The following is a 115044-nucleotide window of genomic DNA, read 5'->3' as shown; positions in this document are numbered from 1 at the left end:
GGTACATAGTACGGCAGCGCGGCTGGACGTGAAGGTCTGCCAGCAGAACCGCAACATCCCGGAAAAACTGTTCGCCGACGGCTTCTGCCAGCCGAATCTGGCCGGGCAGAAAGTCGAGGTGCAGTACGTCGACCAATGCCCCGCCGGCGCATTCGGGGTATGCAGCAACGCTCAAGTCGCCAATATGCCTTACCGGCAGGATATTCACTATTACGGCGTGGCCACCGATGCGGCGTATCTGAAGCCGTTTTGCGAAGCCCAGAGCCAGGGAACCTGGCTCAAACCTTGAGCTGTCAGCCCAACCAGTCGAGGGTCAGGATCAAACGACGCTCGCCCGGCGCCAGCTGCGGCGAACGGTGAATCAGGCCGAAGCCTTCGTTGCCGTGCCACTTCTCTCCTTTAAGCAGCGCCACTTCACCGCTGGCGATACGCTGGATCAGCGAATCATCCTGGGATTCGGCGTCAGGTTTGCCTAATTGGCGGCGATCCATCGCCCCTTCTTTCAGCCATTGGCTGCCGCCCCCTGCGTAGGTAGTGATCAACCGCACCGGCACATGATCGACGTGGAAACGCGGGCACATGGCTTTGTCCAGCACCCGCAAGCGCAGGCCGATGCGTTGGGCGCCCAACAGGCAGGCGAACGCGCTGACCAGCCAGGAAACGTCGGCGATAAAGCCTTCGTAACCTTCAAGGTCGCTGAAGCCTGAGGCTAAACCGCGGAGATTGGGTGGGGCGTCATCATTGGGCATTTCCAGGCACAGCGACTCCGCCAGCGGCTGGTTCAGGGACAACAGCAAGCGACCGAAATCAGCAATATGCGCCGGCAGTTGGCGTTGCCAAAGGGCGAGGTTCACACCGTCGTCCAGAATCCCGGTCAGCACCTTTGGCGTTTCACCTTGAACCTGAGCAATAACCGGTCGCAGCTTCAGACTGGGCGCCAGCATCAGGCAGCCGCCTCTTCGTACCAGGGACCGAACGGATCGGGCAGCATCCGCCAACCCTCGACGCCCAGGGCCATTTCATCATCCGTCAGCAGGCAGCTATCAAGTTCGGCGGTAAGTTGTGCAAAGTCGATGTTCTGGCCGATAAACACCAGTTCCTGCCGGCAATCGCCGGTGGCGGCCGTCCAGTTTTCCATAATCGCGGTGGTGCTTTCTTCGTCTTGCGGCCACTGGTTTTTCGGCACGAAACGCCACCAGCGCCCGGCAAACCCGTGACGCATCAAGCCGCCAGCCTGGGACCAGCTGCCGGCATCCATGTGTTTGCTGGCCAGCCAGAAAAAGCCCTTGGAGCGCAGCAGTTTGCCGTTCACCCACGGGCGATCGATGAAGCTGAAAAAACGCTGCGGATGAAACGGTCGCCGCGCCCGATAAGCCGTGGAGGCAATGCCGTACTCCTCGGTTTCCGGTACGTGTTCACCGCGCATTTCCTGTAACCATCCCGGCGCCTGAGCGGCTCTTTCGAAGTCGAAGCGCCCGGTGTTGAGGATCTTCTTGAGTGGCACCTCGCCCATGACCATCGGAATGATTTCGGCCTGGGAATTGAGCCGTTCGAGGATCGCGATCAACTCCTGGCGTTCGCGGCTGCTGATCAAATCGATCTTGCTGATCAGAATTACGTCGGCGAATTCGATCTGCTCGATCAACAGGTCAGTGATCGAGCGCTCGTCCTCCTCGCCCAGGGTTTCACCACGGGAAGCGAGGCTTTCGGCGGCCTGGTAGTCGAGCAGGAAGTTCATGCCGTCGACCACGGTGACCATGGTGTCGAGCCGCGCAATGTCGGCCAGGCTCTGCCCTTCTTCATCGCGAAACGTGAAGGTTTCCGCCACGGGCAGCGGCTCGGAAATGCCGGTGGACTCGATCAGCAGATAATCGAAACGACCGTCCCTGGCGAGTTTGCTGACTTCTTCGAGCAAATCCTCACGCAAGGTGCAGCAAATGCAGCCGTTGCTCATTTCCACGAGTTTTTCTTCGGCACGGTTCAGGCTGACATCGCGCTGAACTTCACTGCCATCGATATTGATCTCACTCATGTCGTTGACGATCACCGCGACCCGCAGATTATCGCGATTACGTAGTACGTAATTCAGCAGTGTACTTTTTCCGGCGCCGAGAAAGCCCGACAGGACGGTCACGGGGAGACGATTGGGCATCAGGTATTCCTCACAGGGATGCCCGGTCGCAATGTCGGGCTTAATTTATGTTATAGTATAACAACACAAACAAGCCACTCCCCCTCTTGCCCACAACAACAAAGGGCACGATGCTTTAACCCGTCCTCCCCTTGAGAAATGCCATGGGAAACGTCCTGAGATTCTCGCTGCTGAGCCTTTCGCTGCTGATCGCGGTCAATGCCTGGGGACAAATCCCCAGCCTGGCCAAATGCACCCGCAGCGCCAATCTGCTGGCCTGCGTGGATGCCGACGGCAATGCCTACAGCGTTAACACCGTCGGTAGCACGATCTACTTGCGCGGCTTTGAAGTGGCCGGTAAACGCTATTGGGCGCAGACCAATAGCCGTTATGGGCAACTGACGTTCTTTACCGGCCTCGCGTCCGATGGCGAAGCGTGGGTCGGCTACAACCGCCGGGTTGGCTGGACAACCATCAATCGGTTCTCCAGCTCCGGGGGCAGCAGCGCGAAGTTCACCTGTAGCCGGATGACCGGTTGCTAGGCCTGTGCCTTTTTCTGCTCCTGCTGCCAGGCGATGTAGCTGTTCATCGGCGGATTTTTCTGGAAATAGCGCTGCAAGCCATCGAATAAACCATCCGCCACCGCCTGCTGATACCGCGCTGTCACCAGTCGCTGGCTGTCGCGGGCGTTCGAGATGAAGCCGGTTTCCACCAGAATCGAGGGCACATCCGGCGACTTCAACACGGCGAAACCCGCCTGTTCCACACGCTTCTGATGCAGCGTGGTAATGCCCGCCAGACTGCCGAGCACCGTGTTGCCCAACTGCAAACTGGCGGCGATGGTGGCGTTCATCGACATGTCGAGAATCACCCCGGCGAGCATCGGATCCTTGTCCTTGAGATTGAGCAGGCTGGTGGCGCCCAACAGGTCCGCGCCGTTCTCCCGTTGCGCCATGAAGCGCGCCGTGGCCGAGGTCGCGCCGCCTTCGGACAGGCAGTACACCGACGCACCTGAAGCCGTGAGACGCGGTGCCGCGTCCGCATGGACCGAAATGAACATATCGGCCTTGTGCTTGCGGGCGATCTCCACGCGCTTGCGCAGTGGGACGAAAAAGTCGTCGTTGCGCACCAGTTTCACGTCGAAGCCCTTTTCACGCTTCAGCCGCTTGGCCAGCAACTGGGCGATCGATAGCACCACGTCTTTCTCCCGCTCGCCTTTGGCGCCGACCGCGCCCGGGTCTTTGCCGCCGTGACCAGGGTCGACCACCACAATGATGTCGCGCTTGGGGTGAGCCTTGTCGGTGATGGGTTCGCGTTTTTCCGACGGCGCCGCCGCGATCTGTAGCGGTGCAATGGCCTTCAGATCAAGCACCAATCGGTGCCCCTGCCCATCCTGTGGCGGCAGCAGGAAACTGTTGAGCTGCACCGGGCCGCTGAGGTCGAGGACGATCCGCGTGTCACCCTGACCGAAATGCCCGGAACGGATCGCGCGAATCACCGAGTTGTCGAGCGCCAACTGACTGAAGTCGCCACTGAAGTTGGCGCCACTCAGATCGATGATCAGCCGCTCCGGAGCACTCAGGGAAAAGGTTTTGTATTGCACCGGTCCGCTCAGATCGAACACCAGTCGCAGCTTGTCGTCCGAACGCCACAGTCGTGCATTGCGAATTTGCGTGGCCGACACACCAAAAGGTAACGCAAAGGCTGCGCTGGCCAGAATCAGGTTGAGCAGGTGACGTCTGTGCATGATGAAAACTCGTTCACGAAAAAGGCATCGTCGATTTGATTGTTATAATATAACATGCCAAATCAACTCCCACGATGGACCTGCTCATGAATGCGCTGACTCTGCCGGATATCGCCGCGCAGGCCTCACGCCAAGCCCTGCCACTCGATTGGGTGGGCATGTGCGGTATTGCTCTTCCTGTTTTGTTCGATGGCCAGCGATTGAGTGCAAAGGCCGACGCTGGCGTTAGCCTCGACGATGGAGAGGCGCGTGGCATCCATATGTCGCGGCTGTACCTGGCGCTGGAAATGCTTGAGCAGGAAAACCTTTCACCCGCGTTGTTGCGGCGAGTCTTGCTGAGTTTTCTCGAGACTCATGAAGGACTTTCCCACAACGCTTACCTAAAAATTCACACCGAACTTCTGCTCAAAAGACCCGCGCTCGTCAGTCCGTTGGCCGGCTGGAAAACCTATCCAGTGAGCATCGAAGCGAGTCTGAAAAACGCGATGTTCCACGTGGAACTAAAAATCGACGTTCCATATTCCTCAACCTGTCCGTGCTCAGCAGCCCTCTCGAGGCAGTTGATTCAGCAGCAATTCGTTGATGACTTCGCCAATCGGCCATTGCAACACGCAGACGTTCTGGCTTGGCTCGGTTCCACGAAAGGCATCATCGCGACGCCGCATAGCCAACGCAGCAATGCACAATTGCAGCTGCGTCTGGATGACTATCTGGATGACCTGCCGCTAATCGCCGCGATCAACGACGCGGAAGCAGCCCTCGGCACTGCTGTGCAAACCGCCGTGAAACGCGCCGACGAACAAGCTTTCGCCCTCGCCAACGGTCAGAACCTGATGTTCTGTGAAGACGCCGCGCGACGCCTGAACCTGGCCCTGAAACGCTCCCCGGGCATCAACGCCTTTCACGTGCGAGTCGTCCACGCTGAAAGCCTTCACGCCCATGATGCCGTCGCCGAAAGCCGCTGGAACTGGGAGGCCGCATGATCCGATGCCAAGCCTTGCGCTGGGGCGCACCCGGTCAGCCGCTCACTCCAGCGGTTGATTTCGAATTACCCAAGGGGAGTCTGACCGCCGTCATCGGCGCCAACGGGTCGGGCAAAAGCAGCCTGCTGAAAGTCATCGCCGGCCTGCAAAAGCCACTGGCCGGCAACGTCGTCCTTGATGTTCCACGCAAGGGTGGCCTTTCGTTCCTGCCTCAGCAACAACATCTGGACCGACAATTCCCCATCAGTCTGCAAGAGTTAGTGGCTGCCGGTTTCTGGGGCAACAAACAAGCACCAGAGATACGCTGCCAGCGCCTCAAGTCTGCGCTGGAAGACTGGTGCCTGACCGGTCTGGAGCATCGCCCGTTGATGGCCCTCTCCGGAGGCGAATTGCAGCGTGCCCTGCTCGCCCGACTGAGCCTCGCCGAAGCGCCTTTGTTGCTGCTCGACGAACCCCACGCCGCACTCGACGAACTCGGCCAGGCGCTGCTCTGGAAACACATCCACGCCTGGCATGCCGATGGTCGGACCCTGGTCGTGGTGTGTCACGACCTGGCCGCCGTGCGCCAACAGATTCCACAAGCACTACTGATCAAAAGCAGCGGCTGCGTCCTCGGTCCCAGTACCGAGTTGATTCGCCAACGACCTCAGACGCAGGTGGCTTGATGATCGCCGCTGCTCACCTTTGGCAACCGTTTCACGAATTCGTATTCATGCGTCGGGCACTGCTTGGTGGCCTTGTTCTGGCATGTAGTACGGCGCCGCTTGGGGTGTTTCTGATTCTGCGACGCATGAGTCTGATCGGCGATGCAGTGGCTCACGGCATCTTGCCCGGCGCCGCATTGGGCTTCTGGTACGCAGGGGTGAGCCTGCCCGCGCTGACTATTGGCGGCCTCGGTGCCGGCCTGAGCATGGCCGGACTGGCCGCCTGGATTACCCGTCGCACCGGCTTGCGGGAGGACGCGAGCCTGGCCGCGATCTACCCGATATCGCTGGCCAGCGGCGTGCTGATCCTCGGCATCGCCGGCAAGCGGCTGGACCTGTTGCACCTGTTATTCGGTTCGGCGCTGGCGGTCGATGGCCCGACCTTGACCGGCATGCTCTGGGTCTCGGGCTTCAGCCTGATCGCCATGGCCCTGATCTACAAACCACTGTTGCTGGACACCCTCGACCCGCTCTTTCTGCAAACCGTCAGCCGCCTCGGGCCGCTGGCTCACGGGGTATTTCTGACGTTGGTGGTGCTGAACCTGGTGATCGGTTTCCAGGCTATCGGCGCGCTGATGGTGGTCGGTTTGATGATGCTGCCGGCCGCCGCTTCTCGCTTCTGGAGTCGTCGTTTGCCGGTGCTGATCATCATCGCCGCGTTGCTCGGCAGCCTCTCGGTCTGGCTCGGATTGTTGCTGTCGTTCTACTACTCGCTGCCCAGCGGCCCGGCAATCATGCTGGTGGCTGGCGGTTGGTATCTGCTGTCCGTGGTGTTCGGTCCGGTACACGGTTTGCTGCGCCGCCCGCCTTTGCTCACATCCCCATGAGGTGTAACCCGATGCGCGCTTTACTCGTGCTATTCAGTCTGATGCTGTCGATGTCGCTGTCTGCCGCGGAAAAACTCCAGGTGATCACCAGCTTCAGCATCCTCGCCGACATGACCCATCAGGTCGGCGGCGACCATATTCAGATCACCAACATGGTCGGTCCGGACGCCGATGCCCACACCTACGAACCGACGCCGGACGATGCAAAGGCATTGCTCAACACCAGACTGATCATCAAGAACGGGCTGGGTTTCGAGCCATGGCTGGACCGCCTGGTGACCAGCACCGAAACCAAAGCCCCGGTCATTAACGCCAGCCACGGCGTCATTCCGCGCTCGCTGGATGAAGACGGCGAAACCATCCCGGACCCGCACGCCTGGCACAATCTGGCCAACAGCGAGTTGTACATCAGCAACATCACCAAAGCGCTGATCGCCGCCGACCCTGCCAACAAAACCGACTACGAACACAACAGCCAGGCCTATCTGAAAAAGATCTACACCTTGCTCGCCGAGGCCAAAGCCAAGTTCGGTTCGCTGCCGCCGGGCAATCGCAAAATCGTCACCTCCCATGACGCCTTCGGCTATCTCGGTCAGGCTTATGGCATCGACTTCATGGCGCCTCAAGGTCTGTCCACCGAACGCGAACCTTCGGCCGCCGAAGTCGCTGCGCTGATCACACAGATCCGTCAGGCCAAGGTCAAAGCGGTGTTCATGGAAAACATCAAGGACACGCGCCTGCTCAAGCAAATCGCTGATGAAAGCGGCGCGCATATCGGTGGCACGTTGTACTCCGATGCCCTCGCTGCAACTGGCCCGGCCAGCACCTTCATCGGGTTGTTCGAATACAACCTCAACACCTTGTACGAGGCGTTGAGCAAGCCATGATCCGCAAGAATCCTTCAGGTGATCTGCCGTTGATTGCGGAGTCGGCGTACGTGGATAAAACCGCAATCATCTGCGGCAAAGTGGTGATCGGCGAGAACGTCTTCGTCGGTCCCTACGCGGTGATTCGCGCCGATGAAGTGGACGACTCGGGCGAGATGGAAGCAATCACCATCGGCGCCAATTCGAACATCCAGGACGGCGTGGTGATCCACTCCAAATCCGGCGCGGCGGTGACCATCGGCGAGTTCAGTTCCATCGCCCACCGCTCCATCGTCCATGGCCCCTGCACCGTCGGCAATCGCGTGTTCATCGGTTTCAACAGTGTGCTGTTCAACTGTGCGGTGGGCGACGGTTGCGTGGTGCGGCACAACTCGGTAGTCGACGGTCGTGACTTGCCTGACGCCTTCTACGTGCCCTCCACCACACGCATCGGCCCAAACACCGACCTGTCACAGTTCCCACCAGTCAGCGTCAGCGCCTCGGAGTTTTCCGAAGACGTAGCGCGCACCAACGTCGATTTGGTGYGCGGCTACAAAGCCCTGCAGAACGAGTTCTGACCATGAGCAGCGTACTGATTCGCAACGCCCGGCTGGTGAACGAAGGTCGGGATTTCGACGGTGATCTGCTGGTAAGCCACGGTCGCATCGTAAAAATCGCCAGCAGCATCGAAGGCGAAAAAGCCGCCGTGGAAATCGATGCCGACGGTCAATGGCTACTGCCAGGCATGATCGATGACCAAGTGCATTTCCGTGATCCAGGAGCACCGGACAAGGGCAGCTTCCATACCGAGTCCCGGGCGGCGGTGGCCGGCGGCATCACCAGCTTCATGGACATGCCCAATACCTCGCCGGCCACCCTGACCCTTGCCGCGTTGGCAGACAAGAAGCGTCGAGCGGCAACTCACTCAGTGGCCAATTACGGTTTTCATTTCGGCGTGAGCAATGACAATCTCGATACCGTCGCCGCGCTCAATCCTTGCGAAGTGGCCGGGGTCAAAGTGTTCATGGGCGCCTCCACGGGCAATATGCTGGTGGACGATCCGCGAATTCTTGAGCGATTGTTCGCCGAGGTGCCGACCCTTTTGTTGGCCCACTGCGAACACACGCCCAGCATTGAAGCCAATGCGGCGAAGCTGCGAGAGCTGTTCGGCGAGCACCTTCCGCCCACCGCTCACCCGCTGATCCGCAATGCCGAAGCATGCTTTCGTTCCTCCTCGATGGCCGTTGATCTGGCCAGGCAACATGGCACCCGGCTGCACGTTTTACACTTGACCACAGCCCGTGAGTTGGCGCTGTTCGAAGACAAGCCGCTGGCACAGAAACGCATCACCGCCGAGGTTTGCCTGCATCACTTGCTGTTCGATGACCGCGACTACCCGAGCCTCGGCAACCTGATCAAATGCAACCCGGCAATCAAGACCCAGGCCGACCGCGACGCCTTGCGCAACGCATTGTCGGGCAATCGACTGGACGTGATCGGTAGCGATCACGCGCCTCACACCTGGGCGGAAAAACAGCGCCCCTACAGCCAGGCGCCGTCCGGTTTGCCGTTGGTGCAACACGCCCTGCCCGCGCTGCTGGAGCTGGTGGCTGATGAGATCGTGCCGATCACCACCCTTGTGGCCAAAACCAGTCACCGGGTCGCCGATCTGTTTGCCATCCCCGACCGCGGCTACCTGCGCGAAGGGTATTGGGCCGACCTGGTGTTGATCAAACCCGAGCCCGATGGCGTAGCCGTTTCCCGGCAACCCATCCTTTCGCAATGTGGCTGGACACCCTTCGCCCGGCATTGCTTTCGCCACAGCGTCAGCACCACCGTCGTATCGGGGCAAATTGCCTGGCACGCCAATCGTCTACATGACAGCTGCCAGGGTTTACCCCTGCGGTTCATGCGCTAACACACGTCTGGAAGACTTCGAGAACACCGACATGATCCACATCACCCTGCCTGACGGCTCCTTGCGTGAATATGACCAGCCGCTGTCTGTGTATGAGGTTGCTGCGAGCATCAGCCTCGGCCTGGCTAATGCGGCGGTCGCGGGTCGGGTGGACGGTGTGCTGGTGGACTGTGGATTCCTGATTGAGTGCGACGCCCGGGTCGGTATCGTCACGTCCCAGGAACCCGACGGTCTGGAGATCCTTCGCCGTTCCTGTGCGCTGTTGCTGGCCATGGCCGTCAAACAGCTGCATCCAAATGCGCAGTTACGGGCCGGATCGGCGCTGGGTGACGGCTTCTTTTATGAGTTTGCTTTCCAGCGATCATTAACCCTGGCCGCGCTGCCAGTGATCGAAGCACGTATGCGCGAATTGGCGGCAACCAACCATTCGATCCGCCGGCGGGAGCAAACGCCAACCGAAAGGCTATCGCTGTATCGTCTGGGGGACTGCGAGGGTTTCGCGGCAGGCCCGCATGTTCCCACCACCAAGGTGTTGCAGGCCTTTGCACTGGACCACATCAGCGGCACGTTGCAGCAACGAATCTATGGCACGTGTTGGTCCAGCCAACAGGAACTGGACACCTGGCGAGCGCCACCCCAGGTCGTGGTTGTGAATATCGATGAGCGTCAGAGCGATTATGCGCACTCGGTGACCGAAGCGCTGCGCCGTCGTGGACTGCGCGCCAATTCGGACCTGCGCAACGAGAAAATCAGCCGCAAGATTCGCCAGCACAGCCAGAAAGTGCCATACCTGTTGGTGGTCGGAGAGAAGGAAAAGGACGGTGGGTTTGTCAGCATGCGCAGTGGCAGCGGGGAGGATTTCGGGGAGAAAGGGATTGAAGCGGTGTGTGAATTGTTGCATCAACCGAAGATTCGAAGTGACTAAGCGGACGCCTTCGCGGGTTAGCCCGCTCCCACAGGTATTGCGTATTACCTTGTGGGAGCGAGCCTGCTCGCGATGCTTTTAGGCTCTTGGCTTCACTGTGCCGCAATCCTGGCCCAACCACACAGCGCGAGTATCGAGGCTACCCTTCTGCTGTATGCCAGTGGCGTTGAAGGTGCCGTTGACCTTGGTGGTGAACTCACGATCACTCATAAAAGTGGCCACTCCGCTGCCCTGGGCTTTCGGACAGCTGAAACGGAATTTCCACTGGTTACCGGTGCGCTCGGTGATTTCCTGCTTGCAGCCCGATTGCGGGTCCGTCAGAGGGATATTGTCGGTCTTCACCTGCTCAGGCGTCAGGCACGCCCGAATCCCTTTACCGCCCATGGTGATGCCCTGCTTCTCCAGCTGCGCGCGCTGTGCAGGGGTCATCTGACTCTGTATCTGGCCGAGGATCAATTGCAGATCGGGCAGGTTCTGGTCATCGACCTTCATGTTGCTTGAAGTCATTTCCCACAAACCCGGTTGCAACATCTGCGCCTGGGCAGCCACAGGAAGTGTCAAACCAAACGCAATGGCCAAGCCCAGCAGACGAACGTTCATCGAGTAACTCCTGATCATTAGTGGCCGTTAGACGTCAGCCACGGGCTTCGGTTCATGAGCCAATTAAATAGCGACATTCTGCACGGAACATGGTCTGTTAAGCATTGAATCTTCAGGAGCAAGGCAGCCCCCATGGATTATTTTGGACCGCATGTATTCGGTTATCTGATCGCACTGTTGCACACACTGGGCTCGATCGCCGCCATCCATGCCGTGTTGACCGTTCGAACCGCTCAAGGCTCGATCGCCTGGGCCCTGTCACTGCTGTTCATTCCTTACCTCACGCTTATCCCTTATCTGGTCTTCGGCCGCAGCACCTTCGATGGTTACATCAAGGCCCGACGGCAAGCCAACGAGGAAATGCGCAAGGCCATCTCCGAACTGAACTGGCGCCCCTGGGTAGAAGAGGCACTGGCTGCGCGTGCCTCCAGCGCATACGCGTCTTTGCGGGCCATGCCGAAGCTGGGGCGCATGCCATGCCTGGCAAACAATGATGTGCGCTTGTTGATCGACGGCCAGGCCACGTTCGATGCAATTTTCTACGCCATCAGCAACGCCCGTGAAGCGGTACTTATCCAGTTTTTCATTATCCACGATGACCGCCTCGGCCAACGCCTGCACACCCTGCTGACGAAGAAAGCCGCCGAGGGCGTGGCGATTTACTTGCTCTACGACCGTATCGGCAGCCACTCCCTGCCCCACGAGTATGTGCAGCCGTTGCGAGATGCCGGCATCGAGGTCAAAGCCTTCGCCACCCGCAGCGGCTGGCTCAACCGATTTCAGGTCAATTTCCGCAACCACCGCAAGATCGTAGTCGTCGACGGGATTGTCGGATTTGTCGGCGGGCTCAATGTCGGCGACGAGTACATGGGCGAGAAACCACCCCTGGCACCCTGGCGCGACACCCACGTGCAAGTACGCGGGCCGGTGGTGGCCTGCATGCAGGAGTCCTTCGCCGAAGACTGGTTCTGGGCAGCCCGCTCGCTGCCCCCGCTGATCCTGCCGGACGTTTATCCAGATGAGGGCGTGCTCTGCCAATTACTGGCCAGCGGCCCGGCGGATTCCTACGAAACCTGTTCGCTGTTCTTCGTCGAAGCCATCCATGCGGCGACGGAACGCGTGTGGATCACCAGCCCTTACTTCATCCCCGACGAAGCGGTATTCGCCGCGTTGCGACTGGCGGTGCTGCGCGGTGTGGACGTGCGGATCCTGTTGCCGTCGCGACCGGATCACCGGATCGTCTACGCCGCTTCCAGCCTTTACGCCTTCGAAGCGGTACGTGCCGGGGTGCGTATGTTCCGTTACCAACCTGGATTCTTGCATCAGAAAGTGGTGCTGATCGACAGCGAAATCAGTGCCATTGGCAGCGCCAATATGGATAACCGTTCGTTCCGGCTGAATTTCGAAGTGATGTTGCTGACAGTCGACAGCGGATTTGCCGCCGACGTGGAACAGATGCTCAACGATGACTTCGCCCAGGCGCATGAAATCGCCAAAGAAGAAGGCCGGGAGACCCACCGCCTGCAACAGGTCGGCATGCGGATCGCCCGGCTTATTTCGCCGATTCTCTAGTTGTAGATGTCGTCGCGGGTCCATGGCAGTTCATGGCTGCCATCGGGATGGGCTTTCACCGCGAGGATTTGATGCAGGTTGATCCAGCCTCTGGCGAAGGCATAGGCACATCCCGCCAGATACAACCGCCAGATCCGTAGCGCCTGCTCCGGTACCAGTTTGGCCGCGGCTTCCAGATTGTCTTCCAGGCGTTCGCTCCAGTGGTCCAGGGTCCGCGCGTAATGCAGGCGCAGGCTCTCGACGTCGACAATCTCCAGCCCCGCTTCGCTGATCTCGGCCGAGATCATCGCCAGGTGCGGCAGTTCGCCGTTGGGGAACACATACTTTTCGATGAACTCACCAGCACCGCGCCCGACCGGACGACCGTCGGTGTGTTTGGCGGTAATCCCGTGGTTCATCACCAGACCGCCCTCTTTCACCGCGCCGAACAAGGTCTTGCAGTATTCGGCCAGATTGGCGTGGCCGACGTGTTCGAACATGCCGACGCTGACCACCTTGTCGAAACGCCCGTCCTGAGGCAGATCGCGATAGTCGAGCAGTTGCAGTTCGATCTGGTCTTCCAGTCCTTCGGCTTTTACCCGCTCACGAGCCAAATCCAATTGCGCTTGGCTGAGCGTGATCCCGAACACCTTCGCGCCGAATTCTCGCGCGGCATACCGCGCCAACCCGCCCCAGCCGCAACCGACATCCAGCAGATACTCCCCTGGCTGCAAGCGTAACTTGCGGCACAGGTGGCGAAACTTGGCTTGTTGAGCCTGCTCAAGGGTTTCACTGCCGGTCTCGAAGTAGGCGCAGGAATACGCCATGTCGCTGTCGAGCCACAGCTGATAAAACTCGTTGGAAAGGTCGTAGTGGTAGGAGATGGCTTTGGCGTCGGTTTCCTTGTCGTGAACCGAACGCACCGGTAGCGCCTCTTCGTCTTCGCTGATCAGCGCCTGACTCCATTCATCGCAGACACGAATCACCTCGCTGATGGAGCCTTCCAGCTCCAGTTTGCCTTCGACAAACGCCGTCCCCAGGGCGTCGAGGCTGGGATGGGTGAACTGGGTAACCATGTGTGGGTCCTTGACCACGATGGTGACACTGGGCGCCGGCCCCAGATTGAACTCATGACCGTCCCAGAGTCGCAAGCGAAGCGGTAACTGCAGATTCTGTAAGGCCGGTGGAAGTTGCGCGAGCATGAAAAGTCCCCCTTGTTTCAGACGTCAAATCTGAGGGTAGACCATCCTTGAAAAATAGCAGGCTATCGAATTAATAGCCTTTTTCTATTCCCGGTGTTGCCTGCAACACTGAAACCATCCAACGGGCGATCGTTGAAAATGACCGCCTTACCCTAGATGACTACAAATCCGGCACACAGTTCTGAAAAGTTGTAGACGCTCACACCTCATCCTTAAGCTTGAGTAGGGGTTCCTGAAAGCGTAGCAAACGTCCGGCATTACCGAGCACCAATAACGTACTCAAGTTGTGCAACAGTGCGGCAATCATCGCCCCCGCCACGCCAAGCCAGCCGAATGCGGCAAAGGCGACAATCGCCAAGGTCCAGCCCAGACCGATGATTACGTTCACCTGTAAAGTCTGCCGGCATTGGCGACTCAGGCGCACACAGGTTCCGAGCCGGCGCAGGTCGCTGCCGATCAGTACGATATCGGCCGAGGCCAGCGCGATGTCCGCGCCGCCCGCGCCCATGGCCACGCCGACCACACCGGCCTTCAGCGCCAGGGAATCGTTGATGCCGTCTCCCACCACCATCGGCCGGAAACCGCTGCCGATTTCTTTCAACACGCGATTGAGTTTGTCCTCGGGCAAGGCCTGGGCTTCGACATCGCTGATGCCCACATCCCGGGCCAGCGTATGAGCCACGCTTTGTCGATCCCCGGTCAGCAACAACTGACGACCCAGGCCAAGTTCACGCAACTCGCTCAGGGCAAACCGTGCCTCAGGTTTGACGCTGTCGGCGAGCAACAGCCAGGCGAGAAATTCACCGTCGAGGGCCAGCCCGGCAATCGGGCCATCGTGTTCGGGAACAGCTGAGGTGACGATGCCCAATTGCGCGAACAGCTCCGGACGACCGAGAGCCGCTTCGCCCTGCTCCGTCATCGCCACGACACCCAACCCCTGACGCTCGCGAATGTCAGAGAGCAGCAGAAAATGTTCCTGAGTGACCAACCCGGCCAACGCGCGGCTGACCGGGTGGCTGCTGGCAGAGCCAAGGCTGGCAGCGAGTTTCAGTACGTGACTGCGGTCCTCCAGCGGACTGTCGATCGATTGCAGGCGCAAGGTGCCGAACGTCAGGGTTCCGGTCTTGTCGACCACCAACGACGTCAGGTCAGCCAATTCCTCGAGGAACGCCGAACTGCGAATCAGAATTCCATGCCGGGCCGCCACCGCCACCCCGGCAATCGCCGTAGCCGGTGCAGACAACACCAGCGCGCAAGGACAGGCCGCCACCAACACCGCCAGCATCGCCTGGGCATCGTTGGTGACGAACCAGGTCACGGCGGCCAGCAACAACACCAGCACCATGTAGCTGCCGGCGTAGCGTTCGAGCAAACGGGTGATCGGCGGCTTGGAACGTTCGGCGTTTTGCATCAGTGCGATGACTTTGCCCAGTGTCGACTCGTGACCGGTGCGGGTCACTTCAATGCGCAACAGGCCATCAAGGTTGATCGCTCCGCCGAACACCGGCATGCCCACAAAGGCTTCTATGGGCACCGACTCACCGGTGATCGATGCAGTGTCGAGGCTCGCCTGACCGGACAACACCCGGCCATCGGCCGGCACGCGATCACCCGCACGCACCTCCACCAGGTCGCCGGCCTTGAGTGTGCCGTTATCGACTTCAACGACAGCGCCGTCAGCCTGAATCTTGCGCGCATGGCTGCGGGTCAGTTTGCCGAGGGCATGAATCGCTTCCTGTGAGCCGATCACGCTGCGCTCTTCCAGCACATGGCCGAAGATCATGATGATCGGCAGCAGTGCCGCAGTCAGCAGATCGCCAGTGGCCCAAGCGCCGAGCATGGCCAGGGCAATCAACTGATCGGTGATCCCGTGCAGGCTCGGATAACGCAGGCTGTACCACGCCGAACGCATGACCGGCACGGCCACCAGCAACGAAGCAAAACCCAGCAGCAATTGGCTGACCCCGGTCTGTTCCGGCAACGACCAGCGCCAGATCAGGCCGAGCGCAAGCAAGCCCAGTGCAAGCATGGCCAGGGTCAACTGGCGCGCGGCGCTACGTTGTTCAGCCGAGGACAACATGCTCGGCGCGGCGGCGGTTTGGGCAGTCATTGTGCAGCTCCCTGAATGATCAGGCGGGAATCGTCTTTCGGATCGACCGTCGTCACCGAACCGGCCTGGCCGAGAATCTTTGGCATCCGCTCACGGTAAATACGCAGCAGCATTTGCGGGTCGGTGCCCTGCTGTTGTGCCTGGGCCAGGCTTAATACTGTGGCGGTGTCGGTGGAGGCTTTGGCCAGGCGTTCGCTGGCCTGGGCGTGAGCCACTTGCAGCGTGCGGTCGGCTTGTTCGTTGGCGGACTGAGTCAGCTTCTCGGCTTCCGTGCGCGCATTGGCCACTGCCTTGTCAGCTTGCTGGCTGGCAGTTAACACGGCGTTGAACGCGCTCACCGCCGGGCCGGGCAGACTCGACTGCACATCGACCCGCGCCACTTCGATACCCAAGCCCTGCCCGGTCGCCGTCAGCTCGGCCAAGCGTTGATTGATGCCTCGCACCAGATCGCCGCGCAGACGTTCGCGACGTTCGGCAGCCTGATTGTCGGCACCGATCAGTTCCGGTCGAGCCACCAGAATGGTGTCCAGGTCTCGCGCCGCGGTGAGTGCCACGGCACTGCGCGTCACCAGTCGATCCAGAGCCGGCAACACATGCTCACCCTGAAGAACGAAGGCATAGGGCTCAGTGACTTTGTAGAACACCCGCACATCCAGCTGCACCATGCCCGCGTCACCGGTCAGCAGATAACCGGAGCCGGCGAGCGCATCGCTGATGGGTGTGGCGAAGCTCGCCACCCGGTCGGCCTGCAACGCGGCATCGGTGCGCAGCAGATTTTCCACTCGACGCTCGATCACCCGGTCCGCTGCCGGCAACAAAACCACCTGCTCAAACGGTCGCGGCCACGCCAACAGCAAACCGGAGTTTTGAATGCGATCCAGTGCACCGAAGTGCAGCACCACGGCACGATTCTGCGGGTCGATCTGCCGCACATTGGAAAATGCCCACGCCAAAGCAGCCAGCACGGTCACGGCGTAAAGCGCGAGAAAAGCCAAGCGCCCGGCCTGAATCCAGGGGCTGCTCAATTCATTTGTTCCACGTGGAACCAAACTCATGGCTGCGACCCGGACTTGTTTTCGAGCGTCGGTGGGCCGTCAACCAACACCCGGAAAGGCGCCGCATCGGTGCGCAAAATCAGTTTGGTGCCCGGTGCGACGATGGTGCCCAAGGTGTCGAGCGAACGCAGCAAATTGTAGAGCTGCGGTGAGCCTGCGTAGGCCCGGCCGTAAATCTGCGCGGCCTCGACGCGGGATTGGGCTTCGATGTCTGCGGCTTTTACCGTCGCATCGGCTTGCACGATTCGCGCATCACGCTCGGCCGCGGAGCGGATTTGTGCGGCTTCGCGTTTGCCAATAGCTGTGCGTTCAGTGGCGATTGTTTCACGCTCGGCGCGCATACGATCGACCGTCGCGGTGAGCGTCACCGACGGCAGGGTCAAACGCTCGATACCGACTTGCAGCACTCGCACGCCATAGGTGGTGAGCAACTGCTGATCAATCTGCTGACGCAGCTGCGCTTCGAAATCGGCGATGTGCACCTGGTTGGCGTCGGTGTTCACCAGGTTGGCCAGGTCGAAACTGCTGGCCGTGGTTTCCAGCGCCGAGCCGACAAAGGTACGAATCTGCCGCGCGGCTTCATCGGGTTGATTCTGCACGGCCCGCATAAAACGTTGCACGTTGTCCGGATCGCCCTGTACCTGCCAGGCCACGTAGGCTTGCACGATGATGCGCAGACCGTCGCGCGTGCCCACATCCTGCAAACCGCTGGAGGTGGTGCGCAGCCGCAGATCCACCGGGATCGCCGCCTCGAACGGCGCCGGCCAACGCCAGCCAAGCCCCGGCTCCAGCAACACCCGCGATGGATTGCCAAAGCGCGTAATCACCGTGGCCTCCCCCGAGCGCACTTGCACAAGGCTTGCCGCCGCAACGGCAAAGGCCACCAGCAGCGCCGCCCAGCCCATTCGCCGCCACGGAAAAGGGCCAGCTTCGTGTGGATCACCGTGGTGGTGGTGATGATGACCGTGGTGATGCCCGCCATGACCGTGATCATGGCCGGCGTGGTCATCGTGATCGTGATGATCGTGAATAGGCGTCGACTGGCTCAATGGGCGGCTCCTGGCTGAGCGGTATTACGCGACGGCGCAGGGTCAGCCGGCAGCGTGAATGTACGTAGGTCGATGGTCGGCGCATTGCTGCTGCCACCCAGACGGTGATCGAGAACCAGCAGCTTGGCGTTAGCCAGACCCTGGGTCAGTTGGCTGAGGTATTGCTCCAGTACAAAAGCCTGGCCGGCGCTGGAGTACGCCTTTCGCTCGGCGGCAAATTTCAGGTCGGCGGCCTGAGCGCTTGAGTTGATCTCATGCGCACTGGCCGTGGCTTGATCGCGAGCGATGCTGGCCTGCAATTGCGCCTGGTTGGTCGCCTCCGCTGCGGCACCGCGCTCGCGGGAGATCAATGCCTGGGCGCCAATTTGCGCTGCTTGAACGCCGTGATAGGCATTGGCAGCCCCCGCTGGCGGATGAATGGCCTCGACCACCGTGGCGAGAATTTCCACGCCGCTGTCGAGTTTTTGCAGATCCGCCTGCACGGCGCGGCCGATTTCTTCAGAGAGCCCTACCCTGTCTTCGCCGAGCAAACCGTCGAGGGTTCTTGAGGCGAAGTCATGAACCAGAATCCGGCTGGCGGTGCTGCGAATCAGCGTCGGCACGTCGGCGCTGTTGTACGTCGCGGCCAGAGCCGCTTGATCGCTCAGCCCGATGCGATAGACGAAGCGCACGTCCATGTTGACGATCTGAAAGCTCTGCTTGTCGGCACGGCTGCTGGCAATGACCTGGGATTTGTCATTCACATGGCTGGCGTCCCACAAGCGATTGGCAATGGCCGGTGCCGGGCCTTCGGCAGGTTCGGCCGCGACCGGGGCCGATGCTTCGCCCACGCTGGTGGCCAACTCATGGACGACGCCGTTCTCGACGCTCAGCACGCGACCCAGCGGCCACGGCAAACCGGCGTGCAAACCGGGCCCAAACACTTCCACCGGTTTGCCGAAACGTTCGTAGATGCCCCGCCCCTGTAGCGGTATTTCATGAATGCCAGTGAGCGACCAACCGACGATTGCCACCACCGCCAGCACCGGCAAAAACGCCCGGCGCATGTAGGTGAAGGCCCAGATTTGTCGCAGGTCGATACCGAAGCGATTGTGCAACTCGTGCTGCAATGCGAGCAGGGGCTGTGGCGGCCAGCGCAACATATCGGCGACGAAGCTTCGTGCCAGCAAGGTCGGTTCAAGCTGTTCACGACGGGGGCTGAACAGTGACAACACGGCGCGCAGCAACAACTCGATGGCGACCAGCCCCGGCAACAAGCCGATCAGCACCGCCAGACGCACCGGCCAGACGGCTGTTTCGCTACCGAACAACAGACACAAGGCGCTGAGCACCAGGCCAATAATCGCGACCCGCGCCAGCTGCGCCAACGACCCGGCTTCAGGCCATTGGGCGACATTTTCCTGCGCCAGTTGCCGCTCCAGTACCAGCAAACCGAACGCCAGCAGCAACGACAACGCCGCGCCGACACTGGCCGATAATCCCAACGCAGCGGGTGGCAAAGCGAGGTTCCAGACCTGCTCGATGCTGTACAAACTCAACAACGCCCAGCCACCAAGCCAGAGCGTCGGTGCACCGATCTGCCCCAGCAAACGCAGCCAACGCTGACTGATGCCGTCCAGCAACCGCTCGTACCAACCTTCGGCGACAACCACTTCTTCAGTGATAGCCACCGGCACCAACGCGGCCGGATTCATCGCTCGTGCACGCCACTGCGTTACCCACCAGGCCGACTGCAGACCGGCGACCAACACCAGCAAACCGGCGCTCTGATTGACTAGCAACGCGGGCCAGAGCGATTGCGGTGCAAACAGCCCGACAAAAAACGCCAGCACCAACCCTGCGGCCGCCAAGGCACCCAAACCGATTGCCCATTGGCGCAATCGACGTCCTTGAACGACCGCCTGCTGAAAGCGCGGCAGCCCTGCTATCTGTGCTCCATCGCCATCGAGATCGACTTGCATACCACCCCAGCCATTGCTCACATCACAATTCGTTACGATATAACGAAAATGGTGAAATTTTCGTCCTGAATCGTTCTATCTAAAAACGCTGAACCTGTCGCCAAGCTGAAGCCTTGACCGAAATGGTGAGAAACGCACATATTACGTTCGTAATTTTTTATTGAAGACTACTTTTTATCGATCCCGCCCCTCTCAATCCAGGAGTTGCACCATGAGCACCTATGACGTCGTGATTCTGGGCGCCGGCCCCGGCGGTTATAACGCAGCGATCCGCGCCGGGCAGTTGGGCTTGAAAGCGGCATGCGTGGAAGGCCGCGCCACCCTCGGCGGGACCTGCCTGAACGTCGGTTGCATGCCGTCCAAGGCATTGCTGCATGCCTCCGAGCTCTACGACGCGGCCATGGGGGCGGAATTCGCCAACCTCGGGATCGAGGTCAAACCTGTGCTCAACCTGACTCAGATGATGAAACAGAAGGATGAAAGCGTCACAGGGTTGACCAAGGGCATCGAGTTTCTGTTTCGCAAAAACAAGGTCGACTGGATCAAAGGGTGGGGCCATATCGACGGTCCGGGCAAGGTCACGGTGACAGACAGCCAGGGTGGCAAGATCCAGCTGAGCGCCAAAGACATCATCATCGCCACCGGTTCCGAACCCACTCCCCTGCCAGGCGTGGACATCGACAACCAACGCATCCTCGACTCCACGGGCGCGCTGTCGCTGGCTGAAGTACCGAAGCACCTGGTGGTGATTGGTGCTGGAGTGATCGGCCTGGAACTGGGTTCGGTATGGCGGCGCCTGGGTGCTCAGGTGACGGTCGTCGAATTTCTCGACCGAATCTGCCCGGGTGTGGATGCTGAAGCCGGTAAAACCCTTCAGCGCTCATTGAGCAAGCAAGGCATCCGCTTCAAGTTGAGCTCGAAAGTCACCAGCGCCATCTCCTCGGCGAGCGGTGTTCAACTCAGTGTCGAACCGGCCACAGGTGGCACCGCCGAGCTGCTGGAAGCCGACTACGTGCTGGTGGCTATCGGTCGTCGTCCTTACACCCAGGGCCTGGGGCTGGAAAACGTCGGCCTCACCACCGACAAACGCGGCATGCTCGCCAACAAGGGCCACCGCACCGAAGCCGCGGGGGTCTGGGTGATCGGTGACGTCACTTCAGGGCCTATGCTCGCCCACAAGGCTGAAGACGAAGCCATGGCCTGCATCGAGCAGATCGTCGGCAAGGCTGGCGAGGTCAATTACGACCTGATCCCCAACGTGATCTACACCAAACCGGAGCTGGCCAGCGTCGGCAAGACCGAAGAACAGCTGAAGGCCGAAGGTCGCGCCTACAAGGTCGGCAAATTCCCCTTCACCGCCAACAGCCGGGCGAAGATCAACCATGAAACCGAAGGCTTCGCCAAGGTACTGGCCGATGAGCGCACCGATGAAGTTCTCGGCGTGCATCTTGTGGGCCCGAGCGTCAGCGAAATGATTGGCGAATATTGCGTGGCCATGGAGTTCAGCGCCTCGGCCGAAGACATCGCCCTGACCTGCCATCCACACCCGACCCGCTCCGAGGCCTTGCGCCAGGCGGCGATGAATGTGGAAGGGATGGCGACGCAGATTTAGAGAAGTCAGAAAATCAGAAGATCAAAAGATCGCAGCCTTCGGCAGCTCCTACGCGCCTGTGGGCGCTGCGATCTTTTCGCTTTTTCAGTCAGGCAAATGCCCCAATGGCAACGCACCCGGCGTCTTCACCGTGTGAATTGCAAAGTTGCTGCGGATATCGCTCACGCCCGGCAATTTCAGCAATCGCCCGGTGAGGAAACGGTCATAGGCGCGCAAGTCCGGTACCACCACTTGCAGCAGAAAATCCGATTCCCCGGACACCAGAAACGCCGAAATCACCTCAGGCAATGCCGTCACGGCCAGGCGAAACGCTTCGGCTTGTTCATCGTTATGCCGTTCGACCTTGACCCCGACAAACACCGTCAGCCCAAGGCCCACTTCATCTCGATCGAGGTTGGCCTGATAGCCACGAATCACACCGGACTCTTCCAGCATCCGGACCCGGCGCAAACAGGGTGAAGCCGACAAGCCGATCTCGTCGGCCAATTGCACGTTGCTCAGGCGTCCGTCCCGTTGCAGCGCCGTGAGGATTTTGCGGTCGTAGGCGTCCAGTTTCATGATTTGGCAGATCCTGATGGTTCGATCATCACAAACTGGCAGGTTATGCCAAATATCGAAGCTTTAGAAGCTGACTACGCAACCACCTGCCCTGCCCCTCGGCCGTAGACTGAACCCACCAAATCGACAACGAATGGGGGCAACATGACAGAACTCTGGCTGTTTTTCATGGCATTGACAGTGGTGTACCTGTTGCCGGGCCCGGACATGATTCTGCTGTTGCAGACCGGCGCTCGTCAGGGCAAAGGCGCGGCGCTGGCCACGGCGTTGGGGCTGGGCGTGGCGCGTGGTTGTCATGTGGCATTGGCAGCGTTGGGTTTGGCGACGCTGTTCAGGACTGCCCCCTGGACCTTCGACGTGGTGCGCCTGACCGGCGCCGCGTATCTGTTATGGATCGGCATTCAGTGCCTGCGCACCACGATGCTGCCGAGCTTGAACGGTGCAGACGCAACGACCGATAAACCACGGTGGCCGGAGGCGATCCAGCGCGGTTTGCTGACAAACCTGCTCAACCCCAAGGCGCTGCTGTTTTGCTCAGTGCTGCTGCCGCAGTTCATCAACCCTCAAGCCGGACCGGTGCTCGCGCAATTTGCGACCCTGGGCATGATGCTGGTCGGCGTCGGCTTGCTGTTCGACAGCGCCTACGCGCTGGTCGGCGCTGCGTTGGGCCGTTGGCTGCAACGCAGTCCATCGGCCCAGCGGGTACAGCAGTGGTTGTTTGGCAGCCTGTTGATTGGTTTTGCTGTGCGGCTGACCTTTGTTCAACAAGCTTGATGACTATCGCGCATTGCGCTGGCGTCGGTTGATCAACACCAGCGCAATCGCGGTAAACACCACCACGCTGCCCATTTGCAGCCACTTTTTATACGGTCGCAATGCCGAGCGGACCGGGCTCAGCACCTGGGTAACGTAACGTTTGTCTGCGTTCTGGAAATCCGGATAAGGGCATTGGTGACCGAAGTTCACCGCCCAATCCACGTACGGCCCTTCCTTCACATAGCGTTGATAGAAGGCGCTTTCTTCTTCAAGGCTGGTGTTCCACCCCGCCGCCGCACACAGAACGGCCGCAAAAGCCTGACTGGTATGGGGCAAATTATCAGCAGCGCGGCTGGCCAACGCCGTGGCGACATAACGATAGTGGTAACGCTGATCGGGCTGTGCAGCGTTGGCCTGCTGACGCTGGACTTCATCTTCAGTCACTAATGGACCCACCTTGAGCTCGCTGCTCTCAAGGCTGTAATTACCGCCGAACGTGGCGTAATCCGGCGCCATTTCGTAGCCGAGAATTTCTATCCCCCACTCGCGCGTCAGCCAACCTGCGTTAAATAGAGCAGCAGCACGCTTGGTCGGCCACCAGGCAGCGTCCGCCTCCTGACGCAATTGCCCATACGCCTTGGCCTTGTTCTGCAAATCGACGTTGTCGAAGTAAGCCGGAGCCTCATCGTAACGCTCTTCACGCAATAAACGCCGCCCGAGCAGATTGCGCAGGCTCGCGGCCACCGGCAACGGCACATAATTGTCGCGATCCTGCTGGCTGAGCGGTGGCGGTGCCGGCACCTGGGTGTCGACGTACTGCTTGAGTTCATCGAGGGTCAGCACCCGCTCGGCCACGGTGGCCGCGTCGAACCAGTAGATACCCTGGCTGCGATAGAGCTGATCGAAGGCCTGCAGGTAATCCCCGCGTTGCAGGGCCAGAATCGCGCTTTCACCCTCGACCCGGCACTTGGGCTGGAGCGTTTCGTAATCCCAGTCGGGTGTCCGCCGCTCGCCCCAGGATTCGTTCTGCGGGAAGGCCTGGGCGGCTTTGGCATAGGCCGCTGCGGCGGCGTTTTTGTCGCCATCACGCACCGCCAGCTTCGCCCGCAACCACCACGCAAGGCCACCGTCACCAGCCTGTTCGAGGAAGGCTTTGGCGCTGGCGTAATCGCCCTGTTGATAATTCATCGCCGCCAGGCGATCGGCATTATCCAGACTGCCACGGATGCTGCTTTGCAGCAGTTTGATCAGTTTCTGTTCGTTCGGCGGTTGATCACCGAATGACCAGCCCAGTCGACTGATCAACGACGCCGTCACCAGTTGCTGCACCGCTTTGCCCTTGAGCAACCCGGCCAGTTGATCGTCGGGCATCGCCGCCAGATCCGCCATCAACAGCTTCAGCGAGGTGTAGCCCACCGCCGAACCGTGAAGGTTCTGCGTGGCGTAGAGTTGGATGGCGTTGTCCCAGTCACCCGCAGTGCGGGCCACTCGCGCTTCTTCACCGAGGCTGGCGACACCCAGTTCCAACGGGTCGCTGAAGCCGTCGATGCTCAGTTGACGGGTCTGCTCGAAGGCCTTGCGGGACTGAGCCATCAGGTCAGGGGTCGCGCCTGTTTCTGAACTCATGGCAAACAGCGACCGGCCCAACGAGTACGCCGCCCAGGTGCTACGCAACGGGCGTTGTTCCGCCGGCAGCGCCAGCACTTTCTGGAAGTAGTCGGCGGCCAGGCCATGGTCACCGGCGTTGAACGCCACGGCGCCAGCCAGATAGAGCCTGTGCTCTGGCGGCAGATTCGCGCCTTGCTCTTCAACCTGACGGGCATCGGTCAGGCTGCGCAGTTGTTTCACCAGCGCTTGCTGCTCAGGCGTCAGACCGGCCTGTTCAGCGGTATCGCGCTGATGGGTGTAATCAGGCGCATCGCCGTAACCGTCCCCCGGAATGTTGGTGGCAACGGTGACATTTTTCAGTCCCGCGATGGCATGCCCCAGGCGGTTTATCTCAAGGTTGAAGTTGCCTTCCGGCAGTTCCGCCAGCGACTGGCCACGGTTGTCCAGCAGGCGCATGGGGAAGTCCGGCCCGCAGGCCAGCGCCGAACCCAATGGCAGGCTGAGGCTCAGGCAAAGCACATGGCGGGGCCAGTTACGGGTAAACATTCGAACCTCCTTGATCAATGTGTGCGCAGCGTGCCCAACCGATGACGCGCTGCCCGCCGGCCGGAATTCGACCGTCACGCAGGCGGGTGAAGGTAAGCAGATCCGGGCGCTGTTGCAACGCATAACCGGCCAGCGCATCGGCGCCTTCACAGCCCTGCACCGCCAGCGTCAGGCGTTCGGGCCAGGCACTGTCGAGGTTGCCTTGGTTGCTGAGGCTGATGTCGTAGAGGCCGTCCTGCGCCGAGAGTTTCAGCCCCACATGACTGTCGAGCGTATCGCCGCGCGCCACAGCGCCCAGCGTCGTCAGGCTCCAGGCCCTGCGATCATTGGCCAGGGGCAGGCGAAACCAGATCAGCCCGGCCAGATGGGCCGGTGGATCGGCGCGCAACTCGGCGCCGAGCTTACTCAGTTGCTGCGGGTCTGCCAGCAACTCCCGACGTTCGCCGCCTCGCTCGATGGGCACTTCGCTTTCCACGACCGGCGCGCCCTCAGCCCCCGGCAACAGCGCCACGCCATAAGCCGGCAGCGCCAGATAAAACGGTTTCGATGTATTGCGACTCCAGGCCCTGGCCCACTGCCGTGTCTGATCCGGGTCGAACAGCCCACGCCGTGGATCGCTCACCGCGTGCACCTGCAACACGCTGCTGTCGACCGTTGCCAGCAACGCCGGCAATTCAGAACTGTCGAGCCAGGCCGGCAACGCGGTGATGCTCAGTGGCAAGGACGCCGGCAGAACGCCACGCAAATGGGTGAGGAATTCGCGGTAGGCCGGTAGCCGGGCGTTGCCCGCATCATGGTCGATTTCCAAGCCGGAGAGGGTCAGCCCCTGCCCTTGCCAATCGCTGAGCACCTGCTGGATCTGCGCCGTGACCTCGTCCCGGTCCAGCCCGTTGAGCTGGCCATCCAGACGAACCACCGCAATCAGCGGTCGGCCATCACGCTTGAGCAGCGCCGGATCGATCCGCGCCCGGCTCCAGCCAGACTGTGGAAATGCCTGCAAAGCCAGCACGCGCAAGGTCGAGAAATCGCTGCCGCTGTCGCGCAGCGCGGCGTCATGGGCCGGCGTCCATTGCCGTTGCCAGACATAGAGTTGCTGATCGAGCGGCGGCTTGTCCGATTGCTCGCAACCGTTGAGCAACACCGCTGCCAGCAAAACGATCAAGCGTGTGAAAAAGACCATGAACACCAATCCCTGAAATGCAAAAAGGGCCTCCCAAGGCCCTTTGTCACTCTGCTCGTTACCCTACTCAGCTATCAGCTTGCGGGCAATGATCACCTGATTTTTCGCCACTACCGCTCCCACATCAAATCAGCTGTGTGGCGCAGGTTTTGGTATGGCGACGTTATCCAGCATCCGGTTCACCGCCAGTTCCGCCAGCATGACGATCTGTTGAATCGCCATCGCCGTATGCCGATGCGGCCCTTCCAGATACCCCGCAAAATCACTCGCCATCACACTGGCCTGGGCCAACGATTCACAGGTATGGGCCAACAGGTCTTCGTCTTTGATATCCGGCGCAACCATAAACATCGTGCTCGGCTTGCGGGCGACCGGTGCTTTGAGGGCCGAGGGGTTGAGGTAGTGATCGAGCGCGCGCTCGGCGGCTTCGTTGAGCTTTTTTGAATTGGGGGATTCGTAAGGGGAAGTGCTGTCCGCTTCGGGCGGATTTGGTGTCGGCTTAAACATGGCAAAGATCCTTAAAGAGATGGAGCTGCCATTTTTCGTTTTCCAGACGAAAGGGGTGGCAGCTGTACGCGGACTGGAAAAACCGGTAAAGGATCAAACCCGGCAGACCCGAAGGTCTCCCACGCACAGCCGCCATAACTGCAGAGCTGAAAAAGCGCCGCATTATGTCACCTGCTGTGATCCTATACTTCGGGTTTTCCAGGCCCGATCGCTGAATTGCCAGCGACCCCCAAAGCCTATCCACCCCATTTCCGACCGACAACCGTCAAAACTTGTCGGAAACATCCCCCCCAAAATCATCGTCTGTAGGACTGCCTGAAGATCAAAAGATCGCAGCCTTCGGCAGCTCCTACGCAGGATTTGTTTACACCTTGTAGGAGCTGCCGAAGGCTGCGATCTTTTTCTAAAGGTCGAGCACCAAAGGTTCTGAACCCTGCGCCGGCACCGCACAACAAATCAGCACCTCACCCGCATCGGGAACCTCCGCCGGAGGCTGTGGATAATTCACCTCTCCGCTGATCAACCGGGTTTTGCAGGTCCCGCAGGAACCGCCGCGGCAACTGAATTCCGGGCGCAAGCCACGGCTCTCCGCCAACTCCAGCAAACTGCCGCCGTCCGGCTGCCAACGCGCTTCTTTGGCAGAGCGCTGGAACACGACGGGCACCGAAACGGTAGCGGCCGGCAATTGCTCGATGACCACCGCGTCCGGGTCCGGCTTGCGACGCAGCGTCGACGGGCCAAAGGTTTCGGCATGAATCCTTGAATCAGGGACATCCAGATCCCGCAGGCTGTCGTACAGCCCCTGGGTAAAACTTCCCGGACCGCACAGGACAAAATCCACTTGGTCGTAGTCCTCCACCTCAAGAGTGGTCTTGAGCAAGTCGGCGTCGATGCGCCCTGTCAGGTCGTAATCTTCACCCTCACGGGCATCGGCCTCCGGCTGACTAAGCAAACGCAGCACCCGCACCTCATCACCGAGGCCGTCGAGCAGGCGATCCAGCTCAGGGCGAAACGGTTGATCGGCCAAGGTCCGCGAGCTCTGGAAGAACCACACAGGACGGATGCGCCGCGTGCGCAGGCCTTGATAAACCACTTCCCGCAGCATCGACAGCAGCGGCGTGATCCCCACGCCGGCAGCCAATAGCACCAGCGGCCGACGCTCATTCGGCGCCACGGTGAAATGCCCTTGAGGCGAGCGGGCTTCAAGCACATCGCCGACACGAATCTGCTCATGCAGGTGCGAGGACACCAGGCCTTCACGCTTCACGCTGATGCGGAAAAAGTCATCGGATGGCGCGCTCGACAAGCTGTACGTGCGGATGTGCACATCGCCTGCGATGTTGAACCGCAAGGGCAAATGTTGCCCAGCTTGAAACACCGGCAATCCGGCGCCATCGGCAGGCTCCAGATAGATCGAACGGATGTTGTGGCTCTCCCGCTCGATGCGCGTCACTCGCAGCGGCCGCCAGCGATTCCCCAGCGCCTGGGCTTGCAGGCGTGCATTCGCCTGCGCCCAGGTGCCGGTCAGCAGACTGGTGGGCGACACGCCGTCAAAGCGCCAGCGCAAGGCCAGTGCCGCGGGCCGACGCACCGCGTGCTCCACCTCGAATGTCCACAGCCGCTCGGCCCCTTGAAAGGCTTCGATCTGCGGGCCTTCCAGGATGACTTGCGTGCGACCGCTGAGGTGCAGCAAATCGCCCGAATCGAAATCGATGAACAGCAAACCGGCCCGAGGGTTGATCAGCAGGTTGCCCAAGGTATTGAAGAACAGGTTGCCGGCGAAGTCCGGGATGGTCAGGCGATTGCCTTCTATCTGGACGAAACCGGCCTGGCCGCCCCGATGAGAAACGTCCACCGAGCGTTGGCCATCGACGTCCACATAGCTGGCGACAAAGAAGGTATCGGCGCTGGCAATCATGGCTTTGGCCGCGTCATCCAGCCCATTGAGATGCTGCGCGATACGGGTCTCCGGATCCGCCAATGGCACCGAGCGAAACTGGCGCAATTGAATGTATTGCGGGCAATTGCCGAAGGATTGCTCCACCGTCACCTCGAAGCCGCTCGCCGTTACAGCGCCGACTCGACCATTGAGACGATTGCGACGCCGGGTGTGCAGCTCGATACCGAGCAGACCGATCGCCGCCCCGTCTTGCAGTTGCGCAGGGTCGTCGTTTCCAGGCAGGCTGCCGAACTGCAACAGCGTGGGTTCTGGAGAATGGGCAAAGCCCGGCGCCCCTTCAAGAATGCTCGCCCAAGGGTTGCCGTCGGCATCCACCGCGCCGTACAGCATGAACGGCAGTTGCTGATAGAACGTGCGGTGCTGGTCCGGCATCTCGCCGCGAATCACCCTACGACCCAATGCCTCCATTCGCTCGACGACACCCACATGGGCCTGCAATTTTTTCTCGCCGGCGTGCCAAGGTGAACGTTCCATAACGGCTTCTCCCCTGCGCTCATCGCGCAATAAGAACGGCCCGACTGAATAGGGCCGTGAGCATCAGGCAGTTTTTTGCAAACCGGCGATGGTGCGCGGCATGCCGACAAACCCTGGCAAGGCTTCAACGCGCGCCAGCCAGGCCCGGATGTTGGCGTAGTCGTCCAGCGACACATTGCCTTCCGGAGCATGGGCGATGTAGCTGTAGGCGGCGATGTCGGCGATGGTCGGCTCGCTACCGGCCAGATAGGCCGTCGCGCCCAGTTCCTGATCGATCACTTTGAGCCAGGTGTGAGAATAGGCGATCACCTCTTCAGCGTTGTAAGGCGCACCGAATACAGTGATCAGCCTTGCCCTGCCGGGGCCAAAGGCAATCGGCCCGGCGGCGACCGACAACCAGCGCTGAACCTTGGCTGCACCGACCGGATCGGTTGGCAGCCAGCGACCGTTGCCATATTTCTGCGCAAGGTAGACCAGAATCGCGTTGGAGTCGGCCAGCACCATGCCTTGATCATCAATCACCGGGACCTGACCAAACGGGTTGAGCACAAGAAAATCCGCTTGTTTGTGTGCGCCCTTGGCCAGATCGACGAAGATCAGCTCGGTCGGCAGTTGCAACAACGACAGCATCAGCTTTACACGGTGAGCATGGCCGGAACGTGGGAAGTTGTAGAGTTTGATGGCTTGCATGGTCGACTCCGCTGGGTGGTGGCACCGCTCAGGAAAGATCGGCGCCGATGGAGGGCTATCTTCCATCTGCAACCAAAGCAACAGAATAACCAGCAAACGCAATCCATTATTTCAGCCAGCGCAATAAACCTTCAGCCGTGCAGGGCCGGGTGTTCGCGCAGCCCCTTCACCGCAAAGTCGACAAAACTGCGAATCCGCGCCGGGGCCTTGCGCCCCCCCTGGTAGACCACATGAATGGGCAATGGCGGCAGTTCGAAGTCAGCCAGGACGATTTCCAGCTCACCGGCGGCGATCTTGCTCGCCACTTGATACGACAGGACTCGGGTCAATCCCAGGCCCATGGCGGCGGCAGTGATCGCCGCTTGATTGGCAGAGACCACCAGACGTGGCTCCGGACGAACACTGATCGGCTCTCCCGCCTCAAGGAACGGCCAGCTCCTGGGCTGCCCGATGGACGAGGTGGCGATGATCGGGGCGCGGCTCAAATCCGCAGGATGCCGAGGCCGGCCATGGTCAGTCAGAAAACCCGGGGAAGCGCAGATCACTCGCCGCACTTCGCCCACTCGAATTGCATGCTGATTGCTGTCAGGCAACTCACCGATACGCACGGCCACATCGATGCCCTCCTCGACCATGCTCACCACCCGATCGACCAGTACAGCGTTGATGCTGACTTCAGGAAATTGAGTCAGGTAACCGACCATGAGCGGCGTGACGAACAAATCGCCGAACAATACCGGCGCCGTGATCGTCAGTTGCCCACGGGGTTGGGCATGGCTCCCGGCGGCTGAATCCTCGGCTTCCTGCACCTCGGCGAGAATTCTCCGACAGTCCTCCAGATAACGCTGACCCGCCTCGCTCAAATGCACGCTGCGGGTGGTGYGCGTCAGCAACTGAGTGCCGATGCGCTGCTCAAGCGCCGCCACTGCCCGAGTGACGCTGGCTGCTGACATCCCCAAACGCCGCGCCGCCGCCGAGAAACCTTGGTCCTGGGCGACAGCGGCGAAGACCTGCATTTCCTGGAATCGGTCCATCGGGTATGTCCTTCATTCAGGTAAAAAAAATCGCAACCGTAGTAGGCTGCGATTTTTATTGTTTCGATCACCTGTGGATAACTTATTCCACCGTCACCGACTTCGCCAGGTTGCGCGGCTGATCAACGTCAGTACCTTTCAACACCGCCACGTAGTACGACAACAACTGCAACGGAATGGTGTAGAGGATCGGCGACAGGATGTCGTGGATGTGCGGCATGTGCACAACATGAGTGCCTTCACCGTTGGTCATGCCGGCCTGCTCGTCGGCGAAGACGATCAGTTCACCGCCGCGGGCGCGGACTTCCTGGAGGTTGGACTTCAACTTCTCCAACAACTCGTTGTTCGGTGCCACGGTGACCACTGGCATGTCGTTATCCACAAGCGCCAGCGGGCCATGTTTCAGCTCGCCCGCCGGGTAGGCTTCGGCGTGGATGTAGGAGATTTCCTTGAGCTTGAGCGCCCCTTCCATCGCCACCGGGAATTGCGCACCGCGACCGAGGAACAGGGTGTGGTTCTTCTCGGCGAACAGCTCGGCGATTTTTTCCACGGTGCTGTCCATGGCCAGGGCTTCGCCCAGACGGGTCGGCAGGCGACGCAGTTCTTCGACCAGTGTGGCTTCGACGCCTGCGGCCAATGTGCCGCGAACCTGACCCAGGGCCAGGGTCAGCAACAGCAGGCCCACCAATTGAGTGGTGAAGGCTTTGGTCGAGGCCACGCCGATTTCGCGACCGGCCTGGGTCAGCAGCGTCAGGTCCGATTCACGCACCAGGGAGCTGATGCCGACGTTGCAGATTGCCAGGCTGGAAAGGAAGCCCAGTTCCTTGGCGTTGCGCAGCGCGGCCAATGTGTCGGCGGTTTCACCTGACTGGGAGATGCTCACGAACAGGGTATCGGGCTGCACCACTACTTTGCGATAGCGGAATTCGCTGGCGACTTCGACCTGGCACGGGATGCCGGCCAGTTCTTCGAGCCAGTAACGGGCAACCATACCGGCGTGATAACTGGTGCCGCAGGCAACGATCTGTACATTACGCACCTTGGCGAACAGCTCGGCAGCTTGTGAACCAAACGCCTGGACCAGCACCTGATTCTGACTCAGGCGACCTTCAAGCGTGCGTTGCACCACGGCCGGTTGCTCGTGAATTTCCTTGAGCATGTAATGCCGGAACTCGCCTTTGTCAGCGGCTTCGGCACCGTCACGGTACTGAACGCTTTCACGCTCGACGAGCGCACCGTTGATGTCCCAGATCTGCACGCTGTCGCGGCGAATTTCGGCGATATCGCCTTCTTCCAGGTACATGAAGCGGTCAGTGACCTGGCGCAGGGCCAACTGGTCGGAGGCAAGAAAGTTTTCACCCAGGCCCAGACCGATCACCAATGGGCTGCCGCTGCGGGCTGCTACCAAGCGATCTGGTTGCCGAGCGCTGATCACTGCCAGACCGTATGCGCCGTGCAGTTCTTTGACGGTCGCTTTCAGGGCCGCGGTCAGGTCGGGCTGCTCTTTGAGTTTTTCGTTGAGCAAATGCGCGATGACTTCAGTGTCCGTGTCCGAGGTGAACACGTGGCCCAGGGCCTTGAGTTGCTCGCGCAGGGCTTCGTGGTTCTCGATGATGCCGTTATGCACCACCGCCAGATCGCCCGAAAAATGCGGGTGAGCGTTGCGTTCGCACGGCGCACCGTGGGTCGCCCAGCGGGTGTGGGCAATGCCCAGACGACCGACCAGAGGCTCTTCGATCAGCGCCTGTTCCAGTTCGCTGACCTTGCCCGGCCGACGCAGGCGCAAGAGTTTTTCATCGTTGGTGTACACCGCCACGCCGGCGCTGTCATAACCACGGTATTCCAGACGCTTGAGGCCTTCGAGCAGGATGGCGGTAATGTTCCGTTCTGCGACTGCACCGACAATTCCACACATGCTATTTCTCCTGACTGACAGCGGCGCAAATCACATTGATGCCGCGGGCCTGAATCTGATCGCGGGCCTCAAGCGGCAGGCGATCATCGCTAATAAGGGTATGGACGCTGCTCCAAGGCAGCTCCAGATTGGGAATCTTGCGGCCGATCTTGTCGGCCTCGACCATCACGATCACCTCACGGGCGACCTCGGCCATGACACGGCTCAGTCCCAGCAACTCATTGAAGGTAGTGGTCCCGCGCACCAGATCGATGCCATCGGCGCCAATAAATAACTGATCGAAGTCATATGAGCGTAGTACCTGCTCTGCCACCTGACCCTGGAAGGATTCGGAATGCGGATCCCAAGTACCACCGGTCATCAACAGCACCGGTTCGTGCTCGAGTTCAGTCAACGCGTTGGCGACATGCAGGGAGTTGGTCATCACCACCAGGCCCGGTTGCTGGCCGAGTTCCGGGATCATCGCGGCGGTGGTACTGCCGCTGTCGATGATGATGCGCGCATGCTCGCGAATCCGCGTGACGGCGGCGCGGGCAATGGCCTGCTTGTATTTCGAAACCGGTTGGCCGATGTCGGCGACCAGCTCCTGCGGCATGGTGACCGCGCCGCCATAACGACGCAGCAACAGACCGTTGCTTTCAAGCGCGGCCAGATCCTTGCGGATCGTAACTTCCGAAGTTTCGAAGCGTTTGGCCAGCTCGTCCACACTGACTTCGCCCTGCTCATTGAGCAAGGCGAGGATATTGTGGCGGCGTTGGGGCGTGTTGCGCTTTGACATGATTTGGTAAGTTTCGATTCGAAAGATAACGTAAACAATCAAAACCTATCAGCGAAACTTCGTCAAGCCAGCATCAGAAAAAAGATGTGTGGATAACTCAAAAAAAGATCGCAGCCTCCGGCAGCGCCTACAGAGTGAACACGAATTCCCTGTAGGTGCTGCCGAAGGCTGCGATCTTTTGGTCTGTGGATAACTTAACTCTTCTTGATCTTCTCAGGCCGCTTCCAGCCGTCGATGTTCTTCTGTCGAGCCCGGCCTACGGCCAACTGAGCGTTATCCACATTCTGGGTAATGGTCGAACCGGCCGCCGTGGTCGCACCGGAGGAGATATCCACAGGCGCCACCAACGAGTTGTTGGAGCCGATGAACACATCTTCACCCAGCACGGTTTTCCACTTGTTGGCACCGTCGTAGTTGCAGGTGATGGTGCCGGCACCAATGTTGGTGCGCGCACCGATCTCGGCATCGCCCAGATACGTCAAGTGACCGGCCTTGGCACCTTCGCCCAGGTGAGCGTTCTTCAGTTCAACAAAGTTACCCACATGCGCGCGGGCTTCCAGCACTGTGCCGGGACGCAAACGAGCAAACGGGCCGGCATCGCTGCCTTCGCCGAGAATCGCGCCTTCGATATGACTGTTGGCCTTGATCACCACGCCTTTGCGCAGGGTGCTGTCCTTGATCACGCAGTTCGGGCCGATCACTACGTCATCCTCGATGACCACTTTGCCCTCGAGGATCACATTGATGTCGATCAGGATATCGCGACCAACGGTAACCTCACCGCGAACATCGAAACGCGTCGGGTCGCGCAGGGTCACGCCCTGAGCCATCAAACGACGAGCAGCGCGCAGTTGATAATGACGCTCCAGCTCGGCCAGTTGTTTGCGATCGTTGGCGCCCTGCACTTCCATGGCGTCATGGGGTTGTTCGGTGGCCACCACCAGACCATCACTGACCGCCATGGCAATCACGTCGGTCAGGTAGTACTCGCCCTGGGCATTGTTGTTGGAGAGGCGGCCCAGCCAATCGCCCAAACGCTGGGAAGGCACCGCCAAAATGCCGGTATTGCCTTCGGTGATCGCACGCTCAACCGCGTTGGCATCTTTCTGCTCGACGATGGCAGTCACTTTGCCGGCGGCATCACGGACAATGCGGCCGTAGCCAGTCGGGTCATCCAGCTCGACAGTCAGCAGACCCAATTGCTGCGGTGCAGCCTGCTTGAGCAGACGTTGCAGGGTCTCGACTTCGATCAACGGCACGTCACCGTAGAGAATCAGCACGGTATCGGACTCGATGAACGGCACAGCCTGGGCCACCGCATGACCGGTACCCAGCTGTTGGTCCTGCAGGACGAAATTCAGGTCATCGGCGGCCAGACGCTCGCGCACCGCTTCGGCACCATGGCCGATCACCACGTGGATGCGCTGTGGATCAAGTTGCCGGGCGCTGTGGATAACATGCCCGAGCATTGAATTACCGGCAATCGGATGCAGGACTTTCGGCAAGGCCGAACGCATGCGAGTGCCTTGGCCGGCAGCGAGGATAACGATTTCAAGGGACATGACTGGCTACCAATCCTGGGTGGTCAGCAACTGCGACCAGGTGATAAAAAACGGAAAAGAAAAAGGGTAGCCGAGGCTACCCTTTTTAATCAATCGCGCAACAAGTCGATGGCCGATTAGTGGCCGAACTTCTTGCGGATCTGCTGGACGGTGCGCAGCTGAGCTGCAGCCTCGGCCAGACGTGCGGCAGCAGAACCGTAATCGAATTCCGCGCCTCGCTCATGCAAGGCTTTCTCGGCAGCCTTAACGGCTTCCAAAGCTGCGGCTTCGTCCAGGTCGGCAGCGCGTTGCACGGTGTCGGCGAGAACCTTGACCATGTTCGGCTGAACCTCGAGGAAACCACCGGAGATGTAATACACCTCCTCTTCCCCGCCCTGCTTGATCAGGCGGATCGGGCCCGGCTTGAGATTGGTGATCAGCGGCGCGTGACCCAGGGCGATACCAAGATCACCCAGTGCACCGTGCGCAACCACCATCTCGACCAGGCCGGAAAAGATTTCCCCTTCCGCGCTGACGATATCGCAATGGACTGTCATAGCCATCTGATTGCCTCAACCTAAATTAGCGCCCGTTGCCGGGCGCCGGGATTACAGTTTCTTGGCTTTCTCGATCGCTTCTTCGATGCCGCCGACCATGTAGAACGCTTGTTCTGGCAGGTGGTCGTAGTCACCGTTGAGGATGCCTTTGAAGCCAGCAATGGTGTCTTTCAGGGAAACGTATTTACCCGAAGCACCGGTGAAGACTTCAGCCACGAAGAACGGCTGCGACAAGAAACGCTGGATCTTACGAGCACGGTTTACCAACTGCTTGTCGGCTTCCGACAGCTCGTCCATACCCAGGATCGCAATGATGTCCTTCAGTTCTTTGTAACGCTGCAGCACGTACTGAACACCGCGAGCGGTTTCGTAGTGGTCGTTGCCGATCACGTTCGGGTCCAGCTGACGCGAAGTCGAGTCCAGTGGGTCTACCGCTGGGTAGATACCCAGGGAAGCGATGTCACGGGACAGAACGACAGTGGCGTCCAAGTGGGCGAAGGTGGTCGCTGGCGACGGGTCGGTCAAGTCGTCCGCTGGTACGTATACCGCCTGGATCGAAGTAATCGAACCTTGCTTGGTCGAAGTGATGCGCTCTTGCAGCACGCCCATCTCTTCAGCCAGGGTCGGCTGGTAACCTACTGCCGAAGGCATACGGCCCAGCAGTGCGGATACTTCAGTACCGGCCAGGGTGTAACGATAGATGTTGTCGACGAACAGCAGAACGTCGTTACCTTCGTCACGGAACTTCTCGGCCATGGTCAGGCCGGTCAGGGCTACGCGCAGACGGTTTCCCGGCGGCTCGTTCATCTGACCGTAAACCAGTGCCACTTTGTCCAGAACGTTGGAATCCTTCATCTCGTGGTAGAAGTCGTTACCCTCACGAGTACGCTCACCCACACCGGCGAACACGGAATAACCGCTGTGCTCGATGGCGATGTTACGGATCAGTTCCATCATGTTTACGGTCTTGCCTACACCGGCACCACCGAACAGACCGACTTTACCGCCCTTGGCGAACGGGCAAACCAGGTCGATAACCTTGATGCCTGTTTCCAGCAGCTCGTTGCCGCCCGCTTGTTCAGCGAAGGTTGGCGCAGGACGGTGAATGCCCCAGCGCTCTTCTTCGCCGATCGGACCAGCTTCGTCGATCGGGTTGCCCAGTACGTCCATGATCCGGCCCAGGGTCGCTTTACCGACCGGTACGGAGATGGCTGCGCCAGTGTTGTTGACGTCCAGACCGCGCTTCAAGCCTTCGGTGGAGCCCATCGCAATGGTACGAACCACGCCGTCGCCCAGCTGCTGCTGAACTTCCAGGGTGGTTTCGGCGCCTTGAACTTTCAAGGCGTCGTAGATGCTCGGTACGCTGTCGCGTGGGAATTCCACGTCGATAACGGCGCCGATGATTTGAACGATACGTCCGCTACTCATAGCTGGATCCTCTGAATATTTGAACCGTTAAACCGCGGCAGCGCCGCCGACGATTTCCGAGATCTCTTGGGTGATCGCAGCCTGACGCGCCTTGTTGTAGACCAGCTGCAAATCGCTGATCAAATCACCGGCGTTGTCGGTAGCGTTCTTCATCGCGATCATCCGCGCAGCTTGTTCAGCCGCGTTGTTCTCGACCACCGCCTGGTAGACCTGCGACTCCACGTAACGGACCATCAAGCCGTCAAGCAGCTCTTTGGCGTCCGGTTCGTACAGATAATCCCAGTGGTGCTTGAGTTCTTGATCCGGGGTTGCCACCAGTGGAATCAACTGCTCCACGGTAGGCTGTTGTGTCATGGTGTTGATGAACTTGTTGGACACCACGGACAGGCGGTCAATACGGCCGTCCAGGTAGGCATCCAGCATCACCTTGACGCTGCCGATCAGGTCATTGATCGACGGCTCTTCACCCAAGTGGCTGATAGCTGCAACGACGTTACCGCCGAAGTTGCGGAAGAAAGCCGCACCCTTGCTACCAACGACACACAGATCGATCTCGACGCCGTTTTCGCGGTTTACCGCCATGTCCTTGACCAAAGCCTTGAACAGGTTGGTGTTCAAGCCACCACACAGACCACGGTCACTGCTCACTACGACATAACCAACGCGCTTTACTTCACGGTCGATCATGAACGGGTGGCGATATTCCGGGTTAGCGTTGGCCAGATGGCCAATAACCTGGCGGATGCGCTCCGCATAAGGACGGCTAGCAGCCATGCGCATTTGTGCCTTGCGCATTTTGCTGACCGCCACTTTTTCCATGGCGCTGGTAATCTTTTGCGTGCTTTTGATGCTCGCAATCTTACTGCGAATCTCTTTTGCGCCTGCCATGTAACACCTATCAGGTTAGCAAGCGGGAGCCGCTAGGCTCCCGCTGCGGCTTACCAGGTTTGGGTGGCCTTGAACTTCTCGATACCGGCTTTCAGGCCGCCATCGATTTCGTCATTGAAGTCACCCTTCACGTTGATCTTCGCCATCAAGTCGGCGTGATCGCGGTTGAAGTAAGCAATCAGCGCTTGCTCGAAGCTGCCGATCTTGGCGATTTCAACGTCGGTCAGGAACCCACGCTCAGCGGCATACAGCGACAGCGACATGTCGGCGATCGACATTGGCGCGTATTGCTTCTGCTTCATCAGCTCGGTAACGCGCTGACCATGCTCAAGTTGCTTACGGGTCGCTTCGTCCAGGTCAGAAGCGAACTGGGCGAATGCCGCCAGTTCACGGTACTGAGCCAGAGCGGTACGGATACCACCGGACAGCTTCTTGATGATCTTGGTCTGAGCGGCACCACCCACACGGGATACCGAAACACCGGCGTTCACTGCAGGACGGATGCCCGAGTTGAACATGGCCGATTCCAGGAAGATCTGACCGTCGGTGATGGAAATCACGTTGGTCGGAACGAACGCGGAAACGTCGCCAGCCTGGGTTTCGATGATCGGCAGTGCGGTCAGGGAACCGGTTTTGCCGGTCACTGCGCCGTTGGTGAACTTCTCTACGTATTCTTCCGAAACGCGGGATGCGCGCTCCAGCAGACGGGAGTGGAGATAGAACACGTCGCCTGGGTAAGCTTCACGGCCTGGTGGACGGCGCAGCAGCAGGGAAATCTGGCGGTACGCCACTGCTTGCTTGGACAGATCGTCATAAACGATCAGCGCGTCTTCACCGCGGTCGCGGAAGTATTCGCCCATGGTGCAACCGGAGTACGGTGCCAGGAACTGCAGTGCTGCAGATTCCGAAGCGCTCGCTGCAACGATGATGGTGTTAGCCAGTGCACCGTTTTCTTCCAGCTTGCGAACTACGTTGGCGATGGTCGATTGCTTCTGACCGATGGCTACGTAGACGCAGAAAATGCCGCTGTCTTTCTGGTTGATGATCGCGTCGATCGCCAGAGCGGTTTTACCGATCTGACGGTCACCGATGATCAGCTCACGCTGGCCACGGCCGACAGGGATCATCGCATCGACAGCCTTGTAGCCAGTCTGTACAGGCTGGTCTACCGACTTACGCCAGATCACGCCTGGAGCAACTTTCTCGACCGCGTCGGTCTCGGTGTTGTTCAGCGGACCTTTGCCGTCAACTGGGTTACCCAGTGCGTCGACTACGCGACCCAGCAGTTCCTTACCAACCGGAACTTCGAGGATGCGGCCAGTGCACTTGGCGCTCATGCCTTCAGCCAGAGTCTGGTATGCGCCCAATACAACGGCACCTACAGAGTCTTGCTCCAGGTTGAGAGCCATACCGAAGACGCCGCCCGGAAACTCGATCATCTCGCCGTACATAACGTCGGCCAGACCGTGAATCCGCACGATGCCGTCAGATACGCTGACGACAGTGCCTTCGTTACGGGCTTGGGAGGTCACATCGAGCTTGTCGATGCGGCCCTTGATAATTTCACTTATTTCGGAAGGATTGAGTTGCTGCATTGCTCTGCTGCCCCTTCAAACTCAAGATTTCAATGCTTCGGCAAGTTTCGCGATTTTGCCGCGAATCGAGCCATCGATAACCAGGTCGCCGGCGCGGATGACAACACCACCAATAAGGGATGAGTCTTCCTCGACTTGCAGGCGCACTTCCCGGTTGAGTCGTGCACTGAGAACCTTGGCGAGTTTGTCTTGCTGTTCTTGGTTCAATGCAAAAGCACTGGTCACTTCAACGTCTACCGATTTCTCTTGTTCGGCCTTGTACAGGTCAAACAGAGCGGCGATCTCCGGCAGAAGCGGGAGACGGTCGTTTTCGGCAACGACGTGAATGAAGTTCTGTGCCTTGGCATCAAACTTGTCGCCGCACACGTCAATGAACGTGGCGGCCTTTTCTGCGCTCGTCAGTCGCGGGGCCTTGAGCACGCGCTGCATGGTGTCGTCTTCCGACACCGCTGCTGCCAGGCCGAGCATGGCTGACCAATTGGCCAGTTGCTGGTGGGCCTGAGCGTGCTCGAAGGCCGCCTTAGCGTAAGGTCGGGCCAACGTGGTCAGTTCTGCCATGATCGCCCTCGCTTAGATTTCAGCAGCCAGTTGGTTAACCAGCTCTGCGTGCGCGTTTTGATCGATTGCTTTGCCCAGGATCTTCGAAGCACCGCCAACGGCCAGGCTACCCACTTGGGCGCGCAGCGCGTCTTTGACGCTGTTCAGTTCCTGTTCGATCTCGGCCTGAGCCTGAGCCTTCACACGGTCAGCTTCGACGCGAGCCTGTTCACGGGCTTCGTCGACAATCTGGGTACCGCGTTTCTTGGCTTGCTCGATGATTTCAGCTGCCTGAGCTTTCGCTTCGCGCAGTTGCTGACCCGCTTTCTCTTGGGCCAACTCCAGGTCGCGAGCTGCTCGGCTGGCAGCGTCCAGACCATCAGCGATCTTCTTTTGACGTTCGTGCAGAGCCGTGATGACCGGAGGCCATACGAACTTCATGCAGAACAGTACAAAAATCAGGAACGCAACGGACTGGCCAATCAGGGTCGCATTAATGTTCACGCCAACACCTCGCAGTTACGTTGTCCATCACACCAAATTACCCGGAAGATCCGAGTAATTAGCCAGCGATTTGACCAACGAACGGGTTCGCAAAGGTGAAGAACAGAGCGATACCAACACCGATCATGGTTACGGCGTCGAGCAGACCGGCAACGATGAACATTTTAACTTGCAGCATTGGAACCATTTCTGGCTGACGCGCTGCGCCTTCCAGGAACTTGCCGCCCAGCAGGCCGAAACCAATTGCGGTACCCAGTGCGCCCAGGCCGATCAACAGTGCAACAGCGATAGCGGTTAGACCAACTACAGTTTCCATCTTTCCTCCCGACTTTTACGTCGTATGGTTTAGGTTTTTTAGATTTTAAAGCGGTAAAACAAATCGTTTCATAGCCCTGTTAGGGCACCCACCCGTTTGACCGGGCGGGACATCAGACCAGTCGAGACTGGTCTTAATGGTTCTCTTCGTGCGCCATCGACAGGTAAACGATGGTCAGCATCATGAAGATAAATGCCTGCAGGGTGATGATCAGGATGTGGAACACAGCCCACGCCCACTGCAGAACTACGCCCAGGCCGCTCAGCCAGAGCAGACCGCTGCCGAACATCACAGCGATCAGAATGAACACCAGCTCACCGGCATACATGTTGCCGAACAGACGCAGAGCCAGGGAGATCGGCTTGGCGATCAGGGTCACGAATTCCAGCAGGAAGTTCACCGGAATCAGCAGCGCCTGAACAAAGATGTTCTTGCTGCCGAACGGGTGCAGGGTCAGCTCGCCGATGAAGCCGCCGAGGCCCTTGATCTTGATGCTGTAGAAAATGATCAGCGCGAACACTGTGAAGGCCATGGCCAGAGTAGCGTTCGGGTCGGTGGTCGACACGGCGCGGAACGGGATGTGGTGGTCGCCGGAGATCAGGATGGCCAGCTGAGGAATCCAGTCGACCGGTACCAGGTCGATGGCGTTCATCAGGAAGACCCAGACGAAGATGGTCAGTGCCAGCGGTGCAACCACTGGACTACGGCCATGGAAGCTGTCTTTCACGCTGCCATCGACGAATTCGACCAATACTTCAACGAAGTTCTGCAAAGCACCAGGTACACCTGTAGTCGCCTTCTTTGCCGCCATGCGGAAAAGAAGAACGAAGATCAGACCCAACGCGACCGACCAGCCGAGGGTATCGACGTGGAAAGCCCAGAAGCCCATTTCCTTGGCTTCTGCTGCGGAGTGGGCAAAGCCCCAGCCGCCGTTGGGTAGCTGACCGAAGGTCAGGTTCTGCAAGTGGTGCTGGATATAGCCCGAAGCGGTTGTTTCTGCCATGGTTGCCTCAAACGCCCTAAGGTCTCGAAAGTCTTGTTCTCATAAGCAGGGGAGCGAACCAGCTGACCAGTTGGGTCAGCACGAAGACGCCGAATACTGCTAGCGGCGCCAATGGCTTCACACCTGCAAACGTCAGTGCAAACAGCACTGCCGTCAAAATCAGTTTGCCCGCCTCGCCGGCATAAAAAGACCGGACGATGGCTTGAGCTGCTCGGGCGCCGGAAAACCGAAATGCCCTGTGAGCGAAATAAATATTGGGAAGCAAGGCTATCAGGCCTCCGCAAAGTCCTGAGTACCCGGCAACGACTCCATACCATCGCCAGAGCGCCAAAGCGGCAATCAGCAAAACGACAAGTTGAGCCATTAACACCGGAAAAACAGCCAATCGATGGAAAGGCAAGCGGTCTGGCGTGCGGTTTTCCATCACTTTTGCTCCCCAATGGTCGGCTGCCGAAATTCAATAACTTGGCATAATTTGTGCCGACAAAATGCGCGCAGAGTATAGGGGCGGTTCTGCCCCTATTCAACTGTCAGGTAGTGATTTCCGACTTCACGCTACAAGAGGAATTGTTTCAGCGGATGTGTGCGAGCACACCTTGAAGTTCATCAAGAGAGTTGTAGCCGATCACCAACTGCCCCTTACCCTTCTTTCCGTGGCGGATCTGCACCGCAGAGCCTAGGCGCTCGGCCAGGCGCTGCTCGAGCCGGGCGATATCCGGGTCCGGTTTTGCCGGTTCCACAGGCTCCGGTTTGCCACTCAACCACTGGCGAACCAGTGCTTCAGTCTGGCGCACAGTCAGCCCCCGTGCGACAACATGTCGCGCCCCTTCAACCTGTTGGTTTTCCGGTAAACCCAGCAAGGCACGGGCATGACCCATTTCCAGGTCGCCGTGAGACAGCATGGTCTTGATGACTTCCGGCAACGAAATCAGGCGCAACAGGTTGGCCACGGTGACGCGGGACTTACCCACAGCCTCGGCCACTTGTTGCTGAGTCAGCTGGAATTCCTGCTGCAAACGCTGCAAGGCCACCGCTTCTTCGATCGGATTGAGGTCTTCGCGCTGGATATTCTCGATCAGCGCCATGGCGATGGCGGTTTCATCCGGCACATCGCGAACCATCGCCGGGATGGTTTCCTGGCCAGCCTGCTGGCTGGCGCGCCAGCGGCGTTCGCCGGCGATGATTTCGAAGCGGCCACTGCCGATCGGGCGAACCACGATCGGCTGCATCACGCCCTGGGCCTTGATCGACTGCGCCAGCTCTTCCAGCGCCTGAGGATCCATGTCCCGACGTGGCTGGTACTTGCCACGCTGGAGCAGGTCCAGGGGCAGGTGCTGCAGCTCACGCTGGTCGGCTTGCACCGCTTGTTCTTCCAGCGAGCTGACAGTCGGACCACTCAGCAGTGCATCCAGTCCACGTCCGAGACCTCGTTTCTTGACGGCCATGGGGATTCCTTAAGTTGCCTGGGCAGCGGCGGTGCGTGAATTTTTGCGTTGACGGCGAACCATCTCGCCGGCCAATGCCAGATAGGCAATCGCGCCGCGCGATGATTTATCGTACGCCAGCGCCGGCATGCCATAGCTTGGCGCTTCGGCCAGACGGATGTTGCGCGGAATCACGGTGTCGTAGAGCTGATCGCCAAAGTGTTCCTTGAGCTGCGCCGAGACGTCGTTCATCAGGCTCAGGCGCGGGTCGTACATCGTCCGCAACAGGCCTTCGACTTTCAGGTTCGGGTTCAGCAGTTCGGCAATGCGCTTGATGTTATCCACAAGGTCGCTCAACCCTTCGAGTGCGAAGTACTCGCACTGCATGGGGATAATGACCCCGTCGGCGGCAACCAGCGCATTGAGCGTGAGCATCGACAGCGATGGCGGGCAGTCGATCAAAATGTAATCGTAGTTCTCACGGATCGGCGCCAACGCGCTGCGCAGGCGGCTTTCCTTCATCTGCATTTCCAGCAGAACGACTTCGGCCGCGGTCAGATCGCGGTTTGCCGGCAACAACTGGTAACCACCGTGTTCGGAATAGTGCATGGCCTGGGCCAGGTCACATTCACCGATCAACAGATCGTAGACCGAGTTTTCCAGGCCGTGTTTATCCACACCGCTACCCATGGTGGCGTTGCCCTGTGGATCAAGATCGATCAACAGCACCCGACGCTTGGTAGCGACCAGGGAAGCTGCGAGGTTGATGCAGGTGGTGGTCTTGCCCACACCACCCTTTTGGTTCGCTATCGCGAATACCTTAGCCATTCTTGCTTGTGTTCCCAATCATGCCGTGCGGCGCAGTATCAGCAGATGGCGTTGGCCTTGGCAACCGGGTACGGCCAGGGCATGTTCGCTATCGAGGTGGAAGTCTGCCGGCAATGCTACCAGCTCATCGGCGGGATGAACGCCCTTCATTGCCAGCCAGCGTGTATCGGCGTCGCCCAAATGGCGAGTCCAGTTGCTGAAGTTCTCCATGCTGCTGAACGCCCGGGAAATGATCCCGTTGAATGGCAGTTCAGGCTGGAAGGCTTCGACGCGACTGTGGATAACTTGCAGGTTATCCAGTTTGAGTTCGAGTTTGACCTGGGTCAGGAAGCGGGTTTTCTTGCCGTTGCTGTCCAGACAGGTCACCTGGGACTCTGGAAACAGGATCGCCAACGGAATGCCCGGCATGCCGCCGCCGCTGCCAACGTCCAGCCAGCGACCGTTTTCGACGAACGACATCACGCTCAAGCTATCGAGCAGGTGACGGGAGACCATTTCGTCCGGATCGCGCACGGCGGTCAGGTTGTAAGCCTTGTTCCATTTGATCAACAAGGCCAGATAACCCAGCAGCTGAGCGTGTTGGGCTTCCGTCAGTGTGACACCGAGCTGGCGAGCACCTGTGGATAACTCTTCTGCATGTTGCGAGGTAACCAACGAACTCAAGCGCTTTGCTCCAACTGACGGCCCGCGCCGCGTTTTTTCAAATGAATCATCAACAGCGAAATCGCCGCTGGGGTCACGCCCGGAATACGCGACGCCTGGCCCAAAGTCTCCGGACGGGTCGCACCGAGCTTGCTCTGGATCTCTTTGGAGAGACCGGAGATGTTCGTGTAATCGATATCCACAGGCAGTTTGGTGTCTTCGCTGGCCCGCAGGCGCGCGATTTCATCCTGTTGACGATCGATGTAACCGGCGTATTTGGTCTTGATTTCGACCTGTTCGGCGACCTGTGGATCTTCTGCGCCCCCGCCAGTCACGGCGATCAGACCAGCGTAGTCGATTTCCGGACGGCTCAGCAGGTTGAGCAAATTGTATTCGTGGGTCAGCGGCGTGCCGAACTTCTCGGCAATCGCATCGCCCTGCTCGGTGCCCGGGCGAACCCAGGTACTTTTCAGGCGTTGTTCTTCCAGATCGATGCTTTCGCGTTTTTTGCAGAAAGCCGCCCAACGCACGTCATCCACCAGACCCAGTTCGCGACCTTTTTCGGTCAGGCGCAGGTCAGCGTTGTCTTCGCGCAGAATCAAGCGGTATTCGGCGCGGGATGTGAACATCCGATACGGTTCCTGGGTACCGAGGGTAATCAGGTCGTCAACCAAAACGCCGATGTACGCCTCATCGCGACGCGGGCACCAGGCATCTTTGCCCTGGGCTCGCAGTGCGGCGTTGGCTCCAGCCAGCAAACCCTGGGCGCCGGCTTCTTCGTAACCGGTGGTGCCGTTGATTTGCCCGGCGAAGAACAAACCGGCGATGACTTTGGTTTCCAGGCTGTACTTCAGGTCACGCGGGTCGAAGTAGTCGTACTCGATGGCGTAGCCCGGACGCACGATGTGCGCGTTTTCCATGCCGCGGATCGATTGCACTATCTGCAATTGCACGTCGAACGGCAAGGATGTGGATATCCCGTTCGGGTACAGCTCGTGAGTGGTCAACCCTTCCGGTTCGATGAAGACCTGGTGGCTTTCCTTGTCGGCAAAGCGGTGGATCTTGTCTTCGATCGACGGGCAATAACGCGGACCAATGCCTTCGATCAACCCGGCATCGGAATACATCGGCGAACGGTCGAGGTTCGCGGCAATGATTTCGTGGGTCCGGGCGTTGGTGTGGGTGATCCAGCAGCTGACCTGTTTCGGGTGCTGCTCTTTGGAGCCCATGAACGACATCACCGGGATCGGCGTATCACCGGCTTGCTCGGTCATGACCGAGAAATCCACAGACCGACCGTCGATACGCGGCGGAGTACCGGTTTTCAGGCGACCGACGCGCAATGGCAGTTCACGCAGACGATGAGCCAGGGCAATCGAAGGCGGATCACCGGCGCGACCGCCGGAATAATTCTGCATGCCGATGTGGATAAGTCCACCGAGGAAGGTGCCCGTCGTCAGCACCACGGAGTCGGCGAAGAAACGCAGGCCCATTTGCGTGACAACGCCGCGCACTTGTTCCTGTTCGACGATCAGGTCGTCCGCGGCTTGTTGAAATATCCACAGGTTCGGCTGGTTTTCCAAAGCTTCGCGGACAGCGGCCTTGTACAGCACCCGATCTGCCTGGGCGCGAGTCGCACGCACGGCCGGGCCTTTGCGGCTGTTCAATACGCGAAATTGAATACCACCTTTATCGGTCGCCATGGCCATCGCGCCGCCCAGGGCATCGATTTCCTTGACCAGATGGCTTTTGCCGATCCCACCAATGGCGGGGTTGCAGCTCATGGCACCGAGGGTTTCCACGTTATGCGTCAGCAACAGGGTTTTTGCCCCCATACGTGCTGATGCAAGTGCTGCCTCGGTACCGGCATGACCGCCGCCGATGACGATCACTTCAAAACGGGAAGGGAAATCCACCACGCACCTCGTGCCTGCTTTAGTCAGGTAATCCGGAATAGTTTGAGCTCAGGTTCTTGGACCTGGTCGGCAAGTATAGGGACTTCGCCCTTCCTAAAGAACCCTTTGCACAAAATTTAACCAGCTGTGGAGAAGTCGGGGTTATAGAAATTAAAAAGAGAGAAATTTATTAAATCTTTGTTTTTATGTTTATTTCTACTGACCCACCTTTCTGTGGATAGATTCATGCAGGCCTTTATTTTCAATGTGTACAGAGATTCAAAACCCTGTGGTCATGTGCCGAGGAGGCCCTTGGATAACCGGTGTAAGCCTGTGGATGAAAGGGGCTGTTATCCACAGAGGCGGTTATCTTCAGTTTCGAGGCCATGTTATCAACTGCCCTTAGCGGCAGTTATTCACAGGGCTTAATCCACAGAAAAGGGCTGACCGAGCAAATCCCAGGCACGGAAAATCCGTCCGAACAGAAAAATCTGCTCGGGAGCGGAGGGCTATTTCAGAAGAAGGGGAGCAGACAGGCCAGAACGGCCTGTCTGTGGGTAACGCAGAAGGACTATTTACCAATGCAGAAGCTGGAGAAGATCCTGCCCAGCAGATCATCGGAGCTGAATGCCCCGGTGATTTCGCCTAAAGACTGCTGGGCTTGCCGCAAATCTTCGGCCAGCAGTTCACCGGCACCCGCTAGCGTCAGCTGCGCGCGGCCGTGTTCGAGGGACGCACTCGCGTGACGCAGTGCCTCCAGGTGACGCCTGCGAGCACTGAAGCTGCTTTCAGAGGTCTGCTCGTAACCCATGCAGGCCTTGAGATGCTCGCGCAACAACTCCAGGCCTTCGCCGGCGGACCTGGCACTGAGGCTGATCGTGACGTGGCCATCGTCACTGACTTCCAGGGCAATCGCTTCACCCGTCAGGTCTGCCTTGTTACGGATCAGCGTCACTTTTGCTGGATCCGGGCGGGTTTCGAGGAATTCAGGCCACAACGCAAATGGATCGAGGGCCTCGGGAGCCGTGGCATCGACCACCAGCAATACCCGATCCGCCTCGCCGATGGCTTTCAATGCCCGTTCGACGCCGATTTTCTCCACCTGATCGTCGGTATCCCGCAGCCCGGCAGTGTCGACCACATGCAACGGCATGCCATCGATGTGGATATGTTCGCGAAGAATATCCCGGGTCGTGCCGGCAATCTCGGTCACGATCGCGGCTTCACGTCCGGCCAGGGCATTCAGAAGGCTGGACTTGCCGGCATTCGGCCGGCCGGCAATGACTACCGTCATGCCGTCACGCAGCAAGGCCCCCTGCCCGGCTTCCCGAAGCACTGTGGATAATTCGTCGCGCACTTTATCCAGCATGCTCAGCACGTGGCCATCGGCGAGGAAGTCGATTTCTTCTTCAGGGAAGTCGATGGCCGCTTCGACGTAAATGCGCAGGCCTATCAATTGCTCGGTAAGGTTATGCACACGTTGGGAAAACGCACCTTGCAACGAACGCAGGGCATTTCGTGCAGCCTGTGCAGAACTCGCCTCGATCAAGTCGGCGATGGCTTCGGCCTGAGCCAGGTCGAGTTTGTCATTGAGGAAGGCGCGTTCGCTGAATTCACCCGGTCGGGCCAGACGGCAGCCCAGTTCCAGGCAGCGTTTGAGCAACATATCCAGGACGATTGGTCCGCCGTGGCCCTGCAGCTCCAGCACATCTTCGCCGGTGAACGAATTCGGTCCCGGGAAATACAGCGCGATGCCTTCGTCCAGCACCTCTTCGTTTTCACTGAGGAACGGGCCGTAATGGGCGAACCGCGGTTTCAGTTCGCGGCCGCTGATGGCTTTGGCCGCCACACTCGCCAGCGGCCCGGAAATACGGACGATGCCTACACCGCCGCGCCCCTGGGCGGTGGCGACGGCTGCGATGGTTTCACGAGGAACGCTCATAAACCGGTATCCAGACAAAAGTGACAGATAGCAAAACGCCCCACTAGGGGGCGTTTTGAGTGGTTATCCACAGTGTAAATCAGGCAGTTGCTTTGGTAGCTGCTTCGATCTTACGCGTGATGTACCACTGTTGGGCGATCGACAGGCAGTTGTTCACTACCCAGTACAGTACCAGACCGGCCGGGAACCACAGGAAGAAGAAGGTGAAGATGATTGGCATCAGCTTCATCACCTTGGCCTGCATCGGATCCGGAGGCGTCGGGTTCAACTGCTGCTGGATGAACATGGTTGCGCCCATGATGATCGGCAGAATGAAGAACGGATCCTTGATCGACAGGTCAGTAATCCACAGCATGAATGGCGCCTGGCGCATTTCCACGCTTTCCAGCAGAACCCAGTACAGCGAAAGGAAAACCGGCATCTGCACCAGGATTGGCAAGCAGCCACCCAGTGGATTGATCTTCTCTTTCTTGTACAGCTCCATCATGGCTTGCGACATTTTCTGCCGGTCTTCGCCATGTTGCTCTTTCAGCGCGGCCAGTTTCGGTGCCACTGCACGCATGCGTGCCATGGATTTGTAGCTGGCGGCCGACAGCGGGAAGAAAATCCCCTTGATCAGCATGGTCAGGAAGATGATCGAGAAGCCCCAATTACCAACCAGTGCGTGGATATGTTGCAGCAACCAGAAGATTGGCTGTGCAATGAACCACAGAATGCCGTAGTCGACGGTCAGTTCCAGACCTGGGGACAACTGTTTCAGGACAGCCTGGCTTTTTGGACCTGCATACAGAACGGCGCTGGTTTCAACCTTGGCACCTGGCGCTGCGGTCAGAGAAGGACCGGTGTAGCCGATGATGTAGTTGCCTTTGCTGTCTTTACGGGTCTGGACGACGTTGTTTTCGCCCTTGGCCGGAATCCACGCGGTCACGAAGTAATGCTGCAACCAGGCAACCCAGCCACCGCTGACGGTTTCTTTCAGCTGAGCCTTGTCCATGTCCTTCATCGACACTTTCTTGTACGGCTCGTTACTTGTCCACAGGGCGGCGCCCAGGTAAGTCGCGGTGCCGGTGGCAGTGCTGGAAGAAGGATCGGAACTGGCATCGCGCTTCAGTTGCGCGAACATTGCACCGGACCAGGGCTGAGCGCTCTGGTTGTCGATCAGGTAGGAAACGGTTACGTCATACAGGCCACGTTTCAGGGTGAAACGCTTGATGTAGTTGACGCCGTCCTTGCTGAACTTCAGGTCCACGACCAATTGGTCCTGACCGTCAGCCAGTTGATAAATCTTCTTCTCGGAGGAGTAAACCGGACGACCGGCAGGGCTTGCGTCCGGACCGTTGGTGCCGATCAGGCCGCTCTGAGCCAGATAAGTCCGCTCGTTGCCGTTATCGAACAGCTGGAATGGAATTTCCGGATGGTCCTGGCGACGTGGATACAGCGGCAGCGTCAACTGGGCAACATCGCCACCTTGTGGATCGATGGCCAGGTTGAGCACATCCGTTTTGATCTGGATGAGGTCTTTGCTTGCAGCCACTGGCGTTTCAGCAGGTGCAGTTGCACTGGTATCGCTTGCGGCGCGCGGGATGTCGTCACTGGCGGAAGCATTATTGCCAGTCGCCGTATCCGGTAGACCCGGTGCGGTAGTACTGGAAGCAACATTCTGAGTCGGCAGGGCAGCCTGGCCATAGTCCTGGTTCCATTTAAGAACCATAACGTAGGACACGATTGCCAGGGCGACGATCAGGATCGTGCGTTTGATATCCATGATTACTCGGCCATCGAAGAAGAACGGGAGGTAGGGATAGGTGGAACCGGGTCATAACCACCGGGATTCCACGGATGACAGCGACCTAAACGACGAAAGGTCAGCCAGCCACCGCGCAGAAGGCCATGATTTTCTATGGCTTCTAACGCGTAGCAGGAACAACTGGGGTAGAAACGACAGTGATTGGCCATCAGGGGACTAATGGCATAGCGATAAAACTGGATCGGAACGAGTGCCAGTTTACGCATCGGGACTGTCTACCCCTACAGTTTCGGCTTTGACCGCTGGTACCGGCTTGCTGCGTGCCAGACGTTTCCAGAGTTTGCCGAAATGCTGAATCAATTCGGGGTTTTCTACGTCACCCAAACCTTTGCGCGCGACGATAACAATGTCCCAACCGACCAGTGAATCCTGGTTCAGGCGAAACGATTCGCGCATCAGACGTTTGAGGCGATTGCGCTCGACGGAGAGCTTTACGCTCTTTTTCCCGATAACCAGCCCGAGACGGGGGTGATCAAGATCGTTATTGCGCGCAAGGAGCAGGAGATTTTTCCCCGGAACCTTGCCGGTAGGGGAGTCAAAGACTGCCTTGAAATGCCGGGGAGTAAGCAGACGCTTATCCCGACTGAAGTCCTGACTCACCTCCAGTGCCGGATTATCAAACTGCCAGACGCGCACGACCTTTGGCGCGACGACGCGACAGGACGGCACGACCGTTCTTGGTAGCCATGCGAGCACGGAAACCGTGGGTACGAGCGCGTTTGATAGTGCTTGGTTGGAAAGTACGTTTCATTGTCGTGTTACCTGGTTCGTCCACAACGGGCCGGAATGGCCCCCGTTTTAAGAGACCGGGGATTCTAGAGAAAGCAAGCCTCTAGGTCAATTTCCAACCAACGTTTCCTTATAAATAGATCTCCAGAGGATTTGCTCGTCCGCAGGTCGTTCGCTAGATATAGAAATAAAGAAGGGAATTATTTAAAGCTTTTCTGTAAAGCTTGTAAAAGCTAGGCACGCGATCATCTGTGGATAACTGCCTTAAGCCCTTAAAAACCGTGATGTACAGAGAATGACAACTACAGTGGAAAACGGTGATCAGCCTGTGCTGCGCTATCGGATAAGCTGTGTGTGGAAAGGTCAGTTATCCACAGGCAGGTTATCCACCGAGTTTCGCCCCCACTTGTCCAGTGCCCTCATGGGCGGTTATCCACAGAGCTTATGCACATACCGTTGGTCTTCTTTTCGAGGGTTAACGCGTTGATAATTCATGCCCTGTGCGCAACCTGCATGTGGATAAGTGGGCGTCTGGCCGCTACAATGACCGCTTGTTTTTGCCTCACCGGCTTTCAACTTAGGGGATATCCGTGTCAGTGGAACTTTGGCAGCAGTGCGTGGAGCTTTTGCGCGATGAGCTGCCTGCCCAACAATTCAACACTTGGATCCGCCCGCTACAGGTCGAAGCCGAAGGCGACGAGTTGCGTGTCTACGCACCGAATCGTTTTGTTCTCGACTGGGTCAACGAAAAGTACCTGGGCCGTGTCCTTGAACTGCTGGATGAGCACGGCAATGGCATGGCGCCGGCGCTTTCCTTATTAATAGGCAGCAAACGCAGTTCGGCACCGCGTGCGGCACCCAATGCCCCGTTGGCCGCGGCGGCGTCCCAGGCTCAGGCGGCGGCCGCACCGGTCAGCGCTCCAGCCCCTGCTCCGGCGGCGGCACCGACCAAGCGTTCGACGCAAAAAGTTGCCGAGGTCAGTGAAGAGCCATCCCGCGACAGCTTCGATCCGATGGCCGGCGCCAGTTCGCAACAGGCCCCGGTTCGTTCCGAGCAGCGCACGGTGCAGGTCGAAGGTGCGCTCAAGCACACCAGCTACCTGAACCGCACTTTCACCTTCGAGAACTTCGTCGAAGGTAAGTCCAACCAACTGGCACGGGCTGCGGCCTGGCAGGTGGCGGACAACCCCAAACACGGTTACAACCCGCTCTTCCTTTATGGTGGCGTCGGTTTGGGTAAAACCCACTTGATGCACGCTGTGGGTAACCACCTATTAAAGAAGAACCCGAATGCCAAGGTCGTGTACCTGCATTCGGAGCGTTTCGTGGCCGACATGGTCAAGGCGCTGCAGTTGAACGCGATCAACGAGTTCAAGCGCTTCTACCGTTCGGTGGATGCGTTGCTGATCGATGACATTCAGTTCTTCGCTCGCAAGGAACGTTCGCAGGAAGAGTTTTTCCACACCTTCAACGCCCTGCTCGAAGGTGGCCAGCAGGTCATTCTCACCAGTGACCGCTATCCGAAAGAAATTGAAGGCCTTGAAGAACGCCTCAAATCCCGCTTTGGCTGGGGCCTGACGGTTGCCGTCGAGCCGCCGGAGCTGGAAACCCGTGTAGCGATCCTGATGAAAAAGGCCGACCAGGCCAAAGTCGATCTGCCACACGACGCGGCATTCTTCATCGCCCAGCGTATTCGCTCCAACGTCCGTGAGCTGGAAGGCGCGCTCAAACGCGTGATCGCCCACTCGCACTTCATGGGCCGCGACATCACCATCGAGCTGATTCGCGAATCCCTGAAAGACTTGTTGGCGCTGCAAGATAAACTGGTCTCTGTGGATAACATTCAGCGCACCGTCGCCGAGTATTACAAGATCAAGATCTCCGACCTGCTGTCCAAGCGTCGTTCACGCTCGGTAGCACGTCCGCGTCAGGTCGCTATGGCGTTGTCCAAGGAATTGACCAACCACAGCCTGCCGGAAATCGGCGATGTGTTTGGCGGCCGCGACCACACGACTGTTTTGCACGCCTGCCGCAAGATCAACGAGCTTAAGGAATCCGACGCGGACATCCGCGAGGACTACAAGAACCTGCTGCGTACACTGACCACTTGATGAACACCAGCGCAGCTTATTAAGGCAAGGGACTAGACCATGCATTTCACCATTCAACGCGAAGCCCTGTTGAAACCCCTGCAACTGGTCGCAGGCGTCGTCGAGCGCCGACAGACCTTGCCGGTGCTTTCCAACGTGCTGCTGGTTGTCGAAGGCCAGCAACTGTCGCTGACCGGTACCGACCTGGAAGTCGAGCTGGTCGGTCGTGTGCAACTCGAAGAGCCGGCGGACCCGGGTTCCATCACTGTGCCTGCGCGCAAGCTGATGGACATCTGCAAGAGCTTGCCGAACGACGCGCTGATCGACATCAAGGTCGATGAGCAGAAGCTCGTGGTGAAGGCCGGCCGTAGCCGCTTCACCCTGTCGACCCTGCCAGCCAATGACTTCCCGACGGTGGAAGAAGGCCCGGGTTCGCTGACCTGCAGCCTTGAGCAAAGCAAACTGCGTCGTCTGATCGAACGCACCAGCTTCGCCATGGCGCAGCAGGATGTGCGTTATTACCTCAACGGCATGCTGCTGGAAGTCTCGGCCGGGATCATCCGCGCTGTGGCGACCGACGGTCACCGTCTGGCCATGTGCTCGATGCAGGCCGATATCGGTCAGCCGGATCGTCATCAGGTCATCGTGCCACGCAAAGGTATCCTGGAACTGGCGCGCCTGCTGACCGAACCGGATGGCAACGTCAGCATCGTGCTGGGTCAGCACCACATCCGTGCCACCACCGGTGAGTTCACCTTCACCTCGAAACTGGTCGACGGTAAATTCCCTGACTACGAGCGCGTTCTGCCTAAAGGTGGCGACAAGCTCGTACTCGGCGATCGCCAGGCCCTGCGTGAAGCGTTCAGCCGTACCGCGATTCTGTCCAACGAGAAGTACCGCGGCATCCGTCTGCAACTGGCCAACGGCCAGCTGAAGATCCAGGCGAACAACCCGGAGCAGGAGGAAGCGGAAGAAGAAGTGGGCGTTGAGTACAACGGCGGCTCTCTGGAAATCGGCTTCAACGTGAGCTACCTGCTCGACGTATTGGGCGTGATGACCACCGAGCAGGTTCGCCTGATCCTGTCCGACTCCAACAGCAGTGCGCTGGTGCAAGAGTCCGACAACGACGACTCGGCTTACGTTGTCATGCCGATGCGTCTGTAATCATGCTCAGCAGAAGCTAGATGTCCTTAAGTCGCGTCTCGGTCACCGCGGTGCGCAATCTGCACCCGGTGACCTTCTCCCCCTCCCCCCGAATCAACATTCTTTATGGCGCCAACGGCAGCGGCAAAACCAGTGTTCTGGAAGCCATTCATCTGCTGGGGCTTGCCCGTTCGTTTCGTAGCACCCGCCTGTTGCCGGTCATTCAGTACGAGCAATTGGCGTGCACGGTATTTGGCCAAGTCGAATTGGCCGAGGGTGGGCACAGCGCATTGGGGATATCTCGCGATCGTCAGGGAGAGTTCCAGATCCGTATCGACGGGCAGAACGCCCGTAGTGCGGCACAACTTGCAGAGATCCTTCCGCTGCAGTTGATCAACCCGGACAGCTTCCGCCTGCTGGAAGGCGCGCCGAAGATTCGCCGGCAGTTTCTCGACTGGGGTGTGTTCCACGTGGAACCGCGATTCATGTCTACGTGGCAGCGCTTGCAGAAGGCCTTGCGCCAGAGAAACTCTTGGCTGCGGCATGGTACACTTGACGCCGTTTCGCAAGCGGTTTGGGACAGGGAACTGTGCCAGGCCAGCGATGAAATAGATGAATACCGCCGCGCTTACATCAAAGCCTTAAAACCAGTCTTTGAACAGACCTTGAGCGAACTGGTTGAGCTTGAGGGCTTGACGCTCAGCTATTACCGAGGCTGGGACAAAGACCGTGAGTTGAGTGCAGTGCTCGCCGGGTCCCTTCAGCGGGATCAGCAAATGGGTCATACCCAGGCCGGACCACAACGGGCTGATTTGCGTCTCCGATTAGGCGCACATAACGCCGCGGACATCTTGTCCCGTGGTCAGCAGAAGTTGGTGGTCTGTGCATTGCGGATCGCCCAAGGGCACTTGGTCAGCCAGGCCCGACGCGGGCAGTGTATTTATCTGGTGGATGACCTGCCGTCCGAACTGGACGAGCACCACCGTCGCGCGCTTTGCCGCTTGCTGGAAGACTTACGCTGCCAGGTCTTTATCACCTGTGTAGATCACGAATTATTGAGGGAAGGCTGGCAGACGGAAACGCCAGTCGCTTTGTTCCACGTGGAACAGGGCCGTATCACCCAGACCCACGACCATCGGGAGTGAAGGCATTGAGCGAAGAAAATACGTACGACTCAACGAGCATTAAAGTGCTGAAAGGCCTGGATGCCGTACGCAAACGTCCCGGTATGTACATTGGTGACACCGACGATGGCAGCGGTCTGCACCACATGGTGTTCGAGGTGGTCGATAACTCGATCGACGAAGCTTTGGCCGGCCACTGCGACGACATCAGCATCATCATCCACCCGGATGAATCCATCACTGTTCGCGACAACGGTCGTGGCATCCCGGTAGACGTGCATAAAGAAGAAGGCGTTTCGGCGGCCGAGGTCATCATGACCGTGCTGCACGCCGGCGGTAAGTTTGACGACAACTCCTATAAGGTTTCCGGTGGTCTGCACGGTGTAGGTGTATCGGTGGTTAACGCCCTGTCCGAAGAACTGGTCCTGACCGTTCGCCGCAGTGGCAAGATCTGGGAACAGACTTACGTCCACGGTGTTCCGCAAGAGCCGATGAAAATCGTTGGCGACAGCGAATCCACCGGTACCCAGATTCACTTCAAGCCTTCGGCTGACACCTTCAAGAACATCCACTTCAGCTGGGACATCCTGGCCAAGCGGATTCGCGAACTGTCCTTCCTCAACTCCGGTGTCGGCATCGTCCTCAAGGACGAGCGCAGCGGCAAGGAAGAGTTGTTCAAGTACGAAGGTGGTCTGCGTGCATTCGTTGAATACCTGAACACCAACAAGACTGCGGTCAACCAGGTGTTCCACTTCAACATCCAGCGTGAAGACGGCATCGGCGTGGAAATCGCCCTGCAGTGGAACGACAGCTTCAACGAGAACCTGTTGTGCTTCACCAACAACATTCCGCAGCGCGATGGCGGTACTCACCTGGTGGGTTTCCGTTCGGCACTGACGCGTAACCTGAACACCTACATCGAAGCTGAAGGCCTGGCGAAGAAGCACAAAGTCGCCACCACCGGTGACGATGCCCGCGAAGGCCTGACGGCGATCATCTCGGTGAAAGTGCCGGATCCGAAGTTCAGCTCCCAGACCAAAGACAAGCTGGTGTCTTCCGAAGTGAAGACCGCGGTCGAACAGGAAATGGGTAAGTACTTCTCCGACTTCCTGCTCGAGAATCCGAACGAAGCCAAGCTGGTCGTCGGCAAGATGATCGACGCGGCGCGTGCCCGTGAAGCAGCGCGTAAAGCCCGCGAGATGACCCGTCGCAAAGGCGCACTGGACATCGCTGGCCTGCCGGGCAAACTGGCGGACTGCCAGGAAAAAGACCCTGCCCTTTCCGAACTGTACCTCGTGGAAGGTGACTCTGCTGGCGGCTCCGCCAAGCAGGGACGTAACCGCAAGACCCAGGCCATCCTGCCATTGAAGGGCAAGATCCTGAACGTCGAGAAGGCGCGCTTCGACAAGATGATCTCTTCGCAAGAAGTGGGCACCTTGATCACCGCGCTAGGCTGCGGCATCGGTCGCGACGAGTACAACATCGACAAGCTGCGTTATCACAACATCATCATCATGACCGATGCTGACGTCGACGGTTCGCACATCCGTACCCTGCTGCTGACCTTCTTCTTCCGTCAGCTGCCGGAGCTGATCGAGCGTGGCTATATCTACATCGCCCAGCCACCGCTGTACAAGGTCAAGAAAGGCAAGCAAGAGCAATACATCAAAGACGACGACGCCATGGAAGAGTACATGACGCAGTCGGCCCTGGAAGATGCGAGCCTGCACCTGAACGAAGAAGCCCCGGGTATCTCGGGTGAAGCCCTCGAGCGTCTGGTGAATGATTTCCGTCTGGTGATGAAGACCCTCAAGCGCCTGTCGCGCCTGTACCCACAGGAACTGACCGAGCACTTCATCTACCTGCCAGCCGTGAGCATGGAGCAACTGTCCGATCATGCAGCGATGCAGGATTGGCTGGCTCAGTACGAAGTTCGCCTGCGCACCGTCGAGAAGTCCGGCCTGGTCTACAAGGCCAGCCTGCGCGAAGACCGTGAACGTAACGTATGGCTGCCAGAGGTCGAACTGATCTCCCACGGTCTGTCGAACTACGTCACCTTCAACCGCGACTTTTTCGGCAGCAACGATTACAAGACTGTCGTTTCCCTGGGTGCTCAACTGAGCACTCTGCTGGACGACGGCGCTTATATCCAGCGTGGCGAACGCAAGAAAGCCGTCACCGAGTTCAAGGAAGCCCTTGAATGGTTGATGGCCGAAAGCACCAAGCGTCATACCATCCAGCGATACAAAGGTCTGGGTGAGATGAACCCTGATCAGCTGTGGGAAACCACCATGGATCCGGGCTCGCGCCGCATGCTCAAAGTGACCATCGAAGACGCCATCGGCGCCGACCAGATCTTCAACACCCTGATGGGTGATGCGGTCGAACCTCGCCGTGACTTCATCGAAAGCAACGCCCTGGCGGTGTCCAACCTGGACTTCTGATCCGGCAGGACCGCTGAAACGAAAAAGGCCAACGCTTAGCGTTGGCCTTTTTTATTGCGTGTGTCCCGTCCTGAATAAGGTTTACACCTGTTTCAGGACTAGACACCCTTCCTGATCAATCGCTCAGAACATCGATGCGCCTTTGGACTTGGCCAGATAACGCCCCGGTGAATCCCCCAGGTTACGCCGAAATACCGAGGTAAATGCGCTTGGGCTGCTGTAACCCAGATCCATCGCCACTTCGGTGATAGATGAACCATTGCTCAGTCTGGACGTGGCTTCGAGTAGACAGACTTGCTGTCTCCAGAAGACAAAACTCATGCCAGTCGCTTCCCGAAAACTTCGCGTGAACGTTCGCCGGCTCATGTTCGACCAGCTGGCCATTTCACTGATGGAGATATTCTGCGTGGGGGCATCCAGGAATCGATGGCACGAAACGGCCAGTCGAGGTTCCGAAGGCAATGGTGCGCTCAATGGAAGCTCCAACATGGTGCCGATTTCATCCACCAGCAGCGTCTGTACGGACTGGCTTCGGATATTAGGCGCTTGCTCCAGGTCGATGGCCAGCGCTGCTTCCAACAGGTGCCTGAGCAGCGGCGAAACATTGTATACCTGGCAATGCTCCGGCAAACCGGCGCGGATGGAGGCAGCCTCATTGAGGTAAGTATTGATCATGGTCACGTCGCCGCGCATATGCATTTCATGCGACACGCACGCGGGAACCCAAAGCGCTCTTTGAGGCGGGACAACCCAATTCCCCTGATCGGTGAACATCTTCAACGCGCCCGTCGAGGCGTACGCAAACTGACCACGACTGTGCGTGTGCCGCGCAAAAACAGTACCCGAAGAATACTTGCGCAGGCTCACCACTGCATCGGGGCTTCCATGCTCGTAGGGATCCAGTGTTGGATTGATCGACATGGCCCGATTTTGACAAAAGTAGACCTGCTATAGCAAGCAGGCCAAAATTTTGGACCATAAAATCACATCTCCAAAAATGCCTGATGCAGAAACGGTTCGCATTGAACTGATTGGAATGAGGCATACCGCGGTGTGCCGCTTAATGTGAGGCTAGGGATATGCAGAAAAAACATGTGGTTCTGGCGATACTCGTCACTTTAGTGTGGGGAGTGAACTTTCCAATCACCAAGCTGGGGTTACGCTCGATCGATCCCTTTGTGTTAACCGGAATACGCTTTGCACTCGCCGCCATACCTTTGGTGTTCTTCATAAAGCGCCCCGCCATCAAGTTCAGCTATGTTGTCGCCTACGGCTTCATTTTCGGATTGGGTATGTGGGGCGTAATCAACTATGGCATCCAGGTCGGTGTCAGCCCCGGTATTGCTTCGCTGATCATCCAGCTCAGCGTGTTCTTCACCATGGGTTGGGGGGCGTTATTATTTAAAGAGAAGCTACGTAGGGCTCAGCTTATCGGGGCACTGCTGGCATTGGTCGGGTTGGCGGGCATCATTTCTACTCAGCAAGGGGAGCACGCGATACTTGGAGTACTGCTGATTGTGCTGAGTGCAGTCGCCTGGAGCGTCGGCAACGTGATTATCAAGACATCCGGTGTCAAAGAGATCTTTTCATTCATGGTCTGGGCCAGTCTGTTTCCACCCATCCCACTCTTCTACATCGCCTGGCTCATGCAAGGTGCCGCGCCCTTTGAGAATCTGCAAAGCAGTCTCGACCTGACAGCTGTGCTATCGATTATTTTCCAGGTTTATCTGGCCACACACTTTGCCTATTGGGGGTGGAACTCGCTCTTGAAGCTTTATCCTGTTTCAACAGTGGCACCGCTGTCGTTGTTGATTCCGGTATTCGGCATCGGCAGTTCGATGCTGATTATCGGCGAACACATCTCGATACCGAACTTGATTTCAATTGCGATCATCATTATGGGATTGGCAGTCGGCCTCTATCGCAAGTCTGCCGACACAATCCATGCCGCCCCCAGAGCCAGGTTGCGCTCGGACTAAGGCGGTCGTGCCAGAACATTGATCAATTGAAATCTACATGGGCGGGGTGTTGATTCCCCGCGCAGAACTGCCGTAATGGACACTGCCAACGCTCAGCGTTGGACTTTTTATTGTTCGTCGAATCATTCGCTAGCGGTGGCTACGCTCTCAAGCCGATACCCATACCCGTAAATCGTCAGCAGTTGCCAACCGCGATCAGCCGTCAGGCCCAGCTTGTTGCGCAGGCGATAAATATGAGTGTCGAGCGGGCGGGAGGAGACTATTTCTTCATGGGTCCAAAAGCGCTCATACAAGTATTCACGGGACAAAGGTCGGCCCAGATTGGCGAACAGGCAGCGGGCGAGACGGTATTCTCGTTCGGTCAGGCTGATGGGGGTGGAGGCACGGGTGACTGTGAGTTCGGCGTCGTCGAATTCGAGGTCATTGAATGTGAGTATTTCGGTGGCTGCCGCGCGTTGCAGTCCATGCCGACGAAGCACGGCGCTCACCCGAGCCATCAGCTCGTTAGGACGAAACGGTTTACTCACGTAATCGTCGGCTCCGGCGTTCAAGGCCTGGACGATATCGCTTTCGGTATCGCGACTGGTGAGCATGATCGCGGCCGGTGGTGAGTCCATGTGTTCCCGGGTCCAGCGCAACAACGACAGACCGCTGATGTCGGGCAATTGCCAGTCGAGGATCAGCAGATCGAAAGTTTCCCGGCGAAGTTGCCGTAACAAGTCCTCTGCCCGCTCGAAACTGTGCAACGTCCACGCCTGCTCCCCCGTTACGGGGATCTGTCGCAGTGTCTGTTCCACCCGGCGGAGTTCGGCGGGTTCGTCATCCAGTATTGCGACACGCATGCCGAGTGCTTCCTTCATCTCGTAAGTGCAACGGTTAAGAAAATTCCTGCGGGAGTTTAGGCTGATTGATTGAATCTGAACAATTGTGGCGAATTGCTGTGAACTTCCCAAGTGTGGATACGCTGATATCACTTAGCCGGTAGGCGATGAATTATCGGCAGAATGCTCCAGAGGGACTGTGGGAAAAAATGCGTCTAAAGATTATCTTTAACGGGTTTACAAGATTGGCAGCGTTGATGTTGGCCGCGGGTCTCGGATTGGGATGCACCACGGTCCAGTCAACATCAGCCATCGAGCAGAATGCTGCACCGCATTACTTTGGCCCGGCAGAGACAAACGCAGTGATGGGCGACTCGCCAGGCTTTGCCCCGGTGCATTCCGCACAGGTGGAAGTCACCCAGCCCGACATTCGCTCGGCGCAACAACGTTGGGTGTTCTAGGCGCCTTCAGTCAATTCTGAACAAATATTGAGAATGATCGCGCATGGTCCCTTAAGCCGGTAAATTCATTTTCGCTGAGCGGCACAGGGGCATTGGGATGTGCTCCGACGCAGGGAGCGTCAACACCAAAGTGCAGGACCGTCGATCGCCGGTTTTCGGCGGGTCTGCACTTCAGGGGAAAACATACGGAGTGCCTGCTCGGTTTCGACACAGGGATGTGTCGTTCCATTTCCTTTGTTCCCATGGCAATCTGCCAGAGCATCCGGTCAGGTATCGTGCGTCAAGCGCGTGCGTTTCCGGCATGATTTCTATAAGAGCATAAACGCCAATCCATGAACCCCATGACCTTATTGCTCCCACGCCGTTCTGGCGTTTGTCTTTTACTGGTTGCCGGCTTGATGGGATTGCTCACTCAGAGTGCATCGGCGGCTGTCGCCTCGGCAAAACGTCTGCCTTATATCGATGACAATCAACAATGCCGCGGCCAACCGCTGCCCGCGACGGTCGAGCACTTGACCGGCGAAGCCTGGAAGCTGGACGCCAAAGGTAAACAGACGCCACTGCAGGAAGGCATGCCGATCGATGAGCAGGAAGGCGTCAAGACCTCGCCCTCGGCGTTTGTCAGCCTGTCCCTGGGCGATGGCTCGCGGGTAGTGCTGCCTTCCAGCTCCCAGATCACGTTACACCTCAATGAAGAACATTCGATCCCTCAGGTTATCCTCGAGCAGGGCCAGGTCGAGTCGTATGTGATCAAGCGTGCCAGCGACCATGATCGTTTTCAGATCGTCACGCCGGTCGGTGTACTGGGCGTACGGGGTACGCATTTCCGGGCGCGCAACGATGATGGTGGCCAGGCATTACTGGAAGTGCTGAACGGGCAAGTGGCGGTCAATCGTGACGAGGAACCGTCGCCCCCCCGCTCTGCCCGCTCCACTGCCAAACGGACTCAGGGCCCTGAGGATGATGAAGTCCAGGTCATGGCCCGTCAGGGTTTGCGTATTCAGAAACAAGGCACGTTGACGCCAATCGACTTGTTACCCGCCCCGCGTTTGTTGGGGCAGGCCGGTCAGATGGGTAATGTGCCTGTCTGGCAATTGATGATGAAGCCCATCGAAGGGGCCACGCGTTATCGGGCGCAAGTGGCCACCGACGCGGCCTTTCTGGACATCAAGCAAGAGCAGTTTTCCAGCACGCCCGAGGTCAAATTCAGCGGGCTGAAAGCGTTGTTCTACCATGTTCGCCTGTCGGCGTATGACGCTCAGGGATTAGAGGGAGAGACCGGGGTGTATGACATTTTTTATTACCCAAGGACCGCGCGTGTCCAATAGCGCCCTGGCCGACGACCGATGAAGGGCCGCCCAAGGAAGGACGGCCGCGAGCCGACCCAGGCTCAGCGGCTGTTTCGGCGAATGGTCCGCGAGTGGCTGTGGGTCAGCCTGATCCTGTTGCCGCTGACGGCAGTGCTGTCCATGACCCATGGCCTGGTCTTGAGCAATCTGCTGTACGACAACCTGCGTCGGCTGAGCCCGCTGCCGGTGGACCCACGAATACTCATCGTTACGATCGACGACTACAGCTTGCAGCAGCTTGGCAAATGGCCCTGGTCGCGGGCCATGCACGCGCAGTTGCTTGATCGGCTAGGCGCCGCGAACGCCAAAGGCATTCTGTTCGACGTGATCTTCAGTGAACCCGATAGCCATCCCGGTAACGATCAGCTTCTGGCCCAGGCGGCCTGCCGAGCCGGAAATGTCTTTGTGCCGCTGTTGCGCGAAGGGGTGGCGCGTTATGGGCAGCCTTTGGGGGAAATTGAACCGGTGGCGCCACTGAGTCATTGCGCCAAAGGCATCGGGCACATCAATGCCGAAGCAGATGCCGACGGGATCGTGCGCAGTGTGTATTTAAGCGAAGGGCCGGCACAACAAACACGCGCGCAACTGGCTTGGCTGTTGTACAAAGAGACCCTTGCTAACAAGGAAAATGTACCGATGCCCGGGACCCCGGCCCTGTCGTCGACGCAAGGCTGGCTGCGAGCCCACGAAATACGGATTCCTTTCATCCGTTCCGATGCGGGTTTTCCCAGTGTGCCCTACGTCAGCGTATTACGTGGTGAAGTCCCGCCCGAGTTGCTACGCGATCGCTTGATCCTGATCGGCTCCACCGCTCCAGGTTTGGGGGACCGTTACGTGACACCGCAATCGGCGAGCATCGGCACCACCCCGGGCATAGAGATTCAGGCGAATATCCTCAACGGGCTGCTGCAACAACGCAATATCGTGGAGGTCGATGAGCGCTTGGCGGCGTTGTTATCGGTGGTGATTGTCGGTGAGTTGCTGGGCCTGATGTTGGTGCGCCCGCGTCGCGCGCTATGGCTGACCCTGGGGGCAATGGCGGTCGCGCTGCTGGGTTCGAGCCTGCTGTTGCGTCTTGGCTGGTGGTGGTCACCGGCCGCGAGTCTGCTGGGTATGCTGTTGGGTTACCTGATCTGGAATTGGCGAAGGCTGAATGCGGTGCTCGCCTATTTCGGCTGGGAACTGGCGCGCCTGGACAGCGAGCCGAAAGTGTTTCCTGAACGCCGCCGTACCCAGGCCCCGGCTGGTGATGTGCTGCAAGGGCAAATCGTCGCGCTGGAGCAGGCCATGAGCCGGACCCGCGACACCCGGCGTTTCATTGGCGATGGCCTTGAGTACTTGCCGGTGGCGACACTGATCAGCGATCCGAACGGGGGCATTCTGTTGGCCAACCGCAAGGCTCGAGAGATATTTTCCAGCCGCCTGGTGGGCGAGGAGATGCTCGAGCAACTGAGCGAGTTGGGTTACCCGGTGCCGTCCGATGGAACGCTACCTGCGTTGTCGACCCTGGAGCCGCTGGAGTTTCGTGACACCCAGGGACGCAGCCTGCGTCTGGACCTGGCGCCGCTATTGCCGGCCGAAGGCGACTCGGTGATTGGCTGGTTACTGAGCCTCACGGACTTGAGCGTCGAACGGGACGCCGAGGAGCAGCGGGCGGTGTTGCTGCGTTTCCTGTCTCATGACCTGAGGGCCCCCCACTCGGCGATTCTGGCTTTGCTCGACGTTCAGCGGCATCAGGTGTCTGGCGATACTCAAGTGTTCAGTCAGATCGAGTTACAAGTGCGCAAGGCGCTGAACCTGACCGAGGCCTTTGTGCAGTTGGCAAAGGCTGAATCCGAGGCCTATCAGTTTCAGCCGAGCATGTTCGCGATGTTGCTGCTCGATACCTTCGACCAGGCCTCGAGCATCGCTCATCTGAAGAACATTCAGTTGCTGCATGACCTCGACGAAGATGCTGAAGCCTTGGTCCTGGCTGATCAGTCGTTACTGACACGGGCACTGTTCAACCTGCTGGAAAACGCCATCAAGTACAGTCCGGCGGGTTCTCGGATCACCGTGCGGGTGAGTTGTGCCAAGGGGTGGTTGACGTGCGAGATCGCCGACCAGGGCCGAGGGATTGCCGTCGAAGAACTTCCCGAACTGTTCAGTCAGTATCGACGCTTTGCATCGGCTCACGGCAGTGACGGCCTGGGGTTGGGATTGTCCATGGTCAAGGCGGTGGTGGATCGTCACGGCGGGCGGATTTCCTGTCATAGCGCGGTGGGACAAGGCACGACGTTCAGTGTCCAGCTACCCCTTTTGAGCGAGTGAGCCTGATCTTTTTCACAGGCATAAAAAAACCGGCTATATCAGCCGGTTTTTTTACGTCCGAAAAAAACTTATGCACGTTTTCCGAAGTTTTATCTGCTTAAGAAATATGTATGAAAATCAAAAGCTTAAAAACTAAATACAGCGATTTTCAACAAAACGGTACACAGGTTATCCACAGAACTTCAGACAGTCACTTGATCGGTCGCACTCGGTGCCGCCGGGGCTGCTGGCAGCGAACCCATTTCGCGCTGCATCTGTTCGTTCCACGCCTGCACCCGGTCATTCAGATCGGCAATGGCCCGCGGCCCGCTACCCTCGGCGTACATCGGCGCGCCGATGATCACGGTGATCACGCCCTGCTTTTTGGCCCAACCGGTTTTCGGCCAGAACTTGCCGGCATTGTGTGCAATTGGCAGCACGGGCAATGACGCATTGACGGCCAACGCGGTGCCACCTCGGGAGAACTTGCCGATGGTGCCGTAGGGAACGCGAGTCCCTTCCGGGAAAATCAGCACCCAGACATTGTCCTTGAGCAGCTCATCACCCTTCTTCGCCACATGCTTGAGCGCAGCTTTCGGGTTGTCACGGTCGATGGCGATCGGTCGCAGCATGGCCATGGCCCAGCCGAAGAACGGAACATAGAGCAGTTCGCGCTTGAGCACCTGACTCAACGGTTCGAAGTACGCCGAGAGAAAGAAGGTCTCCCAGGTGCTCTGGTGGTTCGACTGAATCACGCAGGGCTGCTCAGGCACGTTCTCGGCGCCCTTCACTTCGTAGCGGATACCCAGAAAGACTTTGCTCAGCCACAAGGCGCAGCGGCACCAATACACGTTGATAAAGCGATAACGCGCCTTGAACGGCAGAAACGGCGCGATAAAAAAGCTCAGGGTGCACCAGAGCAACGAACTGGTGCCCAGCAGCAGGTAAAAGAGGAAAGTTCTGATGGCCTGCAGTATCGACATGGCGACATTTACCGTTGCGGGCACTGCCCGCCTATTCAAGCGCACTCCCGATCAGTCCTTGGCCAGGATGTCAGAAGAGCCTTAGTTGTGGATAAGTTCTGCGGCAATCGCCGCCAGATCGTCAAAAATCAAGGTGCCTGCCGGTAGGGTCTTGCCCTGAGTCTTTTCGCCTTTCCCGGTCTTTACCAAAACTGGCTGACAGTCGACGGCTTTGGCGGCCTCCAGGTCACCGAGAGTATCGCCGACGAACCATCGATTCGTCAGCGAAACGTTGTAATGCGCGGCGATGGTTTTCAACATCCCGGGTTTTGGCTTGCGGCAATCGCAGCCATCGTCTGGCCCGTGCGGGCAATAGACGATCAGACCGACTTCGCCGCCCTGCTCCGCCACCAACTCGCGCAAGCGAGCGTGCATGGCCTCCAGGGTGGCGATGTCGTAATAGCCGCGAGCGATGCCCGACTGGTTGGTGGCGACCGCCACCGTCCAGCCGGCCTTGCTCAACTGCGCGATCGCTTCAATCGAACCGGGGAGTGGAATCCACTCCTCCACCGACTTGATGTACGCGTCGGAGTCGTAATTGATCACCCCGTCCCGATCGAGAATCAGCAGTTTCAACAGCAGCTCCTCAGCCCAGCAACGAAATGTCGGCGACGCCGAGGAACAACCCACGCAGACGCGCCAGCAGCGCATAGCGGTTGGCTCGCACCTTGGCGTCTTCGGCGTTGACCATCACGGCTTCGAAGAACGCATCCACTGGCTCGCGCAATGCGGCCAGACGCGCCAGCGATTCGCTGTACTGACGAGCCGCGGCCATTGGCTGCACAGCCTGGTCCGCCTGCTGGATCGCCGAATACAGCGAGAACTCATTGGCGTTGTCGAAGTACTTGGCTTCAACGACCGTCGGCACGGAGCCTTCGACTTTGCTCAGCAGGTTCGACACGCGCTTGTTCACGGCGGCCAGGGCAGCGGCTTCCGGCAATTTGCGGAACGCTTGTACCGCTTGTACACGCTGGTCGAAGTCCAGGGCCGAACCCGGCTTCAGGGCACGTACCGACAGGTAGGTCGCGACGTCCACGCCTTCGTCTTCGTAACGGGCACGCAGACGGTCGAAGATGAACTCCAGCACGGCGTCATTAAGGCCGGCAGCCTTGACCTTGGCACCGAACGCATTCACGGCGAAGGCCACGGCGTCGTTCAGGTCGAGGTCGAGCTTCTTGTCGATCAGGATCCGCAACACACCCAGCGCGGCACGGCGCAGGGCATACGGGTCCTTGCTACCGGTTGGCAGCATGCCGATACCGAAAATGCCCACCAGGGTGTCGAGCTTGTCGGCGATGGCCACGGCCGCACCGGTAAGGGTGGTCGGCAGTTCAGCGCCGGCACCGCGCGGCATGTACTGCTCGTTCAGCGCCAGGGCGACATCTTCCGGCTCGCCGTCGTTGAGGGCGTAGTAGTAACCGGCGACACCTTGCATCTCCGGGAACTCACCCACCATCTCGGTCGCCAGGTCGCACTTGGACAGCAGGCCTGCACGCGCCGCCCACGAAGCGTTACCGCCGATGCGAGCGGCAATGTAGGCCGCCAGTTTCGACACGCGCTCGGCCTTGTCGTAGACGCTGCCGAGTTTTTCCTGGAACACCACGTTCTGCAGACGCAGATTGAATTCTTCGAGTTTTTGCTTCTTGTCTTGCTTGAAGAAGAACTCGGCGTCGGTCAGGCGTGGGCGAACCACTTTCTCGTTACCGGCGATGATCTGCTGCGCATCCTTGCTTTCGATGTTGGCCACGGTAATGAAACGAGGCAGCAACTTGCCGTCGGCATCCAGCAGGCAGAAGTACTTCTGGTTGTCCTGCATGGTGGTGATCAGCGCTTCTTGCGGCACGTCGAGGAAACGTTCTTCGAACGAACACACCAGCGGCACCGGCCATTCAACCAGCGCGGTCACTTCGTCGAGCAAGGCTTGCGGAACGATCGCCGTACCTTCCTGCATGGTCGCCAGTTCATTGGTGCGCTTGCTGATCAGCTCGCGACGCTCGTTGGCGTCGGCCAGTACATAAGCAGCACGCAGATCGTTCAGGTAGTTGGCCGGCGAGGTGATGCGCACACTTTCAGGGTGGTGGAAGCGGTGACCACGGGAATCGCGGCCGGCCTTCTGGGCGAGGATGGTGCAGTCGATGACGTGGTCACCGAGCAGCATTACCAACCATTGGGTCGGACGAACGAATTCTTCCTTGCGAGCACCCCAGCGCATGCGCTTGGGGATCGGCAGGTCGTTCAGGGAATCTTCGACGATGGTTGGCATCAGGCTCGCGGTCGGCTTGCCGGCGATGCTTTGGCTGTAGCGCAGCTTCGGGCCGCTCTGATCGATTTCGCTCAGCTCTACACCGCACTTCTTGGCGAAGCCCAGGGCTGCTTGAGTCGGGTTGCCTTCGGCATCGAACGCAGCCTGGCGTGGCGGGCCGTCGAGGTTGATGCTGCGATCCGGCTGCTGGGTCGCCAGCGCGGTAATCAGCACGGCCAGACGACGCGGCGCGGCGTAGACGGTTTTGCTCTCGTAGTTCAGGCCAGCGGCTTGCAGGCCTTTGTCGATACCGGCCAGGAATGCCTCGGCCAGGGTGTTCAGGGCTTTGGGTGGCAGTTCTTCGGTGCCCAGTTCAACCAGAAAATCTTGAGCACTCATTGTGCAGCCTCCAGCTTGGCCAGTACTTCATCACGCAGGTCCGGGGTCGCCATCGGGAAGCCGAGCTTGGCGCGAGCCAGCAGGTAGGCTTGCGCAACGGAACGCGCCAGGGTGCGTACACGCAGAATGTATTGCTGACGCGCGGTCACCGAGATCGCCCGGCGCGCATCCAGCAGGTTGAAGGTGTGGGAGGCCTTCAACACCATTTCATAGCTCGGCAACGGCAGCGGCTGGTCGAGTTCGATCAGGCGCTTGGCTTCGCTTTCATAGAAGTCGAACAGTTCGAACAGCTTCTCGACGTTGGCGTGTTCGAAGTTGTAGGTCGACTGCTCCACTTCGTTCTGGTGGAACACGTCGCCGTAGGTCACCTTGCCGAACGGACCGTCAGCCCAGACCAGGTCGTAGACCGAGTCCACGCCTTGCAGGTACATGGCCAGACGCTCCAGACCGTAAGTGATCTCCCCGGTCACCGGGTAGCATTCGATGCCGCCCGCTTGCTGGAAGTAAGTGAATTGCGTCACTTCCATGCCGTTGAGCCAGACTTCCCAGCCCAGACCCCAGGCGCCCAGCGTTGGCGACTCCCAGTTGTCTTCGACGAAACGGATGTCATGCACCAGCGGGTCCAGACCCACGTGCTTGAGGGAACCCAGGTACAGTTCCTGGAAGTTGTCCGGGTTCGGCTTCAGGACTACCTGGAACTGATAGTAGTGCTGCAGACGGTTCGGGTTTTCACCGTAGCGGCCGTCAGTCGGGCGACGACTGGGCTGCACATAAGCGGCGTTCCAGGTTTCCGGGCCAATGGCGCGCAGGAACGTGGCAGTGTGGAAAGTGCCGGCGCCTACTTCCATATCGTAGGGCTGAAGTACCACACAACCTTGCTCGGCCCAGTATTGCTGGAGGGCGAGGATCAAGTCTTGGAAGGTACGCACGGCTGGCGTAGGCTGGCTCACGAAATTCACCTGTTTCTTGGGCTGCGATTTAAAGAGCGGGAGTATACCCGATTCGGTCCTGCGCACGCCCCCTGGAGCCTTATGCCACGCTGCTTTTGGTGTACCGAAGATCCGCTGTACATGGCTTATCACGATCAGGAGTGGGGCACGCCGCTACGCGATGCGCAGGGTTTGTTCGAGTTGCTTTTGCTCGAAGGGTTCCAGGCCGGGCTTTCCTGGATCACTGTATTGCGCAAGCGAGAGCGTTATCGCGAGGTGCTGTTCGGCTTCGACGTGCAGCGCGTGGCGCAGATGAGCGATGCGGAAATCGATGAACTGATGCTCGATCCGGGGATCATCCGCAATCGTCTCAAACTCAACGCAGCCCGGCGCAATGCCCAGGCCTGGCTGGAGCTGGAAGACCCGGTGGCGTTTCTCTGGTCGTTCGTCGGCGGCACGCCGGTGATCAATCATTTCAAGGATCGCAGTGAAGTGCCGGCCGTGACACCGGCCGCCATCGAGATGAGCAAAGGCCTGAAAAAAGCCGGCTTCACGTTCGTCGGCCCGACCATTTGTTACGCGCTGATGCAGGCTTCGGGCATGGTCATGGATCACACCCGTGATTGCGATCGCTACGCCACGTTGGCGAACGGCGGTTAGAATAGCCGCCTCGCGCACAGCACAAGATCAGGAGTGACCTGTGGATAAGTTTAAAGGCGCCTTGCTGGTAGGCGCTCTGCGGCTGTTTGCCCTGCTGCCATGGCGGGCAGTGCAGGCGGTGGGTTCAGCGATTGGCTGGATCATGTGGAAAACCCCCAACCGTTCCCGCGACGTGGTGCGGATCAACCTCGCCAAGTGCTTTCCGCAGATGGACCCGGCCGAACGTGAGCGTTTGGTGGGTCAAAGCCTGAAGGACATCGGCAAGTCTCTGACTGAAAGCGCCTGCGCGTGGATCTGGCCGGCCCAGCGTTCCATTGAACTGGTGCGCGAAGTCGAAGGCCTCGATGTTTTGAAAGAGGCGTTGGCGTCCGGTAAAGGCGTGGTTGGCATCACCAGCCACCTGGGCAACTGGGAAGTGTTGAACCACTTCTATTGCAGCCAGTGCAAACCGATCATTTTCTACCGCCCGCCAAAGTTGAAGGCGGTGGATGAGTTGCTGCGCAAGCAGAGGGTGCAATTGGGTAACCGGGTGGCGGCTTCCACCAAGGAAGGCATCCTCAGCGTGATCAAGGAAGTGCGCAAGGGTGGCGCGGTAGGCATTCCGGCTGACCCGGAACCGGCCGAATCCGCCGGGATCTTCGTGCCGTTCTTCGCCACTCAGGCCCTGACCAGCAAATTCGTGCCGAACATGCTCGCCGGTGGCAAAGCGGTCGGCGTGTTCCTGCATGCCCTGCGCCTGCCGGACGGTTCGGGTTACAAAGTGATTCTCGAAGCCGCGCCAGAGGCCATGTACAGCACCGATACCGAAACCTCCTGCGCGGCCATGAGCCAGGTAGTCGAGCGCTATGTGCGGGCTTATCCGAGCCAGTACATGTGGAGCATGAAGCGCTTCAAGAAGCGTCCACCGGGCGAAGCACGCTGGTATTGAGGTTGCTGTGGATAACTCCGCAGGCTGCGATCTATTGATCTTGGCCTGCGTTACCGCTGATCAGTGCGCCTGTCGCTCAAGCTTTTTCAGAAACACCGTCATCTCCTTCTCCGCCTGCTTGTCGCCATGGGCGCGGGCAGCTTCCAGACCCTGCTCCCAGGCCTGTCGCGCGGCCGCGTAATCCGCCAGCGCCAGATGGGCCTTGCCCAAAAGCTTCCAGGCTGCCGAATACTTCGGATCGAACTCGACGCAGCGCTGGAAATGCTCTGCGGCCTTGGCGTTTTCCCCAAGATCCAGATAACCCTTGCCCAGGCCGAAGCGCAGCAATGAGTTATCCACACCCTTGGCGAGCATTTTTTCCAGGGATTCGATCATCGGTGCTTCCTCAGTCAGTGATCGTTCCCACGCTTCGCGTGGGAATACAGCCCGGGACGCTCTGCGTCCCATTCAAAGCCGAACGCGGAGCGTCCGTTGAGGCATTCCCACGCAGAGCGTGGGAACGATCATCATCAGTTAGAAAAAGCTCAACCCCACATGGAACAGCTTCTCCACATCCCGAATATGCTTCTTATCCACAAGGAATAGAATCACATGGTCGCCGGTTTCGATCACGGTGTCGTCGTGGGCGATGATCACTTCTTCGTCGCGGATGATCGCGCCGATGGTGGTGCCCGGCGGCAGGCCGATGTTTTCGATGGCCTTGCCGATCACTTTGCTCGACTTCGCATCGCCGTGGGCAATCGCCTCGATAGCTTCCGCCGCGCCCCTGCGCAGTGAGTGCACGCTGACAATGTCCCCGCGCCGGACGTGGGCCAGCAAGGTGCCGATGGTCGCCAGTTGCGGACTGATGGCGATGTCGATGTCGCCGCCCTGGATCAGGTCGACGTAGGCCGGGTTGTTGATGATCGTCATCACCTTCTTTGCACCCAGGCGCTTGGCCAGCAGCGAAGACATGATGTTGGCTTCGTCGTCGTTGGTCAGGGCAAGGAAAATATCGGCGTCGGCGATGTTCTCTTCCAGCAGCAGATCCCGGTCTGAAGCACTGCCCTGCAATACCACGGTACTGTCGAGGTTGTCCGAGAGGTAGCGGCAGCGGGCCGGGTTCATCTCGATGATCTTCACCTGGTAACGGCTTTCGATGGCCTCGGCCAGGCGTTCACCGATCTGCCCGCCACCGGCGATGACGATGCGTTTGTAGCTTTCATCGAGGCGGCGCATTTCGCTCATCACTGCGCGAATGTTCGCTTTGGCGGCGATGAAAAACACTTCGTCGTCAGCCTCGATCACTGTATCGCCCTGGGGCAGGATCGGCCGGTCACGACGGAAAATCGCCGCGACGCGGGTTTCGACATTCGGCATGTGTTCGCGCAACTGGCGCAGTTGCTGGCCCACCAGCGGCCCGCCGTAGTACGCCTTGACCGCTACCAGCTGCGCTTTGCCTTCGGCGAAGTCGATCACCTGCAATGCGCCCGGATGCTGGATCAGGCGCTTGATGTAATTGGTGACTACCTGCTCCGGACTGATCAGCACGTCGACCGGAATCGCTTCGTTGTCGAACAGTTCGGCACGGGTCAGGTACGCGGCTTCGCGGACCCGGGCGATCTTGGTGGGGGTGTGAAACAGGGTGTGAGCGACCTGACAGGCGACCATGTTGGTTTCATCACTATTGGTCACGGCCACCAGCATGTCGGCGTCGTCGGCACCGGCCTGCCGCAGTACGGTTGGCAGCGAGCCGCGACCCTGCACGGTGCGGATGTCCAGCCGATCGCCAAGGTCGCGCAGGCGTTCGCCATCGGTGTCGACCACGGTGATGTCGTTGGCCTCGCTGGCCAAGTGTTCTGCCAGCGAACCGCCGACCTGCCCTGCGCCGAGGATGATGATTTTCATCCAGTCACTCCCTTAAACCCGGTTAACCGCGCGCGGCGGCAATCTTGATCAGCTTGGCGTAGTAGAACCCGTCGTGGCCGCCTTCCTGGGCCAGCAACTGGCGACCGTGGGGCTGCTTGATGCCGGCCGCTGTGGCGAGGTCCAGTTCACGGGCGCCTGGCGTGCGGGCGAGGAACGCTTCGATGACTTCGGTGTTTTCGGTCGGCAGCGTGGAACAGGTGGCGTAAAGCAGAATGCCGCCCACTTCCAGAGTTATCCACATGGCGTCGAGCAGTTCGCCCTGAAGCACCGCCAGTGCGGCGATGTCGTCCGGTTGGCGGGTCAGTTTGATATCCGGGTGACGGCGGATCACGCCGGTGGCCGAGCATGGCGCGTCGAGCAGAATGCGCTGGAACGGCTTGCCGTCCCACCAGGTGGCGGTGTCGCGGCCGTCGGCGGCGATCAGTTCGGCGCTCAGGCCCAGGCGTGCGAGGTTTTCCCGCACCCGCACCAGACGCTTGGCTTCCAGATCCACAGCCACCACGCCGGCCAGTTTGGGCTCGGCCTCAAGGATGTGGCAGGTCTTGCCGCCCGGTGCGCAGCAGGCGTCCAGCACCCGTTGGCCTGGCGCGAGGTCCAGCAGATCGGCGGCCAATTGCGCGGCTTCGTCCTGCACGCTGATCCAGCCTTCGGCGAAACCCGGCAGGCTGCGTACGTCGGCGGCGGCGTCGAGAATGATGCCGTCCCGGCTGTAAACGCAGGGCTTGGCGGCGACACCGGCGTCGCTCAGCAAGCCAAGGTAAGCGTCACGGGTGTGATGACGACGGTTGACCCGCAGAATCATTGGCGGATGCGCGTTGTTCGCTGCACAAATGGCTTCCCATTGTTCAGGCCAGAACGCCTTGAGGGATTTTTGCAGCCAGCGCGGGTGGGCGGTGCGCACCACAGGGTCGTGTTCCAGCTCGGCCAGCAGCGCTTCGCTTTCCCGTTGGGCGCGGCGCAGTACGGCGTTGAGCAAGGCTTTGGCCCACGGCTTTTTCAGTTTGTCGGCGCAACCGACGGTTTCGCCGATGGCGGCGTGGGCCGGGACGCGGGTGTAGAGCAGTTGATAAAGCCCCACCAGCAACAGCGCCTCGACATCGGCATCAGCCGCCTTGAACGGCTTTTGCAGCAATTTGGCCGCCAACGCCGACAAGCGCGGCTGCCAGCGAGCCGTGCCGAACGCCAGGTCCTGGGTGAAGCCGCGATCGCGGTCTTCGACCTTGTCCATTTGTGTCGGCAGAGAACTGTTGAGTGAGGCTTTTCCGTTAAGAACTGCAGCAAGTGCCTTGGCGGCGGCCAGACGTGGGTTCATTGAGCGTCTGCCGTTTGACCGAGGACGGTGCCGACGGCGAATTTCTCACGACGGCTGTTGAACAAGTCGCTGAAGTTCAGTGCCTTGCCGCCGGGTAATTGCAGACGGGTCAGACACAGTGCCCGTTCACCGCAGGCGACGATCAAGCCGTCCTTGCTGGCGCTGAGGATTTCTCCCGGCGTGCCCTGCCCTTCGGCCAGGCTTGCGGCCAACACTTTCAGCGCTTCGCCGTTCAGCGTGCTGTGGCAGATCGGCCATGGATTGAAGGCGCGAACCAGACGCTCCAGCTCAACCGCCGGGCGGTTCCAGTCGATGCGCGCTTCGTCCTTGTTCAATTTGTGTGCATAGGTGGCGAGGCTGTCGTCCTGCACTTCGCCTTCCAGTGTGCCCGCAGCCAGGCCGGCAATCGCCTGGATCACGGCCGGTGGGCCCATCTCTGCGAGGCGATCGTGGAGGCTGCCGCCGGTGTCTTCGGCGCTGATCGGCGTGGTGACCTTGAGCAGCATCGGCCCGGTATCGAGGCCGGCTTCCATGCGCATCACGGTCACGCCGCTTTCACTGTCGCCCGCTTCAACGGCACGCTGGATCGGCGCCGCACCGCGCCAGCGTGGCAGCAAGGAGGCGTGGCTGTTGATGCAACCCAGGCGCGGAATATCCAGCACCACTTGCGGCAGGATCAGGCCGTAGGCGACCACCACCATCAAATCCGGTTTCAGCGCGGCCAGTTCCGCCTGAGCGTCTTCGTTGCGCAGGGTTGGCGGTTGCAACACCTGGATGTTGTGCTCCAGAGCCAATTGCTTGACCGGGCTCGGCATCAGCTTCTGCCCACGGCCTGCCGGACGGTCCGGTTGGGTGTAGACCGCAACGATCTCGTAAGGACTGCCCAGCAGGGCCTTGAGGTGTTCGGCGGCGAATTCCGGGGTGCCGGCAAAGACAATGCGCAGTGGCTCAGTCATGGAAGCTCTCGATTGCAAAGCATCTTGAAAAGAAAAAGGCTTGCCGCGGCAAGCCTTTGAAAGAAGGGTATCAAGCGTTCTGGCGGTGGAGCTTTTCCAGTTTCTTCTTGATCCGGTCGCGTTTGAGCGTGGACAGGTAATCGACGAACAACTTGCCGTTGAGGTGGTCGCATTCATGCTGGATGCACACGGCGAGCAGGCCTTCGGCGATCAGTTCGTAAGGCTGGCCGTCGCGGTCCAGGGCCTTGATCCTGACCTTTTGCGGGCGATCGACGTTTTCGTAGAAGCCCGGCACCGAGAGGCAGCCTTCCTGGTACTGGCCCATCTCGTCGGTCAGGGTTTCGAACTCGGGGTTGATGAACACCCGCGGTTCGCTGCGGTCTTCGGAGAGGTCCATCACGACGATACGTTTGTGCACGTTGACCTGGGTAGCGGCGAGGCCGATGCCTGGCGCTTCATACATTGTTTCAAACATGTCATCGACCAACTGACGCACTTCGTCGTCCACTACGGCCACTGGTTTGGCGATAGTGCGCAGGCGCGAATCGGGGAATTCGAGGATGTCTAAAATGGCCATAAGCTTAATTGCTGCACGTGTGAGGTAAAGTCGGGTCGATGGCCTGGCGGGTCCGAAGATGCAGGCTACCGTTGTGAACGTAGCTTCCGGCTTTTCAATAATGAGCCGGAGGCGAGCCACGAGGGCTCTGGCGTTTCACGCGAACGTACATAATAAAGGGATTCACCGCATGAGGAAATCACTACTCGCCTTGCTCCTTCTGGCCTCGGCCGGTTTTGCGCATGGGCAAGTGCAACTCAGGGAAGGTTTTCCACAGCAATACACCGTGGTGGCAGGGGACACACTCTGGGACATTTCCGGAAAATATCTGCGTGAGCCGTGGCAGTGGCCGCAGCTTTGGCAAGCCAATCCACAGATCGAAAACCCCAATCTCATCTATCCCGGCGATACGCTGTCGCTGGTCTACGTCAACGGTCAGCCACGCCTGACCCTCAACCGCGGCGCTTCCCGGGGCACCATCAAGCTGTCGCCACGAGTCCGCAGTTCGCCGGTGGCCGACGCCATCCCGAGCATTCCGCTGAAATCGATCAACAGTTTTCTGTTGAGCAATCGCATCGTCGACAAGGTCGAGGATTTCGACAAGGCGCCCTATATCGTTGCCGGCGATGCCGAACGGGTACTCAGCGGCACCGGTGATCGAATCTTCGCGCGCGGCCATTTCGACCCGGCGCAGTCGGTCTACGGCATCTTTCGTCAGGGCAAGGTCTACATCGATCCGCAGAGCAAGGAGTTTCTGGGGATCAACGCCGACGACATCGGCGGCGGCGAAATCATTGCCACTGAAGGCGACGTCGCCACCCTGGCCCTGCAACGCACCACTCAGGAGGTGCGACTCGGCGACCGGTTGTTCAGCGGCGAAGAACGCTCGATCAATTCGACCTTCATGCCCAGTGCTCCAACCACCGACATCAATGGCCTGATCATCGATGTGCCGCGTGGGGTCACCCAGATTGGCGCGCTGGATGTCGTTACGCTGAACAAAGGGCAGCGCGATGGCCTGGCTGAGGGCAATGTACTGGTGGTGATGAAAACCGGCGAAACCGTGCGCGACCGGATCACCGGTCAGCCCTTGAAAATCCCCGACGAACGGGCTGGTCTGCTGATGGTATTCCGCACCTACGACAAGCTCAGCTACGGGCTGGTGCTCAACGCATCGCGCTCCTTGGCGGTGATGGACAAGGTGCGAAATCCTTAAGCCTGTTCACAAGTTACCAACAGAGTTATCCACAGCTTATTCCCGATTCGACGGGACCTTATAACGATCAAGGATGATCCATGTCGCTGTCTGCCTGTACGTCCGTTTCCCCTGCGGAACTGGAAGCCCGTTTACGCCTGCACCTTTTGCCCGAGCTCGGTCCGGCACGGTTCAAGAAGTTGCTTGAGGCTTTCGGTTCCGCCTCCAAAGCCATCAGCGCACCGGCCAGCGCCTGGCGCGCGTTGGGCTTGCCGCTCGCTTGTGCGCAGGCCCGGCGCTGCAGTGAAATTCGTGATGGCGCCAGCCACGCATTGGCCTGGCTAGAGCGTTCGGGCCAGCATTTACTGATGTGGGACCAACCTGACTACCCCGCGCTGCTGGCGCAAATCAGTGATGCGCCGCCGCTGTTATTCGTCGCGGGCGATCCGGGCATTCTGGAAAAACCGCAGTTGGCGATGGTCGGCAGCCGTCGCGCGTCGCGCCCGGGCATGGACACTGCAGCGGCGTTTTCCCGCAGCCTGGCCGGCGCCGGGTTTGTCATCACCAGCGGTCTGGCGCTGGGCATCGATGCCGCCGCGCATCAGGCGGCTCTGGACGTTGGTGGGCAAACGGTCGGGGTGCTTGGCACCGGGCTTGAAAATTTTTATCCACAGCGCAATCGAAGGTTGGCGGACGCCATGATCGCCTCGGGAAGCGCGGTACTTTCGGAGTTCCCACTGGACGCCGGCCCTTCCCCGAGCAACTTCCCCCGGCGCAATCGAATCATCAGCGGTTTGTCCCTTGGCGTGCTTGTGGTCGAGGCAAGTATTGCCAGCGGTTCATTGATTACCGCGAGGCTAGCGGCGGAACAGGGGCGTGAGGTGTATGCGATTCCAGGTTCGATTCACCACCCTGGCGCAAAGGGTTGCCATCAGTTGATCCGCGACGGTGCGGTGCTGGTGGAAACCATCGAACACATCCTTGAGGCCTTGCGCGGCTGGCAACGGCTGCCGTTATCCACAGAGACGCCGCAAACGACGGTGACTCATCCACTGCTCAGGTTGCTCCACGCGGCGCCCCATACCAGTGAGGCCTTGGCGGTCACCAGCGGTTGGGCGCTGTCGAAAGTATTGGCAGCGCTGACCGAGCTGGAGATGGACGGTCGGGCGGTCTGCGAGAGCGGCCGATGGTTTGCGCGGGTAAACTAGGTTTTATAAGGAAGATCGGTAAACTGCGCAGAGCCTTATTCCGGAGAGTTTTTCATGGTTAACAGTTGGCGTGTGCAACAAGCCGCACGAGAAATTCGCGCCGGGGCGGTCATTGCCTACCCAACGGAAGCTGTCTGGGGCCTGGGTTGTGACCCGTGGAATGAAGACGCGGTGGATCGGTTGCTGCTGATCAAGGGCCGGTCTGTGGATAAGGGCCTGATTCTGGTGGCCGACAATATTCGTCAGTTCGACTTCCTGTTCGAAGACTTCCCAGAGTTGTGGATGGACCGCATGGCCAGCACCTGGCCGGGCCCCAACACCTGGCTGGTGCCGCATCAGAATCTGTTGCCCCAGTGGATTACCGGTGTGCATGAAACTGTGGCATTGCGGGTCAGCGATCACCCTGTAGTGCGGGACTTGTGTGCGTTGGTCGGCCCGTTGGTGTCGACCTCGGCGAACCCTCAGGGCCGACCGGCGGCACGGACGCGGATTCGCGTGGAGCAGTATTTCCGGGGGCAGGTTGATTATGTGCTCGGTGGCCATCTGGGCGGGCGCAAGAACCCGAGTGTGATTCGCGATCTGGCCACCGGGCATGTGGTGCGCCCGGATTGAGACCGCGTCATCGTTCTTCGCGGGCAAGCCTCGCTCCAACAGGGATTGCGCATTACCCGTAGGAGCGAGGCTTGCCCGCTAAGAGGCCCTCAAGGCAACAAAACAGTCGACCCGGTGGTACGCCGCGCCGACAACTCGGTCTGCGCCTTCGCCGCTTCAGCCAGTGGATACCGCTGGCTGATGTCCACCTTCAGCTTGCCGCTGATGATCATCTCGAACAGTTCATCAGCCATGCGTTGCAGGTTTTCAGCATTGTTGGCGTAGGTCGCCAGCGTCGGCCGGGTCACGTACAGCGAACCCTTGGCCGCGAGAATCCCCAGATTCACCCCGTCGACTGCGCCTGAAGCATTACCAAAGCTCACCACCAACCCCCGAGGCGCAACGCTGTCGAGCGATGTCAGCCAGGTATCTTTGCCTACACCGTCGTACACCACCGGGACTTTTTTACCGTCAGTCAATTCCAGTACGCGTTGTGCGACGTTCTCATGGCTGTAATCGATGGTCGCCCAGGCACCATTGGCTTTTGCCAGGGCGGCTTTTTCCGCTGAACTGACCGTGCCGATCAGCTTCACCCCCAAGGCCTTGGCCCATTGGCAGGCCAGCGATCCGACGCCGCCGGCCGCGGCGTGAAACAGGATGGTTTCGCCACCCTTGAGCTCATAGGTCTGACGCAGCAGGTACTGCACGGTCAGGCCTTTGAGCATCACGCCGGCGGCTTGTTCGAAGCTGATGGCGTCCGGCAGGTGCACCAGGTTGGCTTCCGGCAAGACATGCACGTCGCTGTAGGCGCCCAACGGGCCGCTGCCGTAAGCCACGCGATCGCCAACCTTGAAGCGGGTGACTTCGCTACCGACTGCGTCGACCACGCCCGCGCCTTCGGCGCCCAGGCCCGATGGCAGGGCTGACGGCGCATAAAGGCCACTGCGGTAATAGGTGTCGATGAAGTTCAGGCCGATGGCCTTGTTAGTCACGCGTACTTGTTGCGGGCCGGGCTCGGCGGGTTGGTAATCCACGTATTCGAGCACTTCGGGGCCGCCATGGGCGCGGAACTGGATACGCTTTGCCATCTGCTCTCTCCTTAGGTCCTGGCTTCTAGAGTTGTAGCGCCAAGCGCCCTATCGAACTCCCAAGCTTGATCTTCGTCAACTGCGACGGCACAAGGTGCAGTGTTATCCTACGCAGCAATTTGCCGCCGGCCTGTATGAGCGCCGCGTAGCTTTGCCCGATTCAAGGTGATGCCATGACTACCCGCACCGAGGCCGTAAAAGCCTACCTGCTCGACCTGCAAGACCGTATTTGCGCTGCCCTGGAAGCCGAAGACGGCGGCGCGCGTTTCGTCGAAGACGCCTGGACCCGGCCTGCCGGCGGTGGCGGTCGCACCCGGGTGATTGAGAACGGCGCAGTCATCGAAAAGGGCGGCGTCAACTTTTCCCACGTGTTTGGCAGCGGTCTCCCACCGTCCGCCAGCGCCCATCGGCCGGAACTGGCCGGTCGAGGCTTCGAAGCCCTGGGCGTGTCTTTGGTGATTCACCCGCATAACCCCCATGTGCCGACGTCCCACGCCAATGTGCGCTTTTTCATCGCCGAAAAAGAAGGTGAAGAGCCGGTCTGGTGGTTCGGTGGTGGCTTTGACCTGACCCCTTATTACGGCAATGAAGAAGATTGCGTGCATTGGCACCGCGTCGCCGAACAGGCCTGCGCGCCGTTTGGCCCGGACGTTTACCCGCGCTACAAGGCCTGGTGCGACAGCTACTTCCACATCAAGCATCGTCATGAGCCACGGGGCATCGGCGGCCTGTTTTTCGATGACTTGAACGAGTGGGACTTCGATACCAGCTTCGCCTTCATGCGCGCCATCGGCGATGCGTTCATCGACGCGTACCTGCCGATCGTGCAACGCCGCAAGAATGATGCGTTCACCGCCAAACAGCGTGAGTTCCAGGAGTTTCGCCGTGGTCGTTACGTTGAATTCAACCTGGTCTATGACCGCGGCACGCTGTTCGGCCTGCAATCGGGCGGGCGTACCGAGTCGATTCTGATGTCCCTGCCACCGCAAGTACGCTGGGCCTACGACTGGAAGGCTGAGCCGGGCAGTGAGGAAGCGCGCCTGACCGAATACTTCCTGCAAGACCGCGATTGGTTGGCCAAGGCCTGAACGAGGAATTCTGATGGACCGTTACGTCGTATTCGGTAACCCGATCGGCCACAGCAAGTCGCCGCTGATCCACCGTCTGTTCGCCGAGCAGACCGGGCAGAAACTGGACTACAGCACCTTGCTGGCGCCCCTCGACGATTTTTCCGGCTGCGCGCGGGAATTTTTCCGCGAAGGCCGTGGGGCGAATGTGACAGTGCCGTTCAAGGAAGACGCCTATCGCCTGGCGAACAGCTTGACCCGGCGGGCGCAACGGGCCGGCGCGGTGAATACCCTGAGCAAACTGGCCGATGGCAGTCTGCTGGGCGACAACACCGATGGTGCCGGGCTGGTACGGGACCTGACGGTCAACGCCGGATTCAGCCTTGCGGGCAAACGCATCCTGCTTCTGGGGGCCGGTGGCGCGGTGCGCGGTGCGCTGGAGCCGCTGCTGGCGGAGCAACCGGCGTCGGTGATCATTGCCAACCGCACCGTGGAAAAAGCCGAATTGCTGGCGCAATTGTTTGCCGATCTGGGGCCGGTGTCGGCCAGCGGTTTCGATTGGTTGCGCGAGCCGGTAGACCTGATCATCAATGCCACGTCTGCCAGTTTGTCCGGCGATGTACCACCGATTGCCGGCAGTTTGATCGAGCCGGGCAAGACGGTTTGCTACGACATGATGTACGGCAAGGACCCAACCTCGTTCTGCCGTTGGGCCAGTGAACATGGGGCGGCTGTGTCGATGGATGGCTTGGGCATGTTGGCCGAGCAGGCGGCGGAAGCTTTCTATCTGTGGCGCGGTGTGCGCCCGGATACGGCGCCGGTGCTGGCGGAGTTGCGGCGACAGTTGACGCTTTAAGGTCAAAAGATCGCAGCCTTCGGCAGCTCCTACGCGGGATTGGCGTTCACTCTGTAGGAGCCGCCGAAGGCTGCGATCTTTTCAATCCTCAAACCGGATCGGGCATTTCTCCGCGCCTTCGAGCTTCCTCAATTCCTCCACCACCTGCGGTCGTGCCTGCCGCAGAGTCAGGCTGCGATCCTGGCGCAGCAGCCGTCGCGCTTCCTGGTGCAGCATTTCCACCCCGGAATAGTCGATGAAGTTGATCTGCTGCGCCTCGATCACCACTCGTGGGCCGTGCATCCGTTGCAGGCGCACTTGCAGGTAATGGCTGGCGCCGAAAAAGATCGAACCGCCGACCCTCAGAATGTCTTCGTCGCCATCACGCCAGTGCTGTACCCGTGGCTGCGAGGTGCGTTTGAGGTAGAAGAACAGCGACGCCAGCACCCCGGCGTAGATCGCTGTTTGCAACTCCAGCAACAGCGTGGCGACACAGGTCAGCGCCATGACCAGGAACTCGGCATGGCTGACCCGCAACAACGCACGAATGCCGCGATGATCCACCAATCCCCAAGCGATCAAAAGGATGCTGCCAGCCATGGCCGGGATCGGGATGTGCGCAATCAATGCCGCACCGAAGATCGCGAACAGCGCCACCCACAGCGCCGAAAAAACGCCGGCCAGCGGTGAACAGGCCCCGGCATCGTAGCTCAGGCCCGAGCGAGTGAAGGAACCGGCGGACAGCGAGCCGGAAAAAAACGCACCGACCATGTTCGAGAAACCCTGGGCGCGAACTTCCTGATTGGCATCGAGCAACTGCTGCGAGCGGGCCGACAGGGAACGGGCAATCGACAAGCTCGTCACCAGCCCGAGCATGCCGACCGCCACCGCACTGGGCAGCAGGCGCAGTATCAGGTCCAGATCCAGCGGCAGCGGGCTAAAGGGCGGCAGCCGCCCGACAAACGCGCTGACCAGCTTCACATGACCGAACATCGCTGGCCACAGCCACACCAGCAAGCCGCTCAGGGCCAGAGCGATCAACAGCGTCGGCCAGCGCGGCACCAGCAGTTTCAGTACAATACCAACCGCGACCGTGGCCAGGCCCAGCAGCAGCGAGGGTTTGTCCACTTCGCCGAGATGATTGAGCAGCATTATCAAGCTGTTGAGCGCCGTGGCCTGGTTGGGCACGTCCAGCCCCAGCAGGTTCGGCAGTTGCCCGATGGCAATCACCACCGCCGCGCCGAGGGTGAAGCCCAGCACCACCGAGTGAGAGACGAAGTTCACCAGGGCGCCGAACCGCAGCAAACCCAGCAACCACTGGAAAATGCCCGCAAGGAAGGTCAGAAGCAGGATCAGCGTGACGTAGTCCTGCGATGCAGGGACGGCCAGAGGACTGACGCTGGCATACAGGACGATGGAAATGGCCGCCGTAGGGCCGCAGATCAAATGCCACGACGAACCCCAGAGGCAGGCAATCAGCACCGGGATGATGGCGGCGTACAAGCCGTATTCCGGTGGGAGGCCGGCGATCAGGGCGTAGGCAATCGATTGTGGTAACGCGAGAATCGCGCCGCTCAGGCCGACGATCAGGTCACGACCGACGCTGGTGCGGGTTTGCCGGGGCAACCAGGTCAGGAAGGGAAAGAGTGAATGGCGGCTGGGGAAGGCCATGGGTCCTCTCGGTACGGGGTAAATCGTCAGGGTAAAGCATTGGCTCGTAGTGGGCAGATCATTGTGGCGAGGGAGCAAGCTCCCTCGCCACAGGGGAACCTTACAGCTTGGCTTTGATCGCCGGCAGAGCATCCTTGCCGTCAACGGTCTTCACGCCCTCCAGCCATTTATCCAGCACCACCGGATTGGCCTTGATCCACGCCTTGGCCGCGTCGGCGTTGCTGACCTTCTTGTTCACCACTTCGGCCATGATGCTGTTCTCCATTTCCTGGGTAAAACTCAGGTTGGTAAGCAGCTTGCCGACGTTCGGGCAGGCCTGTGCATAACCTTTGCGGGTCAGTGTATAAACGCTGCCGGTGTCACCGAAATACTTCTCGCCGCCCTTCAGGTAATGCATTTTCAACTGCACGTTCATCGGGTGTGGCGTCCAGCCGAGGAAGGTCACGAACTTCTGTTTCTTCACCGCGCGGGACACTTCGGCCAGCATCGCCTGCTCGCTGGACTCGACCAGTTTCCACTGGCCCATGTCGAAGTCGTTCTTCTTGATGATTTCTTGCAGCGAAATGTTCGCCGGCGCGCCGGAGCCGATGCCATAGATCTTCTTGTCGACTTCTTTTGGGTGTAGCTCGGCGTACTTGTTCAAGTCATTAAAGTTATGCACACCCGCGTCCCAGACGTAATCCGGGACCGCCAGGGTGAACTCGGTGCCGTCGAGGTTCTTCGCCAGCTGCGTGACGTCGCCGTTGGCCACGAACTTGTCATAAAAGCCTTGCTGCGCCGGCATCCAGTTGCCGAGGAATACGTCCACCTGGCCATCCTTCAGACCGCCAAAGGTGATCGGCACCGCCAGCGTGTCGACCTTGGCCTTGTAGCCCATGCCGTCCAGCAGAAAACCGGTGATGGCGTTGGTGGCGGCGATGTCGCTCCAGCCAGGGTCGGCCATCTTCACCGTTTCGCAGCTTTGCTCGGCGTAGGCCGAGGTGCTGCCCAGAGCCAGAAGCCCGACTGTCAGTACTGTGGATAACTTTTGCATGGACGTCCCCTTAACATTATTGGTTTTGGCAGGGTTGTGGATAACGGGCTTTACGCTCCAGATCGTCGAGGTCGATGTGGTTGCGCATGTACTGCTGACTGGCGTCCACCAGCGGCTGGTGATCCCAGCTCTTCAGCTTGCCGATGGTCAGGGCGTCGGCGACGAAACGCCGGCGTCGCTGACTGGCGAGCACCTGTTGGCGGATCGCCGGGATATTCCATTTGGCCCGTGCTTCGACGAGAAAATCCTCGAACAGCTGACGATGTTGCGGCGAATGGCTGAGTTCTTCCTGTTCACGCGGGTCGTTGTGCACGTCGAAGAGCAGGCAAGGGTCGTCTTCGCTGTAGATGAATTTGTAGGCGCCGCGCCGAATCATCATCAACGGGCTGATGGTGCCTTCGGCCATGTATTCGCCGAACACCTCGTCGTGACCGCCCTGCCCTTGCAGATGCGACATCAGGGAGCGGCCGTCCAGCGGCAGGCCTGGCTCCAATGAGCCGCCGGCCAATTCCACAAAGGTTGGCAGCAGGTCGGCGGTGGAGACCGCCGCACTCACGCGGCCGGCGCCGAATTGCCCCGGCGCACTGATCAGCAGCGGTACGCGGGCGGCCATTTCGTACCAGTGCATCTTGTACCAGAGGCCGCGCTCGCCGAGCATGTCGCCGTGGTCACCGGAGAACACGATGATGGTGTCATCGATCAGCCCGGTTTCCTCGAGTGTTTGCAGGAGTTTGCCGACGTTGCTGTCGATATAGCTGCACGCACCGAAGTAGGCACGGCGCGCGTCGCGAATCTTATCCACAGGCAGCGGCTTGTCCCACAGGTCATAGACTTTGAGCAGGCGCTGGGAGTGAGGATCGAGTTCATCCTGTGCGGGTGTTTCCGGCAAAGGGATGTCGGCGTCGTCGTACAGATCCCAGAACGCCTTGGGAATCGTGTACGGGTCGTGTGGGTGAGTCATCGACACGGTCAGGCAGAACGGCTGATCGCCATCCTCGCGGATGTGATCGAACAGGTATTGCTGGGCCTTGAACACCACCTCTTCGTCGAAATCCAGCTGATTGGTGCGCACGCAGGGCCCGGCTTGCAGCACCGACGACATGTTGTGGTACCAGGTCGGCCGCACGTCCGGCTCGTCCCAGTTCACCGCCCAACCGTAGTCGGCCGGGTAGATGTCACTGGTCAGGCGTTCTTCATAGCCGTGCAGCTGGTCCGGGCCACAGAAGTGCATCTTGCCCGACAGCGCGGTGCGGTAACCGAGGCGCCGCAGATAGTGGGCATAGGTCGGAACGTCGGCGGGGAAATCGGCCGCGTTGTCGTAGGCGCCGATCTTGCTCGGCAACTGACCGCTGACCAGGGTGAAACGTGACGGTGCGCAGAGCGGGCTGTTGCAGTACGCGGCGTCGAACACCACACCATCGGCGGCGAGGCGACTCAGATTCGGCAGCTTGATGGGCGAAGGGCCGTAGAACGGCAACATTGGCGCGGCCATTTGATCGGCCATGATGAAAAGAATATTTTTGCGCTTCATGTGATCGCGGCATTCCATAGTGGATATTTATGCGAGAGTGCTGTGATCGAGCATGCAACCCATGGAATTTGTGGTAAAGCCCATGCCAGGCAATGACTAGGATAAGCACAGCTTATGTATGACGCCCTCGGTGATTTGTCTCTGGACCTGATGCGCGCCTTTGAAGCCGCGGCCCGCCAGCGCAGTTTCACTGCCGCTGCAGTGGAGCTCGGCACCACGCAACCGGCCATCAGTCAGCAGATCAAACGATTGGAAGAGCAGCTCGCTACACGATTGTTCGACCGCATTTATCGCGGTATCGAATTGACCGAGGCTGGCGCGATTCTATTTGAGCAAGTTCAGCTCGGTTTACAGAATATCGACGCCGGATTGAGCGCAATCAGTGCACAGCAGCAACACGAAGTGTTGCAGGTGGCCACCGACTTCGCCTTCGCCGCGTACTGGCTGATGCCGCGGCTGCACCGCTTCCATACCGCCAATCCTCAAGTGGACGTCAGCCTGGTTACCAGTGAGCGCAGCCACAACATGCTGCGCACTGATATCGATGTGGCGGTGCTGTTCGGCGATGGCAGGTTCAAGCAAGGCGAGAGCCACTGGCTGTTCAGCGAAGAGGTGTTTCCGGTGTGCAGCCCGCTGCTCTTGAAGGATCGTCCCCTGCCCTTGCCGGCTCAGTCATTGCTGGAGTTTCCACTGCTGCACTTGCGAGGCGAACACAGCAGCAACTGGTTCGACTGGAGCGGTGTGTTTCGCGAACTGGGGATCACGTCGGCGCCAGCCCCGGGGCAACTGCGCTTCGACAATTACACCTTGCTGATTCAGGCGGCGATTGGCGGCCAGGGCGTTGCGATCGGTTGGCGGCACCTTGTGGATAACTTGCTGGCGCAAGGTCTGTTGTGTCGGCCGATTGCCGAGACGGTGATTTCCAGGCTGGGTTATTACGTGGTCCTGCCCCAGCGCAAACGGCGCGGGGCGTTGATTCAAACATTTGTGGACTGGTTGATGGCGGAACAGGCCAGCAGTGCGCAATCGCTTAATGGCCTTCCTTTGCCATCGATTGCGGTATGAGGGCTTTACGGTTCCGAAGTCGCGACAAAATTCACATGCTGACCAACATGCAAATTCAGCCATAACTCATCGGCAATCCCGACGGCAACTCGGTTCAGCCGTTCCAGCGGTTCGGCCAGGCCAGGTTCCAGGCTCGTGCTGACGTGACTGAAATGCTCGATGGACAGTCCTGGTACGCCGCGTGGGGCATTCACCAGGGTCCAGTGCAATGGGCTGCTTTGTAGCGCCTCGCGGATTTCTTCAGCGGCGTGGCGTTGCAGTTCGTCTTCTATCTCCGGATCGTCCAGCACCTCGAAATCACCTACCACAAACAATCGCGCGATGCCCGCGGCCTGCATGCCGTCGATCAGTGCATCCACTGCCAGCACCTGCTCGACCGGGCCGGGCACGATGGATTTTTCGATGTGTTCGCTGTTCATCGGCAACCCCGGCGCATCCAGCAGGCAGATCACCGCCGAACAGCCGGCCACGCTTTGCTTGACCCGCTTGGCATCGAACAGATTGCCGGCCTTGGTGCGCAATCCGGGGCGTGGCGCGAGTGCCGTCAGGTCATCGAGGATCGCGATCACTTCATGTTGGCGCCGCAGCATTTCCGCCATCAGCGCACTGCCCAGGCTACTCATGGCACCATAAAGCACTACCTTCACTACCGGGGTTTCGGCGTTTTTCATGGCTGTGCTCCGAATGTCCTGCCTATATAGGGTGAGACCTGCAGGGAACGGTGTGGGTTCGACCAGGTATAAAGAGGTTTCAGATGCAACAGATCAAGGGCTACCACGCCCATGTCTATTTCGACGCCAGCACGCTCGCGCAGGCACGGGCCTTGTGTGAGCAGGCCGCGCAATTGTTTCCGCTGAAGATGGGCCGTGTGCACGAGCGCCCGGTCGGCCCGCACCCGGACTGGAGCTGCCAATTGGCTTTCGAGCCGCAATACCTTGGCGAGGTGTTGCCGTGGCTGGCGCTCAATCGCAAGGGGTTGGTGGTGTTCCTGCACCCGGACACCGGCAACGATCTGCTCGATCACACCGAACATGCGATCTGGATGGGGGCGATCCGGCCGCTGGACCTGTCTGTTTTCTGATCAGCGTTGTTCTTCGGCCTCGCCGGACGGCAAATCGAGCAATGACAGTGGGCGATATCCTGCATGGGTTCGCCCATGTCTTGCTCCTGACCCCGCATCTACAGACTTTAAACCCGCCCGACGACCGGTCGTACATTCGGTCAATGCTTTCATCCGCGAAAGCTGGCTGAAAGCTTCCCCGATTAGGATCGCCCCACTGTCGGCAATAGACCGGCTGGCCAACGCGAGTGTTTTATTGCCCGCCCGGCCCATTTAACAACAACAATGGTGATTCTGATGTCCACTCCTATCCGCCTCTTCGCTGCAACTCCGCCCGTACGTTTCGTGCTTCCCGTTCTGCGCTGACCCCATCGGTTCGCCCATTCCCTAGCCGCGCTACGCCTGGAGTATTCCTATGCTGACTTTCCTTGGCTTTGCCATGGTCATCACGTTCATGTTCCTGATCATGACCAAGCGCCTGTCCGCGCTGATCGCCCTGATTATCATCCCGATTGTCTTCGCCCTGTTCGGCGGTTTCTCGCCGAAGATCGGTCCGATGATGCTCGAAGGCATCACCAAGCTTGCGCCGACCGGCGTGATGCTGATGTTCGCCATCCTCTACTTCGCCCTGATGATCGACTCCGGCCTGTTTGACCCGGCCGTGCGCAAGATCCTCAAACTGGTCAAGGGCGACCCGTTGAAGGTGTCGGTCGGTACCGCCGTGCTGGCGCTGATCGTGTCCATGGACGGTGATGGCGCCACCACTTACATGATCTGTGTGGCTGCCATGCTGCCGCTCTACAGCCGTATCGGCATGAGCCCGCGGATCATGGCCGGTCTGATCATCCTTGCCGGTGGTGTGATGAACATGACCCCTTGGGGTGGCCCGACCGCTCGTGCGGCCAGTGCGCTGCATGTGGACCCGTCCGCGATTTTCGTGCCGATGATTCCGGCGATGCTGGCCGGCGTGGTGGCGATTCTGGCGATTGCCTATGTCTACGGTAAACGCGAGCGTGCGCGTCTGGGTGAACTGCATCTGGTCGGTGATGAAATCGACCACAGCGAAATCAGCGTTTCGCAGTTCCCGGACGCCCGTCGTCCAAAACTGATCTGGTTCAACGGCGCGCTGACCCTGGCACTGATGGGCACCTTGATCGCCGGCCTGCTGCCGTTGCCGGTGCTGTTCATGGTGGCGTTCAGTATCGCGATGATCGTCAACTACCCTTGCCTGCAACAGCAGAAAGATCGAGTGGCGGCCCACGCCGGTAGTGTGTTGGCGGTGGTCGGGTTGATCTTTGCCGCGGGTATCTTCACCGGTATCCTGACAGGCACCGGCATGGTCGACGCCATGTCCAAGAGCCTGCTGGCGGTCATCCCGGATTTCCTCGGCCCGTACCTGGCCGTGATCACTGCGCTGGTGAGCATGCCGTTCACGTTCTTCATGTCGAACGACGCATTTTATTACGGCGTGTTACCAGTGCTTGCCGAAGCCGCCAGTCATTACGGTATAACCGCGGTAGAAATGGCACGTGCCTCGATCGTCGGTCAGCCCGTCCACTTGCTGAGCCCGCTGGTACCATCGACCTACCTGTTGGTGGCCCTGGCCGGTATCGAATTCGGTGACCATCAGCGGTTCACCCTGAAGTGGGCAGTGCTGGTTTGCCTGTGCATACTGGTGGCGGCCTTGCTGATGGGGATTTTTCCGCTGTTCAGCACTCTATAAGCCCAAGACTCACCATGAGGGGTCCAGGCTTTGTTTGAAGCCTGGGCCCTTCGTGGTTTAAATACTCGCTCAAAGGAATACACATGGAATGGCTGACCAACCCTGAAATCTGGGTTGCCTTCTTCACTCTGACTGCCCTGGAGATCGTCCTGGGTATCGACAACATCATCATGATCTCGATCCTGGTCAGCCGCATGCCCAAGCACATGCAGGCGCGCACCCGGATCTTCGGCCTGGCGCTGGCCATGGTCACGCGGATTCTGTTGCTGCTGTCGATCACCTGGGTCATGCGTCTCACCTCCGATCTGTTCGAAGTGTTCGGCCAGGGTATTTCCGGGCGTGACCTGATCCTGTTCTTCGGTGGTCTGTTCCTGCTGTGGAAGAGCTCGCAAGAGATGTACCACGCGTTGGAAGGCGAAGACGAAGGCGGCGACGAGCCTTCGGGCAAGGGCGGCAATTTCTTCTACACCATCATCCAGATTGCAATCATCGATATCGTGTTCTCGCTGGATTCGGTGATCACGGCGGTGGGCATGGTTTCCCACGTGCCGGTCATGGTCGCGGCGATTATCGTTGCCGTGCTGGTAATGATGTGGGCTTCTGGCACCATCAGCGAGTTCATCGACAAGCACCCGTCGCTGAAGATGCTGGCGCTGTCGTTCCTGCTGTTGGTCGGTACCGTGCTGATTGCCGAATCCTTCGACGTGCATTTGCCAAAAGGCTACGTCTACTTCGCCATGGCGTTCTCGTTGGCGGTGGAAGCGATCAACATCAAGATGCGCACCGCGATGATGAAGAAGAAGCAGCAGCAAGAGCCAGTGAAACTGCGCAAGGATGTTCCGGGTCAATAACCCGAACACCCTGCTATGACAAAGGGGCCTTCGGGCCCCTTTGTCATGTCTGCATCAAACTGTTTTCATGACGGTTTTGTTTCAATCGCTTCTTTAGCTATGCGATGCTGGCGTCGAGACCGTTAGCCAACTACAGCTTAAGTACAGAACGTAAAAGAACGCGGCACCGTCAACTTGCCCCACTGGGGCGCTACCACCACAGGGGGCCTGCATGCTCACCCTGCTCAATTTGTTATCAGCCGTGGCCTTGTTGATCTGGGGCACGCACATCGTCCGAACCGGCATCCTGCGGGTTTATGGCTCCAACTTGCGCCACGTGATCGGCCAGAACATGTCCAGGCGCTGGCTGGCGTTTATCGCCGGGATCATGGTGACCGCCATGGTCCAGAGCAGCAATGCCACCGCCATGCTCGTCACCTCGTTTGTCGGTCAGGGCCTGATGGCGCTGACCCCGGCCCTGGCGACTATGCTCGGTGCCGACGTCGGTACCGCACTGATGGCGCGGGTACTGACCCTCGACCTGTCGTGGCTGTCGCCGCTGCTGATCTTCCTCGGGGTGATTTTCTTCCTGTCGCGCAAACAGACCCGGGTCGGACAGATGGGCCGGGTCAGCATCGGTTTGGGGCTGATCATTCTGGCGCTGCAACTGATCGTCGAGGCTGCCACGCCGATCACTCATGCTCAGGGGGTGAAGGTGATTTTCGCCTCTCTGACCGGCGACATCCTGCTCGATGCGTTGGTCGGTGCGCTGTTCGCGATGATTTCCTACTCCAGCCTGRCCGCCGTCCTGCTGACCGCGACCCTCGCCGGTGCCAGCGTGATCAGTCTGCCAGTGGCCATCGGCCTGGTGATCGGCGCCAACATCGGCAGCGGCGTTCTTGCCTTCCTCAGTACCAGCATGCAGAACGCCGCCGGCCGTCAGGTGGCGCTTGGCAGCCTGTTGTACAAACTGATTGGTCTGCTGCTGATCATTCCGGTGCTCGATCCACTGGTGCACTGGATCGACAGCTTCGACTTCAGCGCTCAGGAAATGGTCATCGGCTTCCACCTGCTCTACAACACCACGCGCTGCCTGATCCTGTTGCCCAGCGTCGGGCTGATGGCCAAGCTCTGTGCGTGGCTGCTGCCGGAGCGGCCGGACATCAACGGCACGGCCAAGCCGCGGCACCTTGACCCGACGGCGTTGGTGACCCCTAGCCTGGCGCTGGCCAATGCCGCCCGGGAAACCCTGCGCATCGGCGATCTGGTCGACAGCATGCTCGAAGCCATGCTCGCCGTATTGCGCGGCAAACAGACCGCCGTTACCCAGGAAATCCGTCGCCTGACCGATGATGTCGAAGCGCTCTACAGCGCGATCAAACTCTATCTGGCGCAAATGCCTCGCGAAGACCTCAGCGAACAGGACAGCCAACGGTGGGCGGAAACCATCGAGCTGGCGATTAACCTGAAACTGGCCAGTGACCTGATCGAACGCATGCTGCGCAAGGTTCAGCAGCAGAAAACCGCGCAGCGGCGGTCGTTTTCCGAGGTCGGCCTGGAAGAGTTGGCGGGGCTGCACAGCCAGCTGATTGCCAACCTGCGTTTGGGGTTGTCGGTGTTCCTCAGTGCCGACCCGGAAAGTGCTCGCCAGTTACTGCGGGAGAAACGTCGCTTTCGCGCACAGGAACGCCGCCTGGCCCACGCTCATGTCAGTCGTTTGCACCGTAAGATTGTGCAAAGCATCGAGACCAGCTCGCTGCATCTGGAGCTGATCGCTGACATGAGGCGCCTCAATTCGCTGTTTTGCAGCAGTGCCTATGCGGTGTTGGGCACTTCGGACACCGGTGCTCTGGCGGTCGACGATTTGGCTGACATCACTCATTCACCCTGAACGTCCACAGTTGCCTGAAGTCTGTTGTACTTACGCTGGTCGTACGGAAACTCGTTATGCGTTGTCTGCTATTCGCTTGTCTGTTGCTCGGCGCCCTGCCTTCATTTGCCCTGGATCGCTTTCAGGTCGAGGGCTATACGCTGCCCAACGGCCTGCAATTGGTCCTCAAGCCGGGCACCGAGCGCGGGCATGTGGCGATTCGGCTGGTAGTCGGCGTGGGTCTGGATGATTTCAGCTGCGCCGACAAGGAGCTGCCGCATCTGCTCGAACACTTGCTGTTCAGCGGCATCGACGCCACCGGCGAAGGTGGTCTGGAGGAGCGCATGCAGGCCCTGGGTGGTGAGTGGAACGCTTACACCAGCAACGCCGACACCACGTTCGTCATCGAAGCACCGGCGAAAAACCAGCGTAAGGTTCTCGATCTGTTGTTGGCGCTGCTGACCCAGACTCGTATCGACGACAACGCGATCAACGTCGCCAAGCAGGTGGTCGAGCGCGAAGACGGTGGTCATTATTCGCACCTGCAACGCTGGCTGGATCGCCAGGACCTGGGCCACACCGCCAGTAATCAATTGGCGGTGGAACTGGGCCTCAAATGCCCGGAGCGCGCCGAAGTCAATCACCTGACCCGCGAGCAACTGGAGAAGGTGCGCAAAGCCTGGTACGCGCCCAACAACATGACGCTGATCGTGGTCGGCGAGCTCGACCGCCTGCTGCCGGCCTATCTGGAGCGGACGTATGGCGCGCTCGAAGCCGTCGAGCCTGCCGATCACCTGCCCTTGCCGACAATCCAGGCCAGCGCGGCCCACGAGCGTACTCTGAGCCACGGTTTTGTCGGTGGCGGCGCCAAGTTGCACTGGCTGGTGCCGGAACCGGTGCAGGAAGACCAGCCCGACGAAACGTTCGATCTGCTCAAGGACTATCTGGACTGGGCGCTTTATCGCCAACTGCGCCTGGTCCATGGGTTGTCCTATGGGCCCTCGGCCGAGCGTGAGGTGTTTGGGGGAGTGGGCTTCATGAGCCTGAACGCCGACCTTGAACGCGGCGACGTGCCGGCAGCTGAACAGGTGCTGGATGAGCTCAAAGCCGATTTGCTCAAGGACGGTCTCGACGCCACCACCTTCGCCCGCCTCAAGCAGGCCGCCATCGCCCGTCAGGCCTGGGCCGTGCAAGGCAACAGCGCCCTGGCGGATTACTACTGGAGCGCCCTTGGGGACTACGAGGACGGCCATTTCACCAACCCGGCCAAGGCACTGCAAGAAGTGACGCTGACCGAGGCGAACCAGGCGATGCGTGAGTTGCTGCTGCAACCGGGGTATTTGCGGATCGAGAAGCCGTTGGTGAGTTATGACCAGTTGATGTGGGCGATTGCCGGGGTTTTTGGATTGATGGTGCTTGGGGCATTGGGTTGGCGTGTTCACCGCAGAAAGTAGTTATTTCCCTGTGGCGAGGGAGCTTGCTCCCGCTCGGCTGCGCTGCAGCCGTAAACCGGTATCGGAGATCTACTTGAAATTATGCGGTGGGTGGTTTTTTGGGGCCGCTTCGCGACCCAGCGGGAGCAAGCTCCCTCGCCACAGGGTTTTGGGTTTGGTCAACGTAACCGGAACCCTCGCCACAGGGCCTCTCGGACGGTACCCTGTCGGGGATTTTTCCCACGACTATTGTGAACCGCCGAATGCCGACTCTGACCCTGTACATACAGCGCATCCTGGAATTGATGAAGCGCTACCCCGGGGTCATCGCGCTCGGCGGTTTCATTTCCGGGGTCGGCAGCTTCATACTGGTGGATCGCCAACAAAGCCTGGCGACCTGGATCACCACCATCATGCTGGTCAGCTGGGTCTGGCTGATGTTGGAAAACAGCCTCACTGAGTTGTTCGCCAAGGTCTTCAAGCGCGAAATACCCCAGCCCCTGTTGCGTTACGCGACGCAGATGATCCATCAGGAAAGCCTGTTCTTCGTCCTGCCGTTCTTTTTCATCACCACCACCTGGAACAGCGGCCAACTGTTTTTCACGGGGTTGTTAGGCATGGCGGCGCTGATCTCGATCATCGACCCGCTCTACTACAAATGGCTGGCGCCGCGCCGCTGGGCGTTCCTGGCGCTGCATACCCTGACCCTGTTCGCCGCCCTGCTGACCGCCCTGCCCGTCATCCTGCACCTGACCACCTCCCAGAGCTTCAAACTGGCGCTGGGCATTGCCATGGTGCTGTCGTTCCCGAGTCTGGCGTCGATCTTCCCGATTCGGACCGTGCGCAATGCGCTGGCGATCCTCAGCATCACCGTCGGTATCGGCGCTGTCGGTTGGGTGCTGCGTTCCTGGGTTCCGCCGGCCACCCTGTGGATGACCGATGTGGCGATCAGCACCCAAATGCAGGACCGCACCCCTGGCAAGAGCCTGGAAGAAGTCAGCGCCGAGCAGATTCGTGGCGACGGTTTGTATGCCTACACCGCGATCAATGCCCCACGGGGGCTGGACGAGCGGATTTATCACGTCTGGATATTCAACGGTAAAGAGGTCGACCGTATCCCTCTGGATATCCACGGCGGGCGCAAGGAAGGCTATCGCGCCTGGACCCACAAGCAGAATTTCCCCGGCAATCCTGCCGGCAAATGGCAGGTTCGGGTGCTCACCGAAGACGGCCAGTTGATCGGCGTGCTGCGCTTCAAGGTCATGGACAGCACACCCATCAAAGATAAGTAACGCGGTTCGTGCTATTAATCTGGTCTGCGCAATTGCCGAACAAGCAGGAGCTTATGACCAGCAGCACAACGCCTGGCAGTGTCCGACTGGATACCTCGCACATCCCTGCCCTGCTGCGGGTCACGGGTGACTGGACGCTCGCCCATTACGCCGACCTCAACCACCTGAGCGAAAAGCTCCGTGGCCAATACGACAACAACACCCCCATCGACCTCAACGGCCTCGGTGCCCTGGACACGGCGGGTGCATCGCTGTTGGTGGAGTTGCTGGGTTCCGAGCGTCTGGGCAAGTCCGCCGAACACCCTGATTGCACCCTTTCCTCCGCCGATCGCGCGTTGCTGCAGACGGTGTATTGCTCGCTGACTGATTTCTGCGTGCCGATCAAAGAGCCGGAAATCAGCATCGGCATTCAACTGCTGACCCGTATCGGCCGCGCGGTCGATGCGGTCTGGCAGGACACCCTGCAGGTGCTGGGTTTTGTCGGCCTGATCCTGCAAACCATCGCGCGCGGGCTGTTTTGTCCCAAGCGCTGGCGCCTCACGCCGATGGTCGCGCACATTGAGCAGACTGGCCTCGACGCGGCTCCCATCGTCGCCCTGCTGACCTTTATGGTGGGCGCCGTGGTAGCGTTTCTCGGTGCGACCGTGCTGGCGAGCTTCGGCGCGAGCATTTTTACCGTGGATCTGGTGGCGTTCTCTTTTCTGCGGGAATTCGGCGTGTTGCTCACCGCGATCCTGATGGCCGGTCGCACCGCCAGTGCGTTCACCGCGCAGATCGGCTCGATGAAGGCCAACGAAGAAATCGACGCGATCCGCACCCTCGGCCTCGACCCGATGGAGTTGCTGGTGGTGCCGCGGGTATTGGCGTTGCTGGTGGCGCTGCCGATGCTGACCTTCCTGGCGATGTTGTCGGGGATTGTCGGCGGTGGCGTGGTGTGTGCGCTGTCGCTGGATATATCGCCGGCGATGTTCCTGTCGCTGCTGCAATCGGACATCGGCGTTCAGCACTTCCTGGTGGGGATCGTCAAAGCGCCGATTTTTGCGTTCCTGATCGCCGCCATCGGCTGTCTTGAAGGCTTCAAGGTCAGCGGCAGCGCCGAGTCCGTCGGCGCGCACACCACGTCGAGTGTGGTGCAGTCGATTTTCGTGGTGATCGTTCTCGACGCCGTGGCCGCATTGTTTTTCATGGAGATGGGCTGGTGAGTCGTCTACCCCGAGCGCCTTCCGAGGCGGTGATCGAAGTCCGTGGGCTGTGCAATCGCTTCGGCCGCCAGAGCGTGCATGAGAACCTCGACCTGGATTTGTACAAAGGCGAAATTCTTGCGGTGGTCGGCGGTTCCGGCAGCGGCAAGTCGGTGCTGTTACGCAGCATTGTCGGCTTGCGCCAGCCCAGCGAAGGGCTGGTGAAGGTCTTCGGCAAGAACTTGCCGAGCCTGTCAGAGCACGAGCGTTCGCTGGTCGAGCGGCGCTTCGGCGTGTTGTTCCAGAAAGGCGCCCTGTTCTCTTCGCTGACAGTGACCGAGAACGTCGCCCTGCCCCTTATCGAACACGCCGGCCTGAGCCGTACCGACGCCGAGCACCTGGCGGCGGTGAAACTGGCGCTGGCCGGATTGCCGTTGTCGGCGGCCGACAAGTACCCTGCTTCATTGTCCGGCGGCATGATCAAACGCGCCGCCCTGGCGCGGGCGCTGGCACTGGACCCGGACATTCTGTTTCTCGACGAACCCACCGCCGGCCTCGATCCGATTGGCGCGGCGGCGTTCGATCAGTTAATCCTGACCCTGCGCGACGCATTGGGTTTGAGTGTGTTTCTGGTCACACACGACCTCGACACGCTCTACACCATCACCGACCGGGTGGCGGTGCTGGCGCAAAAGAAAGTACTGGTGGCGGATGCCATCGACAAGGTTTCGGAAACCGACGACGCGTGGATTCACGAATACTTCCATGGCCCTCGCGGCCGCGCGGCGCTGACGGCCGCTAACCAGCTCAACGAGGTCTGACATGGAAACCCGAGCCCATCACGTATTGATCGGCCTGTTCACCGTCATAGTGGTGGCAGGCGCCCTGCTCTTCGGTCTGTGGCTGGCCAAGTCCAGCGTCGACACCGAATTCAAGGATTACGAAATCGTCTTCAACGAGGCGGTCAGCGGTTTGTCCAAGGGCAGCGCCGTGCAGTACAGCGGGATCAAGGTCGGCGACGTAGTGACGCTGCGCCTGGACCCGAACGATCCACGCCGGGTGTTGGCGCGGATCCGCCTGGGCGGCGATACCCCGATCAAGGAAGACACTCAGGCCAAACTGGCGCTGACCGGGATCACCGGCACCTCGATCATTCAGCTCAGCGGCGGCACGCCGCAAAGTCCGACGCTCAAGGGCAAGGGCGGCAACTTGCCGACGATCGTGGCATCGCCCTCGCCCATCGCCCGATTGCTGAACGACAGTAATGATCTGATGACCGGTGTGAACGTGTTGATGCAGAACGCCAATCAGATGTTTTCTTCGGAAAACGTCGAGCGCATCAGCAAGACCCTTGAGCATCTGGAGCAAACCACCGGCACCATCGCCGACCAGCGCGGCGACATCGGCCAGGCCATGCAGCAACTGGCGTCGATCGGTAAACAGGCCTCCGCCACACTCGAACAAACCGCTGGGCTGATGCGCAACGCCAACAGCCTGCTCAACGATCAGGGCAAGCAGATGTTCGGCAGTGCCGAGCAAGCCATGAAGTCCCTGGAACGGAGCAGCGCGACCATCAACTCATTGCTCACCACTAATCAGGATTCCCTCAACAACGGCATGCAGGGCCTCAATGGCCTGGCGCCGGCGGTACGTGAGTTGCGCGACACCTTGAGCTCGTTGCGCACCATTTCCCAGCGGCTTGAGGCCAACCCCAGCGGCTACCTGCTGGGCAGTGACAAGAACAAGGAGTTCACGCCATGAAGCTGATCCCGTTAGCCTTGGCTGCCGGTTTTGCACTGACCAGTGCCTGCTCGATTCTGCCCAAGTCCGAGCCATCCGATGTCTACCGGTTGCCCTCGGCCCAGAGCGGCGCACCGGCCAATCACAGCACGGCGCTGCACTGGTCGTTGCGCCTGGCCAAGCCGCAGACCAGCGAAGCCTTGAACAACCCGAAGATCGCCGTGATCCCTCAGGGTGACCTGATCAGCAGCTACAAGGCTTCCCGCTGGAGCGACCCGGCGCCGGTGCTGCTGCGCAATCGTCTGCTTGATGGTTTCCAGCGTGACGGCCGGGTGCCGTTGCTCAGCACCGATGACAGCAATCTGCAGGCGGACCTGGAGCTGGGCGGCAACCTGCAGGCGTTCCAGACCGAATACCAGGGCACGACGGCGAGCGTGGTCGTGCGGCTGGATGCATTGCTGGTGCGTGGGTATGACCAGCGCATCCTCGCCAGTCGGCGCTTTGAAGTGCGTCAGCCGTTGAGCGATGTGAAGGTGCCGGCGGTGGTCGCCGGGTTCGGCCAGGCCAGCGACCAGTTGACGGCGCAGGTGGTGGCCTGGACGGTGGAGCAGGGTCAGAAAGTCGTGCCGCCGCTGAGGCCCTGAAGCCACCGCTGAACCCTGTGGGAGTGGGCTTGCCCGCTCCCACAGGGTTTTCGTTTAGCCGAAGAACCAGTAGCAAACCCCGATGGCCCCCAGCACCCCGCCAAGCTCCGCCAGCAGCGCACAGCCCACCGCATGCCGTGCACGCTGGATGCCCACCGCGCCGAAATACACCGCCAAGACATAGAAGGTCGTTTCGGTACTGCCCTGGACTGTCGCCGCCACCAGCGCCGGGAAGCTGTCCACCCCCTCGGTCTTCATGGTTTCGATCAGCATTGCCCGGGCGGCACTGCCGGAGAACGGTTTGACCATGGCCGTCGGCAGCGCATCGACAAAGCGTGTGTCCCACCCGGCCCATGCCACCAGGTGACGAATCCCGTCCAGACCGAAGTCCAGCGCTCCGGATGCTCGCAGCACACCCACGGCGCAGAGCATCGCCACCAGATACGGCAGCAGGTTCTTGGCGACGTCGAAGCCTTCTTTGGCGCCTTCGACGAATGCCTCGTAAACCTTCACCTTGCGTAATGCGCCGATGATCATAAACAGCATGATCAAGCCGAACAGCGTCACGTTGCCGAGGACCGATGACAGGCTCGCCAGCGCGGTCGCCGAGAGCGTCGCCAGCAGTGCCATGAAGCCGCCAAGGGCGAGGGCGCCGGGAATCAGGTATGCCAGCACCACCGGGTCCCAGATGCGCAGGCGTTGCATGAACGCTACGGTCAGGAAGCCGACGATAGTTGAGCAACTGGTGGCGAGCAGGATCGGCAGGAACACCAGCGTCGGATCGGGCGCGCCTTGTTGGGCGCGGTACATGAAGATCGTCACGGGCAGCAGGGTCAGGGAGGAGGCGTTGAGCACCAGGAAGAGGATCTGTGCGTTGCTGGCGATCGTCGCACTGGGGTTGAGCTCTTGCAGCGCCTTCATGGCTTTGAGGCCGATCGGTGTGGCGGCGTTGTCCAGGCCCAGGCCGTTGGCGGCGAAGTTCAGGGTGATCAGGCCGATGGCGGGATGACCGGCCGGCACTTCCGGCATCAGGCGCAGGAACAGCGGGCCCAGCGCCTTGGCCAGCCACTCGACGATCCCGGCCTTCTCGGCAATCCGCAGAAAGCCCAGCCAGAGGGTGAGGGTGCCGAACAGCAGGACCATGACCTCGACCGACAATTTGGCCATGGCGAAAATACTTTCCACCATCGCCGCAAAGATCCCGGCGTTACCGCCGATCAGCCACTGCGCCAGCGCCGATACGGCTGCCACGATGAAGAAGCCAAGCCACAGGCCATTAAGCATCAGTCAAATCCCCCGGAAGATGCGGCGAATGATAGCGGGGTAGGCAGAAACGACAAACCCCGGATTTCTCCGGGGTTTGTTGGGGGCTCTTGTGGGAGCGGGCATTAGTTGCTGGAGGTTTCACCCAACGGCAGCTTTTCCTTGCTGCGCCAGTGTGGCAGGGAATTCCAGTAGCGCTGGCCCTTGGCGTCGTCGTACATGCCTTCCCAACGCGAGATGACCAGCACGGCCAAGGCGTTGCCGATCACGTTCAGCGCGGTACGGGCCATGTCCATGATGCGGTCGACACCGGCGATGAACGCCAGGCCTTCCAACGGAATACCGACGCTGCCCAGAGTGGCCAGCAACACCACGAAGGACACACCCGGTACGCCGGCGATGCCTTTGGAGGTGACCATCAGGGTCAGCACCAGCAGCAATTGCTGGCTGATCGACAGGTCGATGCCGTACAGCTGGGCAATGAAGATCGCCGCGATGCTCTGGTACAGGGTGGAACCGTCGAGGTTGAACGAGTAGCCGGTCGGTACCACGAAGCTGCAAATGGCTTTCGGCGCACCGTAGGCTTCCATCTTCTCGATCACGCGCGGCAGCACGGTTTCGGAACTGGCGGTGGAGTAGGCCAGGACCAGCTCATCCTTGAAGATGCGCATCAGCTTGATCACCGAGAAGCCGAACAGGCGAGCGATCAGGCCCAGCACCACGAAGGCGAAGAAGGCGACGGCGAAGTAAACCAGGACGACCAGTTTGGCCAGTGGCAGCAGGGAGGCGAAGCCGAAGTTGGCCACGGTCACCGCGATCAGTGCGAACACGCCGATCGGGGCGTAGTTCATGATCATGTGGGTGACTTTGAACATGCTTTCCGACACGCCCTGGAACATCTTCACCAGCGGTTCGCGCAGGTCCGATTGCAGGCTCGACAGACCGAGACCGAACAATACGGAGAAGAAGATGATCGGCAGCATCTCGCCGCGGGTCATGGCTGCGAAGATGTTTGACGGGATCAGGTTGAGGATGGTCTGAACGAACGCGTGTTCATGCTGAACCTCGGCGGCGGTGGCCTGGTACTTGGAAATATCCACGGTACCCAGGGTGCTCATGTCGATGCCGCTGCCCGGATGGACCACGTTGGCCAGCACCAGACCGACCAGAATGGCGATGGTGGTGACGATCTCGAAGTAAATGATGGTCTTCAGACCGATACGCCCGAGTTTTTTCGCGTCCCCAACGCCAGCAATGCCGACGACCAGCGAGGAGATTACGATCGGAATCACGATCATCTTGATCAGACGGATAAAGATATCGCCTGCCGGTTGCAGGACGTTGCTGATCCACCAGGCCTTTTCAGCGCTGAAGTGGTTGAGCAGTGCACCTATTGCTATCCCCAGAACCAGACCGATGAGGATCTGCCAGGCGAGGCTAAGCTTTGCCTTCTTCATATCTTTACCCTTACTTGCGTTTGACTCAGGCCGATGCATGAACTGCAACGCTCGATGGCGCAGAAGTTTTGCATCGTCCCCCGTATAAGGTCCCTGCGAGCGAGCATTTACAGCTCTCTGGCAGCGAAAAAGGCGCAACTATTCCGATGCGGGGAAGCGCCGTCTAATGCCGTAAACGCCTACCCTATGCCAAATCGGCATGAGATCTTTTAACCGAAACCCGCGTCCCAGCCGGTTCGAATGCGACATTTCGGCAGGCATAAGTGCCGTGAACCGGCCATTTCAGCGCAGGTTGATGTTTTTTTGAACCAATGAAAATTTAGGAGATGTCCTACGTTCGACTGCGATTTTTCTTCCCGTGAAAGTCAGAGCTTTCTCGATATACGGTCACGAAGAAACACCGCGAAACGTTTTTGCGGGGAATATGCAGCAAGAACATATGAGCAGAATGCTCTAGATCAACGTTTTGCACGTTGAAGCTCTCCGCAAGTCCGTCGAGCCGCCCTGGGCTGGCGAACTTGCGTAGCCGCTTTACCTGACCCGGCCCTTGCGCGGCTACTCCCTGTACCCGTAGGTCACTCCGACCCTGAAACAGTCAGAACGTCCCGACCCCATGGTCATGCGTCTACCGTCCTCGGGTAGCGCAGTGGAAAGAAGCGTGAGGCCTCTTTCGTGTTTCGAACTCAATACCGGCATGGATCTTTCTTCAACAGTTTATCAACACCTTCTGCATGCCTTCATCCGGTTTACCGAGACAGGGGTAGTCGGCATGTCGTATAGGCGACTGCCGTCGCCGTGGCACTGCCGCCCAGAAGCAGGGCGGCTGCCAATGTCTTTAACCGAAACATACCTATCAACCTCGACCGCGCCGGCCGAAGAAGAAGGAAGCAATGAACATCACCAGGAATACGACAAAGAGAATCTTGGCGATGCCCGTGGCGGTGCCCGCGATACCACCGAAGCCCAATACTGCGGCGATGATGGCAATGATCAGGAATGTGATTGCCCAGCTCAACATGGTGATTCTCCTTACGCTTCTATTTAAGGATGTTGCTTGTGGTGCCTTTCCCGGCGCGTTGAGCGCGCCAAGTTCGTTTGCTTAAAACACCCAACGTTCCTGGGAGGGCATCTCGTCCACAGGCCGGGCCTGGTCGACACCCATCATTCGTATTGAGGCGTTGTCAGCCGGGTTGCTGCTGACGGCGCTGAAATGGGTTTGGGGGGGATGTGGAATCGAAAGGTGCGGCGCCTCTGGCTGCTGGCTCTGCTCCCAACGCATGTACTGCTGGCCGCCAATCAAGGTGATCAACAATCCCAACAGGGCAAACAAGCCTTGCTGGACATGCAGTGGCGAGAGACGCAATTGGGCGGCACTTTGGCGACTCATCCTGAAGTTCCTCCCATACGGGCAGTGATCTTTGGCGGGCGCTGGTTCATTAAATGCCCTGATTACCTAGGCCATTGCAGCCTGCATGCCAGCTTTAATAAAGAATAAATACGATAAAAATCAAAAGGTTATTGTGTTTGTAGAAATCGTTTTGGACGCATCCTGCACGATGATCCGTTTGCAGTCGTGCGTAATGCACGATGAGTTCGCAGGCACTTTCAATATTTTTGGAATTGCGGGGAGGGCGCAGATGTCAGAAAGGGACGCAGGCAATCGCCGAAAGAATGGTCTGTAAATAAAAATTCAAATAAATCAGTGCACTAGCTGCACTTTGAGCAGATAGATCCCCTGTTGTGGCTGGAATCGACCAGAATCAACCATGCAACTTGCCCGATTTTTCCGGGACTAACCAAGAACATCTACTAAAGGAGCGTAGGACATGGAATCAGCCACTGAGCATCAAGGCCGCATTCTGCTGGTGGACGACGAGTCCGCCATCCTTCGAACCTTTCGCTATTGCCTCGAAGACGAAGGCTACAGCGTGGCCACCGCGACCAGCGCTGCTCAGGCCGAAGCCTTGTTGCAGCGTCAGGTTTTCGATCTGTGCTTCCTCGATTTGCGCCTGGGTGAAGACAATGGCCTTGATGTGCTGGCCCAGATGCGGATTCAGGCGCCCTGGATGCGTGTAGTGATCGTCACCGCTCACTCGGCCGTGGACACTGCCGTGGATGCAATTCAGGCCGGTGCCGCCGACTATCTGGTCAAACCTTGCAGCCCCGATCAGTTACGTCTGGCCACCGCCAAACAGCTGGAAGTGCGGCAACTCTCGGCACGCCTGGAAGCCCTCGAAGGTGAAGTGCGTAAACCCAAGGAGGGGCTGGACTCCCACAGCCCGGCGATGAAAGTGGTGCTTGAAACCGCACGCCAGGTTGCCAGTACCGACGCCAACATTCTGATTCTCGGTGAGTCCGGTACCGGTAAAGGTGAGCTGTCACAGGCCATTCATGGCTGGAGCAAACGCCAGAAGAAGTCCTGCGTCACCATCAACTGCCCGTCCCTGACGGCGGAATTAATGGACAGTGAACTCTTCGGCCACAGCCGTGGCGCGTTCACCGGTGCCAGCGAAAGCACCTTGGGGCGTGTCAATCAGGCTGATGGCGGAACGTTGTTTCTCGACGAGATCGGCGATTTTCCCCTGACCTTGCAGCCAAAGTTGCTGCGTTTCATCCAGGACAAGGAATACGAGCGCGTAGGCGACCCGGTGACCCGTCGCGCCGACGTGCGAATCCTCGCGGCCACCAACCTCAACCTTGAAGACATGGTCCGCGACGGTCGTTTTCGTGAAGATTTGCTTTATCGGCTGAACGTTATCACCTTGCACCTGCCGCCGCTTCGCGAACGCAGGGAAGACATTCTGAACCTGGCTGACCGTTTCCTGGCGCGTTTCGTCAAGGAGTACTCGCGTCCGGCCCGGTGTTTCAGCGACGAGGCCCGCGAGGCGCTGCTCAGTTACCGCTGGCCCGGCAATATCCGCGAGCTGCGCAACGTGGTGGAACGGGCGAGCATTATTTGTCCACAGGAGCGGGTCGAGATCAGCCACTTGGGGATGGCCGACGCTCCGACCAACAATACGCCACGCATTGGCGCCGCGTTGAGCCTGGATGAGCTGGAAAAAGCTCACATCGGCGCGGTCCTTGCCACGGCCGATACCCTGGATCAGGCAGCCAAGACACTCGGTATCGACGCATCGACCCTGTATCGCAAACGCAAGCAGTACAACCTGTGAGCCGTACCCGATGAAACTGGCGATGACGTTGCGTACCCGGCTGTTTCTGAGTATCTCGGCCCTGATCACGGTGGCGTTGCTCGGGCTGTTGCTCGGGCTGGTCAGCGTGATGCAGATGGCAGGGACTCAGGAGGCTCTGATCCGTGACAACTTCATCAGGCTGGACCTGGGATTGAAGCTACGTCAGACCCTGGGTGATCAATTGATCATCATGCTCGGCGAGAAGCCTGATCCCGCGGCGTTCGAGGCATCCAGGCAGCACTCCCTCGAATTGCTTGATGAAGGCATTGCTCACGAGCCGTCCAGCGAGGATGTCCAATACAGTTTCAAAAAGGCCAAGGCAGACTATCAGAGCCTATTGCAGACCTTCGATCTTTCCCGGGCTCCGGTACAGGTGCTCAGTGGCAGCGGGGATCTCACGGAAAAATTCAACGTACTGCGTAACGGTTTGATCTCCGAACAGAGGCGCGCACTCGATAACATCAATGAGACCGAACGCCTGGCCCGGGAACGGGCGTTGCTGGTCGCCGGACTGCTTGGGCTGGTCGGGGTGGCGGTGCTGTTCATCGGGTTCATTACCGCCCATGGGATCGCCCAGCGTTTCGGAGCCCCGATCGAGGCGCTGGCCGCGGCGGCTGACAACATTGGCCAGGGTAATTTCGAAGTGACCCTGCCGATTTCCTCCGCGGTGGAAATGAACCAGCTGACCCGGCGTTTCGGCATCATGGCCGAGGCGCTGCGTGAACACCAGGCGACCAATATCGACGAGCTGCTCGCTGGCCAGCAACGTTTGCAAGCGGTGCTCGACAGCATTGACGACGGTTTGCTGATCATCGATCGCCAAGGTCATCTTGAGCACCTCAACCCCGTGGCTCAGCGCCAGTTGGGTTGGGACACTGATCGTCTCGGCCAAGGGCTGGGCGCGGCACTTGAGCGTCCCGAACTGGATGAACAGCTGCACCTGGTGCTGCGCGGCGGCACCCTGGAACGAGTGCCGGACGACCTGAGCATCGAGGTTGACGGGGAGTCGCGATTGCTGACGTATAGCCTGACGCCGGTCAGTCATACCCAGGGTCATATTCTCGGCGCCGTGATGGTGTTGCATGACGTCACCGAGCAGCGTGCCTTCGAACGGGTGCGCAGCGAGTTCGTCTTGCGTGCTTCCCATGAGTTGCGCACACCGGTCACCGGGATGCACATGGCGTTCGGCCTGTTCCGCGAGCGGGCGCATTTTGCCGAGGATTCCCGTGAGGCCGACTTGCTGAACACCGTGAATGAAGAAATGCAGCGCTTGATGCAGTTGATCAACGACCTGCTGAATTTCTCTCGCTATCAGAACGGCCTGCAAAAACTCACCCTGGCGCCGTGCTCCATCGAAGATTTGCTGGAGCAGGCCCAGGCACGCTTTGCCGGCCCGGCGCAGGAGAAGGGCATTGAGCTGGTGGTGGAAGTGCAGGGAACGTTGCCGAGGCTGCAGGCCGATCAGGCGCAACTGGAGCGGGTGCTCGATAACCTGATCGACAACGCCTTGCGCCATACCTCCCGCGATGGGCTGATTCGTTTACAGGCCCGACGTCATGGGGAGCGGGTGATTATCAGTGTCGAAGACAACGGCGAAGGCATTGCCTACAGCCAGCAAGGGAGGATATTCGAGCCTTTTGTTCAGGTCGGCCGCAAGAAGGGTGGCGCCGGGCTCGGTCTGGCGCTGTGCAAGGAAATCGTGCAGTTGCACGGCGGGCGGATGGGCGTGTATTCACGGCCAGGACAGGGTTCGCAGTTCTACATGGCGCTGGCGGTATAAGCCTGAACCCTCTCAGTCTTCGTCATCCAGACGCCGCGTTGCCTGTCGGCGGCCACGGGTAATCAATTCGATGAATTGCACAGCGCTCAATGGGTGCGCGAACAGCCAGCCCTGACCGAACTTCACCCCCTCGCTGCTCAGAAACTCTGCCTGGGCTTCATATTCGATGCCTTCTGCAATCACCTTGAGTTGCAGGGCCTGGGCCATGCGAATGATGTGCGGTGCCACACCGCTGCTGGCGGCGTCATGGCCCAGTGCGTCGATAAACGCCTTGTCGATTTTCAGGCAGTCCACCGGTAGGGTTTGCAGGTAGGCGAGGCTGCAATAGCCGGTACCGAAGTCATCGATCAGCACCTGATGCCCGACATCGCGCAAGGCTTGCAGGTTTTCTCTGGCCACTACGACATCCACCAGTCCGCGCTCGGTCACCTCAAAGGCAATCTGTCTGGCGGCTACGCGGTGCAAGGCCAGCAGGCGCGTGATCACCTGACCGATACGCGGCACCATGACGTCGCAGGCCGCCAGGTTGACCGAGATATACAACTGCGGATTGGCGCGCAACAGTTGTCCGAGCTGTTCCAGCAGGCGCTGCAATACGAAGTCAGTCATCTGGCGGATCTGGCCGGTGTTCTCTGCCATCGGTATGAACAGATCGGGGCTGGTCAGAGTTCCATCCGGCCTTCGCCAGCGCAGCAAGGCTTCGGCCCCGACACAGTTGCGACTGTCGAGGTCGAAGATCGGTTGATACAACACCTGCAATTCGCCTCGCTGTATCGCGCCGTGCAGTTCGGCATCCAGTGATTGACGCTGGCGCACCAGCAGAAACACCAGAATGCCTACGCAGGCACTGAGTGCGAGGCTGGCCGGAAGCAGCCACCACCAAACGGCCGGCACATGCATCCCGGTACGCGGGGTGATCAGCACCAGTTGGTATTCGGGAGTGTTGGTCGGCATTCGGTAAATCAGGCGGGTAGGGGTGACTTGCAGTGCATCGTGACTTTTCGGGGGCCAGGGTTGCGTCGGGGGCCACTCCTGCTCGGCACCGAGCACGGGAATCGCGCGGGTGTCGTGGTCGAGCACCACCAGCAGGCTGCTCCCCGGAGACAGATCAACCATGTCGGTCAAATGCCCGCGAGACGTAGCCACCCGGAAATTGCCACGCCCCAGCATCAGTGCGGCACGGTTCTCATCGGGTTCGGTGGTGGTGTTCAACCAATAGCTGTAGGTGGGGCCCTCGATGTCCGGTGGCCGGATCACCGACAGCCCTTCCTGACGGGGGCGGTTGGAGCAGATTCCTGAAGCATCCATGTAAGCGGCTTCGTAAACGAAGCGGTAATTGAAGCTGACCTGCTGCAATGTGGCGATCATTTCATCATCGCAGCCCCGCAGCGGTTGAGCTTCAAGGTCGTCGAGGCTTTCGCGCAGTTGCCCGAACAACTGCTCCAGGCGGGCCAGGAAGCGCTCTCCTTGGGCGTTCATCTCCTGGCTTTCGTTGTCTTCGACCTGATGCATCGCAATGAACAGACTGCCGGTCATCAGCAGCGTCGCGCTCAAGGCAGCCGCCAGCATCGCCAGAAACCAAGGGCGATAGAACCAGCTACGCAGCCTCTCTCGAGCAGCCGTCATCATGGAATATCCGAAGAATTACCAATGAGTTATAGCTGCTGATTGGGGAAAAGCCCTGACCGTCGGGCGGGCGTCATTATTTTGTCTGGTTCAACACCTGGAGAAGGGCCGCGGTTTGCGCGTCCGGCGTGCCGTCGAAACGGGACGGGCGAAAATGCAGCTGAAAAGCCGCCAGCACATTGCGTGTCGCTACATCCAGTTCGCCGGTTTGTGGCGTGGCGTAGCCCAGGCGGGCAAGTTGTGCCTGAAACCAGCTGATGCTTGGCAGCTGAACGGCGAACTGCGCTTGCTGACGCGCCACGGCCTGCTCGTTCGGCCAGATTCCCAGGCCTTCGGCCGCCAGGCGTTTCCAGGGGAACAGCGGGCCAGGGTCGAGCTTGCGCATGGGGGCAATGTCGCTATGGCCGATGATATGGCGAGGGCTGATGCCCTGGCGCTTGCTAATGTCCTTGAGCAGAAAGATCATCGACTGAACCTGGGCTTCGCTGTAGGGATACCAGAGGCGCCCGGTCGGGGTGTCCTGGAAGCCCGGATTGACGATTTCGATGCCAATGGAACTGGAATTCAGCCAGGTCCGGCCTTGCCATTGACTCTCGCCGGCGTGCCAGGCCCGAAGATTTTCATCCATCAGCTTATAGATGGTGGCGTGCTCGTCGTCGCCGATCAGGTAATGGCTGCTGACCTCGCCATGGGTCAGCAATTGCAGCGAGTCCTCCAGGGATGCGGAGGTGTAATGCATCACCACGAACTGAATACGGCTGTCGTGATTGGCCGAAGGGTGGCTGGTGTCAATCCGGGGACCGCCGGCGCAACCGGCTAATACAAGCAGCGAAGCAATAAGAGCAAGACATTTCATGGTGGAGGCAATACACGCGAGACAATAATGCAACAGTGTAACGTATTGCCTGGCGCGCCGACCGCAAAAGCGCTCCTTCTAAACAAAATGGAACAATTAACCTTCAGCCTAGTTCAATCCGATTGCGGCCAGTATTTTTCGCGCGATATAGCGCCTGATCGGCTCTTTTAAGCACCAGGTCACTATGTTCGCCCGATCTGAAGGCGGTCAGCCCCATGGAAATGGTGATAGTGACTCGCTCGCCCTTGAAGTGGAACGGGCAAGCTTCGATCGATGCGCGCAAGGTTTCCAGCAGTTTCGCGCCGACCATCGGCGCCGTGGCAGGCATCAATAGCACAAATTCCTCACCGCCAAACCTGGCAATGAAGTCCGTCCCGCGCAGACGCTTGCGCAGCACACTGGCGATGATTTTCAGCACCTTGTCGCCTGCCAGATGACCGTAGTTGTCGTTGATGCGTTTGAAATGGTCGAGGTCGAGCATCGCCAGCAACAGGGTGTTGCCGTGTTGTTGCCATTGACTGATTTCGTGGTCCAGCCGTTCGCTCCAGGCCGCTCGATTCGGCAGGCCGGTCAACGGATCGATCAAAGCCTTCTGGCGCTGTTCTTCGAGATGCTCGCGGTAGCCCAGCGCTTCCTGCTCCATGTGGGCCACCCTTTCAGCCAGGCTTTGCAGGCGAGCCGCGACTTCCTGCTCACGCTCGTCGCGTTGCTTCTGGTGCTGGTCCATGGTGCCGAGCAGGCCTTCGAGATGGTTTTCCAGCATGTGCTTGAGGTCATCGAGGTCCGCCGCTTCATGCATGCTGCTTTGCAGGCCGTCAACTTGCTCGCGAATCTGCGTGTCCATCTCCCGCGCGGCAGAGCGGTTGTCGGCGTGGCCTTCGCTGGCCGCTTGCAGGTTGCTCTGGAATGACTCGAGGCGTTCGTTCAGTCGCTGCAGATAGGCTTCGAATTCGTGTTGGCCGCTGTCGGTAATGGCCAGCATTAATGTTGCCAGATCATCGAGGATGGGTAGCAGTTCGTACCAATTCAAGCCGTTTTGAAGACGATTGCGCATCGCTTCGGCTTGCGGTCGATGGCGCTCGGGTAGCGTCAGGTCGTCGAGAAGGCCCAGCAGGGTGTCTTCGATGTGCTTGGCCACAGAGCTGTAGGACGGTTCCGGCGAATCTGGCAGGGCATACAGAATGTCGTGTTCTGGCGTTTGCGGATCGCTGGCCTCCGGGATCAGCTCATCCGGGTTGATTGCCGGCGGAGCCTGGGTGGCCGGTACGGCGACCGATGGCGCCGGCTCTTGCGGCTGTTCGATGTTCGGCTGGGTTTGTGGCTCTGGGGCCTGGCTGCTGGTGGCCTCTGGCTCCAGGGCGGGCGGGACGAACGCCACGACTTCAGCTGTGGTTGCCGTTGTTGCTGTCGGCGCCGGAGTGTCCACGGGTTCAGCGGGCGCAGCGGCGGGCAGGGCAGCTTCAACGGTTGGCATTACCGCTTGCGGTTTGTTGGCGGTTGGCGCGAGATTGACCGTCGCGTGTGGGTGCTCGGCCAGTGGTGCGGCAACCGGTTCGACAGGTTGCGGGGCAGGCATGTGCAATTCGGGGGCGGCGATCTGTGGCGCAGCCTCGTCTGCATCCCGGCTACCGAACAGGCGCTGCAGCAAACCCGGGCGACCCGGTTCTACAGGGTTCTCCAGCAGGCTCAAGGCCTTGCCTTGCAAGCCGCTCAGTTCGCTGAGCAGCAACGGGATTTCGCGAGCCTGGCCGACGCGGCCGTCCAGCTGTTTGGCGAAGCTCTTCAGTGGCCGGCTCACTTCCCGTGGCAGCGGCAATGCTTGCAACTGAGAAACCAGCGACGTCAGTGCGGCGCTGACTTGATCGACCCGGGTTTCCCGGCGCTGCTCGGAGTCGAGCACGGCTTTTTCCAGGCGCGGCAGCAAGGCTGCCAGGCCGGCGTCCATGTCGTCTGTGCGTACGACTTCGCGCATTTCCTTCATGCATTGGTCTACGGCGCGATCGGTACCTTCGGCAGCCAGGGTGCTGCGCACCAGCCCGCGACGCAGCAGGTCGAGCCGGGCGTCCCATCGACGTTCGAGCTTTTCCTGTTGTTCGATGCTTTTGAGGTATTTCTCTTTCCAGCGCTGTGCTTCGTCGCTCATTCAGGCAGGACTCAACGCGGGGAATGCATCGGCCGTGAGCGAGCCCGGCAGACGAATCTCTACCGCGACCGGCAGGTGATCGGAAATGGGTTGTGCCAGCACCTCGACCTTTTCAAGCGTCAGGGTGGGGCTCAGCAGAATGTGGTCCAGGCAGCGCTGTGGGCGCCAGCTGGGAAAGGTCGCTTCCATCTGCGGCGCGAGCAGGCCTAAATCACGCAGCGGGGAATGTTGCAGCAAGTCACCGGCATGGGTATTCATATCGCCCATCAGCACCAGGTGCTTATAACCGCCGATCAACTCGCGGATGTAAGCCAGTTGCATGCTACGGGCGCGAGCGCCCAGCGCCAGGTGCATCATCACCACCACGAGCGCCTCCGGACCTTCGCCGAAGCGCACCAGAATAGCCCCGCGACCCTTGGGCCCCGGCAGTGGATGATCTTCGATCGCCCACGGGCGCAGGCGGCTGAGCACGCCATTGCTGTGCTGGCCGAGATGACCGAGGTTGCGATTGAGTTGTTGATACCAATAAGGGAAGGCGCCGAGCTGCGCCAGGTGTTCGACCTGATTGACGTAGCCCGATCGCAGGCTGCCGCCATCGGCTTCCTGCAAGGCGACCAGATCGAAGTCGCCCAGCAGATTGCCGATTTTTTGCAGGTTGTCGGCACGCCCGGTGTGCGGCAACAGATGCTGCCAGCCGCGGGTCAGATAGTGCCGATAACGCTCGGTACTGATGCCGACCTGGATATTGAAACTGAGCAAACGCAGACGGCTGTCCACGGGCAACCCCGTCGATTCCAGGTGATGCTCGTTGACTCGCGGGTCGTGCAGGCCAACGATGCGTTCAGTTCCCCAGCGGCGCATGGCGGTTGCCGCGCTTAGTTGGCGACGGCCTTGGTTGCCGCGCGCTCTTTGGCGACCAGTTGGTCGGCCAGTTTCAGCGCTTGTTCGGCACCGCCGGCAGAGCCGATGTCAAAGCGATACTTGCCGTTGACGATCATGGTAGGCACGCCGGAGATTTCATATTTCTTGGCAAGCTCTTTGGCTTTGTTGATCTGGCCTTTGATGGCGAAGGAGTCGAAGGTGGCCAGGAATTTGTCCTTGTCTACCCCTTGGGTCGCCAGGAAGTCCGCCATGTCTTCTTTGTCGGTCAGTTTCTTGTGTTCTTTCTGGATTGCGTTGAACACCGCAGCGTGAACCTTGCTCTCGACACCCATGGCCTCAAGCGTCAGGAACATCTGGCCGTGGGCATCCCAAGGGCCGCCAAACATGGCCGGGATACGTACGAAATTCACGTCGGCAGGCAGCTTTTCAACCCATGGGTTGATGACGGGTTCGAAGGCATAGCAGTGCGGGCAGCCGTACCAGAACAGCTCCACGACTTCGATCTTGCCAGGCTCGGCCACCGGGACCGGGTTGCTCAGTTCGACATAGGGCGCTTCAGGTTTTTCGGCGGCTTGGGCAGTCATGCCGAACAGGCTGGCAGCGACGAGTGCGGCGCTGATGATCAGATTACGCATGCTTTACTCCTGGACAATTTGGGCGCCTCGCGCGACCTGTTTTCAGACAGATTCCGGCGGGCTTGAGTTCTGTAGTGTAACGGCAGCGGCCACAAAAAAGGGCAGCCAAAGCTACCCTTTTTATGTTTGCATCGACGGATTAATCGAGAGTTAACGTTGCAAGAGATGTACATCACTCACAACGCTCGATCACAGGCCTTAGTGCAAGCCTTGAATATAGCTGGAGACGGCGGCGATATCTTCGTCGCTCAGCTTTTTAGCGATGCTTTGCATTGGTTTGGTGTCGCCGTCGTTGGTCCGGCCACCTTCTTCTTTTCTGAATTCGGTCAGTTGCTTGCCGACGTACTGAGCATGCTGGCCGCCCAGGTGCGGGAAGCCGGCAGCTGCGTTGCCTGCGCCATTGGGCGAGTGGCAGCCGGTGCAGGCTGGCAGCCCTTTGGCCAGGTCACCGCCACGGAACAGTGCTTCACCGCGAGCCACGATTTTCGGGTCGGCGGCACCGACGCTGCCTTTCTGGCTGGCAAAGTAGGCGGAGATATCGGCCAGGTCCTGATCGCTGAGATTGGTCAGCAGGCCGGTCATTTCCAGTACCGTGCGTTTGCCGGACTTGATGTCGTGCAGCTGCTTGTTCAGATAACGCTCGCCCTGGCCTGCCAGTTTCGGAAAGTTAGGCGCCATGCTATTGCCATCCGGGCCATGACAGGCGCCACATACTGCGGCTTTCGCCTGACCAGCAGTCGCATCACCTGCAGCATGGGCAATACCGGAGATCCCCACGGTCAACAGCAGACTCACGATCAATTTGTTCATCAGCTAATCCAACTACGGCTAAGGGTTAAAGAGTTATGGACCGGGTTTACTCGCTCATCCACTGGATGATGGCTCGGTAATCCTCGGCACTGCAGTCCATGCACAAACCACGCGGCGGCATCGCCTTGAAACCCTGGGTCACGTGTTGCACCAGCGTCTCCATACCTTTCGCCAACCTCGGCGTCCAAGCTTCCTGATCGCCCTTGCGGGGCGCCATGGGTAGTTGGCCGGAATGACAGGCACCACAAACACGGTTGTACACAGCTTCCGGATCCTGTGTAGCCTGAGCGCTGTAAAGCGGCATCAAGACACCGGCAGCTAGCAGCCATTTCGTCATAAAACGACCTTTTCAGGGTTGAGAGCGTGCTGCGTTCTAATGCGCAATCAAGGTCAATCGCTCTCGTGAACTTCATCCTACGCTGGGACAAAGCGCACACAAAATCTGCGGCATTATATACTGGCGTCACTGAAACGGAAACGACACTGCTTGCCGCGTCCATCCCCGGCGCCGCCCACATCGGAAATCCCATGCAACTCAAGAATCCCATCCTCGGCCTGTGCCAACAGTCCACCTTTATGCTCAGCGCCGCCAAAGTCGACCAATGTCCCGACGACGAAGGCTTTGAAGTGGCCTTCGCCGGGCGTTCCAACGCCGGCAAGTCCAGCGCGTTGAATACTCTGACGCACGCCAGCCTGGCGCGGACCTCGAAAACACCGGGTCGCACACAGCTGTTGAACTTCTTCAAGCTAGACGATGAACGCCGTCTGGTCGACCTGCCTGGCTACGGTTATGCGAAAGTGCCGATCCCGTTGAAGATGCACTGGCAGCGTCACCTGGAAGCCTATCTGGGTGGCCGTGAGAGTTTGAAAGGTTTGATTCTGATGATGGACATCCGTCATCCAATGACCGACTTCGACCTGCTGATGCTCGATTGGGCCGTCGCCAGCGGCATGCCGATGCATATCCTGCTGACCAAGGCCGACAAATTGACCTACGGCGCGGCGAAAAACACGCTGCTCAAGGTTCAATCGGAAATCCGCAAGGGATGGGGCGATACGATCACTATCCAGCTGTTTTCGGCCCCCAAGCGCATGGGACTGGAAGAAGCCTACACCGTACTGGCGGACTGGATGGAGTTGGCGGACAAGGGCGCCGAGGCTGCCGAGTAAGTCTCTCGAGACCAATCGGCAGGCAAAAAAAACCCCGGACTTCATATGGGGAGGGAGAAGTTCCGGGGTCCAAGTTCCGGACCGCTAGGGCGGGGTCCAGATATCTGCCAACACTTAACACAACATAGGAGCATCGAAGGGCTTCACCAGCCATTCAGTATCTCTGAGTGGCGGTTCACGGATTTAGTTCAGACTATTTTCAAAAACCATTGGAAATAATCACTGTCGTTTTTCGCTCTATAGCCCTTCGTCATGTGCTGCGGCGCCAGGCCGCAGCACAAACGTCTTTTCAGGTGGCTCAGTGCGCCTCATCCCAGTTGTTGCCTACGCCCACCTCGACCAGAAGCGGTACGTCCAGTTGTGCGGCGTTGCTCATGTACACGCGAATCTCCTCGCGTACCTGGTCGACCAGGTCCTCACGCACCTCGAGCACCAATTCATCGTGTACCTGCAGGATGACTTTGGCGTCCAGGCCTGACGATGCCAGCCAGTTGTCCACCGCCACCATGGCTTTCTTGATGATGTCCGCCGCGGTGCCTTGCATCGGGGCGTTGATCGCCGTGCGCTCGGCAGCTTTGCGCAGGGCCTGGTTTTTCGCGTTGATTTCCGGCAAGTACAGGCGACGACCAAAGATGGTTTCGACGAAGCCTTGCTCGGCGGCCTGGGCGCGCGTGCG

The 115044-nt window shown here is 59.4% G+C and carries 106 protein-coding genes and 1 pseudogene (2 of these 107 cut by a window edge); 41 read left to right on the top strand and 66 right to left on the bottom strand.

The features are described 5' to 3' along the window. Positions 1-289, top strand: partial view of a hypothetical protein gene (locus AC1D2Q_RS03690; protein WP_028940098.1) — the 3' portion only. 68 nt of this gene lie to the left of the window's left edge; 289 of the gene's 357 nt are visible here — the last part of the coding sequence; the start codon falls outside the window, past its left edge; the stop codon is at positions 287-289. A 4-nt stretch (positions 290-293) separates the two neighbouring features. Here the strand turns inward: AC1D2Q_RS03690 and AC1D2Q_RS03685 are convergent, their stop codons facing one another. Both AC1D2Q_RS03685 and zigA read right to left on the bottom strand, forming a co-directional pair. Beyond that, positions 294-944 (bottom strand): DUF1826 domain-containing protein, encoded by a 651-nt coding sequence (locus AC1D2Q_RS03685; RefSeq protein ID WP_477812295.1) that lies wholly within the window; start codon positions 942-944, stop codon positions 294-296. Beyond that, on the bottom strand, positions 944-2152 hold the full coding sequence (zigA, locus tag AC1D2Q_RS03680) for a zinc metallochaperone GTPase ZigA (protein WP_477812294.1): 1209 nt from the start codon (positions 2150-2152) through the stop codon (positions 944-946). Before zigA ends, AC1D2Q_RS03685 begins: the two co-directional genes overlap by 1 nt. Before the next feature lie 143 nt (positions 2153-2295). Here zigA and AC1D2Q_RS03675 point away from each other — a divergent pair, with 143 nt between their 5' ends. After that, entirely contained in the window at positions 2296-2673 is a 378-nt protein-coding gene (locus AC1D2Q_RS03675) for a glutamine synthetase (protein ID WP_477812293.1), read from the top strand. Here the strand turns inward: AC1D2Q_RS03675 and AC1D2Q_RS03670 are convergent. Continuing rightward, positions 2670-3878: an N-acetylmuramoyl-L-alanine amidase gene (locus tag AC1D2Q_RS03670; RefSeq protein WP_477812292.1), complete on the bottom strand. Its 1209-nt coding sequence runs from the start codon at positions 3876-3878 to the stop codon at positions 2670-2672. The two genes, AC1D2Q_RS03675 and AC1D2Q_RS03670, sit on opposite strands and share 4 nt — an antisense overlap. Positions 3879-3964: 86 nt before the next feature. Here AC1D2Q_RS03670 and folE2 point away from each other — a divergent pair, with 86 nt between their 5' ends. From folE2 to AC1D2Q_RS03635, 7 genes are read left to right on the top strand one after another with little or no spacing between them, the layout of a single operon-like run. Next, on the top strand, positions 3965-4861 hold the full coding sequence (gene folE2 / locus AC1D2Q_RS03665) for a GTP cyclohydrolase FolE2 (RefSeq protein WP_477812291.1): 897 nt from the start codon (positions 3965-3967) through the stop codon (positions 4859-4861). Further along, positions 4858-5526: a metal ABC transporter ATP-binding protein gene (locus AC1D2Q_RS03660; protein WP_477812290.1), complete on the top strand. Its 669-nt coding sequence runs from the start codon at positions 4858-4860 to the stop codon at positions 5524-5526. The genes folE2 and AC1D2Q_RS03660 overlap by 4 nt, the downstream gene beginning before the upstream one ends. Then, on the top strand, positions 5526-6392 hold the full coding sequence (locus AC1D2Q_RS03655; RefSeq protein ID WP_477812289.1) for a metal ABC transporter permease: 867 nt from the start codon (positions 5526-5528) through the stop codon (positions 6390-6392). Before AC1D2Q_RS03660 ends, AC1D2Q_RS03655 begins: the two co-directional genes overlap by 1 nt. Before the next feature lie 11 nt (positions 6393-6403). Next, positions 6404-7279 (top strand): metal ABC transporter substrate-binding protein, encoded by an 876-nt coding sequence (locus AC1D2Q_RS03650; RefSeq protein ID WP_477812288.1) that lies wholly within the window; start codon positions 6404-6406, stop codon positions 7277-7279. Continuing rightward, the gene (locus tag AC1D2Q_RS03645; RefSeq protein WP_477812287.1) at positions 7276-7836 is read left to right on the top strand and encodes a gamma carbonic anhydrase family protein; all 561 of its coding nucleotides are present in this window, start codon (positions 7276-7278) and stop codon (positions 7834-7836) included. The genes AC1D2Q_RS03650 and AC1D2Q_RS03645 overlap by 4 nt, the downstream gene beginning before the upstream one ends. Before the next feature lie 2 nt (positions 7837-7838). After that, positions 7839-9176 carry a dihydroorotase gene (locus AC1D2Q_RS03640; RefSeq protein ID WP_477812286.1) on the top strand — a complete coding sequence of 446 codons (1338 nt, stop codon included), beginning with the start codon at positions 7839-7841 and terminating at the stop codon, positions 9174-9176. Between the two features lie 31 nt (positions 9177-9207). After that, the gene (locus AC1D2Q_RS03635) at positions 9208-10101 is read left to right on the top strand and encodes a His/Gly/Thr/Pro-type tRNA ligase C-terminal domain-containing protein (protein ID WP_477812285.1); all 894 of its coding nucleotides are present in this window, start codon (positions 9208-9210) and stop codon (positions 10099-10101) included. Positions 10102-10179: 78 nt separating this feature from the next. Here the strand turns inward: AC1D2Q_RS03635 and AC1D2Q_RS03630 are convergent, their stop codons facing one another. Further along, a complete protein-coding gene (locus AC1D2Q_RS03630) occupies positions 10180-10701 on the bottom strand; it encodes a DUF3617 domain-containing protein (protein ID WP_477812284.1) in 522 nt (173 codons plus the stop codon). Between the two features lie 132 nt (positions 10702-10833). On the opposite strand from AC1D2Q_RS03630, the gene cls reads away from it, so the two are divergent. Further along, positions 10834-12273, top strand: a complete 1440-nt coding sequence (gene cls / locus AC1D2Q_RS03625) for a cardiolipin synthase (protein WP_477812283.1) — start codon at positions 10834-10836, stop codon at positions 12271-12273. Here the strand turns inward: cls and cfaB are convergent. The 5 genes from cfaB to hflK (AC1D2Q_RS03600) form a co-directional block, all read right to left on the bottom strand. Continuing rightward, positions 12270-13454: a C17 cyclopropane fatty acid synthase CfaB gene (gene cfaB, locus AC1D2Q_RS03620; RefSeq protein ID WP_477812282.1), complete on the bottom strand. Its 1185-nt coding sequence runs from the start codon at positions 13452-13454 to the stop codon at positions 12270-12272. The two genes, cls and cfaB, sit on opposite strands and share 4 nt — an antisense overlap. A gap of 199 nt (positions 13455-13653) precedes the next feature. Continuing rightward, positions 13654-15564 carry a cation-translocating P-type ATPase gene (locus tag AC1D2Q_RS03615; protein ID WP_477812281.1) on the bottom strand — a complete coding sequence of 637 codons (1911 nt, stop codon included), beginning with the start codon at positions 15562-15564 and terminating at the stop codon, positions 13654-13656. Then, positions 15561-16619 carry a protease modulator HflK gene (gene hflK, locus AC1D2Q_RS03610; protein ID WP_477812280.1) on the bottom strand — a complete coding sequence of 353 codons (1059 nt, stop codon included), beginning with the start codon at positions 16617-16619 and terminating at the stop codon, positions 15561-15563. Before hflK (AC1D2Q_RS03610) ends, AC1D2Q_RS03615 begins: the two co-directional genes overlap by 4 nt. Continuing rightward, positions 16616-17668: a protease modulator HflC gene (gene hflC, locus AC1D2Q_RS03605; RefSeq protein WP_477812279.1), complete on the bottom strand. Its 1053-nt coding sequence runs from the start codon at positions 17666-17668 to the stop codon at positions 16616-16618. The genes hflK (AC1D2Q_RS03610) and hflC overlap by 4 nt, the downstream gene beginning before the upstream one ends. Beyond that, a complete protein-coding gene (gene hflK, locus AC1D2Q_RS03600) occupies positions 17665-19629 on the bottom strand; it encodes a protease modulator HflK (protein WP_430954537.1) in 1965 nt (654 codons plus the stop codon). Before hflK (AC1D2Q_RS03600) ends, hflC begins: the two co-directional genes overlap by 4 nt. Positions 19630-19840: 211 nt before the next feature. Between hflK (AC1D2Q_RS03600) and lpdA the strand changes: the two genes are divergently transcribed. Continuing rightward, complete coding sequence (gene lpdA / locus AC1D2Q_RS03595) at positions 19841-21241, top strand: dihydrolipoyl dehydrogenase (protein ID WP_477812278.1); 1401 nt, start codon at positions 19841-19843, stop codon at positions 21239-21241. Between the two features lie 84 nt (positions 21242-21325). On the opposite strand, the gene AC1D2Q_RS03590 is transcribed toward lpdA, so the two are convergent. Beyond that, on the bottom strand, positions 21326-21799 hold the full coding sequence (locus tag AC1D2Q_RS03590; RefSeq protein ID WP_477812277.1) for an Lrp/AsnC family transcriptional regulator: 474 nt from the start codon (positions 21797-21799) through the stop codon (positions 21326-21328). Between the two features lie 144 nt (positions 21800-21943). On the opposite strand from AC1D2Q_RS03590, the gene AC1D2Q_RS03585 reads away from it, so the two are divergent. Next, the gene (locus AC1D2Q_RS03585; RefSeq protein ID WP_477812276.1) at positions 21944-22573 is read left to right on the top strand and encodes a LysE family translocator; all 630 of its coding nucleotides are present in this window, start codon (positions 21944-21946) and stop codon (positions 22571-22573) included. Between the two features lie 3 nt (positions 22574-22576). Here AC1D2Q_RS03585 and AC1D2Q_RS03580 read toward each other — a convergent pair whose 3' ends face one another. The 27 genes from AC1D2Q_RS03580 to rpmH all read right to left on the bottom strand — a co-directional run bounded on the left by AC1D2Q_RS03580 (position 22577) and on the right by rpmH (position 50905). Then, complete coding sequence (locus AC1D2Q_RS03580) at positions 22577-24709, bottom strand: hypothetical protein (RefSeq protein ID WP_477812275.1); 2133 nt, start codon at positions 24707-24709, stop codon at positions 22577-22579. Beyond that, the gene (locus tag AC1D2Q_RS03575; RefSeq protein ID WP_477812274.1) at positions 24696-25889 is read right to left on the bottom strand and encodes a DUF3142 domain-containing protein; all 1194 of its coding nucleotides are present in this window, start codon (positions 25887-25889) and stop codon (positions 24696-24698) included. Before AC1D2Q_RS03575 ends, AC1D2Q_RS03580 begins: the two co-directional genes overlap by 14 nt. A 129-nt stretch (positions 25890-26018) precedes the next feature. After that, on the bottom strand, positions 26019-26396 hold the full coding sequence (locus tag AC1D2Q_RS03570; protein ID WP_477812273.1) for a DUF6124 family protein: 378 nt from the start codon (positions 26394-26396) through the stop codon (positions 26019-26021). Between the two features lie 403 nt (positions 26397-26799). Continuing rightward, a complete protein-coding gene (locus AC1D2Q_RS03565; RefSeq protein WP_477812272.1) occupies positions 26800-28830 on the bottom strand; it encodes a 2Fe-2S iron-sulfur cluster-binding protein in 2031 nt (676 codons plus the stop codon). 63 nt (positions 28831-28893) lie between these two features. After that, positions 28894-29520 (bottom strand): glutathione S-transferase family protein, encoded by a 627-nt coding sequence (locus AC1D2Q_RS03560; RefSeq protein ID WP_477812271.1) that lies wholly within the window; start codon positions 29518-29520, stop codon positions 28894-28896. Positions 29521-29651: 131 nt separating this feature from the next. Further along, complete coding sequence (locus AC1D2Q_RS03555) at positions 29652-30554, bottom strand: LysR family transcriptional regulator (protein WP_477812270.1); 903 nt, start codon at positions 30552-30554, stop codon at positions 29652-29654. Between the two features lie 82 nt (positions 30555-30636). Then, a complete protein-coding gene (gene glmS, locus AC1D2Q_RS03550) occupies positions 30637-32469 on the bottom strand; it encodes a glutamine--fructose-6-phosphate transaminase (isomerizing) (RefSeq protein ID WP_477812269.1) in 1833 nt (610 codons plus the stop codon). Position 32470: 1 nt separating this feature from the next. Further along, positions 32471-33250 carry a DeoR/GlpR family DNA-binding transcription regulator gene (locus AC1D2Q_RS03545; protein WP_477812459.1) on the bottom strand — a complete coding sequence of 260 codons (780 nt, stop codon included), beginning with the start codon at positions 33248-33250 and terminating at the stop codon, positions 32471-32473. Positions 33251-33441: 191 nt separating this feature from the next. Next, complete coding sequence (glmU, locus tag AC1D2Q_RS03540) at positions 33442-34809, bottom strand: bifunctional UDP-N-acetylglucosamine diphosphorylase/glucosamine-1-phosphate N-acetyltransferase GlmU (RefSeq protein WP_477812268.1); 1368 nt, start codon at positions 34807-34809, stop codon at positions 33442-33444. Between the two features lie 116 nt (positions 34810-34925). Next, positions 34926-35351, bottom strand: a complete 426-nt coding sequence (locus AC1D2Q_RS03535) for a F0F1 ATP synthase subunit epsilon (RefSeq protein WP_007934346.1) — start codon at positions 35349-35351, stop codon at positions 34926-34928. Positions 35352-35396: 45 nt separating this feature from the next. After that, a complete protein-coding gene (gene atpD, locus AC1D2Q_RS03530) occupies positions 35397-36773 on the bottom strand; it encodes a F0F1 ATP synthase subunit beta (RefSeq protein WP_007969907.1) in 1377 nt (458 codons plus the stop codon). 27 nt (positions 36774-36800) lie between these two features. After that, on the bottom strand, positions 36801-37661 hold the full coding sequence (gene atpG, locus AC1D2Q_RS03525) for a F0F1 ATP synthase subunit gamma (RefSeq protein ID WP_007934344.1): 861 nt from the start codon (positions 37659-37661) through the stop codon (positions 36801-36803). A gap of 50 nt (positions 37662-37711) precedes the next feature. After that, positions 37712-39256, bottom strand: a complete 1545-nt coding sequence (atpA, locus tag AC1D2Q_RS03520) for a F0F1 ATP synthase subunit alpha (protein WP_007969905.1) — start codon at positions 39254-39256, stop codon at positions 37712-37714. A 21-nt stretch (positions 39257-39277) separates the two neighbouring features. Then, positions 39278-39814: a F0F1 ATP synthase subunit delta gene (locus tag AC1D2Q_RS03515; protein WP_086945241.1), complete on the bottom strand. Its 537-nt coding sequence runs from the start codon at positions 39812-39814 to the stop codon at positions 39278-39280. 12 nt (positions 39815-39826) lie between these two features. Next, on the bottom strand, positions 39827-40297 hold the full coding sequence (locus tag AC1D2Q_RS03510) for a F0F1 ATP synthase subunit B (RefSeq protein ID WP_007969903.1): 471 nt from the start codon (positions 40295-40297) through the stop codon (positions 39827-39829). Positions 40298-40355: 58 nt separating this feature from the next. Next, entirely contained in the window at positions 40356-40613 is a 258-nt protein-coding gene (gene atpE / locus AC1D2Q_RS03505) for a F0F1 ATP synthase subunit C (RefSeq protein ID WP_003097235.1), read from the bottom strand. Positions 40614-40746: 133 nt separating this feature from the next. Beyond that, positions 40747-41616 (bottom strand): F0F1 ATP synthase subunit A, encoded by an 870-nt coding sequence (gene atpB, locus AC1D2Q_RS03500; protein ID WP_007934337.1) that lies wholly within the window; start codon positions 41614-41616, stop codon positions 40747-40749. A 16-nt stretch (positions 41617-41632) separates the two neighbouring features. Next, positions 41633-42040, bottom strand: a complete 408-nt coding sequence (locus AC1D2Q_RS03495; RefSeq protein ID WP_007934335.1) for a F0F1 ATP synthase subunit I — start codon at positions 42038-42040, stop codon at positions 41633-41635. A 148-nt stretch (positions 42041-42188) separates the two neighbouring features. Beyond that, a complete protein-coding gene (locus AC1D2Q_RS03490; protein WP_477812267.1) occupies positions 42189-43061 on the bottom strand; it encodes a ParB/RepB/Spo0J family partition protein in 873 nt (290 codons plus the stop codon). Positions 43062-43070: 9 nt separating this feature from the next. Next, entirely contained in the window at positions 43071-43868 is a 798-nt protein-coding gene (locus AC1D2Q_RS03485) for a ParA family protein (RefSeq protein ID WP_007934331.1), read from the bottom strand. Between the two features lie 18 nt (positions 43869-43886). Then, positions 43887-44531 carry a 16S rRNA (guanine(527)-N(7))-methyltransferase RsmG gene (rsmG, locus tag AC1D2Q_RS03480; RefSeq protein WP_007934329.1) on the bottom strand — a complete coding sequence of 215 codons (645 nt, stop codon included), beginning with the start codon at positions 44529-44531 and terminating at the stop codon, positions 43887-43889. Then, positions 44528-46426 carry a tRNA uridine-5-carboxymethylaminomethyl(34) synthesis enzyme MnmG gene (gene mnmG, locus AC1D2Q_RS03475; RefSeq protein ID WP_007934327.1) on the bottom strand — a complete coding sequence of 633 codons (1899 nt, stop codon included), beginning with the start codon at positions 46424-46426 and terminating at the stop codon, positions 44528-44530. The genes rsmG and mnmG overlap by 4 nt, the downstream gene beginning before the upstream one ends. Positions 46427-46976: 550 nt before the next feature. Then, positions 46977-48347, bottom strand: a complete 1371-nt coding sequence (gene mnmE, locus AC1D2Q_RS03470; protein ID WP_305410644.1) for a tRNA uridine-5-carboxymethylaminomethyl(34) synthesis GTPase MnmE — start codon at positions 48345-48347, stop codon at positions 46977-46979. A 79-nt stretch (positions 48348-48426) separates the two neighbouring features. Continuing rightward, entirely contained in the window at positions 48427-50112 is a 1686-nt protein-coding gene (gene yidC, locus AC1D2Q_RS03465; protein WP_019580342.1) for a membrane protein insertase YidC, read from the bottom strand. 2 nt (positions 50113-50114) lie between these two features. Beyond that, complete coding sequence (gene yidD / locus AC1D2Q_RS03460; RefSeq protein WP_003213574.1) at positions 50115-50360, bottom strand: membrane protein insertion efficiency factor YidD; 246 nt, start codon at positions 50358-50360, stop codon at positions 50115-50117. Continuing rightward, positions 50353-50754: a ribonuclease P protein component gene (rnpA, locus tag AC1D2Q_RS03455; RefSeq protein ID WP_026286513.1), complete on the bottom strand. Its 402-nt coding sequence runs from the start codon at positions 50752-50754 to the stop codon at positions 50353-50355. Before rnpA ends, yidD begins: the two co-directional genes overlap by 8 nt. A gap of 16 nt (positions 50755-50770) precedes the next feature. Next, positions 50771-50905 (bottom strand): 50S ribosomal protein L34, encoded by a 135-nt coding sequence (gene rpmH / locus AC1D2Q_RS03450; RefSeq protein ID WP_003213577.1) that lies wholly within the window; start codon positions 50903-50905, stop codon positions 50771-50773. A gap of 568 nt (positions 50906-51473) precedes the next feature. Here rpmH and dnaA point away from each other — a divergent pair. From dnaA to gyrB, 4 genes are read left to right on the top strand one after another with little or no spacing between them, the layout of a single operon-like run. After that, a complete protein-coding gene (dnaA, locus tag AC1D2Q_RS03445; protein WP_007934322.1) occupies positions 51474-52994 on the top strand; it encodes a chromosomal replication initiator protein DnaA in 1521 nt (506 codons plus the stop codon). Positions 52995-53033: 39 nt separating this feature from the next. Beyond that, positions 53034-54137: a DNA polymerase III subunit beta gene (gene dnaN, locus AC1D2Q_RS03440; RefSeq protein WP_007903001.1), complete on the top strand. Its 1104-nt coding sequence runs from the start codon at positions 53034-53036 to the stop codon at positions 54135-54137. A gap of 20 nt (positions 54138-54157) precedes the next feature. Then, the gene (recF, locus tag AC1D2Q_RS03435; protein ID WP_018927321.1) at positions 54158-55261 is read left to right on the top strand and encodes a DNA replication/repair protein RecF; all 1104 of its coding nucleotides are present in this window, start codon (positions 54158-54160) and stop codon (positions 55259-55261) included. A 5-nt stretch (positions 55262-55266) separates the two neighbouring features. Further along, positions 55267-57684, top strand: coding sequence for a DNA topoisomerase (ATP-hydrolyzing) subunit B (gene gyrB, locus AC1D2Q_RS03430; RefSeq protein ID WP_007934319.1), 2418 nt, complete (start codon positions 55267-55269; stop codon positions 57682-57684). 123 nt (positions 57685-57807) lie between these two features. Here the strand turns inward: gyrB and AC1D2Q_RS03425 are convergent, their stop codons facing one another. Then, a complete protein-coding gene (locus AC1D2Q_RS03425; RefSeq protein WP_477812266.1) occupies positions 57808-58605 on the bottom strand; it encodes an AraC family transcriptional regulator in 798 nt (265 codons plus the stop codon). 158 nt (positions 58606-58763) lie between these two features. Here AC1D2Q_RS03425 and AC1D2Q_RS03420 point away from each other — a divergent pair, with 158 nt between their 5' ends. Further along, positions 58764-59663 (top strand): EamA family transporter, encoded by a 900-nt coding sequence (locus AC1D2Q_RS03420; protein ID WP_477812265.1) that lies wholly within the window; start codon positions 58764-58766, stop codon positions 59661-59663. A gap of 122 nt (positions 59664-59785) precedes the next feature. Here AC1D2Q_RS03420 and AC1D2Q_RS03415 read toward each other — a convergent pair whose 3' ends face one another. Beyond that, positions 59786-60505, bottom strand: coding sequence for a response regulator transcription factor (locus tag AC1D2Q_RS03415; RefSeq protein WP_477812264.1), 720 nt, complete (start codon positions 60503-60505; stop codon positions 59786-59788). 236 nt (positions 60506-60741) lie between these two features. Between AC1D2Q_RS03415 and AC1D2Q_RS03410 the strand changes: the two genes are divergently transcribed. The 3 genes from AC1D2Q_RS03410 (at position 60742) to AC1D2Q_RS03400 (ending at position 64604) form a co-directional block, all read left to right on the top strand. Next, a complete protein-coding gene (locus tag AC1D2Q_RS03410; RefSeq protein ID WP_477812263.1) occupies positions 60742-60945 on the top strand; it encodes a hypothetical protein in 204 nt (67 codons plus the stop codon). 332 nt (positions 60946-61277) lie between these two features. After that, on the top strand, positions 61278-62273 hold the full coding sequence (locus tag AC1D2Q_RS03405; protein ID WP_477812262.1) for a FecR family protein: 996 nt from the start codon (positions 61278-61280) through the stop codon (positions 62271-62273). An 18-nt stretch (positions 62274-62291) separates the two neighbouring features. Then, on the top strand, positions 62292-64604 hold the full coding sequence (locus AC1D2Q_RS03400; RefSeq protein WP_477812261.1) for a CHASE2 domain-containing protein: 2313 nt from the start codon (positions 62292-62294) through the stop codon (positions 64602-64604). Between the two features lie 182 nt (positions 64605-64786). Here the strand turns inward: AC1D2Q_RS03400 and AC1D2Q_RS03395 are convergent, their stop codons facing one another. From AC1D2Q_RS03395 to glyQ, 4 genes are all read right to left on the bottom strand, one after another. Further along, entirely contained in the window at positions 64787-65566 is a 780-nt protein-coding gene (locus tag AC1D2Q_RS03395) for a lysophospholipid acyltransferase family protein (protein WP_018927315.1), read from the bottom strand. 81 nt (positions 65567-65647) lie between these two features. Continuing rightward, on the bottom strand, positions 65648-66187 hold the full coding sequence (gmhB, locus tag AC1D2Q_RS03390) for a D-glycero-beta-D-manno-heptose 1,7-bisphosphate 7-phosphatase (protein ID WP_477812458.1): 540 nt from the start codon (positions 66185-66187) through the stop codon (positions 65648-65650). 4 nt (positions 66188-66191) lie between these two features. Next, the gene (gene glyS / locus AC1D2Q_RS03385) at positions 66192-68246 is read right to left on the bottom strand and encodes a glycine--tRNA ligase subunit beta (RefSeq protein ID WP_477812260.1); all 2055 of its coding nucleotides are present in this window, start codon (positions 68244-68246) and stop codon (positions 66192-66194) included. After that, the gene (gene glyQ / locus AC1D2Q_RS03380; protein ID WP_003213601.1) at positions 68243-69196 is read right to left on the bottom strand and encodes a glycine--tRNA ligase subunit alpha; all 954 of its coding nucleotides are present in this window, start codon (positions 69194-69196) and stop codon (positions 68243-68245) included. The genes glyS and glyQ overlap by 4 nt, the downstream gene beginning before the upstream one ends. An 81-nt stretch (positions 69197-69277) precedes the next feature. Between glyQ and tag the strand changes: the two genes are divergently transcribed. Both tag and AC1D2Q_RS03370 read left to right on the top strand, forming a co-directional pair. Next, positions 69278-69835 carry a DNA-3-methyladenine glycosylase I gene (tag, locus tag AC1D2Q_RS03375; protein WP_019651237.1) on the top strand — a complete coding sequence of 186 codons (558 nt, stop codon included), beginning with the start codon at positions 69278-69280 and terminating at the stop codon, positions 69833-69835. Positions 69836-69875: 40 nt separating this feature from the next. Beyond that, positions 69876-70763, top strand: a complete 888-nt coding sequence (locus AC1D2Q_RS03370; protein WP_019580330.1) for a lysophospholipid acyltransferase — start codon at positions 69876-69878, stop codon at positions 70761-70763. 60 nt (positions 70764-70823) lie between these two features. On the opposite strand, the gene AC1D2Q_RS03365 is transcribed toward AC1D2Q_RS03370, so the two are convergent. The 5 genes from AC1D2Q_RS03365 to def form a co-directional block, all read right to left on the bottom strand. Next, positions 70824-71138, bottom strand: coding sequence for a tetratricopeptide repeat protein (locus tag AC1D2Q_RS03365; protein ID WP_018927310.1), 315 nt, complete (start codon positions 71136-71138; stop codon positions 70824-70826). Positions 71139-71276: 138 nt separating this feature from the next. Then, positions 71277-72650: a Trk system potassium transporter TrkA gene (trkA, locus tag AC1D2Q_RS03360; protein ID WP_018927309.1), complete on the bottom strand. Its 1374-nt coding sequence runs from the start codon at positions 72648-72650 to the stop codon at positions 71277-71279. 22 nt (positions 72651-72672) lie between these two features. Further along, on the bottom strand, positions 72673-73983 hold the full coding sequence (rsmB, locus tag AC1D2Q_RS03355; protein ID WP_477812259.1) for a 16S rRNA (cytosine(967)-C(5))-methyltransferase RsmB: 1311 nt from the start codon (positions 73981-73983) through the stop codon (positions 72673-72675). Beyond that, the gene (gene fmt, locus AC1D2Q_RS03350; protein ID WP_477812258.1) at positions 73980-74939 is read right to left on the bottom strand and encodes a methionyl-tRNA formyltransferase; all 960 of its coding nucleotides are present in this window, start codon (positions 74937-74939) and stop codon (positions 73980-73982) included. Before fmt ends, rsmB begins: the two co-directional genes overlap by 4 nt. A gap of 70 nt (positions 74940-75009) precedes the next feature. Further along, on the bottom strand, positions 75010-75516 hold the full coding sequence (gene def, locus AC1D2Q_RS03345; protein WP_105342607.1) for a peptide deformylase: 507 nt from the start codon (positions 75514-75516) through the stop codon (positions 75010-75012). Between the two features lie 169 nt (positions 75517-75685). Between def and AC1D2Q_RS03340 the strand changes: the two genes are divergently transcribed. The 3 genes from AC1D2Q_RS03340 (at position 75686) to tsaC (ending at position 78510) form a co-directional block, all read left to right on the top strand. Next, complete coding sequence (locus tag AC1D2Q_RS03340; protein WP_477812257.1) at positions 75686-76711, top strand: LysM peptidoglycan-binding domain-containing protein; 1026 nt, start codon at positions 75686-75688, stop codon at positions 76709-76711. Positions 76712-76791: 80 nt separating this feature from the next. Beyond that, on the top strand, positions 76792-77898 hold the full coding sequence (gene dprA, locus AC1D2Q_RS03335) for a DNA-processing protein DprA (protein ID WP_477812256.1): 1107 nt from the start codon (positions 76792-76794) through the stop codon (positions 77896-77898). A gap of 54 nt (positions 77899-77952) precedes the next feature. After that, a complete protein-coding gene (gene tsaC, locus AC1D2Q_RS03330) occupies positions 77953-78510 on the top strand; it encodes an L-threonylcarbamoyladenylate synthase type 1 TsaC (protein WP_105342615.1) in 558 nt (185 codons plus the stop codon). 89 nt (positions 78511-78599) lie between these two features. Here tsaC and AC1D2Q_RS03325 read toward each other — a convergent pair whose 3' ends face one another. Further along, positions 78600-79577 carry an NADPH:quinone reductase gene (locus AC1D2Q_RS03325; protein WP_477812255.1) on the bottom strand — a complete coding sequence of 326 codons (978 nt, stop codon included), beginning with the start codon at positions 79575-79577 and terminating at the stop codon, positions 78600-78602. A 173-nt stretch (positions 79578-79750) separates the two neighbouring features. Between AC1D2Q_RS03325 and hemF the strand changes: the two genes are divergently transcribed. Continuing rightward, positions 79751-80665, top strand: coding sequence for an oxygen-dependent coproporphyrinogen oxidase (gene hemF / locus AC1D2Q_RS03320; RefSeq protein ID WP_007902928.1), 915 nt, complete (start codon positions 79751-79753; stop codon positions 80663-80665). Between the two features lie 13 nt (positions 80666-80678). After that, a complete protein-coding gene (gene aroE, locus AC1D2Q_RS03315) occupies positions 80679-81500 on the top strand; it encodes a shikimate dehydrogenase (RefSeq protein ID WP_477812254.1) in 822 nt (273 codons plus the stop codon). 81 nt (positions 81501-81581) lie between these two features. Here aroE and AC1D2Q_RS03310 read toward each other — a convergent pair whose 3' ends face one another. The 3 genes from AC1D2Q_RS03310 to betC form a co-directional block, all read right to left on the bottom strand. Further along, positions 81582-83150, bottom strand: coding sequence for a SulP family inorganic anion transporter (locus AC1D2Q_RS03310; RefSeq protein ID WP_477812253.1), 1569 nt, complete (start codon positions 83148-83150; stop codon positions 81582-81584). Positions 83151-83250: 100 nt separating this feature from the next. Continuing rightward, positions 83251-84183: a choline ABC transporter substrate-binding protein gene (choX, locus tag AC1D2Q_RS03305; protein WP_477812252.1), complete on the bottom strand. Its 933-nt coding sequence runs from the start codon at positions 84181-84183 to the stop codon at positions 83251-83253. 16 nt (positions 84184-84199) lie between these two features. Beyond that, a complete protein-coding gene (gene betC, locus AC1D2Q_RS03300; RefSeq protein WP_477812251.1) occupies positions 84200-85714 on the bottom strand; it encodes a choline-sulfatase in 1515 nt (504 codons plus the stop codon). Positions 85715-85828: 114 nt separating this feature from the next. Here betC and AC1D2Q_RS03295 point away from each other — a divergent pair, with 114 nt between their 5' ends. After that, a complete protein-coding gene (locus tag AC1D2Q_RS03295; RefSeq protein WP_477812250.1) occupies positions 85829-86779 on the top strand; it encodes a choline sulfate utilization transcriptional regulator in 951 nt (316 codons plus the stop codon). 5 nt (positions 86780-86784) lie between these two features. On the opposite strand, the gene AC1D2Q_RS03290 is transcribed toward AC1D2Q_RS03295, so the two are convergent. After that, positions 86785-87450, bottom strand: coding sequence for an NAD(P)-dependent oxidoreductase (locus tag AC1D2Q_RS03290; RefSeq protein ID WP_018927296.1), 666 nt, complete (start codon positions 87448-87450; stop codon positions 86785-86787). A gap of 83 nt (positions 87451-87533) precedes the next feature. Here AC1D2Q_RS03290 and AC1D2Q_RS03285 point away from each other — a divergent pair, with 83 nt between their 5' ends. From AC1D2Q_RS03285 to AC1D2Q_RS03240, 10 genes are all read left to right on the top strand, one after another. After that, on the top strand, positions 87534-87860 hold the full coding sequence (locus AC1D2Q_RS03285; protein ID WP_477746033.1) for a DOPA 4,5-dioxygenase family protein: 327 nt from the start codon (positions 87534-87536) through the stop codon (positions 87858-87860). A gap of 394 nt (positions 87861-88254) precedes the next feature. Continuing rightward, the gene (locus tag AC1D2Q_RS03280; protein ID WP_477812249.1) at positions 88255-89562 is read left to right on the top strand and encodes a CitMHS family transporter; all 1308 of its coding nucleotides are present in this window, start codon (positions 88255-88257) and stop codon (positions 89560-89562) included. An 83-nt stretch (positions 89563-89645) separates the two neighbouring features. Next, the gene (locus AC1D2Q_RS03275) at positions 89646-90413 is read left to right on the top strand and encodes a TerC family protein (RefSeq protein WP_477812248.1); all 768 of its coding nucleotides are present in this window, start codon (positions 89646-89648) and stop codon (positions 90411-90413) included. Positions 90414-90624: 211 nt separating this feature from the next. Then, positions 90625-92283 carry a Na/Pi cotransporter family protein gene (locus AC1D2Q_RS03270; protein WP_477812247.1) on the top strand — a complete coding sequence of 553 codons (1659 nt, stop codon included), beginning with the start codon at positions 90625-90627 and terminating at the stop codon, positions 92281-92283. Between the two features lie 56 nt (positions 92284-92339). Next, entirely contained in the window at positions 92340-93716 is a 1377-nt protein-coding gene (locus AC1D2Q_RS03265) for a M16 family metallopeptidase (protein ID WP_477812246.1), read from the top strand. Positions 93717-93958: 242 nt separating this feature from the next. After that, a complete protein-coding gene (locus AC1D2Q_RS03260; protein WP_477812245.1) occupies positions 93959-94987 on the top strand; it encodes a DUF5924 family protein in 1029 nt (342 codons plus the stop codon). A 53-nt stretch (positions 94988-95040) separates the two neighbouring features. After that, on the top strand, positions 95041-96189 hold the full coding sequence (locus AC1D2Q_RS03255; protein WP_305410674.1) for an MlaE family ABC transporter permease: 1149 nt from the start codon (positions 95041-95043) through the stop codon (positions 96187-96189). Continuing rightward, on the top strand, positions 96186-96989 hold the full coding sequence (locus AC1D2Q_RS03250) for an ABC transporter ATP-binding protein (RefSeq protein WP_018927288.1): 804 nt from the start codon (positions 96186-96188) through the stop codon (positions 96987-96989). The genes AC1D2Q_RS03255 and AC1D2Q_RS03250 overlap by 4 nt, the downstream gene beginning before the upstream one ends. A 1-nt stretch (position 96990) precedes the next feature. Beyond that, positions 96991-97929, top strand: a complete 939-nt coding sequence (locus tag AC1D2Q_RS03245) for an MlaD family protein (RefSeq protein ID WP_305410675.1) — start codon at positions 96991-96993, stop codon at positions 97927-97929. Further along, positions 97926-98552 carry an ABC-type transport auxiliary lipoprotein family protein gene (locus tag AC1D2Q_RS03240; protein WP_305410676.1) on the top strand — a complete coding sequence of 209 codons (627 nt, stop codon included), beginning with the start codon at positions 97926-97928 and terminating at the stop codon, positions 98550-98552. The genes AC1D2Q_RS03245 and AC1D2Q_RS03240 overlap by 4 nt, the downstream gene beginning before the upstream one ends. A gap of 54 nt (positions 98553-98606) precedes the next feature. On the opposite strand, the gene AC1D2Q_RS03235 is transcribed toward AC1D2Q_RS03240, so the two are convergent. From AC1D2Q_RS03235 to AC1D2Q_RS03215, 5 genes and pseudogenes are all read right to left on the bottom strand, one after another. Further along, entirely contained in the window at positions 98607-99836 is a 1230-nt protein-coding gene (locus tag AC1D2Q_RS03235; RefSeq protein ID WP_111453126.1) for a nucleoside recognition domain-containing protein, read from the bottom strand. Between the two features lie 104 nt (positions 99837-99940). After that, positions 99941-101272, bottom strand: coding sequence for a glutamate/aspartate:proton symporter GltP (gene gltP / locus AC1D2Q_RS03230; protein ID WP_477812244.1), 1332 nt, complete (start codon positions 101270-101272; stop codon positions 99941-99943). A gap of 683 nt (positions 101273-101955) precedes the next feature. Then, positions 101956-102059, bottom strand: a pseudogene (locus AC1D2Q_RS03225) (Ivy family c-type lysozyme inhibitor); the annotation flags it as partial. Positions 102060-102125: 66 nt separating this feature from the next. Beyond that, positions 102126-102290: a DUF1328 domain-containing protein gene (locus AC1D2Q_RS03220; RefSeq protein ID WP_003177151.1), complete on the bottom strand. Its 165-nt coding sequence runs from the start codon at positions 102288-102290 to the stop codon at positions 102126-102128. Positions 102291-102371: 81 nt separating this feature from the next. Beyond that, the gene (locus AC1D2Q_RS03215) at positions 102372-102659 is read right to left on the bottom strand and encodes a hypothetical protein (protein ID WP_477812243.1); all 288 of its coding nucleotides are present in this window, start codon (positions 102657-102659) and stop codon (positions 102372-102374) included. A gap of 439 nt (positions 102660-103098) precedes the next feature. Between AC1D2Q_RS03215 and algB the strand changes: the two genes are divergently transcribed. Both algB and AC1D2Q_RS03205 read left to right on the top strand, forming a co-directional pair. Next, positions 103099-104445, top strand: a complete 1347-nt coding sequence (gene algB / locus AC1D2Q_RS03210) for a sigma-54-dependent response regulator transcription factor AlgB (protein WP_477812242.1) — start codon at positions 103099-103101, stop codon at positions 104443-104445. A gap of 10 nt (positions 104446-104455) precedes the next feature. Next, entirely contained in the window at positions 104456-106246 is a 1791-nt protein-coding gene (locus AC1D2Q_RS03205; RefSeq protein WP_477812241.1) for an ATP-binding protein, read from the top strand. Between the two features lie 12 nt (positions 106247-106258). On the opposite strand, the gene AC1D2Q_RS03200 is transcribed toward AC1D2Q_RS03205, so the two are convergent. The 7 genes from AC1D2Q_RS03200 to AC1D2Q_RS03170 form a co-directional block, all read right to left on the bottom strand. Next, positions 106259-107875, bottom strand: a complete 1617-nt coding sequence (locus tag AC1D2Q_RS03200) for an EAL domain-containing protein (protein WP_477812240.1) — start codon at positions 107873-107875, stop codon at positions 106259-106261. Between the two features lie 73 nt (positions 107876-107948). Next, positions 107949-108728 carry an N-acetylmuramoyl-L-alanine amidase gene (locus AC1D2Q_RS03195; protein WP_477812239.1) on the bottom strand — a complete coding sequence of 260 codons (780 nt, stop codon included), beginning with the start codon at positions 108726-108728 and terminating at the stop codon, positions 107949-107951. Positions 108729-108831: 103 nt separating this feature from the next. Then, positions 108832-110871, bottom strand: a complete 2040-nt coding sequence (locus AC1D2Q_RS03190) for a GGDEF domain-containing protein (RefSeq protein ID WP_477812238.1) — start codon at positions 110869-110871, stop codon at positions 108832-108834. Continuing rightward, complete coding sequence (locus AC1D2Q_RS03185) at positions 110872-111732, bottom strand: endonuclease/exonuclease/phosphatase family protein (RefSeq protein ID WP_477812237.1); 861 nt, start codon at positions 111730-111732, stop codon at positions 110872-110874. 14 nt (positions 111733-111746) lie between these two features. After that, positions 111747-112388: a thiol:disulfide interchange protein DsbA/DsbL gene (locus tag AC1D2Q_RS03180; RefSeq protein WP_477812236.1), complete on the bottom strand. Its 642-nt coding sequence runs from the start codon at positions 112386-112388 to the stop codon at positions 111747-111749. A gap of 198 nt (positions 112389-112586) precedes the next feature. After that, positions 112587-113198: a c-type cytochrome gene (locus tag AC1D2Q_RS03175; protein WP_007940706.1), complete on the bottom strand. Its 612-nt coding sequence runs from the start codon at positions 113196-113198 to the stop codon at positions 112587-112589. A gap of 46 nt (positions 113199-113244) precedes the next feature. Beyond that, on the bottom strand, positions 113245-113535 hold the full coding sequence (locus tag AC1D2Q_RS03170; RefSeq protein WP_003196231.1) for a c-type cytochrome: 291 nt from the start codon (positions 113533-113535) through the stop codon (positions 113245-113247). A 191-nt stretch (positions 113536-113726) separates the two neighbouring features. Here AC1D2Q_RS03170 and yihA point away from each other — a divergent pair, with 191 nt between their 5' ends. After that, positions 113727-114368 (top strand): ribosome biogenesis GTP-binding protein YihA/YsxC, encoded by a 642-nt coding sequence (gene yihA, locus AC1D2Q_RS03165; protein ID WP_007940707.1) that lies wholly within the window; start codon positions 113727-113729, stop codon positions 114366-114368. Between the two features lie 298 nt (positions 114369-114666). Here yihA and polA read toward each other — a convergent pair whose 3' ends face one another. After that, on the bottom strand, positions 114667-115044 hold the final stretch of the coding sequence (gene polA, locus AC1D2Q_RS03160) for a DNA polymerase I (protein WP_477812235.1). The gene runs 2391 nt beyond the window's last position; 378 of the gene's 2769 nt are visible here — the last part of the coding sequence; the start codon falls outside the window, past its right edge — the gene reads right to left on this strand; it ends in the stop codon at positions 114667-114669.

It is taken from the genome of Pseudomonas sp. P1_A1, assembly GCF_056406935.1.
This window is presented reverse-complemented; position numbering and strand designations above follow the sequence as displayed.

Coding starts and splice junctions, on each gene's coding strand:
- AC1D2Q_RS03560 (WP_477812271.1), bottom strand. CDS start 29,520: ATGCAAGCCATCAAACTCTACAACTTCCCACGTTCCGGCCATGCTCAC.
- AC1D2Q_RS03495 (WP_007934335.1), bottom strand. CDS start 42,040: ATGGAAAACCGCACGCCAGACCGCTTGCCTTTCCATCGATTGGCTGTT.
- gltP (WP_477812244.1), bottom strand. CDS start 101,272: ATGAAGAAGGCAAAGCTTAGCCTCGCCTGGCAGATCCTCATCGGTCTG.
- AC1D2Q_RS03275 (WP_477812248.1), top strand. CDS start 89,646: ATGGAATGGCTGACCAACCCTGAAATCTGGGTTGCCTTCTTCACTCTG.
- AC1D2Q_RS03490 (WP_477812267.1), bottom strand. CDS start 43,061: ATGGCCGTCAAGAAACGAGGTCTCGGACGTGGACTGGATGCACTGCTG.
- betC (WP_477812251.1), bottom strand. CDS start 85,714: ATGAAGCGCAAAAATATTCTTTTCATCATGGCCGATCAAATGGCCGCG.
- yidC (WP_019580342.1), bottom strand. CDS start 50,112: ATGGATATCAAACGCACGATCCTGATCGTCGCCCTGGCAATCGTGTCC.
- AC1D2Q_RS03235 (WP_111453126.1), bottom strand. CDS start 99,836: ATGCTTAATGGCCTGTGGCTTGGCTTCTTCATCGTGGCAGCCGTATCG.
- AC1D2Q_RS03400 (WP_477812261.1), top strand. CDS start 62,292: ATGAAGGGCCGCCCAAGGAAGGACGGCCGCGAGCCGACCCAGGCTCAG.
- lpdA (WP_477812278.1), top strand. CDS start 19,841: ATGAGCACCTATGACGTCGTGATTCTGGGCGCCGGCCCCGGCGGTTAT.
- dprA (WP_477812256.1), top strand. CDS start 76,792: ATGTCGCTGTCTGCCTGTACGTCCGTTTCCCCTGCGGAACTGGAAGCC.
- AC1D2Q_RS03295 (WP_477812250.1), top strand. CDS start 85,829: ATGTATGACGCCCTCGGTGATTTGTCTCTGGACCTGATGCGCGCCTTT.
- hflK (WP_477812280.1), bottom strand. CDS start 16,619: ATGAGTTTGGTTCCACGTGGAACAAATGAATTGAGCAGCCCCTGGATT.
- yihA (WP_007940707.1), top strand. CDS start 113,727: ATGCAACTCAAGAATCCCATCCTCGGCCTGTGCCAACAGTCCACCTTT.
- AC1D2Q_RS03590 (WP_477812277.1), bottom strand. CDS start 21,799: ATGAAACTGGACGCCTACGACCGCAAAATCCTCACGGCGCTGCAACGG.
- yidD (WP_003213574.1), bottom strand. CDS start 50,360: ATGCGTAAACTGGCACTCGTTCCGATCCAGTTTTATCGCTATGCCATT.
- hflK (WP_430954537.1), bottom strand. CDS start 19,629: ATGCAAGTCGATCTCGATGGCGATGGAGCACAGATAGCAGGGCTGCCG.
- rpmH (WP_003213577.1), bottom strand. CDS start 50,905: ATGAAACGTACTTTCCAACCAAGCACTATCAAACGCGCTCGTACCCAC.
- atpE (WP_003097235.1), bottom strand. CDS start 40,613: ATGGAAACTGTAGTTGGTCTAACCGCTATCGCTGTTGCACTGTTGATC.
- AC1D2Q_RS03325 (WP_477812255.1), bottom strand. CDS start 79,577: ATGGCAAAGCGTATCCAGTTCCGCGCCCATGGCGGCCCCGAAGTGCTC.
- AC1D2Q_RS03240 (WP_305410676.1), top strand. CDS start 97,926: ATGAAGCTGATCCCGTTAGCCTTGGCTGCCGGTTTTGCACTGACCAGT.
- AC1D2Q_RS03265 (WP_477812246.1), top strand. CDS start 92,340: ATGCGTTGTCTGCTATTCGCTTGTCTGTTGCTCGGCGCCCTGCCTTCA.
- AC1D2Q_RS03200 (WP_477812240.1), bottom strand. CDS start 107,875: ATGATGACGGCTGCTCGAGAGAGGCTGCGTAGCTGGTTCTATCGCCCT.
- AC1D2Q_RS03290 (WP_018927296.1), bottom strand. CDS start 87,450: ATGAAAAACGCCGAAACCCCGGTAGTGAAGGTAGTGCTTTATGGTGCC.
- AC1D2Q_RS03655 (WP_477812289.1), top strand. CDS start 5,526: ATGATCGCCGCTGCTCACCTTTGGCAACCGTTTCACGAATTCGTATTC.
- AC1D2Q_RS03640 (WP_477812286.1), top strand. CDS start 7,839: ATGAGCAGCGTACTGATTCGCAACGCCCGGCTGGTGAACGAAGGTCGG.
- AC1D2Q_RS03420 (WP_477812265.1), top strand. CDS start 58,764: ATGCAGAAAAAACATGTGGTTCTGGCGATACTCGTCACTTTAGTGTGG.
- AC1D2Q_RS03220 (WP_003177151.1), bottom strand. CDS start 102,290: ATGTTGAGCTGGGCAATCACATTCCTGATCATTGCCATCATCGCCGCA.
- AC1D2Q_RS03585 (WP_477812276.1), top strand. CDS start 21,944: ATGACAGAACTCTGGCTGTTTTTCATGGCATTGACAGTGGTGTACCTG.
- choX (WP_477812252.1), bottom strand. CDS start 84,183: ATGCAAAAGTTATCCACAGTACTGACAGTCGGGCTTCTGGCTCTGGGC.
- AC1D2Q_RS03215 (WP_477812243.1), bottom strand. CDS start 102,659: ATGAGTCGCCAAAGTGCCGCCCAATTGCGTCTCTCGCCACTGCATGTC.
- AC1D2Q_RS03670 (WP_477812292.1), bottom strand. CDS start 3,878: ATGCACAGACGTCACCTGCTCAACCTGATTCTGGCCAGCGCAGCCTTT.
- AC1D2Q_RS03310 (WP_477812253.1), bottom strand. CDS start 83,150: ATGGCCTTCCCCAGCCGCCATTCACTCTTTCCCTTCCTGACCTGGTTG.
- AC1D2Q_RS03170 (WP_003196231.1), bottom strand. CDS start 113,535: ATGACGAAATGGCTGCTAGCTGCCGGTGTCTTGATGCCGCTTTACAGC.
- glmS (WP_477812269.1), bottom strand. CDS start 32,469: ATGTGTGGAATTGTCGGTGCAGTCGCAGAACGGAACATTACCGCCATC.
- AC1D2Q_RS03630 (WP_477812284.1), bottom strand. CDS start 10,701: ATGAACGTTCGTCTGCTGGGCTTGGCCATTGCGTTTGGTTTGACACTT.
- AC1D2Q_RS03575 (WP_477812274.1), bottom strand. CDS start 25,889: ATGGTCTTTTTCACACGCTTGATCGTTTTGCTGGCAGCGGTGTTGCTC.
- algB (WP_477812242.1), top strand. CDS start 103,099: ATGGAATCAGCCACTGAGCATCAAGGCCGCATTCTGCTGGTGGACGAC.
- AC1D2Q_RS03340 (WP_477812257.1), top strand. CDS start 75,686: ATGAGGAAATCACTACTCGCCTTGCTCCTTCTGGCCTCGGCCGGTTTT.
- AC1D2Q_RS03650 (WP_477812288.1), top strand. CDS start 6,404: ATGCGCGCTTTACTCGTGCTATTCAGTCTGATGCTGTCGATGTCGCTG.
- AC1D2Q_RS03245 (WP_305410675.1), top strand. CDS start 96,991: ATGGAAACCCGAGCCCATCACGTATTGATCGGCCTGTTCACCGTCATA.
- atpD (WP_007969907.1), bottom strand. CDS start 36,773: ATGAGTAGCGGACGTATCGTTCAAATCATCGGCGCCGTTATCGACGTG.
- AC1D2Q_RS03195 (WP_477812239.1), bottom strand. CDS start 108,728: ATGAAATGTCTTGCTCTTATTGCTTCGCTGCTTGTATTAGCCGGTTGC.
- dnaN (WP_007903001.1), top strand. CDS start 53,034: ATGCATTTCACCATTCAACGCGAAGCCCTGTTGAAACCCCTGCAACTG.
- cfaB (WP_477812282.1), bottom strand. CDS start 13,454: ATGCTCGCGCAACTTCCACCGGCCTTACAGAATCTGCAGTTACCGCTT.
- tsaC (WP_105342615.1), top strand. CDS start 77,953: ATGGTTAACAGTTGGCGTGTGCAACAAGCCGCACGAGAAATTCGCGCC.
- AC1D2Q_RS03395 (WP_018927315.1), bottom strand. CDS start 65,566: ATGTCGATACTGCAGGCCATCAGAACTTTCCTCTTTTACCTGCTGCTG.
- recF (WP_018927321.1), top strand. CDS start 54,158: ATGTCCTTAAGTCGCGTCTCGGTCACCGCGGTGCGCAATCTGCACCCG.
- atpB (WP_007934337.1), bottom strand. CDS start 41,616: ATGGCAGAAACAACCGCTTCGGGCTATATCCAGCACCACTTGCAGAAC.
- AC1D2Q_RS03190 (WP_477812238.1), bottom strand. CDS start 110,871: ATGAGCGACGAAGCACAGCGCTGGAAAGAGAAATACCTCAAAAGCATC.
- AC1D2Q_RS03260 (WP_477812245.1), top strand. CDS start 93,959: ATGCCGACTCTGACCCTGTACATACAGCGCATCCTGGAATTGATGAAG.
- AC1D2Q_RS03405 (WP_477812262.1), top strand. CDS start 61,278: ATGAACCCCATGACCTTATTGCTCCCACGCCGTTCTGGCGTTTGTCTT.
- atpG (WP_007934344.1), bottom strand. CDS start 37,661: ATGGCAGGCGCAAAAGAGATTCGCAGTAAGATTGCGAGCATCAAAAGC.
- AC1D2Q_RS03280 (WP_477812249.1), top strand. CDS start 88,255: ATGCTGACTTTCCTTGGCTTTGCCATGGTCATCACGTTCATGTTCCTG.
- AC1D2Q_RS03205 (WP_477812241.1), top strand. CDS start 104,456: ATGAAACTGGCGATGACGTTGCGTACCCGGCTGTTTCTGAGTATCTCG.
- AC1D2Q_RS03535 (WP_007934346.1), bottom strand. CDS start 35,351: ATGGCTATGACAGTCCATTGCGATATCGTCAGCGCGGAAGGGGAAATC.
- AC1D2Q_RS03410 (WP_477812263.1), top strand. CDS start 60,742: ATGTTGGCCGCGGGTCTCGGATTGGGATGCACCACGGTCCAGTCAACA.
- def (WP_105342607.1), bottom strand. CDS start 75,516: ATGGCCATTTTAGACATCCTCGAATTCCCCGATTCGCGCCTGCGCACT.
- AC1D2Q_RS03515 (WP_086945241.1), bottom strand. CDS start 39,814: ATGGCAGAACTGACCACGTTGGCCCGACCTTACGCTAAGGCGGCCTTC.
- AC1D2Q_RS03615 (WP_477812281.1), bottom strand. CDS start 15,564: ATGACTGCCCAAACCGCCGCCGCGCCGAGCATGTTGTCCTCGGCTGAA.
- AC1D2Q_RS03565 (WP_477812272.1), bottom strand. CDS start 28,830: ATGGAACGTTCACCTTGGCACGCCGGCGAGAAAAAATTGCAGGCCCAT.
- rsmB (WP_477812259.1), bottom strand. CDS start 73,983: ATGAACCCACGTCTGGCCGCCGCCAAGGCACTTGCTGCAGTTCTTAAC.
- trkA (WP_018927309.1), bottom strand. CDS start 72,650: ATGAAAATCATCATCCTCGGCGCAGGGCAGGTCGGCGGTTCGCTGGCA.
- fmt (WP_477812258.1), bottom strand. CDS start 74,939: ATGACTGAGCCACTGCGCATTGTCTTTGCCGGCACCCCGGAATTCGCC.
- AC1D2Q_RS03675 (WP_477812293.1), top strand. CDS start 2,296: ATGGGAAACGTCCTGAGATTCTCGCTGCTGAGCCTTTCGCTGCTGATC.
- AC1D2Q_RS03415 (WP_477812264.1), bottom strand. CDS start 60,505: ATGCGTGTCGCAATACTGGATGACGAACCCGCCGAACTCCGCCGGGTG.
- atpA (WP_007969905.1), bottom strand. CDS start 39,256: ATGCAGCAACTCAATCCTTCCGAAATAAGTGAAATTATCAAGGGCCGC.
- zigA (WP_477812294.1), bottom strand. CDS start 2,152: ATGCCCAATCGTCTCCCCGTGACCGTCCTGTCGGGCTTTCTCGGCGCC.
- folE2 (WP_477812291.1), top strand. CDS start 3,965: ATGAATGCGCTGACTCTGCCGGATATCGCCGCGCAGGCCTCACGCCAA.
- AC1D2Q_RS03255 (WP_305410674.1), top strand. CDS start 95,041: ATGACCAGCAGCACAACGCCTGGCAGTGTCCGACTGGATACCTCGCAC.
- AC1D2Q_RS03635 (WP_477812285.1), top strand. CDS start 9,208: ATGATCCACATCACCCTGCCTGACGGCTCCTTGCGTGAATATGACCAG.
- AC1D2Q_RS03285 (WP_477746033.1), top strand. CDS start 87,534: ATGCAACAGATCAAGGGCTACCACGCCCATGTCTATTTCGACGCCAGC.
- hemF (WP_007902928.1), top strand. CDS start 79,751: ATGACTACCCGCACCGAGGCCGTAAAAGCCTACCTGCTCGACCTGCAA.
- AC1D2Q_RS03175 (WP_007940706.1), bottom strand. CDS start 113,198: ATGAACAAATTGATCGTGAGTCTGCTGTTGACCGTGGGGATCTCCGGT.
- glmU (WP_477812268.1), bottom strand. CDS start 34,809: ATGTCCCTTGAAATCGTTATCCTCGCTGCCGGCCAAGGCACTCGCATG.
- AC1D2Q_RS03685 (WP_477812295.1), bottom strand. CDS start 944: ATGCTGGCGCCCAGTCTGAAGCTGCGACCGGTTATTGCTCAGGTTCAA.
- AC1D2Q_RS03180 (WP_477812236.1), bottom strand. CDS start 112,388: ATGCGTAATCTGATCATCAGCGCCGCACTCGTCGCTGCCAGCCTGTTC.
- mnmE (WP_305410644.1), bottom strand. CDS start 48,347: ATGAGCGTTCCTCGTGAAACCATCGCAGCCGTCGCCACCGCCCAGGGG.
- AC1D2Q_RS03485 (WP_007934331.1), bottom strand. CDS start 43,868: ATGGCTAAGGTATTCGCGATAGCGAACCAAAAGGGTGGTGTGGGCAAG.
- cls (WP_477812283.1), top strand. CDS start 10,834: ATGGATTATTTTGGACCGCATGTATTCGGTTATCTGATCGCACTGTTG.
- AC1D2Q_RS03185 (WP_477812237.1), bottom strand. CDS start 111,732: ATGCGCCGCTGGGGAACTGAACGCATCGTTGGCCTGCACGACCCGCGA.
- AC1D2Q_RS03660 (WP_477812290.1), top strand. CDS start 4,858: ATGATCCGATGCCAAGCCTTGCGCTGGGGCGCACCCGGTCAGCCGCTC.
- AC1D2Q_RS03425 (WP_477812266.1), bottom strand. CDS start 58,605: ATGTCGATCAATCCAACACTGGATCCCTACGAGCATGGAAGCCCCGAT.
- AC1D2Q_RS03580 (WP_477812275.1), bottom strand. CDS start 24,709: ATGTTTACCCGTAACTGGCCCCGCCATGTGCTTTGCCTGAGCCTCAGC.
- glyS (WP_477812260.1), bottom strand. CDS start 68,246: ATGAGTGCTCAAGATTTTCTGGTTGAACTGGGCACCGAAGAACTGCCA.
- AC1D2Q_RS03365 (WP_018927310.1), bottom strand. CDS start 71,138: ATGATCGAATCCCTGGAAAAAATGCTCGCCAAGGGTGTGGATAACTCA.
- AC1D2Q_RS03570 (WP_477812273.1), bottom strand. CDS start 26,396: ATGTTTAAGCCGACACCAAATCCGCCCGAAGCGGACAGCACTTCCCCT.
- aroE (WP_477812254.1), top strand. CDS start 80,679: ATGGACCGTTACGTCGTATTCGGTAACCCGATCGGCCACAGCAAGTCG.
- tag (WP_019651237.1), top strand. CDS start 69,278: ATGCCACGCTGCTTTTGGTGTACCGAAGATCCGCTGTACATGGCTTAT.